General features: G+C 65.1%; 98 protein-coding genes and 1 tRNA gene (2 of these 99 running past the window's edge). 48 read left to right on the top strand and 51 right to left on the bottom strand.

Going from position 1 to position 114903, the window contains the following annotated elements; translation table 11 throughout:
• The 6 genes from HV711_RS07330 to HV711_RS07305 all read left to right on the top strand — a co-directional run.
• Window positions 1–516: the 3' end of a glycosyltransferase family 4 protein gene (locus tag HV711_RS07330; RefSeq protein WP_015002151.1), read on the top strand. 516 nt of this gene lie to the left of the window's left edge; the window shows 516 of its 1032 coding nt (coding positions 517–1032); its start codon lies beyond the left edge, outside the window; the stop codon is at window positions 514–516.
• A 23-nt stretch (window positions 517–539) separates the two neighbouring features.
• Window positions 540–1214 carry a diacylglycerol kinase gene (locus tag HV711_RS07325; protein ID WP_082201660.1) on the top strand — a complete coding sequence of 225 codons (675 nt, stop codon included), beginning with the start codon at window positions 540–542 and terminating at the stop codon, window positions 1212–1214.
• Window positions 1215–1430: 216 nt separating this feature from the next.
• Entirely contained in the window at window positions 1431–2144 is a 714-nt protein-coding gene (locus HV711_RS07320; protein WP_013587751.1) for a TetR/AcrR family transcriptional regulator, read from the top strand.
• Between the two features lie 10 nt (window positions 2145–2154).
• Window positions 2155–2739, top strand: coding sequence for an LOG family protein (locus HV711_RS07315; RefSeq protein ID WP_028360541.1), 585 nt, complete (start codon window positions 2155–2157; stop codon window positions 2737–2739).
• A 77-nt stretch (window positions 2740–2816) separates the two neighbouring features.
• Window positions 2817–3563 (top strand): SDR family oxidoreductase, encoded by a 747-nt coding sequence (locus tag HV711_RS07310; RefSeq protein WP_013587749.1) that lies wholly within the window; start codon window positions 2817–2819, stop codon window positions 3561–3563.
• 277 nt (window positions 3564–3840) lie between these two features.
• Window positions 3841–5901 carry an ArnT family glycosyltransferase gene (locus tag HV711_RS07305; protein ID WP_035487043.1) on the top strand — a complete coding sequence of 687 codons (2061 nt, stop codon included), beginning with the start codon at window positions 3841–3843 and terminating at the stop codon, window positions 5899–5901.
• A 105-nt stretch (window positions 5902–6006) separates the two neighbouring features.
• Here HV711_RS07305 and HV711_RS07300 read toward each other — a convergent pair whose 3' ends face one another.
• From HV711_RS07300 to HV711_RS07230, 15 genes are all read right to left on the bottom strand, one after another.
• Window positions 6007–6702: a DUF924 family protein gene (locus HV711_RS07300; protein WP_035486977.1), complete on the bottom strand. Its 696-nt coding sequence runs from the start codon at window positions 6700–6702 to the stop codon at window positions 6007–6009.
• Window positions 6695–7108, bottom strand: a complete 414-nt coding sequence (locus HV711_RS07295; RefSeq protein WP_035486975.1) for a group II truncated hemoglobin — start codon at window positions 7106–7108, stop codon at window positions 6695–6697. Before HV711_RS07295 ends, HV711_RS07300 begins: the two co-directional genes overlap by 8 nt.
• 23 nt (window positions 7109–7131) lie before the next feature.
• Window positions 7132–9714, bottom strand: coding sequence for an ABC transporter permease (locus tag HV711_RS07290; RefSeq protein WP_051224913.1), 2583 nt, complete (start codon window positions 9712–9714; stop codon window positions 7132–7134).
• The gene (locus tag HV711_RS07285) at window positions 9711–10322 is read right to left on the bottom strand and encodes a DUF4126 domain-containing protein (protein ID WP_013587744.1); all 612 of its coding nucleotides are present in this window, start codon (window positions 10320–10322) and stop codon (window positions 9711–9713) included. Before HV711_RS07285 ends, HV711_RS07290 begins: the two co-directional genes overlap by 4 nt.
• Window positions 10323–10607: 285 nt before the next feature.
• Window positions 10608–10928 (bottom strand): quaternary ammonium compound efflux SMR transporter SugE, encoded by a 321-nt coding sequence (gene sugE / locus HV711_RS07280; RefSeq protein ID WP_013587743.1) that lies wholly within the window; start codon window positions 10926–10928, stop codon window positions 10608–10610.
• 121 nt (window positions 10929–11049) lie between these two features.
• Window positions 11050–11748, bottom strand: coding sequence for a two-component system response regulator KdpE (gene kdpE / locus HV711_RS07275; protein ID WP_035486973.1), 699 nt, complete (start codon window positions 11746–11748; stop codon window positions 11050–11052).
• Window positions 11741–14608, bottom strand: coding sequence for a DUF4118 domain-containing protein (locus HV711_RS07270; RefSeq protein WP_015002143.1), 2868 nt, complete (start codon window positions 14606–14608; stop codon window positions 11741–11743). The genes kdpE and HV711_RS07270 overlap by 8 nt, the downstream gene beginning before the upstream one ends.
• Before the next feature lie 177 nt (window positions 14609–14785).
• Window positions 14786–15364 carry a potassium-transporting ATPase subunit KdpC gene (kdpC, locus tag HV711_RS07265; RefSeq protein ID WP_035486969.1) on the bottom strand — a complete coding sequence of 193 codons (579 nt, stop codon included), beginning with the start codon at window positions 15362–15364 and terminating at the stop codon, window positions 14786–14788.
• 30 nt (window positions 15365–15394) lie between these two features.
• Window positions 15395–17518, bottom strand: a complete 2124-nt coding sequence (gene kdpB, locus HV711_RS07260; RefSeq protein WP_035486967.1) for a potassium-transporting ATPase subunit KdpB — start codon at window positions 17516–17518, stop codon at window positions 15395–15397.
• Window positions 17519–17600: 82 nt separating this feature from the next.
• Window positions 17601–19406 carry a potassium-transporting ATPase subunit KdpA gene (kdpA, locus tag HV711_RS07255; RefSeq protein ID WP_035486964.1) on the bottom strand — a complete coding sequence of 602 codons (1806 nt, stop codon included), beginning with the start codon at window positions 19404–19406 and terminating at the stop codon, window positions 17601–17603.
• Window positions 19403–19495, bottom strand: a complete 93-nt coding sequence (gene kdpF, locus HV711_RS07250) for a K(+)-transporting ATPase subunit F (RefSeq protein ID WP_006048244.1) — start codon at window positions 19493–19495, stop codon at window positions 19403–19405. Before kdpF ends, kdpA begins: the two co-directional genes overlap by 4 nt.
• On the bottom strand, window positions 19492–19605 hold the full coding sequence (locus HV711_RS07245) for a hypothetical protein (RefSeq protein ID WP_028360532.1): 114 nt from the start codon (window positions 19603–19605) through the stop codon (window positions 19492–19494). Before HV711_RS07245 ends, kdpF begins: the two co-directional genes overlap by 4 nt.
• A 176-nt stretch (window positions 19606–19781) precedes the next feature.
• Window positions 19782–20756, bottom strand: a complete 975-nt coding sequence (locus HV711_RS07240) for a quinone oxidoreductase family protein (protein WP_013587736.1) — start codon at window positions 20754–20756, stop codon at window positions 19782–19784.
• Window positions 20757–20834: 78 nt separating this feature from the next.
• Window positions 20835–21224, bottom strand: a complete 390-nt coding sequence (locus HV711_RS07235; protein WP_013587735.1) for a methylglyoxal synthase — start codon at window positions 21222–21224, stop codon at window positions 20835–20837.
• Between the two features lie 114 nt (window positions 21225–21338).
• The gene (locus tag HV711_RS07230; RefSeq protein WP_035486961.1) at window positions 21339–22118 is read right to left on the bottom strand and encodes an SDR family oxidoreductase; all 780 of its coding nucleotides are present in this window, start codon (window positions 22116–22118) and stop codon (window positions 21339–21341) included.
• Window positions 22119–22396: 278 nt separating this feature from the next.
• On the opposite strand from HV711_RS07230, the gene upp reads away from it, so the two are divergent.
• From upp to rng, 9 genes are all read left to right on the top strand, one after another.
• Window positions 22397–23047: a uracil phosphoribosyltransferase gene (gene upp, locus HV711_RS07225; RefSeq protein ID WP_013587733.1), complete on the top strand. Its 651-nt coding sequence runs from the start codon at window positions 22397–22399 to the stop codon at window positions 23045–23047.
• A 256-nt stretch (window positions 23048–23303) separates the two neighbouring features.
• A complete protein-coding gene (locus tag HV711_RS07220; RefSeq protein WP_013339911.1) occupies window positions 23304–24032 on the top strand; it encodes a YebC/PmpR family DNA-binding transcriptional regulator in 729 nt (242 codons plus the stop codon).
• 242 nt (window positions 24033–24274) lie between these two features.
• Complete coding sequence (gene purD / locus HV711_RS07215) at window positions 24275–25573, top strand: phosphoribosylamine--glycine ligase (protein ID WP_028360530.1); 1299 nt, start codon at window positions 24275–24277, stop codon at window positions 25571–25573.
• A gap of 202 nt (window positions 25574–25775) precedes the next feature.
• The gene (hemF, locus tag HV711_RS07210) at window positions 25776–26699 is read left to right on the top strand and encodes an oxygen-dependent coproporphyrinogen oxidase (protein ID WP_013587731.1); all 924 of its coding nucleotides are present in this window, start codon (window positions 25776–25778) and stop codon (window positions 26697–26699) included.
• A 61-nt stretch (window positions 26700–26760) separates the two neighbouring features.
• The gene (locus tag HV711_RS07205) at window positions 26761–27477 is read left to right on the top strand and encodes a nicotinate-nucleotide adenylyltransferase (RefSeq protein ID WP_049799242.1); all 717 of its coding nucleotides are present in this window, start codon (window positions 26761–26763) and stop codon (window positions 27475–27477) included.
• A gap of 4 nt (window positions 27478–27481) precedes the next feature.
• Window positions 27482–27937, top strand: a complete 456-nt coding sequence (rsfS, locus tag HV711_RS07200; RefSeq protein WP_013587729.1) for a ribosome silencing factor — start codon at window positions 27482–27484, stop codon at window positions 27935–27937.
• 51 nt (window positions 27938–27988) lie between these two features.
• Window positions 27989–28459 (top strand): 23S rRNA (pseudouridine(1915)-N(3))-methyltransferase RlmH, encoded by a 471-nt coding sequence (rlmH, locus tag HV711_RS07195; RefSeq protein WP_035486958.1) that lies wholly within the window; start codon window positions 27989–27991, stop codon window positions 28457–28459.
• A gap of 225 nt (window positions 28460–28684) precedes the next feature.
• Window positions 28685–29314, top strand: coding sequence for a Maf family protein (locus HV711_RS07190; protein WP_013587728.1), 630 nt, complete (start codon window positions 28685–28687; stop codon window positions 29312–29314).
• Window positions 29315–29323: 9 nt separating this feature from the next.
• Complete coding sequence (gene rng, locus HV711_RS07185; RefSeq protein ID WP_013587727.1) at window positions 29324–30793, top strand: ribonuclease G; 1470 nt, start codon at window positions 29324–29326, stop codon at window positions 30791–30793.
• Between the two features lie 42 nt (window positions 30794–30835).
• On the opposite strand, the gene HV711_RS07180 is transcribed toward rng, so the two are convergent.
• The 3 genes from HV711_RS07180 to HV711_RS07170 all read right to left on the bottom strand — a co-directional run bounded on the left by HV711_RS07180 (window position 30836) and on the right by HV711_RS07170 (window position 33621).
• Window positions 30836–32551, bottom strand: coding sequence for a sensor domain-containing protein (locus tag HV711_RS07180; RefSeq protein WP_035486955.1), 1716 nt, complete (start codon window positions 32549–32551; stop codon window positions 30836–30838).
• Window positions 32552–32591: 40 nt separating this feature from the next.
• On the bottom strand, window positions 32592–33092 hold the full coding sequence (locus tag HV711_RS07175) for a GAF domain-containing protein (protein ID WP_035486952.1): 501 nt from the start codon (window positions 33090–33092) through the stop codon (window positions 32592–32594).
• 103 nt (window positions 33093–33195) lie between these two features.
• Window positions 33196–33621, bottom strand: coding sequence for a TOBE domain-containing protein (locus tag HV711_RS07170; protein WP_035486948.1), 426 nt, complete (start codon window positions 33619–33621; stop codon window positions 33196–33198).
• A 106-nt stretch (window positions 33622–33727) separates the two neighbouring features.
• On the opposite strand from HV711_RS07170, the gene HV711_RS07165 reads away from it, so the two are divergent.
• Entirely contained in the window at window positions 33728–35497 is a 1770-nt protein-coding gene (locus tag HV711_RS07165) for an SH3 domain-containing C40 family peptidase (RefSeq protein ID WP_244142665.1), read from the top strand.
• A 132-nt stretch (window positions 35498–35629) separates the two neighbouring features.
• Window positions 35630–36094, top strand: a complete 465-nt coding sequence (locus HV711_RS07160; protein ID WP_013587683.1) for a VOC family protein — start codon at window positions 35630–35632, stop codon at window positions 36092–36094.
• A gap of 190 nt (window positions 36095–36284) precedes the next feature.
• Here HV711_RS07160 and HV711_RS07155 read toward each other — a convergent pair whose 3' ends face one another.
• Entirely contained in the window at window positions 36285–37202 is a 918-nt protein-coding gene (locus tag HV711_RS07155; RefSeq protein ID WP_028360522.1) for a recombination-associated protein RdgC, read from the bottom strand.
• 240 nt (window positions 37203–37442) lie between these two features.
• On the opposite strand from HV711_RS07155, the gene HV711_RS07150 reads away from it, so the two are divergent.
• Together HV711_RS07150 and HV711_RS07145 are read left to right on the top strand one after the other, a co-directional pair.
• Window positions 37443–38012, top strand: a complete 570-nt coding sequence (locus HV711_RS07150) for an ester cyclase (RefSeq protein ID WP_035486944.1) — start codon at window positions 37443–37445, stop codon at window positions 38010–38012.
• Window positions 38013–38097: 85 nt separating this feature from the next.
• Complete coding sequence (locus tag HV711_RS07145; RefSeq protein WP_013587677.1) at window positions 38098–38439, top strand: hypothetical protein; 342 nt, start codon at window positions 38098–38100, stop codon at window positions 38437–38439.
• A gap of 63 nt (window positions 38440–38502) precedes the next feature.
• Here the strand turns inward: HV711_RS07145 and HV711_RS07140 are convergent, their stop codons facing one another.
• Window positions 38503–39348, bottom strand: coding sequence for a glycosyltransferase family 2 protein (locus HV711_RS07140; RefSeq protein WP_013587676.1), 846 nt, complete (start codon window positions 39346–39348; stop codon window positions 38503–38505).
• Window positions 39349–39640: 292 nt separating this feature from the next.
• Here HV711_RS07140 and HV711_RS07135 point away from each other — a divergent pair, with 292 nt between their 5' ends.
• Entirely contained in the window at window positions 39641–40918 is a 1278-nt protein-coding gene (locus tag HV711_RS07135) for an O-antigen ligase family protein (RefSeq protein WP_013587675.1), read from the top strand.
• 61 nt (window positions 40919–40979) lie between these two features.
• Here HV711_RS07135 and HV711_RS07130 read toward each other — a convergent pair whose 3' ends face one another.
• Window positions 40980–42059, bottom strand: a complete 1080-nt coding sequence (locus HV711_RS07130; RefSeq protein WP_035486940.1) for a glycosyltransferase family 4 protein — start codon at window positions 42057–42059, stop codon at window positions 40980–40982.
• A 161-nt stretch (window positions 42060–42220) separates the two neighbouring features.
• Between HV711_RS07130 and HV711_RS07125 the strand changes: the two genes are divergently transcribed.
• Complete coding sequence (locus HV711_RS07125; protein WP_035487033.1) at window positions 42221–43255, top strand: glycosyltransferase; 1035 nt, start codon at window positions 42221–42223, stop codon at window positions 43253–43255.
• 74 nt (window positions 43256–43329) lie between these two features.
• Here the strand turns inward: HV711_RS07125 and HV711_RS07120 are convergent, their stop codons facing one another.
• Window positions 43330–44376 carry a glycosyltransferase family 2 protein gene (locus HV711_RS07120; protein ID WP_035487031.1) on the bottom strand — a complete coding sequence of 349 codons (1047 nt, stop codon included), beginning with the start codon at window positions 44374–44376 and terminating at the stop codon, window positions 43330–43332.
• A 273-nt stretch (window positions 44377–44649) separates the two neighbouring features.
• Window positions 44650–46443 (bottom strand): lipid A export permease/ATP-binding protein MsbA, encoded by a 1794-nt coding sequence (msbA, locus tag HV711_RS07115; protein WP_013587671.1) that lies wholly within the window; start codon window positions 46441–46443, stop codon window positions 44650–44652.
• Between the two features lie 256 nt (window positions 46444–46699).
• Between msbA and HV711_RS07110 the strand changes: the two genes are divergently transcribed.
• Window positions 46700–47470, top strand: a complete 771-nt coding sequence (locus tag HV711_RS07110; RefSeq protein ID WP_035486936.1) for a glycosyltransferase family 2 protein — start codon at window positions 46700–46702, stop codon at window positions 47468–47470.
• A 112-nt stretch (window positions 47471–47582) separates the two neighbouring features.
• On the opposite strand, the gene dnaE is transcribed toward HV711_RS07110, so the two are convergent.
• Window positions 47583–51173 (bottom strand): DNA polymerase III subunit alpha, encoded by a 3591-nt coding sequence (gene dnaE / locus HV711_RS07105; protein ID WP_035486933.1) that lies wholly within the window; start codon window positions 51171–51173, stop codon window positions 47583–47585.
• A 374-nt stretch (window positions 51174–51547) separates the two neighbouring features.
• Between dnaE and HV711_RS07100 the strand changes: the two genes are divergently transcribed.
• Both HV711_RS07100 and gluQRS read left to right on the top strand, forming a co-directional pair.
• Window positions 51548–52411, top strand: coding sequence for a sulfurtransferase (locus HV711_RS07100; protein WP_013587668.1), 864 nt, complete (start codon window positions 51548–51550; stop codon window positions 52409–52411).
• Between the two features lie 79 nt (window positions 52412–52490).
• Window positions 52491–53390, top strand: a complete 900-nt coding sequence (gene gluQRS, locus HV711_RS07095; protein ID WP_028360512.1) for a tRNA glutamyl-Q(34) synthetase GluQRS — start codon at window positions 52491–52493, stop codon at window positions 53388–53390.
• Between the two features lie 123 nt (window positions 53391–53513).
• On the opposite strand, the gene HV711_RS07090 is transcribed toward gluQRS, so the two are convergent.
• From HV711_RS07090 to purT, 6 genes are all read right to left on the bottom strand, one after another.
• The gene (locus tag HV711_RS07090) at window positions 53514–54974 is read right to left on the bottom strand and encodes a DEAD/DEAH box helicase (RefSeq protein WP_028360511.1); all 1461 of its coding nucleotides are present in this window, start codon (window positions 54972–54974) and stop codon (window positions 53514–53516) included.
• A gap of 405 nt (window positions 54975–55379) precedes the next feature.
• Window positions 55380–56816 (bottom strand): aldehyde dehydrogenase family protein, encoded by a 1437-nt coding sequence (locus HV711_RS07085; RefSeq protein ID WP_035486928.1) that lies wholly within the window; start codon window positions 56814–56816, stop codon window positions 55380–55382.
• A gap of 87 nt (window positions 56817–56903) precedes the next feature.
• Window positions 56904–58553, bottom strand: coding sequence for an acetolactate synthase large subunit (locus tag HV711_RS07080; RefSeq protein ID WP_035486924.1), 1650 nt, complete (start codon window positions 58551–58553; stop codon window positions 56904–56906).
• A 251-nt stretch (window positions 58554–58804) separates the two neighbouring features.
• The gene (locus tag HV711_RS07075) at window positions 58805–59161 is read right to left on the bottom strand and encodes an MliC family protein (protein ID WP_028360509.1); all 357 of its coding nucleotides are present in this window, start codon (window positions 59159–59161) and stop codon (window positions 58805–58807) included.
• Between the two features lie 22 nt (window positions 59162–59183).
• A complete protein-coding gene (locus HV711_RS07070; RefSeq protein ID WP_013587662.1) occupies window positions 59184–59420 on the bottom strand; it encodes a DUF6726 family protein in 237 nt (78 codons plus the stop codon).
• 87 nt (window positions 59421–59507) lie between these two features.
• Window positions 59508–60731: a formate-dependent phosphoribosylglycinamide formyltransferase gene (purT, locus tag HV711_RS07065; RefSeq protein WP_035486923.1), complete on the bottom strand. Its 1224-nt coding sequence runs from the start codon at window positions 60729–60731 to the stop codon at window positions 59508–59510.
• Between the two features lie 140 nt (window positions 60732–60871).
• Between purT and HV711_RS07060 the strand changes: the two genes are divergently transcribed.
• Together HV711_RS07060 and HV711_RS33805 are read left to right on the top strand one after the other, a co-directional pair.
• A complete protein-coding gene (locus HV711_RS07060) occupies window positions 60872–61420 on the top strand; it encodes an META domain-containing protein (protein WP_013587660.1) in 549 nt (182 codons plus the stop codon).
• Window positions 61421–61630: 210 nt separating this feature from the next.
• Complete coding sequence (locus HV711_RS33805; RefSeq protein WP_035486920.1) at window positions 61631–65755, top strand: DNA translocase FtsK; 4125 nt, start codon at window positions 61631–61633, stop codon at window positions 65753–65755.
• Between the two features lie 223 nt (window positions 65756–65978).
• Here HV711_RS33805 and HV711_RS07050 read toward each other — a convergent pair whose 3' ends face one another.
• Window positions 65979–67295, bottom strand: a complete 1317-nt coding sequence (locus HV711_RS07050; RefSeq protein ID WP_035486918.1) for a lactonase family protein — start codon at window positions 67293–67295, stop codon at window positions 65979–65981.
• A 263-nt stretch (window positions 67296–67558) separates the two neighbouring features.
• Between HV711_RS07050 and HV711_RS07045 the strand changes: the two genes are divergently transcribed.
• Window positions 67559–67711: a DUF3096 domain-containing protein gene (locus HV711_RS07045; RefSeq protein WP_013587657.1), complete on the top strand. Its 153-nt coding sequence runs from the start codon at window positions 67559–67561 to the stop codon at window positions 67709–67711.
• 288 nt (window positions 67712–67999) lie between these two features.
• On the opposite strand, the gene HV711_RS07040 is transcribed toward HV711_RS07045, so the two are convergent.
• Window positions 68000–68245 (bottom strand): hypothetical protein, encoded by a 246-nt coding sequence (locus tag HV711_RS07040; RefSeq protein ID WP_013587656.1) that lies wholly within the window; start codon window positions 68243–68245, stop codon window positions 68000–68002.
• 249 nt (window positions 68246–68494) lie between these two features.
• On the opposite strand from HV711_RS07040, the gene HV711_RS07035 reads away from it, so the two are divergent.
• Window positions 68495–70375: a glycoside hydrolase family 15 protein gene (locus tag HV711_RS07035; RefSeq protein WP_013587655.1), complete on the top strand. Its 1881-nt coding sequence runs from the start codon at window positions 68495–68497 to the stop codon at window positions 70373–70375.
• Window positions 70376–70554: 179 nt separating this feature from the next.
• Window positions 70555–71832 carry a polyhydroxyalkanoate depolymerase gene (locus HV711_RS07030; protein ID WP_013587654.1) on the top strand — a complete coding sequence of 426 codons (1278 nt, stop codon included), beginning with the start codon at window positions 70555–70557 and terminating at the stop codon, window positions 71830–71832.
• 227 nt (window positions 71833–72059) lie between these two features.
• Here HV711_RS07030 and HV711_RS07025 read toward each other — a convergent pair whose 3' ends face one another.
• A complete protein-coding gene (locus HV711_RS07025) occupies window positions 72060–72692 on the bottom strand; it encodes a TetR/AcrR family transcriptional regulator (RefSeq protein ID WP_013587653.1) in 633 nt (210 codons plus the stop codon).
• A 235-nt stretch (window positions 72693–72927) separates the two neighbouring features.
• Between HV711_RS07025 and rsxB the strand changes: the two genes are divergently transcribed.
• From rsxB to HV711_RS07010, 3 genes are all read left to right on the top strand, one after another.
• Window positions 72928–73836 (top strand): electron transport complex subunit RsxB, encoded by a 909-nt coding sequence (gene rsxB, locus HV711_RS07020; protein ID WP_035486913.1) that lies wholly within the window; start codon window positions 72928–72930, stop codon window positions 73834–73836.
• Between the two features lie 25 nt (window positions 73837–73861).
• A complete protein-coding gene (gene nth / locus HV711_RS07015) occupies window positions 73862–74506 on the top strand; it encodes an endonuclease III (RefSeq protein WP_035486911.1) in 645 nt (214 codons plus the stop codon).
• 166 nt (window positions 74507–74672) lie between these two features.
• Window positions 74673–75107, top strand: a complete 435-nt coding sequence (locus tag HV711_RS07010) for a DUF1841 family protein (RefSeq protein ID WP_013587650.1) — start codon at window positions 74673–74675, stop codon at window positions 75105–75107.
• Window positions 75108–75235: 128 nt separating this feature from the next.
• Here the strand turns inward: HV711_RS07010 and HV711_RS07005 are convergent, their stop codons facing one another.
• Window positions 75236–75619, bottom strand: a complete 384-nt coding sequence (locus HV711_RS07005; protein ID WP_013587649.1) for a c-type cytochrome — start codon at window positions 75617–75619, stop codon at window positions 75236–75238.
• A gap of 57 nt (window positions 75620–75676) precedes the next feature.
• Window positions 75677–76045 (bottom strand): c-type cytochrome, encoded by a 369-nt coding sequence (locus HV711_RS07000; RefSeq protein WP_013338619.1) that lies wholly within the window; start codon window positions 76043–76045, stop codon window positions 75677–75679.
• Between the two features lie 368 nt (window positions 76046–76413).
• Here HV711_RS07000 and HV711_RS06995 point away from each other — a divergent pair, with 368 nt between their 5' ends.
• From HV711_RS06995 to HV711_RS06975, 5 genes are all read left to right on the top strand, one after another.
• Window positions 76414–77256, top strand: a complete 843-nt coding sequence (locus HV711_RS06995) for an AAA family ATPase (protein WP_013587648.1) — start codon at window positions 76414–76416, stop codon at window positions 77254–77256.
• Window positions 77257–77292: 36 nt separating this feature from the next.
• A complete protein-coding gene (locus HV711_RS06990; RefSeq protein WP_013587647.1) occupies window positions 77293–78468 on the top strand; it encodes a vWA domain-containing protein in 1176 nt (391 codons plus the stop codon).
• Between the two features lie 35 nt (window positions 78469–78503).
• Entirely contained in the window at window positions 78504–79724 is a 1221-nt protein-coding gene (locus tag HV711_RS06985) for a benzoate/H(+) symporter BenE family transporter (RefSeq protein WP_035486908.1), read from the top strand.
• A 294-nt stretch (window positions 79725–80018) separates the two neighbouring features.
• Window positions 80019–80972 (top strand): transaldolase, encoded by a 954-nt coding sequence (gene tal / locus HV711_RS06980; protein ID WP_013587645.1) that lies wholly within the window; start codon window positions 80019–80021, stop codon window positions 80970–80972.
• A 504-nt stretch (window positions 80973–81476) separates the two neighbouring features.
• Window positions 81477–81920 (top strand): VOC family protein, encoded by a 444-nt coding sequence (locus HV711_RS06975; protein ID WP_035486907.1) that lies wholly within the window; start codon window positions 81477–81479, stop codon window positions 81918–81920.
• Here HV711_RS06975 and HV711_RS06970 read toward each other — a convergent pair.
• The 6 genes from HV711_RS06970 to HV711_RS06945 all read right to left on the bottom strand — a co-directional run bounded on the left by HV711_RS06970 (window position 81917) and on the right by HV711_RS06945 (window position 87681).
• On the bottom strand, window positions 81917–83170 hold the full coding sequence (locus HV711_RS06970; protein WP_175145032.1) for an FUSC family protein: 1254 nt from the start codon (window positions 83168–83170) through the stop codon (window positions 81917–81919). The two genes, HV711_RS06975 and HV711_RS06970, sit on opposite strands and share 4 nt — an antisense overlap.
• 115 nt (window positions 83171–83285) lie before the next feature.
• Window positions 83286–84836, bottom strand: a complete 1551-nt coding sequence (gene mctP, locus HV711_RS06965; protein WP_013587642.1) for a monocarboxylate uptake permease MctP — start codon at window positions 84834–84836, stop codon at window positions 83286–83288.
• Window positions 84836–85075: a DUF3311 domain-containing protein gene (locus HV711_RS06960; RefSeq protein ID WP_013587641.1), complete on the bottom strand. Its 240-nt coding sequence runs from the start codon at window positions 85073–85075 to the stop codon at window positions 84836–84838. Before HV711_RS06960 ends, mctP begins: the two co-directional genes overlap by 1 nt.
• A 484-nt stretch (window positions 85076–85559) precedes the next feature.
• A complete protein-coding gene (locus HV711_RS06955) occupies window positions 85560–86471 on the bottom strand; it encodes a class I SAM-dependent methyltransferase (protein ID WP_035486902.1) in 912 nt (303 codons plus the stop codon).
• Window positions 86468–86941, bottom strand: a complete 474-nt coding sequence (locus tag HV711_RS06950) for a DNA-deoxyinosine glycosylase (RefSeq protein WP_035486897.1) — start codon at window positions 86939–86941, stop codon at window positions 86468–86470. Before HV711_RS06950 ends, HV711_RS06955 begins: the two co-directional genes overlap by 4 nt.
• Window positions 86941–87681, bottom strand: coding sequence for a chorismate--pyruvate lyase family protein (locus HV711_RS06945; protein ID WP_035486894.1), 741 nt, complete (start codon window positions 87679–87681; stop codon window positions 86941–86943). The genes HV711_RS06950 and HV711_RS06945 overlap by 1 nt, the downstream gene beginning before the upstream one ends.
• Window positions 87682–87919: 238 nt before the next feature.
• Between HV711_RS06945 and HV711_RS06940 the strand changes: the two genes are divergently transcribed.
• Window positions 87920–88426: an OmpA family protein gene (locus HV711_RS06940; RefSeq protein ID WP_035486891.1), complete on the top strand. Its 507-nt coding sequence runs from the start codon at window positions 87920–87922 to the stop codon at window positions 88424–88426.
• Between the two features lie 98 nt (window positions 88427–88524).
• On the opposite strand, the gene HV711_RS06935 is transcribed toward HV711_RS06940, so the two are convergent.
• On the bottom strand, window positions 88525–90285 hold the full coding sequence (locus tag HV711_RS06935; RefSeq protein ID WP_035486888.1) for a tetratricopeptide repeat-containing glycosyltransferase family protein: 1761 nt from the start codon (window positions 90283–90285) through the stop codon (window positions 88525–88527).
• 13 nt (window positions 90286–90298) lie between these two features.
• Window positions 90299–92173 carry a hypothetical protein gene (locus HV711_RS06930; RefSeq protein WP_035486886.1) on the bottom strand — a complete coding sequence of 625 codons (1875 nt, stop codon included), beginning with the start codon at window positions 92171–92173 and terminating at the stop codon, window positions 90299–90301.
• A 296-nt stretch (window positions 92174–92469) separates the two neighbouring features.
• Here HV711_RS06930 and HV711_RS06925 point away from each other — a divergent pair, with 296 nt between their 5' ends.
• Window positions 92470–92733, top strand: a complete 264-nt coding sequence (locus HV711_RS06925) for a hypothetical protein (RefSeq protein ID WP_013587634.1) — start codon at window positions 92470–92472, stop codon at window positions 92731–92733.
• Between the two features lie 145 nt (window positions 92734–92878).
• Here HV711_RS06925 and htpG read toward each other — a convergent pair whose 3' ends face one another.
• Together htpG and HV711_RS06915 are read right to left on the bottom strand one after the other, a co-directional pair.
• Entirely contained in the window at window positions 92879–94777 is a 1899-nt protein-coding gene (htpG, locus tag HV711_RS06920; protein WP_035486884.1) for a molecular chaperone HtpG, read from the bottom strand.
• Between the two features lie 181 nt (window positions 94778–94958).
• Window positions 94959–96428, bottom strand: a complete 1470-nt coding sequence (locus HV711_RS06915) for an aminotransferase-like domain-containing protein (RefSeq protein WP_035486881.1) — start codon at window positions 96426–96428, stop codon at window positions 94959–94961.
• Between the two features lie 414 nt (window positions 96429–96842).
• On the opposite strand from HV711_RS06915, the gene HV711_RS06910 reads away from it, so the two are divergent.
• From HV711_RS06910 to HV711_RS06885, 6 genes are all read left to right on the top strand, one after another.
• Window positions 96843–97538: a VOC family protein gene (locus tag HV711_RS06910; RefSeq protein WP_035479865.1), complete on the top strand. Its 696-nt coding sequence runs from the start codon at window positions 96843–96845 to the stop codon at window positions 97536–97538.
• Between the two features lie 76 nt (window positions 97539–97614).
• The gene (locus tag HV711_RS06905) at window positions 97615–98811 is read left to right on the top strand and encodes an aminotransferase-like domain-containing protein (protein WP_035479868.1); all 1197 of its coding nucleotides are present in this window, start codon (window positions 97615–97617) and stop codon (window positions 98809–98811) included.
• Window positions 98812–98855: 44 nt separating this feature from the next.
• Window positions 98856–99320 carry a RidA family protein gene (locus tag HV711_RS06900; RefSeq protein WP_035479872.1) on the top strand — a complete coding sequence of 155 codons (465 nt, stop codon included), beginning with the start codon at window positions 98856–98858 and terminating at the stop codon, window positions 99318–99320.
• Window positions 99321–99507: 187 nt separating this feature from the next.
• Window positions 99508–100413 (top strand): PhzF family phenazine biosynthesis protein, encoded by a 906-nt coding sequence (locus HV711_RS06895; protein ID WP_028360493.1) that lies wholly within the window; start codon window positions 99508–99510, stop codon window positions 100411–100413.
• 601 nt (window positions 100414–101014) lie between these two features.
• Window positions 101015–103363 (top strand): bifunctional diguanylate cyclase/phosphodiesterase, encoded by a 2349-nt coding sequence (locus HV711_RS06890; protein WP_028360492.1) that lies wholly within the window; start codon window positions 101015–101017, stop codon window positions 103361–103363.
• Window positions 103364–103564: 201 nt separating this feature from the next.
• Window positions 103565–104773 carry a chromate transporter gene (locus HV711_RS06885; RefSeq protein ID WP_028360491.1) on the top strand — a complete coding sequence of 403 codons (1209 nt, stop codon included), beginning with the start codon at window positions 103565–103567 and terminating at the stop codon, window positions 104771–104773.
• Window positions 104774–104904: 131 nt separating this feature from the next.
• On the opposite strand, the gene HV711_RS06880 is transcribed toward HV711_RS06885, so the two are convergent.
• The 5 genes from HV711_RS06880 to HV711_RS06860 form a co-directional block, all read right to left on the bottom strand.
• Complete coding sequence (locus HV711_RS06880) at window positions 104905–105363, bottom strand: CopD family protein (RefSeq protein WP_015002091.1); 459 nt, start codon at window positions 105361–105363, stop codon at window positions 104905–104907.
• Between the two features lie 314 nt (window positions 105364–105677).
• Window positions 105678–108002: a DNA topoisomerase IV subunit A gene (parC, locus tag HV711_RS06875; RefSeq protein ID WP_035479874.1), complete on the bottom strand. Its 2325-nt coding sequence runs from the start codon at window positions 108000–108002 to the stop codon at window positions 105678–105680.
• A 54-nt stretch (window positions 108003–108056) separates the two neighbouring features.
• A complete protein-coding gene (locus tag HV711_RS06870) occupies window positions 108057–110042 on the bottom strand; it encodes a DNA topoisomerase IV subunit B (protein WP_035479877.1) in 1986 nt (661 codons plus the stop codon).
• 460 nt (window positions 110043–110502) lie between these two features.
• The gene (locus tag HV711_RS06865; RefSeq protein WP_035479879.1) at window positions 110503–112473 is read right to left on the bottom strand and encodes an ATP-binding cassette domain-containing protein; all 1971 of its coding nucleotides are present in this window, start codon (window positions 112471–112473) and stop codon (window positions 110503–110505) included.
• A gap of 347 nt (window positions 112474–112820) precedes the next feature.
• Window positions 112821–113234 (bottom strand): DUF4399 domain-containing protein, encoded by a 414-nt coding sequence (locus tag HV711_RS06860; RefSeq protein ID WP_035479881.1) that lies wholly within the window; start codon window positions 113232–113234, stop codon window positions 112821–112823.
• 270 nt (window positions 113235–113504) lie between these two features.
• Between HV711_RS06860 and HV711_RS06855 the strand changes: the two genes are divergently transcribed.
• From HV711_RS06855 to HV711_RS06845, 3 genes are all read left to right on the top strand, one after another.
• A complete protein-coding gene (locus tag HV711_RS06855) occupies window positions 113505–113684 on the top strand; it encodes a rubredoxin (RefSeq protein WP_013587620.1) in 180 nt (59 codons plus the stop codon).
• Window positions 113685–114113: 429 nt separating this feature from the next.
• A complete protein-coding gene (locus HV711_RS06850; protein ID WP_013587619.1) occupies window positions 114114–114536 on the top strand; it encodes a YfiM family lipoprotein in 423 nt (140 codons plus the stop codon).
• A 167-nt stretch (window positions 114537–114703) separates the two neighbouring features.
• Window positions 114704–114778, top strand: a tRNA-Arg gene (locus HV711_RS06845).
• Between the two features lie 62 nt (window positions 114779–114840).
• On the opposite strand, the gene HV711_RS06840 is transcribed toward HV711_RS06845, so the two are convergent.
• Window positions 114841–114903: the 3' end of a YoaK family protein gene (locus tag HV711_RS06840; RefSeq protein ID WP_035479883.1), read on the bottom strand. The gene runs 684 nt beyond the window's last position; only the last 63 of its 747 coding nucleotides appear in the window; its start codon lies beyond the right edge, outside the window; its stop codon occupies window positions 114841–114843.

Raw genomic sequence — 114903 nt, 5'->3', positions numbered from 1 at the left:
AAGGTGCTCAACACCGCGCGGCCGATCTTCCTGTACGTGGGGCGGGTGGCCGTGGAGAAAAACGTCGAGGCCTTCCTGAAGCTCGACTTGCCGGGCTCGAAATGGGTCGCGGGCGAAGGCCCGGCGCTCGCCGAATTGAAGTCGCGCTATCCGCAGGCGAACTATCTCGGCGTGCTGACGCAGGCTGAACTCGCGAAGGTCTACGCGGCCGCGGATGTATTCGTGTTTCCGAGCCGCACCGACACGTTCGGGCTCGTGCTGCTCGAAGCGCTCGCGTGCGGCACGCCGGTGGCGGCCTATCCGGTCACCGGCCCGATCGACGTTCTCGGCGACGGCGGCGCCGGTGCGATGAACGAAGACCTGCGCGAGGCGTGTCTGGAAGCACTCAAGATCGACCGCGCGCATGCGCGTGCGTGGGCCGAGCGCTTCTCGTGGGCGGCGGCCTCGGAACAGTTCGCCTCGCATCTGAAGCCGCTGCCGCGCGCATCCTATCGCGAGGAAAGCGCCGCCGCGTGACGCGGCGCGCCGCCGGGTTGCCCATGCGAAGCCGATCCTCCCACGCGAGCCGCGCGTCCTCGAACGGCGCGCTGCGCGCCGTGCCCGCCCGCGACGCTCGTCACACGGAGCACGACAGCGCGGACGTCGAGCCATTCGACGACGTCCGCGAGACCGCCGGGCCGGCTCATGCCGACGGACACGGCCTCAATGGCCGCAGCGGGCATGGCGAAGCCAGCGCCCACCCCGGGAACGCGTCGAACGCGTCCAACGAAATGCAGCACGAACCGCTCAGCCCCGACGATCCGCTCGCGCCGCTGCCCTTCAATCCGTACAAGGGCAATCGCGGCCTCACTCGCGCCTGGCACGCGATGAAAAACTCGCTCGCGGGTTTTAGCGTCGCGATCCGCGAGGAAAGCGCGTTCCGTCAGGAGCTGACACTCGCCGCGATTCTGCTGCCGTGCGGGCTGCTGGTGCCGGTCGAGCCGGTCGCGCGCGTGCTGCTGCTCGGCTCGGTGCTGCTGGTGCTGATTGTCGAGTTGCTCAATTCGAGCGTGGAAGCTGCTATCGACCGGATTTCGCTCGAACGGCATGAGCTGTCGCGCCGCGCGAAGGACTTGGGCAGCGCCGCGGTGATGGTCGCGCTCGGCATGTGCCTGATGACGTGGGGGCTGATTGTCGGCCCGCTCGTCGTGCGCTGGGTGAAGGCCTGGTTCTGATCCGCAGCGGCGACGGCCAGAACGCGGCGCGCGCAAACTCGTATGCGAAATGCATTACGTCGTCCGGAATAATGAAAACCCTGAGTATCCGCTTGGGATTAGAACGCCCGGTTTATAATCGTCCGGCAGTCTTAAAATAGCAACCGCGTCCGGGTGGTCCATACAGCAGCGGCACGCCGCCGCGCGCCCAACCCGGCGTAACCAGGGCCGGACGACATGGAAGCCAAACCTCCCCGCCGCACGCGCGAACGGATACTCGAACTGTCGTTGAAACTGTTCAACGAAATCGGCGAGCCGAACGTCACGACGACGACGATCGCCGAGGAAATGGAAATCAGTCCAGGCAACCTGTACTACCACTTCCGCAACAAAGACGACATCATCAACAGCATCTTCAGCCAGTTCGAGCAGGAGATCGAAAAGCGTCTGCGTTTTCCCGACGACCACCGCGCGACCATCGACGAAATGTGGTCGTACCTGCAGTACATGGTCGATTTCACGTGGCGCTACCGCTTCCTGTATCGCGACCTGAACGACCTGCTCGCGCGCAATCGCACGCTGGAAACGCACTTCAAGCAGATCATCAGCCACAAGGTGCGCTTTGCAAGCCAGTTCTGCGATCAGCTCGTGGCGGACGGCGAAATGGTCGCCACGCCGCAGGAACTGCAAGTGATCGCGACCAATATCGGTGTGATCGCAACGTATTGGCTGTCGTATCAGTTCGTGATGAATCCGCGCAAATACAACGAGCAGGAAGCGATCCGCGCGGAGCTGCATCAGGTGAGCGTCCAGATCGTGTCGTTGATGGCGCCTTATCTGCGCGGCCGCTCGCGGCAGATTTTCGACGATCTCGTGTCGGGCAAGCTGGAAAAGCGCGAGTTCTACGACTATTTGCCGCCGAAGGAAGGCGCCGCTCCTCGCAACGAATAGGACGTTTTCCATGAAGTCGGTGTGCGTGTATTGCGGCTCCTCGAATGGAGTCAAACCGTTGTATGCCGAAGCGGCGCGCGCATTCGGGCGCGCGCTCGTCGAAGCGGATCTTGCGCTCGTCTACGGCGGCGGCAAGGTGGGTCTGATGGGCGTGATCGCCGACACGGTCATGGCCGAAGGCGGCCGCGCGATCGGCGTGATTCCGGAGCTGCTCGTCAACAAGGAAGTCGGCCATAACGGTCTGACGGAGCTGCATGTGGTGCCCGACATGCATCAGCGCAAGAAGATGATGGCCGATCTGTCCGACGCGTTCGTCGCCATGCCGGGCGGCGCGGGCACGCTCGAGGAATTCTTCGAGGTGTACACGTGGGCGCAGCTCGGCTACCACCAGAAACCGGTGGCACTGCTCAATATCGACGGCTTTTACGATCCGTTGATCAAGCTGTTGCACCACACGGTGGAGGAAGGCTTCATGCGGCACACCTATCTCGACATTCTGCAGATCGACGCCGATCCCGCCGGACTGATCGGCAAGCTGCAACGCTATCAGCCGCCCACCGCCGACAAGTGGGCGATCAGGCGCGAAGCCGTCTGACTGACGGCTGCCGCGTAAGAACCGGCGCCCGGCCGGCCCTTTTTTAGCGCTTACTCTACCTGGACGCCGAGGCTGCAATGACCCGAACCGTTCTGATCACCGGCGGCAGCCGCGGCATAGGCCGGGCGACCGCGCGCCTGCTTGGCGCGCGCGGCTGGTCGGTCGGCGTGAACTACGCTCAGAACCTGGCAGCGGCGCAAGAAACCGTCGCCGAAGTCGAGCGGGCCGGCGGACGCGCGCTGCCCATTGCGGGCGACGTCGCGAGCGAAGCCGACGTGCTCGCCATGTTCGACGCCGTTCAGGCGCAGTTCGGCCGGCTCGACGCGCTCGTCAACAACGCGGGCATCGTGGCGCCGTCCATGCCGCTCGCCGACATGGATCTCGCGCGGCTCACGCGCATGTTCAACGTCAACGTGTTGGGCGCGTATCTCTGCGCGCGCGAAGCCGCGCGGCGCATGTCGACGGATCGCGGCGGCGCGGGCGGTGTGATCGTGAATGTGTCGTCGGCAGCGGCGCGTTTGGGATCGCCCAACGAGTACGTCGACTACGCGGGCTCCAAAGGCGCGGTCGACACCCTGACGCTCGGTCTCGCCAAAGAACTGGGGCCGCGCGGCGTGCGCGTGAATGCGGTACGGCCCGGCCTCATCGATACCGAGATTCATGCGAGCGGCGGCAAGCCGGAGCGCGCCGCCCAGCTCGGCGCAGCCACACCGTTGGGCCGTCCCGGCAGCGCGGACGAGGTCGCCGAGACCATCGTCTGGCTGATGAGCGACGCCGCGTCGTACGTCACCGGCGCGTTGCTCGACGTGTCCGGCGGCCGCTAGCCGCCCTTCCCGCTTCGGTTCGCGCGCCGCCCCACAGCCGGGCGCCGCGCCTGTTTCCTTGCCGTTACCCTTGTCCATCGACGCATGACCGGCGCGCCCTGCATCGCCGCGATATGACGGCGACACGCCCGCTCGCCGCCTTTATGCGTATTCGTGCTTGTAATCCACCGTAATAATGAGAGACTACAATCGCGACGATCGCGCGACCTTGCGCGACGCAAGCTAGAACATCGTGCGCGCGAAGCTGATGCTGCGCACCGCGACCAGAGATCGTTTCATGCAAGAAAAGTCTTCCGCACCGTGGCGCAAGGGGAACGCCGCGGCAGCGGTGTCCGCGCCGGGCGGCCTCAGCGACAGTGCAGACGAGGCGCGAGCGGCGGGCGCCGCCGGGCACGGCCCGACCAGCCCGCATAGCGTCTTTGCCGCCGGCGCTCAGACCGCCGCAGCAGCGGCGCCTGCCCGGCCCACCCAGGCTTCCAAACCTCAAGCATCCGGCGCGGCCGACCAGCCCGGTCTCGACGCGCCGGCTGCGGATCGCGCAAGCCGCGGCGGTGAACGCTGGCGCGCGCTCAGCACGGCCCGCCCGCTGATGTGGCTCGTCGCGCTGGTGATTCTCTGCGCGTGGCTGTTGCCGGGCACGCTCGGCCACGATCCGTGGAAGCAGGACGAAACCTACACGTTCGGCATCGTCAAGCACATGCTCGACACCGGCGATCTCGTCGTGCCCACCAACGCCGGCCAGCCGTTCGTCGAAAAGCCGCCGATCTACGACTGGGTGGCCGCGGGCCTTGCATGGATGTTCGGCCGCTATCTGCCGCTGCACGACGCGGCACGGCTCGCGAGCGCGCTGTTCGCGGGCCTGACCGTCTACTACACGGCCCGCGTCGCGCGCCGCGCGGTGGATGCGCCGAGCTGGTTCGACGTGCGCGTGATCGGCAGCGTGGCGCTCTTCGGCGGCACGCTCGTCGTCGTCAAGCACGTGCACGACATGATGACCGACGTCGCGCTGATGGCCGGCGCGGCCGTCGGCTTCTGCGGGCTCTTCGAACTCGTGCTCGCGCATCTTCGTGACGATGGCGACCTCGCCCCTCTGTCCGCCGACGCCGCCCGCGAACGCCGGCACGCGATTCTCAGCGGCGCCGCGATGTTCGGCGCAGGCGTCGGCGTGTCGTTTCTCGCGAAGGGTCTGTTCGTGCCGCTGGTATTCGGCGCGACCACCTGCGCGGCGCTGGTGCTGTATCGCGCGTGCCGCAGCCGCAGCTTCGCCGCGGCCCTCGGCCTGGCGGCGCTCGTCTGCGCGCCGTTTTTGCTGATCTGGCCGATCTCCTTCTATCTGCGCTCTGAGCCGCTCTTCAAGGTCTGGCTGTGGGACAACAACGTCGGCCGCTTTTTCGGTTTTTCGGTCGCCGAGCTCGGCTCCGAAAGCGAAAGCCGCTTCTTCGTGCTGCGCACCGTGCTCACCGTCGGTTTTCCGACGGTGCCGCTTGCGCTGGCCGCTCTCGCGGGCGGCGCATGGCGGCGCTGGCGCGATCCGCGCGTCGCGTTGCCGGCGATCTTCGCGGGCGTCGGCTTCGCCGTGCTGCAAAACTCGGCGACGATCCGCGAGCTGTACATCCTGCCGTTCATCGCGCCGCTTGCCCTGCTCGCGATGCAGGGCGTCGAGCGGCTGCCGCAGCGGCTCGCCACGGTGTGGGACATGACGAGCCGGGTGCTGTTCGGCAGCACGGCGGCGCTTGCGTGGATCGTGTGGTCGATCATGAGCGGCCCGGTCGACGCACACACGTCGCTGCACCGGCTCGGCCGATGGCTGCCGCTCGGCTGGGTGCTGCCGGTGAAACCCGGCCTGATTGCCGCGGCGCTGTTGATGACGCTCGGCTGGCTCTGGTTACTGCCCGTCTTCAAGTATGCGGGCAAATGGCGCGGCGCGCTCTCCTGGTGCGCGGGCGCGATCGTCGCGTGGGGACTCGTGAGCACGCTGCTCCTGCCTTGGCTCGACTATGCGAAAAGTTATCGCTCGGTGTTCGAGAACCTCGGCGCGGCCCTGAGCGCGGAGTGGAACGACGGCGACTGCATGGCGAGCGTCGGACTAGGCGAATCCGAAGCGCCGATGCTCGACTACTTCGCGGGCATCGAACATCATCCGACGGCAAACACCCGCACGAGCGGGTGCACGTGGCTTATCGTCGAAAGCCGCCGCAGCAACGCCTTCCTGCCGGCCGGCAACTGGAGGCTCTTCTGGACGGGAGCGCGGCCGGGCGATACCGACGAGTTGCTGCGCGTGTTCGTGCGCACGCCGGCAGCGAAGCCGCCGGGAGCGGGAGCCGCTGGCCGCAATTAGATGCCGCGGGCTCACGCCCGCGCGCCGGCTTAGTTGGCCGCCCAGTTGTTCGCCTCGTGGCCCGCTTAGTGGCCTGCTTGGTCGCCCGCCTAGTGGCCCGCTTCATCACCCGCTTTGTTGTCCCTTCGCTGCCCGCGTTGTGGCCCGCTTAGTGGCCCGCCTCGCCCGCGACTGGAACGACGAGCCCGGCTCGCGCAAGAAAGCGATTTCCTCGACGGTCGACTCGCGCCCGAGCACCGCATTGCGATGCGGAAAACGTCCAAAGCGCTCGATGATCTGCGCGTGCCGCACGGCGAACGGGTAATACGACTCGCCGCCCGGTTCGTCGGCGAGCGCTTTGAAAAGACGCAGCGACGCGTGCTGGCTCTCCAGCGCTTCGTCGTGTTCAAGCGGCAAATAAGCGAACGCGCGATGATGCACGCCCGGCAACAGCCGGTCCGCCCCGCTCGCCACCATCTGCTGCGCGACCTGCAGCGCTTTACGATCCGCCGAGAACGCGCGCGCCGTATCGCGATGGCAGTTGCGCGAAAACTGGTCGAGCACGATCACGAGCGCCAGTGCGCCGAGCGGCGTGGCCGCCCAACCGTCGAGGCGCGAGTCGTGCGCGGCATCGATCAGGCATCCGAAACGTTCGCGCAGCATCGCGTCGAATGATTCGTCGCCGGAAAACCAGCACTTGCGCGCCTCGACGAAGCCCGGCTCATCCGGCGCGCCGAACCAGCAGTCGAGCACCTCGCGCGCTTCCCTATCGAGCGCGTCATACGCGCTGCGATCCGCTGCCGCGCGCTTTGTGTCAGCCATTGCGGTTGCGCATCCAGTCGGCCGTTTCGAAGAACGAGCCGAGCAGGCGCTCTCTGAGCGGCTCGGCGAGCTCGATATCTTCCATGGCCCACGCCATGCAGCGCAGCCATTGGTCACGCTCGCTCGAGGCGATCGCGAACGGCAAATGCCGCGCGCGCAAACGCGGATGCCCGAAGCGGCTGATGTAGTGATCCGGGCCGCCGAGCCATCCGCATAGAAACCAGAACAGCTTATCGCGCGAACCTTCCATCGACTCGGGATGCAACGCGCGAATGCCCGCAAACTCGGGTTCGAGATCCATCAAATCGTAAAAACGGTCGACGAGTTCGCGCACGCGCGCTTCGCCGCCCACCAGTTCGAAGGCCGTCGGCTGCGCCGCCGATACTTCGTCATCCTTCTCGTTCATCAACACTCACCAACCGAAAATAATCAGGCGTCCCGCAGCGATTGCAACGCGGGACGCGACAGCACATGCCGCAAACTGAGCCAGCCGCCGACAGCGGCGCACGCGATGCCTGCCGCAATGCCGGCCGGCAAGAGCCAGGGATCGACGTCCAGATAGAACTGGAACACGCGCGTCGCGAGCACCCAACCGATGACCTGCGCGCCGACCGCCGCCATCAATCCGGCAAGCGCGCCGACGGCAACAAACTCCGCGATCTGCACCGTGCGCACCTGCGCGTGCGACGCGCCCAGCGCGCGCAACAGCGCGGATTCTCGCATACGCTCGTCGCGTGTGCCGGCAAGCGCCGCGTACAGCACCAGCACGCCCGCCGCGAGCGTGAAGGCGAACAGGAACTGCACCGCGCCGATTACCTGCTCGAGCACGCGCTGCACCTGCGCGAGAATCGGGCCCGTGTCGATGGCCGTGAGGTTCGGATACGCGGCGATCAGACCGTCGATGGTCGCGCGTTTTTCCAGCGGCAAATGGAAACTGGTAATGAACGTCGCCGGGAAGTCCTGCAACGCGGCCGGCGGCATCAGCACGAAAAAGTTGACCTTGAACGAACCCCAGTCGAGCTTGCGCACGCTCGTGACGGGCGCGTCGATCTGCAGGCCGGTAACGTCGAAGCGCAGCACGTCGCCGGGCTTTACGTTGATGAGCTTGGCGAGCCCTTCTTCGATCGAAATCTGCGGCTTCCTGGTGTCGCCGTACCACGTGCCGGCGGAGAGGCGATTGTCGTCCGGCAACTGCGTCGTGTACGACAGATTGAACTCGCGGTCCACAAGGCGCTTCGCGTCGTCGCCCTTGAACGAATCCGGGTTGACCGGCTTGCCGTTGATCGCGGTAAGCCGGCCGCGCACCATCGGCGACAGCACCGTGCCGGGCACGCCGTGGGCGTCGAGATAGTGCGTGACCGCTTCGCGCTGGTCAGGCTGAATGTCGATGATGAACTCGTTCGGCGCATCCGGCGGCGTGGACTTGCGCCAGCCGGCGACGAGGTCGTTGCGCGTCATCGCGATCAACAGCAGACACATGAGGCCGATGCCGAGCGCCGTAATCTGCAGCGCGCTCGCGCTGCTGCGCCGCTCCAGCGACGCCAGCGCGTAGCGCCAGCCGATTCCCGCATTCACGCGCTCGCTGCGCACCACGCGCGAGGCCGCCCACAACGCGAGCCGCGCGATACACGCGAACACCAGCAGGCCGCCCGCAAAACCGCCCGCAACGATACCGCCGAGCTTCAGCTCGCCCGCCGCGACAATCAGCAGCGCGGCAAACAACACGATGCCGAGTGCGTACGCGGCCCACGCGGTGCGCCCCGCTTCGCCCCACTCGCGGCGCAGCACCCGCACCGGCGGCACGCGCGTAAGCGGCAACAGCGGCGGCAACGCGAAACCCAGCAACAGCACAAGTCCGGCGGCGATGCCTTGAAGCGCGGGCCACACCGTCGGGTAGGGCAATTCGACGTCGATGAGACTGCCGAGCCACGTCAGCAGCGCGAGGTGGCCGAGAAAACCGAGCGCCACGCCGAGCGCGCCGCCCGCGACGCCCACGCCGACGAATTCGAGCGTAAACAGCGCGCGCAGCGTCGCCTGACTGACGCCGAGACAGCGCATCGCCGCGCAGCCGTCCAGATGCCGGCGCATATACCGGTGCGCGGCCATCGCGATCGCCACGGCCGCGAGCAGCGCAGTCAGCAGCGATACGAGCGTGAGGAAATGACCCGCGCGATCGAGCGTCTGGCGCACTTGCGGCTGGCCGTCCTGCAACGATTCCAGCGCGACGCCGCGCATCTTGCCGCCGTCCACCTTGCCGTGCGCGAACTGCGCGAAGCTCGCCACCGGCGCATCCGCGCCCGCCACCAGCAGCCGGTACGTCACGCGGCTGCCGAACGTGATGAGCCCGGTGGACTGCACTTCATCGGCGCGCATCATGAGACGCGGCGAAAAGTTGACGAACGAAAAGCCGCGGTCCAGCTCGCGCGTGATCATCGCGCCGATCGCGAAGCTGCGGTTGCCGACCTTCACCGTGTCGCCGACGCGCACCTTCAGTGCATCGAGCAATTGCTGATCGACCCACACGGTGCCCGGCGCTGGAATGGATTGCGCCGGATGGTCGGCCGCGCCCGGTCCTGCGGCAATCCGCAACGCGCCGCGCAGCGGGTAACCCGGCGACACCGCCTTGATCGCGGCAAGCCGCGACACCGGCTGCGCGCCGGTCGAATTGATCATGCTCGGAAAGATTGCCGTGGTGGCCGTGCGCAAGCCGAGCGTCGCGGCCTCGCGCGCGAACTGCGGATCGACGGGATGATCGGCGCGCACGATGAAGTCGGCGGCGATCATGCGCCGCGCGTCGCGCTCGAGCCCCTGATGCAAACGGTCGGCGAGAAAACCGACGCTGGCGAGCGCCGCCACGGCGAGCACCAGCGCGAGCAGCAGCATCGTGAGTTCGCCGGCGCGCCAGTCGCGCGCCGTCATGCGCAGCGCCTGGCGCAGCAGGTCGCCGCGGCTAAAGCGTCGCGCCGCGGGTGCGGCAGGCGGCGCCGGGGAACGTCTGACCGTCTCGCTCAATCGTGCCGGCTCCTCGCGAGGCGCGACACCATATGCGTCGCCATGCCGCGAAAGCCGCCCTGCACGCCGCGCCACAGCCGCGGCAACACCCAGCCGGCGAGCACCAGAAAGCCGACGATCAGCACGAGGAACAGGAGCGGCACGAAGAGCGCGAGCAGAATGCCGCCGAATACGAAACCGTCTTCAGCAGTGGACGTGACAATGTTCGACACCGGTTCCGGCGACAGATTGATCAGCGCGCGCGTGCCCGCTTTCGTGAGATGCGCGGTGCCCGCGAGCGTGCCGCCCGCGAGCGCGGCGACCGTCAGCAGCGCCGGATCCGCATGGCCGAGCGCGCCGGCCGCGAGCACCGCGCCGGCCGGAATACGGATGAAAGTGTGGATCGCGTCCCATAGCGAATCGAACGCGGGGATTTTGTCGGCGAGAAATTCGGTGACGGTCAGCACGCCCGCCACGCCGATCACCCACGGCGAGGACAGCGCGGACAACGTGTCGGGAAGATGAATCAGACCGAGGCGCTCGAACACGCCGGCCAGCAGGACCGTCAGATAGAGGCGCAGGCCGCTGCCCCATGAGAGCCCCGCAGCAAGCGAAAGTGATTCAAGCATGGCCGCCTCCAGGCTCGCTGCGCGCGCCGCGACTGCGGGGGCCAATCAGGGATGAGCCGCCACACGGAAGTCGTCAGACCCGCGCCAAGCCGGCCGCGCCGAGCAGGCCGCGGGCAATTTCAGGTTGGTTTCCATCTCATTATAGCCACCTTAATTCGCAGAACGCAGAGTGGCTTGCAAAATGGCGAGCTGCGGGACGCCCCGACGCCGGCCGCCGTGCCTGTCCGTGCCTGTCATGACCGCTACGTCGGGTCATGACAGGCGCCTCGGCCTCGTGCGGTCGTGTCAGTGCCCGGACGAGAGCTTGAGCCCCACCAGCCCGACGACGATCAGCGCCGCGCTCGCTACGCGAGCGACCGTCAGCGCTTCACCCATCATCACGATGCCGAAAATGAAGGCGCCGACCGCGCCGATGCCGGTCCAGACCGCGTAGGCCGTGCCGAGCGGCAACTGCCGCATGGCCAAGGCCAGCAGCACGAAGCTGCCGGCGGCGGTGATGAGCGTGAAAACGGAAGGCCAGAGGCGGGTGAAACCTTCGGAACTCTTGAGACCGGCCGCCCAGGCGACTTCGAGCAGACCGGCGATGAACAGAAGAATCCAGGACATGAAACAGCTCCATGATCAGATGGGGCCGTCCCCGTTTGTGAAAAGCGTAAGGCCGTCCTTACGAAACGTAATTATAACGACGCCACCGCAATCCTGCCCGGCGCTGCACACACTGCCTTGCTCAGGCGACGCCGACCAGCCGGTAGCCCACGCCCGTTTCCGTCACGATGTGCTCGGGTTGCGCCGGATCGCGCTCCAGCTTGCCGCGCAAATGCGCCATATAGATACGCAGATAGTGGTGGCTTTCCACGTGCGACGGCCCCCACACGTCGCACAGCAGTTGCCGGTGCGTGAGCACGCGGCCGGCGTGACGCACCAGCGTGGCCAGCAGCCGGTATTCGATCGGCGTCAGATGCACTGCCGCGCCTTCGCGCGTGACCTGGCGCAACGCGAGATCCACGCTCACCGCGCCGAAGCGCACCTGCGGCGACTCGGTCGCGCCGCCCTGATTGCGCCGCCGCAGATGCGCGCGGATCCGCGCGAGCAGCTCCGACACGCCGAACGGCTTGGTCAGGTAGTCGTCGGCGCCCGCGTCGAGCGCCGCGACTTTCTCGCTCTCCTGCGTGCGCGCCGACAGCACGATCACCGGCATCTCGCTCCACCCGCGCAATTCGCGGATCACGTCGAGCCCGTCCGTGTCCGGCAGGCCGAGATCGACGATCACGAGGTCGGGCTTGCGCGTCGCGGCTTCCACGAGACCCTGCTTGCCGGTCTCGGCGTCGTGCACGACGATGCCCTCGCCTTCCAGCGCCGCCCGCACGAATCGGCGAATCTGCTTTTCGTCTTCGATGAGAACAACGGTAATGCTCGGGTCACTCATGGGCGGGTTTGGCCAACTGATGGGAGGGCGGGTTCGCAGACAGATTGTCGACGGTTTCGTCCTCCAATGCATCCGGGGCGTCCGACACGTCGGGCGGCGTTTCCACCGGCAGCGTAAACCAGAAACTTGCGCCTTCCGCGCGGCCCGCGGCTTGCGCCGCGCCGCCCGCCGGGTAAGCCGGTATGCGATTCACGGCGCCGATGCTGCCGCCGTGCGCTTCCACGATGGCGCGGCAAATCGCGAGACCGAGGCCGATGCCGGGCTTCGCCGACTCCTTCTCGCCGCGCGTGAACTTCTCGAACACGCGCGTTTCCATGCCGGCCGGCAGCCCCGGTCCGTTATCGTCGACGGTGACGCGCACAAACGACTTGCCGTCCGCGTCGAAACGTTGCGCGCCGATTGTTATCGGCGTACCCGGCGCCGTGTACTTGGCCGCGTTCTCGAAGAGGTTTGAGAAGAGCCGCTCCATCAACACGGCGTCCAGATGCAGGAGCGGCAGGTCCGCGGCGAGGTCGACCTGCACCGGGTGGCCTGCAAGCACGCGCCGGCAGGCGCGCAGCGCAGCGCCCACGGTTTCTTCGAGCAGCGTCCATTGGCGGTTCAGCTGCAGACTGCCCGCCTGCAGGCGCGCCATGTCGAGCAGGTTCGTGACGATGCCGGTCATCCGCAGCGCCTCTTCGTGGATCGCTTCCACGAGCTCATCGTCGCGCCGCGTGTCGCCGCTCTGCTCGCGCGATTGGGCGAGCATCGACGAAAACCCGACGATGGTCGTGAGCGGCGTGCGCAAATCGTGCGAAATGGCAGACAGCAGCGAGTTGCGCAATCGTTCGGATTCCATATTGACGAGTGCATCGCGCGCGATGTCCACGTAATGCACGCGCTCCAGCGCCAGCGCGATTTGAGCCGCAAATGCGTCGAGCATGCGCTGCTGCTCGGGCGCGTTCAGTTCGCGTTCGTCGCGCAGCACCACGGCGAGCACGCCGCGCGTGCGCATGGGCGCCTTGAGCGGCAGATACAGGGCGGCGGCCGCGGGCAGCGTGTCGGTGCCGTGGCCGGCCGGCTTCTGATGATCGTAGACCCATTGGCCGACGTCGGTGTCGAGATGATCGCCTTCCAGCGTGATCGCGGCGTCGGGGTCCTCGATCTTCTGCTTCACCTGATCCGCACTGTCGGGCAGCAGGATCGCGACGCGCGCGCCGAACACCTCGCTCACGTGACGGCTGCCGATACCGACAATCTGCTCCGTGGTCAGCGCTGCCGCGAGTTCGCGCGCCATCGCATACATCGCGCCCGTGCGCTGCTCGCGGCGCCGCGCGACCCGCGCCTCGCGCCGCAAGCTCGACGTGAGATGGCTAATGACGAGCGAGGTCAGCAACATGCCGAAGAATGTCAGCAGATATTGGGTATCCGACACCGACAGCGACAGGCGCGGCGGCACGAAGAAGAAGTCGAACGCGGCCACGCTCAGGAACGACAGCAGCACACCGGGCCCGCGGCCCAACTTCACCGCCGTGAAGACCACGCCGAGCAGATACAGCATGACGAGATTCGTCAGATCGATACGCGCCATCAACTGGCTCGCCACGGCCGTAATGCCCGCGCAAATCGCGAAGGCGAAACCATACGCGCGCGGCGGCGAGCGACGCTCGCGCGCGGCGCTCAATGCGTCGCGCCAGGCGTTTGCCGTGGTGTTCAGCAGATGGCGCTGCTCGCCGCTGCCGCCTTCGGACGATACGCGAATCAACGTCACGTCGGCATGACCACCCTGCTCGACGAGGCGCTCGCCGAGCGGCCGGCGCAGCCGACGCCCGATGCCCGCGCGGTTCGATGCGCCCGCCACCAGCCTTGACACATTGCGAGCCTGCGCATAACCCGTCAGGGCCGCGACCGCGTCCGTGCCCGCCAGCGTCGCGGTCTCGGCACCCAGCTCCGCCGCGAGCTTCAACGCATTGAGCGTGCGTTCGCGGCGCGCGTCGGGCAAACGCTGCAACGCGGGCGTCTCGACATACACGGCGATCCAGTCCGCCTTCAGACTTGCTGCAAGACGCGCTGCCGCGCGCACGAGCGCGGGCGCCTCGGGGCCGGGGCCGACACACACCAAGAGGCGCTCGCGCGCCTGCCAGATCCGTTCGATCGAACGATCCGCGCGGTACTCGCGCATTTGCGCGTCGACACGATCGGCAGTGCGGCGCAGCGCCAGCTCGCGCAGCGCAATCAGATTGCCTTTGCGAAAGAAATTGCGCACCGCGCGCTCGGCCTGCTGCGCGAGATACACCTTGCCGTCGCGCATGCGATCGAGCAGTTCCTCCGCGGGCAGATCGACGAGCGTCACTTCGTCCGCGCGATCGAATACGCGGTCGGGCACCGTCTCCCACACGCGAATGCCGGTGATTTGCCCCACCACGTCGTTCAGGCTTTCGAGGTGCTGCACGTTGACCGTGGTGTAGACGTCAATGCCCGCGTCGAGCAGTTCGTACACGTCCTGCCAGCGCTTCAGATGCCGCGCGCCCTGCACGTTCGAATGCGCGAGTTCGTCGACGAGAATCAGTTGCGGCTTGCGGGCCAGCGCGGCGTCGAGATCGAACTCGCCGAGCTTGCGACCGCGGTATTCGATCTGCGCGAGCGGCAGCACGTCGAGGCCTTCGAGCAGCGCAGCCGTTTCACTGCGCCCGTGCGTTTCGGCGATGCCGACCACGACGTCGGCGCCTTCCTCGCGACGGCGGCGCGCGGTTTGCAACATCGCATAGGTTTTGCCGACGCCCGCGGACGCGCCGAAGAAAATCTTCAGCTTGCCGCGCTGACGCTTTTCTTCGTCGCGCTGCAGCTTGTCGAGCAGTTCGTCAGGATCGGGGCGGTTCATGCTTGCGTGTTGTCATCGTGCGCGCGGTCGTGCGTGCAATGGTGGCACGGCGGCGGCTCGTGGGCAAATGGTCTCCCGCCACGCCACGGTCCGCGCCGCGGCAGAACGGCGAACCGCGACCCACGAACGGCGAACCACGAACCGCGCCGACGTAACGGCTCTCCATGAGCGCGGCGCTCAACCGCGCTCCCTTTCGGCAAGCGCGAGGTTCAGTTGCAGCACGTTCACTCGCGGCTCGCCCAGCACGCCGAATTGACGCGCCCTCGTATAACGGTCGACCAGCGCCTGTACTTCGTTGGGCGCGAGCCCGCGCGCTTTTGCCACCCGTTCGACCTGATACGCGGCAGCCGCCGGGCTGATCTCCGGATCGAGACCGCTGCCCGACGACGTCACGAGATCGACCGGCACCGGCTTCGACAGGTCGGTGCCCGCGGCCTTCAATGCGTCGATGCGGCCTTTCACTTCGTCGAGCAACGCGGGATTGGTCGGCCCGAAGTTCGAGCCGCCCGAATTCTGCGCGTTGTACGGCATCGGGCTCGTCGCCGACAGCCGCCCCCAGAAGTATTGCGGCGCGTCGAACTGCTGGCCGATCAGCTTCGAGCCGACCACCTTGCCGTCCTGTTCGATCAGACTGCCGTTCGCCTCGTCGCGAAAGAGCGTCTGGCCGACGGCGGTCATCAACGCCGGATAAGCGAGACCCGTCACGGCGCTCAGCACCGCAAAAACGACGATCAACGGACGCAACAGATTCTTCATGATGATAGTTTCCTTGTAGCCTGCCGTTTATCAGACCCAGCCGAATGCGGCGAGCACCATATCGATCAACTTGATGCCGACGAACGGCACGAGGATCCCGCCCAGTCCGTACACGAGCAGATTGCGTCGCAGCAGCACGGCCGCGCCGAGCGCGCGATAACGCACGCCCTTGAGCGCGAGCGGAATCAGCAGCACGATGATGAGCGCGTTGAAAATCACCGCCGACATGATCGCGGAGGTGGGCGTCGCGAGATGCATGACGTTCAGCGCATTGAGCGCCGGATACGTGGTCGCGAACGCAGCCGGAATGATTGCGAAGTACTTGGCAAGGTCGTTCGCGATAGAGAAGGTGGTGAGCGAGCCGCGCGTCATGAGCATCTGCTTGCCGATTTCGACGATCTCGATCAGCTTGGTCGGATTCGAGTCGAGGTCGACCATGTTGCCGGCTTCCTTCGCGGCCTGCGTGCCGGTGTTCATCGCCACTGCAACGTCGGCCTGCGCGAGCGCGGGGGCGTCGTTGGTGCCGTCGCCCGTCATCGCCACGAGACGGCCTTCCGCCTGATGCGCGCGGATCGTCGCGAGCTTGGCTTCGGGCGTGGCTTCCGCGAGGAAATCGTCCACGCCGGCTTCGGCCGCGATCGCCGCGGCGGTCAACCGGTTGTCGCCCGTCACCATCACCGTTTTGATGCCCATCTTGCGCAGTTCGGCAAAGCGCTCCTTGATGCCGCCTTTCACCACGTCCTTCAACTCGATCACGCCGAGCACGCGCGCACCCTGCTCGCCCTTTTCCGCGACGACGAGCGGCGTGCTGCCGCGCCGCGCGACGTCGGCCACCGCCGTGCTGACTTCGTTCGGGAAACGGCCGCCGTTCGCTTCGACGTAATGCCTGACCGCGTCGGCCGCGCCTTTGCGGATCTCGCGGCGCGGCGCAGCGGAAGGCGCGTCCTTAGGCGACAGATCGACGCCGCTCATGCGCGTTTGCGCGGTGAACGCGAGAAACTCCGCGTGCAGCGACGCCATATCGCGTTGCCGGATGTTGAAGCGCTCTTTTGCAAGCACGACGATGCTGCGGCCCTCGGGCGTCTCGTCGGCGAGCGACGAAAGTTGCGCCGCGTCTGCGAGCGCTTCTTCTGTGAGCGCCGGCGCCGGAATGAAGCGCGACGCCTGCCGGTTGCCGAGCGTGATCGTGCCGGTCTTGTCGAGCAGCAGCACGTCGACGTCGCCGGCCGCTTCCACCGCGCGGCCCGACGTCGCGATCACGTTTGCCTGCATCATGCGGCTCATGCCGGCCACGCCGATGGCCGACAGCAATCCGCCGATCGTGGTCGGAATCAGGCACACGAGCAGCGCGACCAAGGCGGTAATCGTCACGACATGTCCCGCCGAATTCGCCAGATGCGCCGCTTCCACGGCAAACATCGAGAACGGCAGCAAGGTCGCGGTCGCGAGCAGCATCACGATGGTCAGTGCAACGAGCAGAATGGTCAGCGCGATTTCGTTGGGCGTCTTCTGACGCTTCGCGCCTTCCACCATCGCGATCATGCGGTCGAGAAACGCCTCGCCCGGATTGGCCGTCACGCGCACGACGATCCAGTCGGACAGCACGCGCGTGCCGCCCGTCACCGACGAAAAGTCGCCGCCCGACTCGCGGATCACCGGCGCGGATTCACCGGTGATCGCCGATTCGTCGACGGAGGCCACGCCCTCGAGCACTTCGCCGTCCGCGGGAATCACATCGCCGGTTTCGACCAGCACGACGTCGCCGCGGCGCAAGTCCGACGCCGTGAGAATACGGATCGGCGACTTGGGATGCGGCTCGTTGAGCTTCTTCGCCATCACATCTTTCTTGGCGCTGCGCAGCGACGCGGCCTGGGCCTTCGAGCGGCCCTCGGCAAGCGCCTCGGCGAAGTTTGCGAACAGCACCGTGAACCACAGCCACAGCGTGACCGCGAGAATGAAACCCGCCGGCGCCTCCGCCTCGCCGGCGAGCGCGGCGATCCACAGGATGGTGGTCAGAATACTGCCTACATATACGCAGAACATCACCGGATTGCGGAACTGCGTGCGCGGCGTGAGCTTCCTGAATGAGTCCGCGATCGCCGGGCGCAGCAGCGCCGGGTCGAACATGGACCTCGTTGCATGGTGTTCAGTCATTGAATCCTCGAATGTCGCATTGGCTGCTGACGCGCTAGAACATGCGTCGACTCGTTGCCTCGCGCAGGCCCGTGAGCCCGCGTCAATGAGCGCCCATCATCATCAGATGTTCGACGCCCGGGCCGAGCGCAAGCGCCGGTACGTAAGTGAGCGCGCCGACCAGCAGCACGGTGCCGAGCAGCAGCACGACGAAGAGCGGTCCATGCGTCGGCAAGGTGCCGCCCGTTACGCCGATGCGCTTCTTGGCCGCGAGCGAGCCGGCAATGGCGAGCACCGGAACGATCGTGCCGAAGCGGCCGAACCACATCGCAATGGCGGTCAGCCAGTTGTAGAACGGCGTGCCCACGGTGAGGCCCGCGAACGCGCTGCCGTTGTTGTTGGCCGCCGAGCTGAACGCGTAGAGGATTTCGGAGAATCCATGCGCGCCCGGATTGGCAATGCCCGCCTTGCCCGCGTCGCTCAGCACCGCGATCGAGCTGCCCACCAGTACGAGTAGCGGCGTCAACAGCACGACTATGGATACCATCTTCATTTCATAGGCTTCGATCTTCTTGCCGACATACTCAGGCGTTCGTCCGATCATCAAGCCCGCCACGAAGACCGCGAGCAGCGCGAACACGAGCATGCCGTACAGCCCTGAGCCGACGCCGCCGAAGATCACCTCGCCAAGCTGCATCAAAAGAAGCGGATAGAGGCCGCCGAGCGGCGTGAGCGAGTCATGCATATTGGCGACTGCGCCGCACGAGGCTGCCGTGGTCGCTACCGTGAAGAGGCCCGACTGGGCAATGCCGAAGCGTGTCTCCTTGCCCTCGGCGTTGCCGCCCGGCTGCATCGCATTCGCCGACTGATCGACATGCAACGCCGCGAGCGCCGGATTGCCGACCTGCTCCGCGCCGATCTCGCCGAACACGCAGACGCCGAACGCGAGCGTCATCGCGGCAAGCACCGCGACGCCCTGCTTGCGGTCCGCGATCATGCGGCCGAACACCAGCGCGAGTGCCGCCGGAATAATCAGGATGGCGAACATTTGCAGGAAGTTGGAGAACGGCGTCGGATTTTCAAACGGATGCGCCGAATTGCCGTTAAAAAAGCCGCCGCCGTTCGTGCCGAGCATCTTGATCGCTTCCTGCGAAGCGACGGGGCCCATCGCAATGGTCTGCGTCTTGACCGGCGTGTCGACCGTCAGCGCGTTGCCCTTCGCATCCTTCAACGGATTGCCTTGCGCGTCGAGTTTGGGCGCGGCATAGCTCGTCGTCTGCAGCGTGGGCACGTTTTCGTAGGCCTTGAAATTCTGGATCACGCCCTGGCTCATCAGCAGAGCGGCGAGAACGACCGACATCGGCAGCAGCACGTAGAGCGTGACGCGTGTCAGGTCGACCCAGAAGTTGCCGATGGTTTGCGCGGTATGGCGAGCAAAGCCGCGAATCAGTGCGATCACGACCACGATGCCGGTCGCCGCCGACAGGAAGTTCTGCACCGTGAAGCCGAGCATCTGCGTCAGATAACCGACCGTCTGCTCGGGCGTGTAATCCTGCCAGTTGGTGTTGGTCACGAAACTGATGGCGGTGTTGAACGCGCCGTCCACCGTCATCGGGCCGAGTTGCTGGGGGTTGCCGGGCAGCATGCCTTGCACGCGCAACAGCAGATAAAGAAAGACGACGCCGAGCGCGTTGAACGCGACCGTGGCGATTGCGTAGTGCTTCCAGCTCATTTCGCTCGACGGATTCACGCCGGCCATGCGGTACAGGAGCCGCTCGACCGGTCCGCCAAAGCGCAGCACGCGCGCGCTGCCGTCCATGACGCCGCCAAGGTAGCGCGACAGCGGCACCGCTGCAGCGAGCAGCAGGACAATGAAGAGCCCGGCCTGCAGGACATTGTTCGCATTCATTCGATGTCCTCCGCGCGCAACAGCGCGTAGACCAGGTAGGCGAACAGCAGCGCGGTCGCCGCGCCCGACATCCACAGCATCCAGTTCATGAGCGCGCTCCCTGTCCGCGGCGAGTCAGCAGCAGCTTCTCGCAGCCGGCAATCAGTGCAACGGTCAGCGCGGTAAAGAGCGCGATGGCCCCGACGTACAGCACATCCATTTTTGTTCTCCATTCACGGACTTTGGATAGCTGCAACGATAGGCGCACGCGCGTAAAGGCCTGATCAAAGCTGATGGGGGCCGTATAAAAATCGTGTAAACGACATGCAGAAAAGACGAAGGCCGCTCCATCGCGAGATGGAACGGCCCCGGGTTGGACGACGAAAGCGGGAAAGACTACGGCAGCAGAATGGTCGAGCCTGTGGTCTTGCGCGCTTCGAGGTCCGCATGCGCCTGACCGACGTCGGCGAGTGCGTAGCGCTGATTGATGCTCGTCTTCACCTTGCCGGAACTCAGCACGTCGAAGAGTTCGGCGGCCATTGCCTCGTAGTCGCTGCGCTTGCCCATATACGTAAACAGCGTGGGGCGCGTGAAGAACAGCGAGCCGCGTCCGGCGAATTCGGACGAGTCGATGGGCGGCAGCGGTCCCGACGCATTGCCGAAGCTCACGAACATGCCGAGCGGCGCGAGGCAATCGAGCGAGCCGGTAAACGTATCTTTACCGATCGAGTCGTATACCACCGGCACGCCCGCGCCGTTAGTGATCTCGCGCACGCGCTTCGTGAAGTTTTCGCGCGTATAGACGATGGCGTGGTCGCAGCCGTGCGCGCGGGCGATGTCCGCCTTCTCGTCCGAGCCGACCGTGCCGATCACAGTCGCGCCCAGCGCCTTTGCCCACTGGCACACCAGCAGGCCGACGCCGCCCGCCGCGGCCTGAATCAGGATCGTGTCGCCCGCTTTCACCGGATACGTGCGGCGCAGCAGATACTGCGCGGTAAGACCTTGCAGCATCACCGAGGCCGCCTGCTCGTCGCTGATCGTGTCCGGCAGCTTGATGACCTGCGCCGCCGGCAGCACGCGTTCCTGCGCATATGCGCCCGGCGGCCTCGCGACGTAGGCGACGCGGTCGCCCGCTTGCAGATGGCTCACCCCCGCGCCGACCGCCGTCACTTCGCCCGCGGCTTCCATGCCGAGGCCGCCCGGCAGCGGCAACGGATACAGGCCGGTGCGGAAATATACGTCGATATAGTTGAGCCCGACCGCCGTCTGACGGACGCGAATTTCGCCCGCGGCGGGGTCGCCTACTTCGACGTCGACCCATTTCATGACCTCGGGGCCGCCGGTTTTATCGAATCGGATTGCTTTGACCATTCAACGTCTCCTTGATAGGGAATGCGCTCTGGTTGTGCTGGCATCCACTTGTTGCCGATGACTTCTCAGCACGCCGCCTCAGGCCTGCTGCGTGAACCGCAACGTGAGCACGTCGAGAATCATGCGCGCGGTCGAAATATTGGTCGCGCACGGAATGTTGTGCACGTCGCAGGCGCGCACGAGTGCGTTGATGTCCGGCTCGTGCGGCTGCGGCGTCATCGGATCGCGCAGAAAGATGACCATGTCGACGCGGCCTTCCGCCAGTTGCGCGCCGATCTGCAAGTCGCCGCCGTGCGGGCCCGACAGCATGCGCTCGACCTGCAGGCCATGCGCGTCGCTGATGCGCCCGCCGGTCGTGCCGGTCGCGATGATGTCGCAGCGCCTGAGCGTGTCGACGTATTCGCCGGCCAGCGCGACGATGTCGTCTTTCTTGTGATCGTGCGCGATCAGCGCAATGCGGGTGGTCATGACGTAAGACTCCTGAAACCGTTGTGATTGTCGTTGTTGTTTGCGGCGCGAATGGCTGCCGCAAGTGCTGCGAAGAACTGCCGGCGCGCCCGGAAAGTGCCTACACGTGCGCGCCTAGAATGTACCCGGATATGCGCCGCCGTCGATCAACCAGTTCTGTCCCGTGATGTAGCCCGCGTGCACGCTGCACAAAAAGGCACAGGCGCGGCCGAACTCGTCGGGCGTGCCGAAGCGGCCGGCGGGAATCGCCTTCATGCGCTGCTGGCGCGCTTCGCCGACGGAAATGTTGTGGGATTTTGCCGTAGCCGCCATGGTCACGGCGATCCGGTCCGTGTCGAACATGCCCGGCAGCAGATTGTTGATCGTCACGCCGGTGGGCGCCATCTTGCGCGCCAGCCCCGCGACGAAGCCGGTCAGCCCCGAACGCGCGCCGTTGGAGAGGCCGAGCACGTCGATGGGCGCCTTCACCGCGGAACTCGTGATGTTGACGATGCGCCCGTAGCCGCGCGCGCTCATCCCGTCGATGGTCGCGCGGATCAGTTCGATCGGCGTCAGCATGTTGCTTTCCAGCGCGCGAATCCAGTCGTCGTGCGTGAAGTTGCGGAAATCGCCGGGCGGCGGGCCGCCCGCATTATTGACGAGGATGTCCGGCTGTGGACACGCGGCGAGCGCCGCGGCGCGGCCTTCGGGCGTAGTGATGTCGCAGGCCACCGTCTTCACTTCGACGCCGCTTTGCCGGCGGATCTGGTCGGCCGTCGCCTCGAGCGTAGCGGCCGTGCGCGCGACGATCGTCAGATTCACGCCTTCAGCCGCGAGCGCCTCGGCGCAACCGCGCCCCAAGCCCTTGCTCGCCGCGCAAACGAGCGCCGTGCGCCCCGCGATTCCCATGTCCATGTATGCGTTCTCCTCGCTGGCGTGTCGCCGATGATTGCAAAGTTTCCCCCGATTCTAGAAGAATCGGTGCCGGACTGCGCCGGGCCGCTGCAATCTTGGGTATCTTCGGACGCCACTCTTTCGGTAAACTTGCGCGGTGGCGCGTTCCGCCGGTCGTCGCACGTTGTGCTCGCCGGCCGGGCGGCGCGCCGAACCGATTCCCGGGTCGACCTCGAAGCCAGCCTGAATCGACCTCGGATTGCCCGAATTTGCCTTTTCCCACCGCTTGTGCGCCCGCCATGACCCAGGACAGCCGTTTTCCCAATCTTTTCATCCTCGATCACCCGCTGATCCAGCACAAGCTGTCGCACATGCGCGACCGGGACACGTCAACGCGCACGTTCCGCGAGCTGCTGCGCGAAATCACGCTGCTGATGGGCTACGAAATCACCCGCAATCTGCCGATGACCACGCGCCGCCTGAATACGCCGCTCGTCGAGATCGACGCGCCGGTGATCGCCGGCAAGAAGCTCGCCATCGTGCCGGTGCTGCGCGCGGGCATCGGCATGTCGGACGGCCTGCTGGAGCTGGTGCCGTCGGCGCGGGTGGGCCACATCGGCGTGTACCGCTCGGACGACCACCGGCCGGTTGAATACCTCGTGCGCCTGCCCGATCTCGAAGACCGGGTGTTCATTCTGTGCGACCCAATGGTTGCGACCGGCTATTCCGCCGTGCACGCGGTCGACGTGCTCAAGCGCCGCAACGTGGCGGCCGAGAACATCCTGTTCCTCGCGCTCGTCGCCGCGCCGGAAGGCGTGCAGGTGTTCCAGGACGCGCATCCGGACGTGAAGCTCTTCGTCGCATCGCTCGATTCGCATCTGAACGAACACGCGTACATCGTGCCGGGCCTCGGCGACGCAGGCGACCGGCTGTTCGGGACCAAGAACTGAGGTTTGCCTGAAAAACGGCCCTGCGGCGCGCGATTCGCGCCGCAAACGCACACTTTTCGTGCAGTTTCGAGCCACGCCGGTCTCTGCCGCGCCCCCGCGGCGTGATAAAATTCGAATCCGCTCCCAGAGCGGCCTGGCGTGCAACGTGAGGCGCGGCGAATTTGAATCGAGGCGCCCCTTTCTGCTCGCGCCCGGAAAATCGCAACGACAATTGCACAATGCGAGCGCCTTGCTGGCGCGCGCGACGGAGAAAGGTATGGCGGGTCATTCGAAATGGGCCAACATCAAGCATAAGAAGGCAGCGGCCGACGCCAAGCGCGGCAAGGTCTGGACGCGGCTCATCAAGGAAATTCAGGTCGCGGCGCGCATGGGCGGCGGCGACATCGACTCGAATCCGCGTCTGCGGCTCGCCGTCGAAAAGGCGTACGACGCCAACATGCCCAAAGACAACGTCAACCGCGCGATCCAGCGCGGCGTGGGCGGTGTGGACGGTGCGAACTACGAAGAAATCCGCTACGAAGGCTACGGTATCGGCGGTGCGGCGGTGATCGTCGACACCATGACCGACAACCGCACCCGCACCGTGGCGGAAGTGCGTCACGCGTTCTCGAAGAACGGCGGCAACATGGGCACGGACGGCTCCGTGTCGTTCATGTTCGATCACGTCGGCCAGTTCCTGTTCGCGCCGGGCACGCCCGAAGACAAGCTGATGGAAGCCGCGCTCGAAGCCGGTGCCGACGACGTGGTGACGAACGAAGATGGCAGCATTGAAGTGCTCTGTCCGCCGAACGACTTCCCGAAGGTGAAGGCCGCGCTCGAAGCCGCGGGCTTCAAGGCCGAAGTGGCCGAGGTCACGATGAAACCTCAGACGGAAGTCGAGTTCACCGGCGACGACGCCGTGAAGATGCAGAAGCTGCTCGACGCGCTGGAAAATCTGGACGACGTGCAGGAAGTCTATACAAACGCCGCGATCGCCGACGAATGAAGCCGTCAGGTCATGACACCGGCCGGGCCCGCTCTCGTGACGGTGCCCGCCGGTGCGCTTCATCGTTGCTGCTGAACGGGCGTAGCCGGCCAGGCGCGTCGGGCAAGCGCCGCCTCCATTCGGGTTCGCCCTGCGCTCTGCCCGCCCTCGCGGGCGGCGAACATGGCGGGACCCACTGTTATTGCACGGCTCGCCGCCTCATACGGCGCGCCGTTTATGGTTTTTAAGTCTCGGGGATTCACATGAAGTTACTCGTCGTCGGGTCCGGCGGTCGCGAACATGCGCTCGCATGGAAGCTCGCGCAATCGCCGCGGGTCCAGCTCGTCTACGTGGCACCTGGCAACGGCGGCACCGCACAGGACGAGCGGCTGCGCAACGTCGACATCACCGAGCCGGCCGCGCTCGCCGATTTTGTCGAGAAAGAGCAGATCGCCTTTACGCTGGTGGGCCCGGAAGCGCCGCTCGCCGCGGGGATCGTCAATCTGTTCCGCTCGCGCGGGCTGAAAATCTTCGGGCCGACCAAAGAAGCGGCGCAGCTCGAAAGTTCGAAGGACTTCGCGAAGGCGTTCATGAAGCGTCACGCAATCCCGACAGCCGAGTACGAAACTTTCGCCGATGTCGCCGCCGCGCACGCGTACCTCGACGCCAAGGGCGCGCCGATCGTGATCAAGGCCGACGGCCTGGCCGCCGGCAAGGGCGTGGTGGTCGCGCAAACGCTGGAAGAAGCGCACGCCGCGGTGGACATGATGCTGTCGGACAACAAGCTCGGCGATGCCGGCGCGCGCGTCGTGATCGAGGAATTCCTCGCCGGCGAGGAAGCGAGCTTTATCGTCATGGTCGACGGCAAGCACGTGCTGCCGCTCGCGTCGAGCCAGGACCACAAGCGTTTGCTCGACGGCGATCAGGGCCCGAACACGGGCGGGATGGGCGCGTACTCGCCCGCGCCGATCGTCACGCCGCAACTGCACGCGCGCGTGATGCGCGAAATCATCCTGCCGACGGTGCGCGGCATGGAGAAAGAAGGCATTCGCTACACCGGTTTCCTGTACGCCGGCCTGATGATCGACGCGCAAGGCAATCCGAAGACGCTCGAATTCAACTGCCGCATGGGCGACCCGGAAACGCAGCCCATCATGGCGCGTTTGAAGGGCGACTATTCGAAGGTGGTCGAACAGGCCATCGCCGGCACGCTCGATACGGTCGAACTGGAGTGGGACCGCCGCACCGCGCTCGGCGTCGTGCTGGCAGCGCACAATTACCCGGACGCGCCGCGCAAGGGCGACCGCATCAACGACATTCCGGCTGAGACCGCGGATTCGGTCACCTTTCACGCGGGCACCACGCTGAAAGACGGCAAGCTCGTCACGTCGGGCGGGCGCGTGCTGTGCGTGGTGGGTCTCGCCGACTCAGTGCGCAGCGCGCAGTCGGTCGCGTACGAAACGATCAACCAGATTTCCTTCGACGGCATGCAGTACCGGCGCGACATCGGCTATCGCGCGCTGAACCGCAAGCACGACGCGAAAACCGAAGGAAAGCACTGAGGAAAGCACCGGGGCAGCAGGCCGCCGCGCCCGGACTGCCCCGGCCACGGCGTTACACTGCGGGTTGGCGGCGACGCGTGTTTCGCTGCGCCGCCAAGCTTTGCCTTGAACCACCCGGACCGCCCGACCGCCCGGGCCAGCCGCCACGCGGCGCTTCACGACGAACCGGCGGCACCGCGTGCCGCCCTCCGCACCTGCATCCATGACCGATTCGAGCTACGACGCACAGGCCGTGCGCACCTGGCTGCAAGGCCTGCAAACCGACATTGCACACGCGCTGGGCGCCTTCGACGGCAAGCCCTTCGCCACCGACACATGGCAGCGCGCGCCCGGCGAAAAGCTGCGCGGCGGCGGCTGCACGCGGATTCTCGAAGGCGGCCATTTCTTCGAGCGCGCGGGCATCGGTTTTTCGGATGTAAGCGGCGACGCGTTGCCGGGTTCCGCGAGCGCTGCACGTCCGCAGTTGGCCGGGCGCGGCTTCGAAGCGATGGGCGTATCGCTCGTGCTGCATCCGCACAATCCGCACTGTCCGACCGTGCATATGAACGTGCGCCTGCTGGTCGCGACCAAAGCCGGCGAAGAACCCGTGTTCTGGTTCGGCGGCGGCATGGATCTGACGCCCTACTACGGCTATGAGGAAGACGCGCAGCACTTTCACCGCACCTGCCGCGACGCGCTCGCGCCCTACGGCGCGGACCTGTACCCGAAGTTCAAGCGCTGGTGCGACGAGTACTTCTTCCTCAAGCACAGAAACGAGCCGCGTGGCATCGGCGGGATTTTTTTCGACGACTACTCGGCGCCGGGCTTCGATCAATCGTTCGCGATGCTGAAAAGCGTGGGCGAGGGATTTCTCAAGGCGTATCTGCCGATCATCGAAAAGCGCCGCAACGTGCCGTACGGCGAGGCGGAGCGCGAATTCCAGGCTTACCGGCGCGGACGCTACGTCGAGTTCAACCTGGTCTTCGACCGTGGCACACTGTTTGGGCTGCAGAGCGGCGGACGCACCGAATCGATTCTGATGTCGATGCCGCCTGTGGTGAACTGGCGCTACAACTGGCAGCCCGAGCCGGGCACGCCGGAAGCGCGCCTTTACAGCGATTTTCTCGTGCCGCGCGAGTGGGTGTGAGCGCTTCAGACGCCCGAACGCGCGCACTGCCCGACCCGTCGCCACGACAAAGGATTCTCACCTGAAGCCGATCGCTCAACCCGCTGCGCTGCCTCGCCGGATCGGTTTGCTCGGCGGCACCTTCGACCCGATCCACGACGGCCACCTCGCGCTCGCGCGGCGTTTCGCCCACGTGCTGCAACTGACCGAACTGGTGCTGCTGCCGGCCGGTCAGCCCTGGCAGAAAGCGGACGTCTCGCCGGCCGTGCATCGTCTCGCCATGACGCGCGCGGCGGCGAGCGAACTGAAGCTGCCGGGCGTGACGGTGCGCGTCGCCACCGACGAAATCGAGCACGAAGGTCCGACCTACACTGTCGACACGCTGCAGCGCTGGCGCGAGCGCGAAGGCAGCAACGCATCGATCGCCTTGCTGATCGGCGCGGATCAGCTGGTGCATCTCGACACCTGGCGCGACTGGCGGCGCCTGTTCGACTTCGCGCACATTTGCGCGGCCACGCGGCCGGGTTTCGACCTCGCGTCGATCGCGCCTGCCGTCGCCAAGGAAATTGAGGCGCGCCGCGCCAGCGCCGAGGTTCTGCAAGCTACGCCTTGCGGCCACTTGCTGATCGACACGACGCTTGCGTTCAATGTCTCGGCCACCGACATTCGCGCGCATCTGCGCGAGCAGGTGAGCCAGCGGCTTGCTCACGCAGGCGGCGAACCGCACGGCGAGGCCGCAAGCCATGTCCCCACCGCGGTGTGGGACTACATCCTTCAACATCATTTGTACCACCGGTAACCTCATGGATATTCGCAAACTGCAACGCGTGATCGTCGACGCTCTCGAAGACGTCAAGGCGCAAGACATCAGGGTGTTCAACACCAGCCATCTGACCGCGCTGTTCGATCGCGTGATCGTCGCGAGCGGCACCTCGAACCGGCAAACCAAGGCGCTCGCCTCAAGCGTGCGCGAAGGCGTGAAGGAAGCCGGGGGCGAGATCGTCAGCACGGAAGGCGAGGACATCGGCGAATGGGTGCTCGTGGATTGCGGCGACGCGATCGTCCACATCCTGCAGCCGGCGCTGCGCCAGTACTACAACCTCGAGGAAATCTGGGGCGAGAAGCCGGTGCGCATCAAGCTGTCCACGCCTGATCCGTTCGGCGGCGCGCGCTCGAGCGAGCCCGACGAAGAGGACGAGGACGAAGAAGCGCCGGCCGCGAAGAAACCCGCGCGCAAGACCGCGGCGCGCCGCAAGTAAGCGGCTGACCGGCTCGCGGCATCAGTCCGCGGCCCGAGCTTGCGAGCATTCATGAAACTGCACATTCTCGCCGTCGGCCACAAGATGCCGGACTGGATCGCCACCGGCTTCGACGAATACGCGAAACGCATGCCGCCGGAACTGCGCATCGAGCTGCGCGAGATCAAGCCCGAGCAGCGCTCGTCGGGCCGGCCGGCCGAAAGCGTGATGGCCGCCGAGCGCGTGAAGATCGAAGCCGCGCTGCCGAAGAACTCGCGCATCGTCGCGCTCGACGAACGCGGCAAGGACTGGACCACCATGCAGCTTGCGGGCGCCCTGCCCGGCTGGCAGCAGGACGGCCGCGACGTCGCGTTTCTGATCGGCGGCGCGGACGGGCTCGACCCTGAGCTGAAGGCGCGCGCCGACATGCTGCTGCGCGTCTCCAGCCTCACGTTGCCGCATGCGATGGTGCGCGTGCTGCTCGCCGAGCAGCTTTACCGCGCGTGGACCATCACGCAAAATCACCCCTATCATCGCGCGTGAGCGAACACCGGCGGTCCTGCGGCGCATGCCTCGGCAGGCGCGGCGCGGCCCTTCACAGTGACGCTGCGGGTGTGCACAGCGCCACGCTTTCATTGCGCCTGCCCGCGTGAAGCGGGCGCCGCCTGCGTCATTGCGTCATGCACGACACCGCCATGCGGGGCCCAGCCGCGATGCACCGCCGCCCTCATGTGATCCGTTTCAACGAGACCTCAAAGAGACTTCTTCATGCCGACATCCGCCGCTTCGCTGCATCCGTTCGTCTATCTCGCGTCGCAGAGTCCGCGCCGCCAGGAATTGCTGCAACAGATCGGCGTGCGCTTCGAACTGCTGCTGCCGCGCCCCGATGAAGACGCCGAAGCCCTCGAAGCCGAACTGCCCGGCGAGCGCGCGCACGACTACGTGCAACGTGTGTGCGCAGCAAAGGCGCGCGCCGCGCGTGCGCGCCTCGTGGCAGGCGGCCATGTCGCGCGGCCCATTCTGGTTGCGGACACAACGGTCACGATCGACGACGCGATTCTCGGCAAACCGCTCGACGCCGACGACGCCGCGGCGATGCTCACGCGCCTCGCGGGCCGCGACCACGAAGTGCTCACCGCCGTCGCCGTGGTGGACGCGCACGGCGAGTTGCTGCCCACGGCGCTGTCGGTGTCGAAGGTGCGTTTTGCTGCGCTGCACGCAGACGCGATTCGCCGCTACGTGGCAAGCGGCGAGCCGCTCGGCAAGGCGGGCGCGTACGGCGTTCAGGGACGCGCCGCGGAGTTTATCGAGCATATCGACGGGTCCTATTCAGGTATCATGGGTTTGCCGCTTTTTGAAACCGCTGCCCTTCTGCGTGCAGCGCGCATCGACTTCTAGAACAACACCATGAATGAAGAAATCCTGATCAATGTCACGCCGCAGGAAACGCGCGTCGCGCTCGTCCAGCAAGGCGCCGTCCAGGAACTTCACGTCGAACGAACGCTGTCGCGGGGCCGCGTCGGCAACGTCTATCTCGGCAAGGTCGTGCGCGTGTTGCCGGGCATGCAATCCGCGTTTATCGACATCGGTCTCGAACGCGCCGCGTTTTTGCACGTAGCCGACATCTGGCATCCGCGCATTGCCGGCGAACCGCAACACCAGAGCCCGCATCAGCCCATCGAAAAGATCGTGTTCGAGGGCCAGACGCTCATGGTTCAGGTCGTGAAGGATCCGATCGGCACGAAGGGCGCGCGGCTTTCCACGCAAGTGAGCATTGCCGGGCGCACGCTCGTGTATCTGCCGCAGGAGCCGCATATCGGCATTTCGCAGAAGATCGAGAGCGAAGCCGAACGTGAGGCGGTGCGCGCGCGGCTGACCGCCGTGCTGCCCGCCGACGAGAAAGGCGGCTACATCGTGCGCACCATCGCCGAAGACGCGACGAGCGAAGAACTGGCCGCCGACGTCGCGTATCTGCGCAAGACCTGGGCAACGATTCTGTCGCAAGGCCAGCGCATGCCGCCCACCAGTCTGCTCTATCAGGACCTGAATCTGGCGCAGCGCGTGCTGCGCGACTTCGTCAACGACGAGACCTCGCGCATTCAGGTCGATTCACGTGAGACCTATCAGATGCTCGCCGATTTCGCAGCCGAGTTCACGCCGGCCGTCTCCGCGAAACTGCATCACTACACCGGCGAGCGGCCGCTCTTCGACCTGTACAACATCGAGGCGGAGATTCAGCGCGCGTTATCGCGCCGGGTGGATCTGAAGTCGGGCGGCTATCTCGTGATCGACCAGACGGAGGCCATGACCACCATCGACGTGAATACGGGTGGCTACGTCGGCGCACGCAATTTCGACGACACCATCTTCAAGACCAACCTCGAAGCGGCGCACACCATTGCGCGCCAGTTGCGGCTGCGCAATCTTGGCGGCGTGATCATCATCGACTTCATCGATATGGAGAACGTCGAGCACCGCGATCAGGTGCTGGGCGAACTGAAGCGCGCGTTGTCGCGCGACCGCACGCGGGTCACGGTGAATGGTTTCTCGCAGCTCGGGCTGGTCGAGATGACGCGCAAGCGCACACGCGAGTCGCTCGCGCATGTGTTGTGCGAGCCGTGCCCGGTTTGCCAGGGTAAGGGCCAGGTGAAGACGCCGCGTACCGTTTGCTACGACGTGCTGCGCGAGATTCTGCGCGAGTCGCGGCAATTCAATCCGCGCGAGTTTCGCGTGGTGGCGTCGCAGCAGGTGATCGATCTCTTTCTCGAAGAAGAGTCGCAGCATCTCGCGATGCTGATCGATTTTATTGGCAAGCCCGTGTCGTTGCAGGTCGAATCGAATTTGAGTCAGGAGCAATACGACATTGTGCTGATGTAGTCATGCGCCGCTTCAGCGCGAGCGTCCTCACAACACACAGCGCTAACCCGCGCCCAACGGCCCGATCAGATTCCGCAACCCCGAGGCCGTCACCGGCCGCGAGAACCAGAAGCCTTGCGCCTCGTCGCAGCCGAGCGCCTGCAATTGCGCGGCCTGCTCGGGCGTTTCGACGCCCTCCGCCGTGACGCGCAACTTGAGCGCGTGCGCCATCGCGATGATCGCGCCGACCAGCGCAAGGCATTGCGGATCGCCGCTCATGCGCGTGACGAACGAGCGGTCAATCTTCAAACGGTTCAGCGGAAAACGCGTCAGATACGCGAGACTCGAATAGCCTGTGCCGAAGTCGTCGACGGCAATCTCCACGCCCAGGTCGCGCAACGCGTGCAGCGTGTGCAGCGCCTGTTCGGTGTCGCCGAGCAATGCGCCTTCGGTGATTTCCACTTCGAGGTACGACGGATGCAGCGCGGCATCGTCCAGTGCCTCGCGAATCGTCTCGAACAGATCCGCGCGCTGAAACTGCTGCGGCGACACATTGATCGCGACACGCGGCAGGTTGCCGGTCAGCCGCAGCAGCTTGCCGGCCTCGCGGCATGCGGTGCGGATCACCCACTCGCCGATCTGCTCGATCAACCCGGACTCTTCGGCGACCGGCACGAATTCCGCCGGACTGATCATGCCGCGCTGCGGATGGTTCCAGCGCAGCAGCGTTTCCACTTGCGCGATCCGTCCGTTGGCGAGCGTCACCTGCGGCTGATACACGAGATGCAGTTGCTGGCGTTGCAACGCTTCGCGCAGCATCGTCTCGATCTGAAAGCGGCGCGCCGCCTGCCCTTCTAGCGCGGTCGAAAAACGGCGGACCGCATTGCCGTGCACCGCGGCCGCCGCCGACAACGCGACGCCCGCGCGCCGCATCAGCGTCGCGGCATCGTCGCCGTCGTCCGGATAGGCAACGATACCGATGCTCGCGGCGATATTGAGCGCGGTGCCGCCATAGTCGATCGGCTCGGCAATGCGGCCGAGCGCCTCGGCCGCGAACGCATCCGCGGCAGCGCCGGTTTCGTTGATCAAGAGCGCGAACTGCGAGCCGCCGATCGACGCAATCGTGCCGTCGTTCGGAAAGAGCCCGCGCAGGCGCTCGCCGACGATCTGCAGCACGAGCTCGGCCGCATGCAAGCCGAGCGCGTCGCGCAGCTTGCGCAAATGACCGAGCTCCGCGATCAGCACCGTGAACGCACTGTGGCTGCGCTGACAGCGCGCGATGGTCAGCTCGAGGCGCTCGGTGAAGAGCGTCTGATTCGGCAGACGGGTCACGCCGTCGTGATGCGACAGGTACCAAAGGCGAGCTTCGGATTGCGCGTAGCGCGTCATGTCGACGACCACACCGACGTAAAGCACCTCGCCTGGCGGGCGCGCCGCGGCGCCGGGCATGGGCAATGGAGGCGATAGCGGCGATAGCGCCAGCACGACACGCACCGGCGTGCCGCTGCGTCGCCGGTAACTCCATTCGCCCTCGTAGCGGGCGCCGATCGCCGCGAGGCACGGCAGCTCGGCGCGGCGCCTTGCGAGTTCGGCCGGATCGTGCAGCGATTCAAAACCGCGCCGGCCGACCAGTTCATCGGCGCTCAGTCCCGTGAGCTTTTCCAGCGCCGTGTTGACGGTCTGGAACGTGCCGTTTCCATCGCAGATGAACATGCCGAAGGGAGCAGCGGCGAGCGCGGCCTCGGGCGTTTCTACTGCGACTGGGAAGTGAGCTTGCATCGCCGCCTTGTTATTCTGAAACGAGCCGTGTGTGCAGTGACTACGACGCGCGCGGTAATGCCGCCTCGATGAACACCGCGCACAGCGCTTGCATGCCCTTAGCGTCTTCTTCGTCGAAGCGCGCGAGGACCGGACTATCGACATCCCACACGCCGATCAGCGTGCCGTCGGGCGCGACGAGCGGCACGACGATTTCCGATTGCGACGCCGAATCGCACGCAATATGGCCGGGAAACTCGTGAACGTCGCGCACGATCTGCGTTTCGCGTGTTTGCGCCGCGGTGCCGCACACGCCTTTGCCGAGCGGAATGCGCACGCACGCCGGCTTGCCCTGGAAAGGGCCGACCACCAGCTCGCGGCCGTCGTGAAAATAGAAACCCGCCCAGTTCAGATCGCTCAACGAATGAAAGACGAACGACGAGAAATTCGCAGCGTTGGCGATCCAGTCGGTTTCGTCGGCGAGGAGCGAGCGCGCCTGCGCGACAAGCTCTTCGTAATGCGCGGCCTTCGGCAAATGCGAGGCGGAGGAGACTTCGAACATGGTGGGTCCGTGGTAAAAGCCAGAAACGGCAAAACAAACAAACGATGCAACCGCGCGGTCCAGTGTAAAGCAAGCCGCTTGCGCGATCACTGGAGTGCGGCCACTACGACTCCACGCCGACAATCACGCTCGACGCCTTGAAGATGGCGCTCGCCGCTTTCCCCGCTGCGAGGCCGAGCCGCTCGACGCTCTCGGTGGTCACGATTGCGGCGATCTGCGCGCCGCCCGCCTCGATTGTCACTTCGGAGTTGACCGCGCCTTTGGTGAGGCCGGTCACGGTGCCCGCGATGCAGTTGCGCGCCGACACCTGGTTCTTCGAGACGTCGACCATCACGATGACGGACGATGCCTTCACCAGCGCAAAGGCCCGCTTGCCCGCGGACAGCCCGAGCGTCGTCGCGCTACCGTGCGTGATTATCGCGACGATTTCCAGGCCGTCCGCGGTGCGCAGCGTGACCTCGTCGTTCACTGCGCCGTGCGTGATGTCGACTACCTCGCCTGCGAACCGATTACGTGCGCTCGTTTGCATGTCGTGCTCCCTCGGGTCTGGAAAAGCGTGGGTCTAGCTTGCGATCAAGTGTAATGGAACGCACAACGCCGTATCATCGTGCCCTTGGACTCTCTTTGCCGAACTCATGCGTCTAGCCGTTCCTTTTCGCGTTGCCCGCGTTTTTCGATCCGCGTGCGTTGTTAGTGTGGTGCGCTTTCTCCGCCTTCCCCACCCGCTTCGCGACGCGCGCATTGCCCCTGCGTTGCAGGGCGGCTGGCGCGCTGTCGCGGCGTCCGTGGCGGCGGCGTCGCTCGTCGCGCTGGCTGCGTGCAGCAATCCCTCGCACACGCGCGACGCGCGCGTGCCCGCCGACACCGTCGGGCTCTTTCCGCTCGGCGCTTACGACCAGAATGTGGATCACTGGCTCGAGCCCGACAGTGCCGGCTACGACCAGCCGTTCCTGAGCCCCGCCGACCAGCAGGCGCATTTTCAGGCCCTCTACGCGCGCTACTTCGGCACGGGCACGAGCGCGCCGTCGCCGTGGAATTCCGCGTATGTGACGATGCGCGTGTATCGCCAGCAAGGCGCGGATATCGCCGCGTTGCAGCAACGCCGCATCGACAGGTTCGACAATACCGGCAAAAGCGGTGCGGCCGTTGGTTACGGCGAGAATTTCCGTCCGCACGACAAGGCGTGGATCGACGCCATTGCGCGAAACATGAACGTCGCGCAATTCACGGAGGCGCCGGTCTATCAGCCGTTGCGGCGGGCCATTGCGACGACCAATCTGATGGTGCGCGAGCTGCCCACCACCGACCCTTCCTTCTACGATCACCGCCTCGCCGGCGAAGGCTATCCGTTCGACAATCTGCAGATTTCGGCCGTGCGGCCCGGCACGCCGCTGTATGTGCTCGGCACGAGCGTGGACGGCGCATGGCGTTACGTGCAGACGCCCGACGTCCAGGGCTGGGTGCGCAGCGACGGCGTCGGCATGGCGAGCGAGCGTTTTGTCGATGCGTGGCGTGCCGCGAGCGCGAAATCGCTGGGTGCAGTAATCGGCGCTTTCGTGCCGGTGCGCGACAGCCGCGGCGTGTTTCGCTTCGAGGCGCCCGCCGGGACGCTGCTGCCGCTGGTGGCGGCGTCGCCGGGCAATGCTGCGCGGGGTACGGCGAAGCGTGGCGGGCTTTCGGCTGCAGGTCGGGCTGCGGCGAACTCGAATAACGGCGACCTCGGCAGTGATGCCGCCGTCCCGCCGCCCACGTCGCGCACGGTGCTCGTGCCCGCGCGCGACGCCGAAGGCGAGGCGCTCATCCGCACCGCGGAACTCGACGACACACAGATCGCGCCGATGCCGCTCGCCGCCACGCCGCGCCATCTGGCGACGCTCATGAAAGCACTCATCGGCCGTCCCTACGGCTGGGGCAACAGCGGCCTCTACAACGACTGTTCGTCGGAGTTGCAAAGCATCTTCGCGGCATTCGGCGTGTGGCTGCCGCGCCATTCGTCCACGCAGATGAGCGCCGGGCGCATGATCGACCTGTCGGCCTCGACGCCCGCGCAAAGGCTCGACTATCTGGCCGAGCACGGCGTGCCGCTGCGCACGCTGATCTATATCGGCGGGCACGTGATGCTTTACATCGGCAATACGACGCGCAACGGCGTCGCCGTGCCGGTGGTGTATCAGGACGTCTGGGGACTGCGGCCGGGCGACAACAGCCGGCGCGCGGTCATCGGCGGTTCGGTGATTCTGCCGCTTCTCGAGCACATTCCCGAGGACGCGACGCTGCAGTCGCTCGCGGGCACGCCGACTTTCCAGATCAGCATACTCGGCGCGCCGACGGGCGCGGCGGCACCTGCGCCGGGTTCCGCGCCGGCGCCCGCCGCGCCTGCTGACGAGGATAGCCCGGCAGGCTGACGGCTGACGGGCTCGAAAATATTTTTTCCGGAGTGTCGATTCGGCGGTGCGGTGCTCGTCGTAACGTTGAAGGCCTGGCTGAAACAGTCGGACTTTCAATCCACGAACCTGTTACTTCAAGGAGCCGCCGTCATGACCAGCCCCGCTGTCAAACCGATCCCGGACGGGATGCACTCGCTCACGCCGTATCTGATCTGCGCGAATGCCGCAGAAGCCATTGAGTTCTACAAGAAAGCCTTCAACGCCGTCGAGCAGTTCCGCCTGCCGGGGCCGGACGGCAAGGTGATGCACGCGTGCCTGAAAATCGGCGATTCGATGCTGATGCTCACCGACGAATGGCCCGAACACCAGTGTTTCGGCCCGAACCATCTGCAAGGCACGCCGGTGACGATTCACCACTATGTCGAAGATGTGGACGCCAGTTTCCAGCAGGCTGTCGATGCCGGCGCGACCGTCAAGGTGCCGGTCGCCGACATGTTCTGGGGCGACCGCTACGGTCAGTTGAAAGACCCGTTCGGGCACAACTGGTCTTTGGCGACACACAAGCGCGACCTGAGCAAGGAGGAGATCGAACAGGCGATGGCGGCGTTGGGATAAGGGTTTGCCTGATGCGCGCGAGGGTATGCTGCGCAAGCCGGGCGCGGGAGGCAAGTGACGTGCGTCGATGACGGGACAAGGGTTCGGTCATCGAAAAAAACCCGCGCATGCCGGCCAATCAAAACCCTCCATCAACACAGGCCAACCGTCCCCGCACGAGCAAGCGCAGAAATCACCCGGCGGCCTCCCCTCAAGCCGCCCGCAACATCCCCTCGCCCTGCTCCCCACCCAACGCATCCAGCAGATCGCCGAGCATCTTGTCCAGCTCTGCGGTCATCAACGTGAAGTCGGAGTCGAAGCGTTCGTCGTCGTTTTGCGCGGTCGGATCGCCCGCTTCCTTCAACACGTCGAGCGGCGCAATCCGCTTGATCGTGAGCGAAGGCGTCAGCACGAAGGACACGCGGTCCTTCCATGTCATCGCAAGCCGCATGCATTGCTTGCCGGCCTCGATATGACGGCGCATGTCTTCCGCATCCAACGTGTGTCCGACGTAGCGGACCGTGGCGTTGCCTTCCGTCGGCGAGCGCAACTCGGTGTCCTGGTCGACGCTAAAGCCGGCGGGACCGTCGCCCGAAAGCAGCCATTCCGTCATGGCCGCAACGGGCGATTGCGCGACGCGCACGGTTCCGAGCGGCAGTTGATCGACCGACTTCACCAGCAGGCCGCGCACTTCGTCGGCGACCGCCTGCGACGCCGCGTCGATAACAAGCCAGCCATTGCGGCAATCGATCCACACGCGCGTATCGCGGCGAATACTGAACGCGCGCGGCAGCAGTTCATCGGTCACCTGCTCCTTGAGTTCGCGCATCTGCTTGCGACCGGGTTTGAAACCCTGTTGCTCCTCGAGTTCGGCAGCGCGCGCCTTCGTCACCTGCGTGACGACCGAAGCGGGCAGCAACTTCTTTTCGGCGCGAAACGTGAGCAGCATCTGGCCGTTGAGCGCGTAGACGAGCGAGTCGTTATCGCGCGGCGACGCCCAGCCGTGGCTTTGCATTTCGACACTATTGCCGGGCGCGAACGCGTGCGGCGCGAGCCATTTTTCCATTTGTTCCGCCGTGACGGACCACGGCGCGGGAAGACGATGAAGCTGCAGGTTTTTGAACCACATAGGCGAAGTGTCTGACAGGCAAAGCGCGTCATTCTATATGACGGCGCGCGTCGGGCGATCACGGTGGCCAATGGGCCGATGTCTGTTCGGACGCGAGGAAAACTGACGCAACGTCCCGGGTTCGCGGCACACATTTTCAAGCATCATAAGAAAATGCTTCAAGTACAAGACGCATTATCAAAATTTGCCGTAATCCGGAGAATGCGGACCACGTCGTCAACTTCTCTCCGGAGCGCCGCTATGTCCACTCTCCTGCTGTTCACAATCGCGCGCCGTGCGCTGATTACCACCGCTACTGCCGCCGCCGCACTCGGCACGCTCACGGCCGCGCCAAACGCGCTCGCCGCCGATGCCGGTCTGCCCGCGCCGCACCATCTCGCCACCGACAGTCATTCCGCGAGCGCCGCCGCCGTGGTGCTCGCGGCGCGCCGCTACGCGGCATTCTGGCACACCGGCGAAGAGTCATACGCGACGCTCGCACTTTCGCCGGCATTCGTCGACCGAACCTTGCCCGATGGCCGTCCGCAAGGCCCCGAAGGTCCGCTGAAGGCCTCTCAGGCGTTTCGTGCGGCGGTGCCCGATCTTCGCGCCGAAATCGACGACCTCGTCGTTGCCGGCGACCGCGCTTCGGTTCACCTGCACTTCCGCGGCCATTTCACCGGCCAGTTTCAGAGCCTCAAAGGCGAAGGCCAGCCTGTCGATTTCCAGGCTTTCGATCTGTATCGCGTGAAGGAGGGGCGCATCGTCGAAAACTGGCACCTGGAGGACAACCTGACGCTGCTCAGGCAACTCGGCGCAGTGAAGCCCTAGTGGTTTCGCAGTATCCGCCGGGCAGCGCGCTTCACCACGAAATCACCTAGACTTTTTGGTATGCGCGACGAAGACGGAGGCGGCCATGGCCGACGAAACCGCACCCTGGGAAACGGTCGATTACGAGGGATTCGAGATTCACGTGGCGCCCTTGCAAAAAAATGCGCCGGGCGAAACGAACGAGTTCAACGCGCCGCCGAATACCGCAAACCCGGCGAAGAATCGCTACACGTATGTCGGTTACGTCTGTCATCCGGGGGCCGATCCGTCGATTCCCGGGCACGCGGTGTCTTTCCACGCGGACGGCGAAGAAAGCTTCGCCAGCAGGGACGACGCGCTTTACGAGGGCGTGCATGTGGGACGCAGCATCGTCGAGGGCACGCATCCGGATCTGACCGTGCTGCCGCTCGTCACCGGCGGCGTTTGACGCCACGTGCTTTGCGGCCCGCGCAGGCCGCACCTCTCGGTTCAAAGCCTCAGTTCAAGGCCATCAGCCGAACGCGCGCTTGATGCGCGACTTCAGCAGCGCGCGCCGCAAGCGTCCGGTGCGCTCGGGCTCGCTCACCGCCGGCCCGCCGTCCACCGCCGTGCCGCGCCGCAAATAATAGCGGTCGAAAGTCGCCTGCGTCATGCCCCACTTGTTCAGGAACTGGCGGCGGCCATCATTTTTGACGATCTTGCCGGTGCTCTTCTGCTGGAAGTGATAAACCAGACTGTCGCCGACGCCGAGGAACACGCGGCAGCCGGCGTCCCACAGTTTCATCGAAAAATCGTTGTCGCTGCTCATGCCGGGACTCAGCTCGCTGCTGTAACCGCCCACCTTGTGCCACCAGTCCCGGTGCACGAGCGTGGGCGGCCACGTCGCGCCGCGCCAGTCCGCGCGCACGAGCCGCGGCGTCGCGGCGACCAGTTCGTCGGCCCGGAACGTCTGCACGTCGCGGCCGAAGTTCTGCACGACCACGCACGGATTGCCCGAATCGACCGGTTCGATCATGGTGCCCGACAGCATGAACAGATTGTCGGCGGGCATGTGAGGCAGGCGCTTCACCAGCGCCTCGTCCCAGCCGGGGCAACAGTACATGTCGTCGTTCATATAGACGATGTAGTCGCGCGTGGCACGCGCCGCCGCAATGTTCACCGCGTGACAGATGCCGATGTTGCCCGGCGACGCCGTGTGCTCGATGCCCTCGTCTCGCACCCAGGCGAGCGTGCCGTCGGAGCCGTCGTTGACGTGCACGATGATCTGATGCGCGTGCGTCGAATGACGGCGCAGGCTCTCGATGACGAGGCGCAGATAAGGCAGGTTGTTCCAGGTCGGGATGATGATTGAGAACATCGGTTCTGTCCGTTGAGCGGGTTGCGCACGCGGTTGCGGCCGCGCGCCGGCCATGAGTGTGGCGGGGATTGTACCGCCCGCGCCTTCGCGCACGACAAACGCGGCCCATGTGGCGCCGGGCCGTGGCCGCCGCCCGGCGTTGCAGGCGATCTCACGGGGCGCCACGCAAGCTTTTTGCAAGGCAGTGCACGGTTATAATCGCAATCGCCCTACCGTCTTAAAAAACCCAACGATGGATCCGGCCCTTCGCAGTTCCACCCGGAACGGTAGTGTCAATACAAAAAGTCGCCCTATGATTTTTGCACCCAGTCTGGTCTGGCTCACCGCCGCCCTGCTGTTTCTTGCGCCCGCGGTCAATCTCGTCTGGCGCGGCGGCACCGGCTACTGCTTCTTCGCCATTCTCGCGCTCGCGCTGGGCGCCGCCGTCGCAAACCGCCGCACGCCCGGCTATTTCTCCGGCCTGCGCACTTACCGGTGGTTCACTATCGGCATGCTCGCGTTCGTCGTCGGAATCGGCGTTCAGCAAGTGGTGCTGGGTTACTGGCTGCCGAGGCAGTTCGACGCGCTGTCGCGCTTCGTGCTCGCGCTGCCGGTGTTCCTGCTGCTGCGGCAGTTGCCGTCGCGGCATCTGCGGATGATCGGCTGGGGCTGTGCGGCGGGCGCGCTGGCCGTGGGCATCTGGGCGGTCGTCGATCAACCGGCCGGTGGCTGGACCGACGCCAATCGTCTCAATAATTCTTATACGAACGCCATTCCCTTCGGCGATACGGCGCTGCTGCTGGCGTTCCTGTCCGCGTTCACGCTTGGCTGGGACGGTCCGCGCGACTGGCGCATTGCCGGCGTGCGGCTCATCGCTCTCGCGGCGGGCGGCTACGCGTCCTATCTGTCGGGCACACGCGGCGGCTGGCTGGCCGTGCCGGTGTTCGTCGTGCTGCTCGGCATGCAGTATCAGTGGTTTGCGCACAAGAAGCGCCTGCTGGTCGCGAGCGTCGCGATCGTGATCGCGGCCGGCGCGCTGCTTTCAACCGAACGCATCCAGAAACGTATCAGCGAAGCCACCACCGACTTTTCGATGCTGCATCAAGGCGAGGACTACACGTCCGTCGGCCTGCGGCTGCAGTTATGGAACGCGTCGCGGATGATCTTCGAGCATCACCCCGTCTATGGCATCGGCAAGGGCCACCTCGTGAACGAACTGGGCGCGATGGCGAAGCGCGGCGAGGTGAAGAACGAAATCGTCAACGAGCGCGCGCATAGCGACTTCTTTTCGACGCTCGCCGAAATGGGTGCAGTGGGCGTGGCGTGCCTGCTGCTTTTTTACCATGGGATGTCGGTGTATTTCTGGCGGCACCGCCATTCGAGCGACCCGGCGATCCGCGCGGCCTCCTACGCCGGGCTGGCGGTGGCGACGAGCACGGTCATCTTCGGACTGACCATCGACGTGCTCGTGCCGATCATGGTGACGGTGTTGCTCGCGCTGCTGGTCGCGACCTTCCTCGCGGTGATCGATTCGCGCAAACGCGAACTGCAGCAGTCGGGCGAATTGCAGGGCGAGCGGCGCGCGCGTTGAGGCTTCGGGCACATTAGAAAGCCCGGATGTGCCTCGCTCCGGATGCATCGCGCTGCGCGCTTTAGCGCCTGAAGCGTTCATACAACGCCGCGACGTGCGCGTCGACGCTCGGATCGTAGACGAGGCTCGCGAGCGGATCCGCGATTCTCGCGCCGCCTTGCCGCACCCGTTCGAGCGCCGCATGAATCGCGCGCTCGAAGCTGCCCGCCTCCTGTCGCGAAAACTCGATCTTCGCGGCGCCCTTCACGGTTTCCGCCGAACCGACATTGTCGGCAATCACAAGCGGCGTGCCGCACATGACCGACTCCACGCCCACGAGCCCGAACGGCTCATACGCGGACGCGACGACGGTGAAATCCGCCGCGGCGAACAGCTTCTCGATCTCGTTGCAATAACCGACGTAGCGAATCGTTTCGCCGGTTCGCGGCACCGGCCGTCCAGCTACCGCGAGGCAAACCGGCAGCGTGGTCTGCGAAAAGAAAGCCTCCAGTAGCGGATAGCCTTTGCGCTCGTGACTCGTCGACGAAAACACGAAGATCACGCGGTCTTCCGGCAGATGGAAGTGCCGGCGGACCGCGGCGCGGGCGTCATCGGACAGCGGCTGGAAGCGCTCGGTGTCGACCGGCGGATAAATCACGTCGATGCGTTCGGCAGGCACGCCGTAAAAGCGCTGCAACTCACGGCTCATCAACTGCGAATGCGCGACGATCGAGCGCGCGTGCGTGTAGACGCGCCGCTCCAGCTCGATCTGCCACCGGTCGCTGCGGCGCGCGGCGCGGCCTGCCGCTTCCAGCGAGCCCGGATGCGTGCCGCCGCACAGCGCGACGTCGGCATGCGTCGAGTGATTGATCGAAAACACGCAGGCGGGACGGCGGCGCTTCAGGCGCTGCGCGAGGCGCCAGTCGAATGCCAGATTGCGCAGTTTGCGTGGCGCCCAACGCACGTTCAGCGGTTGGGCGTCGACCCAAGCCGCCTCGGGCAGCGCGCGGTCGATCTCGCGGGCAAAAAGCGTAGGCCGCACACCCATCCGATGCAGGCCGGCGATCACGTCGCGCGTGTAGCGCTCGGCGCCGCCGCTGTTCTTGAGCGCCTGGGCGGTCAGGGCGATGTCGGTGAGGAGTGGGCGGATCGGCTCGGACAAAGAAGAGGTCTCGGTGATGGAATGAGGCGCCCCGGCGGCAGGTGCGCCGCGCGCCGGTTTTCGAACTAGCGCAATTGTAAAGGATGCGCACCGGCGCCCGGCATGACGCAGCCGCCCCGGCACCGATTAGAATCGAGCCCAATCGCACCTTTGCCGAATTCATGACCGATAGTCCGCCGCTCCCATCCTCGCCTGCCGCGTCCACCGCGTCGGCCCCGCAGCGCCCGCTCGCGTCGATGCTGCTGATCGCCTACAACCAGCAACAGCAGATCGCCGACGCCGTGAAAGCCGCGCTCGCGCAAACCTACGAGCCGCTCGAAATCATCGTTTCCGACGACGCCTCGCGCGACTCGACCTTCGCCGCCATTCAGGCGGCCGTGGCCGGTTACGAGGGACCGCACCGCGTCGTCGTGCGCCGCAATGAGGCGAATCAGGGCATCAGCGCGCACCTCTCGCAACTCGCGCAGATGGCGAACGGCGAGCTGCTGTTCGTCGCGGCCGGAGACGACATCTCGGCGCCTGACCGCTGCGAGCGGGTGGTCGACTTCTGGCTCGCGCACGACCGGCGGCCGGATCTGATCGCGACCGACCTCGCCGACATGGACGAAGCCGGAAATATTCACGAGCGCATGAGTCCCACGGAACTGGACGGCTATCGCAGCTTCGACGACTGGCTGAACGCGCGCCCGTGGCTCATCGGCGCGGCGCATGTGTGGTCGCGGCGGCTCTTCGAGCGCTTCGGGCCGATGTTGCCGGGCGCCGCCGCCGAAGATCAGATCATGGTGCTGCGCGCGATCCTGTCCGGCGGCGCGCTGAGCCTGCGCGAGCCGCTCGTGCGCTACCGGCGCGGCGGGCTCTCGCGCAAGCGCCGTTATGGATCGGTGGATGAACTCATCGCCCGCATGCGGCAAAGCAACCGCTATGGACTCGCGGAACTCGCGCAGTTGCAGCGCGACGCGGAGATTGCCGGCGTCGGCGAGCGCATGCGCACGGCCATGGCGCCGAAGCTCGCGCGCGAGCAGTTCATTCGCGCGATGTTCGAGGCGGGAACTCTCGCCGAGCGCGCCGGGTTGCTCGCGCGGAGCCCGGGCGTCAAACTCGGGCTGCGCATCCGGATGTTTCTCTATGCCAGCTGTCCGGCAGTTTATGCGCCCGGATTGTGGCTGAAGCGGACCTTGCGCGAGCGGCGGGGATAAGGCCTGGCGCCGAATCTCAGCAGCGCCGCGTTCTGTCGGAGACCCTGAAATAGGCGGCGCCTTCGCGCCCGCCGTCAGGACGCGCTGCGCCGGCGCCGCAAGCGCTGCGCGAAAGGCGGACAGTGCGACTCTACGCCGAAGCTCAGCACGCTCTTGCGCAAGCGCCGCATCATCTTCAGTGCGCGCAGGAAGCTCTCGCCGGTGTGGCTGATCAGCACGAATTCGACCGCGCCGCGCCAGTTTTCGATGCCGCGCGAAAAGGCATTCATATCTTCGCGGGCGTGGGCCGGCAGTTCCGTGCCGAAGCGCCGCGCAAAGAGGCGGATCTGGTCCGCGATGCCGTCGATCTGGCGCCGCCTGCTCGCGCCTCGCCGCTGTGCTGCTGCGGCGCTGCATTCGCCGCGTGCGGCGCTCGTCGGCCGCTGATTGGTCGCGCTCGCGCCGACCGCATTGCCGTCGTGCTGACGATATTTCAGATGAGGCGCCGCCACATGACGGATCTCGCCGAATGCCGCGACGACCATCGCCAGCCACCAGTCATGCATGACGATGCCCGCCGGCAAAGGCAACGCGCGTTCGAGCGACGCGCGATTGACGAGCATCGCGCAGCCCGGCACGTGGTTGCTCAGCAGGAAATCGCGCAGACGCTCGGCGCGGCGCGATTTTGCGGTGATGTCGAAAAGCGACGTCGACACGCAGCACAGCTTCGCGTCCACCAGCTCGATGTCGCAGAAGGCCAGCGCCGGCGTGGCCCGGCCGCGCGCCTGCTCGGCCTCGCGGACCTCGCGCATCAGGTCGGCGATCTTTTCCGGCACCCACACGTCGTCCTGATCGGCGAGCGCAACGTAGTCGCCGCGGCAAGCGGCCAGCGCCCGCTCGAAATTGCGCACAATGCCGACCCGTTCGCCGCTCGCCACGAGGCGCACCGGAATGCGCCCGGCGTAGGCGGCGAGAAGTTCGGGCGTGCCGTCGGTGGAAGCGTCGTCGGAAACCACCACTTCGAGATTCGGCCAGCTTTGCGCCTCGAGCGAAGCGAGCAGCTCCGGGAGATAGGTGCGGCCGTTGTACGTGGCGAGCGCTATGGAAACCAGCGGCTCGCTGAGGTTGTCGTCGTGATGCATGTAAAAAGGAATCTCCGCGGCGCGGGACGGTGCAAGGCCGTCAGGATGCGGCCAATGTGAGAAAAGCGCAAACAAAACGCTTCAAAAACACACACTGTACCGAAAAACCGACTAAATGACGGTTTGACAAGAGGCGGTAAGGGAGTTCAGCGGGGAATTCGGCGGAAACTCAGGGAAAACGCAGCGGGAAAGGCGCGAGGGGCGCGGGAAATCTGTAAACGTGGTGCGCGCAGCCCCGTTGCGCTGCGCCACCCCGTTCGCCGCGCCGTCCCATCAGGCGGCGTTCTGCTGAAACTGAATGCGATGCAGATGCGCATACAGCCCGTTCTGCGCCAGCAGCTCGCGGTGGCTGCCGCGCTCGACGATACGCCCCGCCTCCATCACGAGGATGCGGTTCGCGCGCTCGATGGTCGACAGCCGATGCGCGATGACGAGCGTGGTGCGGCCCTTCATCAGCGTTTCGAGCGCGGCCTGCACGTGGCGCTCGGACTCGGAATCCAGCGCCGACGTGGCTTCGTCGAGAATCAGGATGGGCGCGTCCTTGTAGATGGCACGCGCGATCGCGAGACGCTGCCGTTGCCCGCCGGACAGCATCATGCCGTTGTCGCCCACGAGCGTGTCGATGCCGTTGGGCATGGCGGCCACCGTGTCCCACAGGTTGGCCGCGCGCAGCGCCGCCTCGACCCGGTCGCGATCCGCGGTCTGACCGTATGCGACGTTGTTGGCCACCGTGTCGTTGAAGAGCACGACGTCCTGGCTCACCATCGCGATCTGGCTGCGCAACGCGTGCAGATCGTATTCGGTCAGCGCGACGCCGTCGACGAGAATTTCCCCACCGGTCGGATCGAAAAAGCGCGGCAGCAGGTTCACAAGGGTGGTCTTGCCGCTGCCCGACGGGCCCGCGAGCGCGACCATTTCACCCGGCGCCACCCTGAACGACACCTGATCGAGCGTATGGCGATTGTGCGTGGCGTTGGTGCTGTACGTGAACGAGACGTTGCGGAACTCGACTTCGCCGCGCGCGCGCTCGAGCGGCTTGCCGCCGCCCGCGGGCTCCGCCGGTTCGTCGATCAGACCGAAGATCAGCTCGGCCGCGGTCATGCCCCGCTGCAGCGGCTGGTTCACGTCCATCAGGTGCTTGAGCGGCGAAATGATGAGCAGCATGGACGTGACAAACGCGACAAAGCCGCCGACCGTGGTCTGATCCGACGACGACTGCACCACCGCGATCGTGATCACCACCGCGAGCGCAATCGACGCGAGGAACTGCGTCAACGGTTGGGCAAGGCCGCCGGAAACCGTCATGCGCATCGCGTAGCCGCGCAGGCGCTTGCTCATCGACGTGAAACGGTCGATCTCGTACTTCTCGCCGTTATGAACCTTGACGACCTTGTAGCCGCCCACGGTCTCCTCGACGATATAGGACAGCTCGTTCGTCAACAGTTGATGCTCGCGGTTAAGACGCCGCAGCCGGCGATTGATCTTGCCGACCAGCCAGCCGATACCCGGCAGCAGCACGGCAACGATCAGCGTGAGGCGCCAGTTCAGATAGAACAGATAGCCGAGCAGAAAGATCACAGTGAGCGAGTCGCGCACCAGCGTGACCATGACGCTCAGCAGCACGTTGAGGATCTGATTGACCTCGAAGACAATCGCGTTGATGACCGTGCTCGCCGTTTCGCGCTGGAAAAAGGCGACGCTCGTGTGAATCATGCGGTCGAACATGCGCAGCCGCAGTTCAAGCAGGATCTTGTTGGAGACATAGGCGAGCAGATAGCCGGACGCGTATTGCGCCACGCCGCGGATCAGCGCGAGGCCGATCACGGCGACGGGCACGAACCATTTCGCGTTGTCGCTCGCATGGGCGCCGAAACCCTTGTCGAGGAGCGGCTTGAGCAGCGCGGGGATGGCGGCGTCCGTGGCCGCGCTGGCCGCCATCGCGATAACGGCCCCGACGATCACCCACAGGAGCGGCTTGACGAACGGCCACAGGCGCCGGAAAACGACGGAGGGTGACGACGCCTCACCTCCACCGATGGGTTTGCTTAACGTTGGCTTCGCGCTCAAGGAATCCTCTGGAAATGCGGGACGAGATTCGCGCCGGCGACCGGCTGCCCGCGGCGCGAAGATCGAAAAGAAGCATTGTAAACGGTTGACGTTGATGGCCGGCTGACGTTTTGGTGCCGGCTTCGGGGTACGCAGAAAGAGTGAGCCGTGTGTGTATACTTGCGCGACCCGCGGCGCCTGGTGGTGCGCTTGGTCGCGCGCTTCGCCTAGGCGTTCCCTCTTCACCTTCACGCCATTTGCAATCAGCCCTTCAGGTATGCAACCTACCACCCTCGGCGTCGCCATCATCACTAAAAACGCGGCGGCGCGGCTGGCCGAATGCCTGCAGTCGGTGGCCTTTGCCGATCAGATTGTCGTGATCGACGGCGGCAGCACCGACGGCACCGCCGACATTGCCTGCGCGCACGGTGCTCTCGTCATCGAGCAGAGCGACTGGCCCGGTTTCGGCCCGCAAAAAAACCGCGCAGTGGACGCGCTCACCACAAGCTGGATTCTGTCGCTCGACGCCGACGAAATCGTCTCGCCGGAACTGGCGGCCGCCATTCGCGCGGCGCTCGCGGCACCCACGTCGGATGTTTATGCGGTGGACCGGCTGTCGAGTTTTTGCGGACACTGGATTCATCACAGCGGCTGGTATCCGGACTGGATTCCGCGCCTCTTCAAACGTGGCGCCGCACGTTTTTCCGACGACCTCGTTCACGAACGGCTTGTTTTCGACACCCCCGCCCAGCGCCTGACCGGCAAGCTGATGCACTACTCGTATGAGAACTTCGAGGCGGTACTGCGCAAGCTCGATGCCTATTCGACCGCCGGCGCGCTGCAGCGTCACGCAGCGGACCAACGCGGCAGCTTCGGCAAGGCGCTGCTTCGCGGTGCCTGGGCGTTCGTGCGAACTTATTTGCTGCGACGAGGTTTTCTCGACGGCCGCGCCGGTTTCATGATCGCCGTATTCAACGCAGAAACCGTGTACTACCGGTTTTTGAAGCTTGCGCGACTCGCGGAAGCGTCGCGCTCGAAGTTGGACTAGAAGGCGCGCTCCGAGTCGTGTTTGAAGTTACGTTTGAAGTTGCGTTTCAAGTCCCGCAGTCAAGTCCGATTAACAGCGGCACGGCCCCCGTGCCCGCTGCTTCGGCCGCTGCTCAATAGACGATCTCAATCGCGCTGCCGGCGAATTGGCCGCGCAGGTCGGCGAGCAGCTCGTCGGTCGGCTTGACGCGCCACGCGTCGCCAAGACGCATTTCGCCCTCGGCATTCTCGCTGCGGTACACCACCTGAACCGCGAGTCCATTCGGAATATGCACCGGCTGACGCTGACGGCCGTTGTTGTCGCCGTAGCCGCCAAAGCCGCCGCCCTGACCACCATTGCGACCGCCGCCGTTGCCGCGCGCGGCAGCGGCAGGCGCCGGCGCTGCCTGAGGCTCGTCCTTGCCCGCGCTGTGCGCTTCGAGGACGCGCCGTAACGCCTGCGCGTCTGCGTTGCCGTTCATCTTCACCTTCACGGCCTCTGCATAACGGCAGCGCGCGCGGCCGAGATCCATGACCGTTTCCACCGTGAAGCGGATGCCGCCCGTGAACGCGTCGTTACGCGCCTGGCCTTGCACGACAAGCAGCTCGTCTTCCTTGAACAACTGCTTGTTCGCCTCGAAGATTTCGTTGAACACCGTCACTTCGCATTGACCGGTGCCGTCGTCGAGCAGCGCGATGAGCATCTTGCCGCGTTGAGTCATCTGCGTGCGCAGCGATGCGATGATGCCCGCCACCAGTTTGTCGCGCCCTTCTTTCAGCTCGCCGATCTTCTGGCGCACGAAGCGGCGCACCTCGTCCTTGTAGGCGTCGAACAGGTGGCCCGACAGGTAAAAGCCGAGCGCGGCCTTTTCTTCCTGGAGCTTCTTCTTTTCGGGCCACTCCGGCTCGTCCACCAGTTCGTGCCCTTGCGAAGGCGCGTCGCCCATATCGAAGAGGCCCGCCTGCAATGCATTGGCGCTCGCCTGCTCGGCGGCTTCCATGGCGAGCGACACCGAGGCGATGAGCTGCGCGCGGTTCTGATGCAAGCTGTCGAACGCGCCGGCGCGGATCAACGCTTCAATCGTGCGGCGATTGACAACGCGGCGGTCAATCCGGTTGCAGAAATCAAAAATGTCGATAAACGGGCCGTCTTCGCGCGCCCGCAGGATTTCTTCAATCGCGTTCTGACCGCTGCCCTTGATCGCGCCGAGGCCGTAGCGAATGGTCCTCGAGCGCTTACCGTCCGCCTCCGCGACCGGCTCGAAGCGATATGCCGACAGGTTGATGTCCGGCGGCAGCACGGCCATCTTGTTGACGATGCAGTCTTCGAACAGGATCTTCACCTTGTCCGTGTCGTCCATGGCGAGCGACATATTCGCCGCCATGAATTCCGCCGGATGGTGCGCCTTCAGCCACGCGGTGTAGTACGCGAGCAGCGCGTAAGCGGCCGCGTGCGACTTGTTGAAGCCATAGCCCGCGAACTTCTCCATCAAGTCGAAGATTTCGTCGGACTTCTCGCGCGTCAGACCGTTCTTTGCGGCGCCTTCCGCAAAAAGCTCGCGGTGCTGGGCCATTTCTTCGGGCTTTTTCTTACCCATGGCCCGGCGCAGCAAGTCGGCGCCGCCCAGCGAATAGCCGCCGATGATCTGCGCCATCTGCATCACCTGCTCCTGGTAGACCATGATGCCGTAGGTCTCTTTCAGAACAGGTTCGACGCGCGGGTCCGGATACTCGACCACTTCGCGGCCGTGTTTACGCGCGCAAAAGCTCGGGATCAGGTCCATCGGGCCCGGACGATACAACGCGACGAGCGCGATGATGTCTTCGAAACGGTCGGGCTGCGCGTCCTTCAGCATGCCCTGCATGCCGCGGCTTTCCAGCTGGAACACGGCGACGGTGTTCGCTTTCTTGAGGATCGAGAACGATGCCGGATCGTCGAGCGGCACCTGCCCGAGCGACCAGTCTTTCTTCGACGGGTCCAGACGGCGGATATAACGCTCGGCCCAGTCGAGAATGGTGAGCGTGGTCAGGCCCAGAAAGTCGAACTTGACGAGGCCGACGGCTTCGACGTCGTCCTTGTCGTACTGGCTCACCACGCCGCTCTCGTCGCCTTGCGTGTAGAGCGGGCAAAAATCGGTGAGCTTGCCGGGCGCGATCAGCACGCCGCCCGCGTGCATGCCGACGTTACGGGTCAGACCTTCCACGCGCTGCGCGAGTTCGAGCAGCTGGTGCACTTCGTCTTCGTTGTCGAAGCGCTCCTGCAAGAGCGGCTCTTCCTTCATCGCGTCGGCAATCGTGACATGCTTGCCGGGCTTGAACGGAATCAGCTTCGCAATGCCGTCCGTGAACATGTAGCCGAGATCGAGCACGCGGCCGATGTCGCGCACCGCCGCCTTCGCCGCCATCGTGCCGAAGGTCGCGATTTGCGAGACGGCGTCGGCGCCGTACTTTTCCTTCACGTACTGGATCACGCGGTCGCGGCCGTGCTGGCAGAAGTCGATGTCGAAGTCGGGCATCGACACGCGTTCGGGATTCAGGAAACGCTCGAACAGCAGGTTGTAGCGCAGCGGATCGAGGTCGGTCACGCCAAGCGCATAGGCGACGAGCGAGCCCGCGCCCGAGCCCCGGCCCGGCCCCACCGGCACGCCGTTGTTCTTCGCCCAGTTGATAAAGTCCGCGACAATCAGGAAGTAGCCCGGAAAGCCCATCTTGATGATCGTGCCGCACTCGAATTCGAGGCGCTGGTAATACGTCTCGCGCTGCGCGGCGCGCTCCGCTTCGTCCGGATACAACTGTTCGAGGCGTTTTTCCAGGCCCTCTTTCGACAGATGCACGAGGTAGTCGTCGAGCGACATGCCGTCGGGCGTCGGAAAGAGCGGCAGCTTCGGCTTACCCAGTTCGAGCGTGAGATTGCAGCGTTTCGCGATTTCAACCGAGTTGGCGAGCGCCGACGGAATATCCGCAAAAAGCGCGGCCATCTCGTCCTGCGTGCGGAAATATTGCTCAGGCGTAAAGCGCTTCTGGCGCCGCGGATTCGCAAGAATGTCGCCTTCGGAAATGCACACGCGCGCTTCGTGCGCGGTGAAGTCGTCGGGCGTCATGAACTGCATGGGGTGCGTGGCGACCACCGGCAGTTTCAACGACGCCGCGAGCGCCATCGCCTGCTGCACGTACTGCTCGCCGCCCGGCTGACCGCAACGCTGCAACTCGATATAGAAGCCGCCCGGAAACACCTTCGCCCAATGCAGCGCGTTGCGCTTCGCCGCCTCCTGGTTGCCCGCGGCCAGCGCAAGGCCGATGTCGCCCTGCTGGGCGCCCGACAACGCGAGCAGCCCTTCGCCGAGTCCCGACTCGAGCCAGCCGGCCTCGACTTCCGCACGGCCCCGGTACTGGTTCGTGAGCGATGCCTTGCTCAACAACTCGCAAAGGTTCAGATAGCCGCGCCGGTCCTTCACCAGTAGCAACAGGCGCGAAGGTTTGTCGCGGTCGTCCGGATTGGTGATCCAGACGTCGCAGCCGGCAATGGGTTTGACCCCTTTGCCGCGCGCTTCCTTGTAGAAACGGACGAGGCCGAACGCGTTGCCGAGGTCGGTCAGGGCGAGCGCCCCTTGACCGTCTTTGGCGGCCGCCTTGACGACGTCGTCAAGACGCACGATGCCGTCGGCGATCGAAAATTCGGAGTGGAGGCGGAGATGGACGAAGCGGGGATCTGACATGGGCGACATTGTAACTCCACCCTCCCGCAGATTTCAGCGCAAAACACCCGCCTGGCCGTCCGGAATAGGACGCCGCCGCGCTGCGCCGCATCCGCCGCAATTTTTCGAATTTTGTTGGCCGCGCACGGAAACGATCCGCTGAAGTTCTGTCGCCCTTTGCGCTAGCGCAACCGACTGGCCATTCGGCCGACTCAAGGAAACCGCCGGGTTGAGGGATAATAGGGGTTTCGCCGAATCCCAAGTGGCGGCAGAACGGGCGTTGAGGGCATCGGAATGCCCTCAGGCCAGAAGAAACCTCGGGCTTGCGCTCGTGCGGCGGCGGAATCCAGGCCGCAATCGGGCGGGGCCCGCCCCACGCCGCCACTTATTACCGCTTTGCATCCATGAGTATCGTTAATCTCGCCGCGTATCATTTCGCGACCATCGAAGACACCGCCGCCTGGCGCCCGCACGTCATCGAACGCTGCAACGCGCTCGGCCTGCGCGGCACCGTGCTGCTCGCACCCGAAGGCATCAATCTGTTCGTCGCCGGCACGCGCGAGAACACCGACGCTTTCATCGACTACATCCGTCACGATCCGCTTTTTGAGGGCAAATTCGCGAACCTGCAATTCAAGGAGAGCCTCTCGGAGAAGCAGCCGTTCACGCGCATGCTCGTCAAGCTCAAGCGCGAAATCATCACCATGAAAAAGCCGGCCATTCGTCCGGAATTGGGCCGTGCGCCGTTCGTCGACGCTCCCACGCTCAAAGCCTGGCTCGACCGCGGTCACGACGACGAAGGCCGCCCCGTCGTCATGCTCGACACGCGTAACGCGTTCGAAGTGGACGTCGGCACGTTCGACAACGCGCTCGACTACCGCATCACCAAATTCAGCGAGTTTCCGGAAGTGATCGAGCAGAACCGCGCCGACCTCGAAGGCAAGACGGTCGTCTCCTTCTGCACGGGCGGCATTCGCTGCGAGAAGGCCGCGATCCACATGAAAGAAGTGGGGATCGAGAACGTCTATCAACTCGAAGGCGGCATCCTCAAGTATTTCGAGGAAGTGGGCGGCGCCCATTATCACGGCGACTGCTTTGTGTTCGACTACCGCACCGCGCTGAATCCGCAGCTTCAGCCGACGGCCACCGCGCAGTGTTTCGGCTGCCGCGCGGTCGTGACGCCTGAAGAGCAGAAGTCGCCAATGTATGTGGCCGGCAAGACCTGTCCGCACTGTCATCCGGACAACAAGGCGGCTCGCGCAGCCTGACTCTCGCGGACGAGTTGTGGCAGGTTGTGGCCGGAGCCCGTCGCGGCTCAATGCGAATGAACCTCCAACGCATCGATTCATGAACTATCGCGGACGCTTCGCGCCGTCGCCCACCGGCCCGCTGCATGTCGGCTCGCTCGTGAGCGCGCTCGCAAGCTGGCTCGACGCGCGCGCGCATCGCGGCACCTGGCTCGTTCGCGTGGAAGACATCGACGGTCCGCGCACGGTGCCGGGGGCCGCGCAAGACATTCTCGCCACGCTGGAGCGCTTCGGCATGCGCGCCGACGAGCCGCCCGTCTGGCAAAGCACGCGCATCGCGCGTTATCAGGAAGCGCTGGAACAGCTGAAGGCCGCCGGCTTCGTCTATCCGTGCGGCTGCACGCGCAAGGAAATCGCCGACTCTCTCCTGCATGCGCATGCGCGCAACACCACACTTGCCTATCCTGGCACGTGCCGCAACGGCCTGCACGGCAAGCGGGCGCGGGCGTGGCGCCTACGTGTGCCGGACGGCGAGGCGGCCGTCGTCAGTTTCGAAGATCGCTGCCAAGGCAAGCAAACGCAGAACCTCGCGACCGAAGTGGGAGATTTCGTGCTGAGACGCGCGGACGACCAATGGGCGTATCAACTGGCGGTGGTGGTGGACGACGCCGATGCGGGTATCACGCACATTGTGCGCGGCGCGGATCTGCTCGACTCGACCGCGCGGCAAATCTATCTGCAGCGGTGTCTCGGCGTGCCGACGCCCCGCTATCTGCACGTGCCGGTGGTGACAAACGAGCAGGGCGAAAAATTGAGCAAGCAGACCGGTGCAACGGCGCTCGACTGCCAGGAGCCGCTTCAAGCGCTCATGGTAGCGGCGCAGCACTTGGGATTGAACCTTGAGGAAAGCAGCGGGAGCGGCTTGGCGCCCACTACGCTGGACGATTTCTACGCCGCGGCCACGGCGGCATGGTCTAAAAAGATACGCCCGAGCACGTGATCGTGGCACCGAGCGGCTCGGTCGAGCTCACCGCACCTGAATGAGCGCCCAGCCAGCCTCAAAGACACTTGGCAGGCCTGCTGACGCGCGCGAGCGTGCCGCAAGCCCGCAACAAACAGACACTTACGACGACTTGCGCGGCATGCCGAACCCGCCCAGCAACGCTGCGAGCGGCTGCTTCGAAGACGGCTTCTGCGGCGCCGAGCGGGCGGCCTCCGCCTCTTCCACCTTGCGAACCGAAGCGGGCGACGGTTCATACGGCTTCAGGAAGAAATCATCCACGGGCTGCGCGCGGTGATGATGCGGCCGGTCAAACGAACCCGACGGCGCGCCCGCACGGCGGCGGCCGCCGCGTTCGTCGCGGCCCTCGCTGCGTTCGCGCCTCGGCGCGCGTTCTTCGTGATGATGACGCACCGGCGTATCCACGGTCAGGCGCTGCACCTCGAGCGGACGCTTGATCAGCTTCTCGATATCCGCCAGCTGCTTTTTCTCGTTCGGGCTGAAGAGGGACAGCGCGTCGCCGGAAGCGCCCGCGCGGCCGGTACGGCCAATACGGTGCACATAGTCTTCCGCGTTGAAGGGCAGATCGAAATTGATCACGGCCGGCAACTCGGCAATGTCGAGACCGCGCGCCGCCACGTCTGTCGCGACCAGCGCCTCGATCTCGCCGCGCTTGAAGGCGTCCAGCGCCTGCATGCGCTCGTTTTGCGAGCGGTCGCCGTGAATCGCCGTCGCGACCACGCCGTCGCGCTCAAGACTACGCGCGAGACGGCTCGCGCCGATCTTGCTGTTGCAGAACACGATCACCTGCTTCAGATTGCGCTCGCGAATCAGCTGGACGACGGCGCCGGTCTTGTCACCCTCGGCCACTTCATAGACGATCTGCGTGACATTCGTCGCCGTGGAGTTGCTGCGCGCGACTTCAATGGTTTGCGGATTGCGCAGGTAGGTGGCGGCGAGCTTCTTGATTTCGCCCGAAAACGTGGCCGAAAACAGCAGCGTTTGGCGCTCTTTCGGCAACAGATTCAGAATGCGCTGCAGGTCCGGCAGGAAGCCCATGTCGAGCATCCGGTCCGCTTCGTCGAGCACGAGAATCTGCACCTGCCCCAGGTTGGCGGTCTTCTGTTGCACGTGATCGAGCAGGCGGCCCGGCGTGGCAATCAGAATTTCGACGCCGCGGCGCAACTGGTCGGACTGCGGATTCATGTCGACGCCGCCGAACACCACGGCGCTGCGCAGCGCCGTGTGCTTTGCATACGACTGCACGTTCGCGGCAACCTGGTCGGCCAGCTCCCGGGTCGGCGTGAGAATCAGCGCGCGCACCGGGTGGCGGGCAGGCGAAGCGCTCGTGCTCGCGTGCGGCAACAGGCGCTGGATGATCGGCAACGAAAAGCTCGCCGTCTTGCCGGTGCCGGTCTGCGCGGCGCCCATCACGTCGCGGCCCGCCAGGACGACAGGAATCGCCTGTGCCTGGATCGGCGTGGGCGTGGTGTAGCCCGATTCCTTGACCGCTTTCAGGATGTCGGGCGCGAGACCGAATTGATCAAAAGTCGCAGTGCTGGGCATGACGGCTGTGTCGGACATGGTGGCTTTCGCTAAAAATGCGTCGGCGCGTTGCGCTTGGCGCGTGCGCGCGGCAGCGGTTGGAACCGCCGAAGGCATCAGGATGAAGGCGGAGCCACGGCGTTCCGCACGGACCCGTTGCTATTGCGGGAAAGGATGCGGCCGGCTCCGGCCGACGGAAACATCCGCCGGAAAGGCCGGTATTGTAGCACTTCAGCAAAAACACTCATGGCGCAGGCACGGGCTTTCTGCTTGGGCGGCCATCGTGGCGGCCGTTCGCCCCACGGCACCGGCCGAATCACCCCGCCGAACCTGCGCGATCTGCTGCGAGCGTACTGAGCGCAAACGACAGGTGCGTGACAAAGCCAGCACGCGCCGTTTTTGCCCGGCCGGGTGCTGCCGACGCAGACGGAGTCGCGCCCTGCCTCACCACGTCTCGCGCATGACCATGAGCCGCAGCTCGGTCATGTCCTCGATCGCGTAGCGCACACCCTCGCGCCCCAGACCGGATTCCTTCACGCCGCCGTACGGCATATTGTCCACGCGGAACGACGGCACGTCGTTGATCACCACGCCGCCGACTTCCAGTTCGTCCCACGCGCGGTGCGCATGCGCGAGCGAATCGGTGAACACGCCCGCCTGCAGGCCGAAATCGCTGTCGTTGACGGCGGCGAGCGCCTCGTCGAAATCGGCGAAACGTTCCAGTATGGCGACCGGGCCGAAGGCTTCCTTGCGATACAGGTCCGTGTCGCGCTTCACGCCTTCGAGCAGCGTGGCCTCGAACATCGCGCCCTCCACCTTGCCGCCCGCGATAATCTGCGCGCCCGCCTGCACGGCGCTCTCCATCCAGCCGGCGAGGCGTTTCGACTCCGATTCGGAGATCATGGGCCCGACGAACGTTTTTTCGTCCTTCGGATCGCCCATCACGAGCGACTTCGTTTTGGCGATCAGTTTCTCGCGCAGCGCATCGTAGAGACTCGCGTGCACGAGAATGCGCTGCACGCCGATACAGCTTTGCCCCGACTGATAGAACGCGCCGAACGCGAGGCGGTCGACCACATAGTCGAGCTTGCCGCCCTGATCGCCGTCGACGATCGCCGCCGCGTTGCCGCCGAGTTCGAGAATCACTTTCTTCTTGCCAGCCTTTTTCTTCAGCTCCCAGCCCACTGCCGGCGAGCCCGTGAACGACAGCAGCTTGAAGCGCTCGTCGGTGGTGAAGAGGTCCGCGCCGTCGCGATGCGCGGGCAGAATGGAGAACGCGCCTTTCGGCAGATCGGTTTCCGCCAGAATCTCGCCCATGATCAGCGCCCCGACCGGCGTGCGGCTCGCCGGCTTGAGCACGAAGGGCACGCCCGCCGCGATCGCCGGCGCGACCTTGTGCGCGGTCAGGTTCAGCGGAAAATTGAACGGCGAGATGAACGAACACGGCCCGATCGGCACGCGCCTCACATAGCCGTGATAGCCCTTCGCGCGCGGCGAAATTTCCAGATTCACAATCTCGCCGTCGATGCGCACCGCCTCCTCCGCCGCGACCTTGAACGTGTCGATCAGCCGCGTGACTTCGCCCTTCGAGTCGTTGATCGGCTTGCCCGCCTCGATGCACAGCGCGAGCGCCAGTTCGTCGTAACGTTCGCGAAAGCGCTTCACGCAATGTTCGAGCACCGCCTGGCGCTTGAACGGCGGAAACGCGCGCAGTGCGGGCAGCGCGTCCACCGCGAAGCCAATCGCCTTGTCGATGGCGGCCGCGTCGGCCATCGCGACACGCGTCGCCACTTCGCCGCTGAATTTGTCGGTGACTTCGAGATCCGTGTTTGCAGCCACCGCTTCGTTCGCCAGGTAGTACGGGTAGGTCTGGTTCAGCATGACGCGTTCTCCTTCCGATAGATGACAGCAGCAGCCGGCCCGCACGCGAGCCCACGCCGCTCACACGCCGCTCACAACACACGCCGCTCACAATTGCGCGGAGAGCCGCTTGATCTCGCGATTCAACACGCGCTCGTTATCCGAATAGTCGATGGGCACGTCGATCACATGCACGCCGGGCGTCGCAAAACATTCGCGCACGAGCGGCGCAAATTCCGCCGGCGAGCCGATCCGATGCCCCTTCGCGCCGTAGCTCTGCGCATACGCGACGAAATCCGGGTTCGCGAGCGTCATGCCGTAGTCGGGAAAGTTCATGTTCTCCTGCTTCCAGCGGATCATGCCGAACGCGTCGTCGCGTAAGATCAGGATCACGAGATCGAGCTTCAGGCGCACTGCCGTTTCGAGTTCCTGCGAGTTCATCATGAAGCCGCCGTCGCCGCACACAGCCATGACCTTGCGGTCCGGGTGCACGATCTTCGTGGCGATCGCTGACGGCAAACCGGCGCCCATCGAAGCCAGCGCGTTGTCGAGCAGCAGCGAATTCGGCTCGTGCGCGCGGTAGTAGCGGGCGAACCAGATCTTGTACATGCCGTTGTCCAGACACACGATGCCGTCCGCGGGCGTGGTCTCGTACACGTCGTTGACAAGGCGCACGGGATACATCGGAAAGCGGTCGTCGTGCTGGCCTTTTACGAGGTGCGCCTCGAAATGCTCCTTGATCTCCTTGAAACGCGCGAAGTCCCAATGCTCCTGGCGCTCCTTCAGACTTTCCTTCAGTTGCCAGACCGCGTTGGCAATGTCGCCGACCACTTCGATCTGCGGGAAATAAACCGTGTCGACCTCCGCGCCGAGGAAGTTCACATGAATCACCGTCTTCTCGGCGTCGCCGCTGCGCATGAAAAACGGCGGCTTTTCAATGACGTCGTGCCCGACATTGATGATGCAGTCGGCGTGATCGATCGCGCGGTGCACGAAGTCGCCGTCGGACAAGGTCGCGTTGCCGAGCCACATGGGGTGCGATTCGTCGATCACGCCCTTGCCCATCTGCGTGGTGAAAAAGGGAATACCGATCTGGTCGACGAACTCGCGCAGCATCTTCGTCGTGGTCTTGCGATTGCCGCCCGCGCCGATCATGAGGAGCGGATGCTTCGCGCGCGTGATCGCCTCCACGGCGCGCGCCACCGCCTTTTCCTCCGCGATCGGGCGGCGGCTGTAGCTCTTCGGAATCGGCTTGCCGTCGCCTTCCTCGTGCGCGACGTCCTCGGGCAATTCCAGATGCGTGGCGCCGGGGCGTTCTTCTTCCGCCTGCCGCACGGCCTCGCGCACGGCTGCCGGGATATTCGCGATCGACACGATCTGGCGCGTGTACTTGGTGAGCGGTTCCATCATCCGCACCACGTCGACGATCTGAAAATGGCCCTGCTTGCTCGACTTGATCGGCTTCTGGCCGGTCACCATCAGCATCGGCATGCCGCCCAGCTGCGCGTAGGCGGCGGCCGTCACGAAGTTGGTGGCGCCCGGGCCGAGCGTCGCGAGACACACGCCCGTGCGGCCCGTCAGGCGTCCGTAGGTGGCGGCCATGAAGCCCGCCGCCTGTTCGTGACGCGTCAGGATCAGGCGGATTTTCGAGCGGCGCAGCGATTCGAGCAGATCGAGATTTTCTTCACCGGGGATGCCGAACACATACTCGACACCTTCGGCTTCCAGCGATTTGACGAACAGGTCGGATGCTTTCATGGAGGGTCTCGCTTGATGGGACGGACGCGGGCGCACAGCCTTGCCGTGCGGTGAGCGGAAACGGACGACAGAACCAGCAGGGACACAGCAACGACAGCAAAGACGGCAGTAGCGGCAGGCGACGCTCGCGGCGGCTGGCCTGAAGCCACTGCGGACAGCTTACTACTCGGGGGGAAATGATGCGCGCAGCTTGACCCTATCGCGCGGCGGGAGAGGAAACTCGCGGCAGCCAGGAAGCCGCCGCGGGGCACTCAGCGATTGAGCGTGATGCAGTCGGACAGCACCGGCGGGGCATTCTCGCCGGCGGTGGCGTCGTAGAGATCGGCGCGCGGGCCCTTGGTCCACCACGTATAGCTGCCGGCCTGATATTTCGCGCCAGACGCCGCGATCGTATTGACGAACAGCAGTTGCTTACCCTTCACTGGCACGAGCGCGAAGCTCTGGCCGTTGGCCGTGTTCCAGTAAGTGACATGCAGAATTCTGCCGGTCGCGCAGGTGTACTTGCGTGTTTGACGGTTCTTGGTCTGGACGTCGTCGAGATGCAAGGGCGCGGCGAACGCCCCGCCGCAGATCGCCGCGAGGCTCGCTGCAAGCAGCCATTTCTTCATGGAATGCCTCGCTCGTGGCGGGTCAAGGGTCGATGACGTCGGCACAGGCATCAGTCGGCGCGGCGGCCACGTGGCCGACCACCGGCACGATCTTCAGGCCCGCCGACGCAATCCGGCATGGCGCGGCCGCGAGCCCGCAGCCGGTCAATCCCGCGCCGAGCGCGAACACGAGGCCGAGCGCGCGAAGCGTGCGCAGCGGGCCGGCCGCGGCGCGCCACCTTGCACTGCGGGGCGCTCCGTTACGCGATTCCTGCACCATACCTACCTCGACTTCAATGAGCCCGCGGTGTGTTCGACGGGCTCGAATCATTCAGACTGCGCGCCTCGCCGGCAAACGCCACCCACATCACGACGCCGATTTCCCTGACACGGGATGCACCGCCGCCGCGGCCTCTTTCGCGCGCGAGCGCGCTTCGTCGATATTCGCGCCGGTGGCGAGCGCCACGCCCATGCGCCGCTTGACGAAGCTCTCCGGCTTGCCGAAAAGCCGCAGATCCGCATCCGGCACGGCGAGCGCCGCGGCAACGCCTTCGAACGCAATGCCGGTCTCTTCGAGCCCGCCGTAAATCACGGCCGACGCACCCGGCGCCCGCAGCGACGTATCCACCGGCAAGCCGAGAATCGCGCGCGCGTGCAGTTCGAACTCCGAAAAGCGCTGCGAGCACAGCGTAACGAGACCCGTGTCGTGCGGACGCGGGCTCACTTCCGAGAACCATACGTCATCGCCGCGCACGAAAAGTTCCACGCCGAAGAGCCCCCGCCCGCCGAGCGCGGCCGTCACCTTGTGGGCGACTTCGCGTGAGCGTTCGAGCGCGAGCGGGCTCATCGGCTGCGGCTGCCACGATTCGACGTAGTCGCCCGCCACCTGCACGTGGCCGATCGGATCGCAGAAGTACGTGGCGACCTCGCCGTTCGACGGCGCGACCGCGCGCACTGTCAACTGCGTGATCTCGTATTCGAAGTCGATAAAACCCTCGACGATCACGCGGCCATGATTCACGCGGCCGCCCGCCATGGCGTATTGCCAGGCCGGTTCAACGTCGGCCTCGCTGCGCAGCACCGACTGCCCCTTGCCCGAGGACGACATGACCGGCTTCACCACGCACGGGTAGCCGACTTGGGCGATGCCGGCGCGCAGTTCGTCGAGCGAATCGGCGAATGCGTACGGCGAAGTCGGCAAGCCCAGCTCTTCGGCGGCGAGGCGGCGGATGCCCTCGCGGTTCATGGTGAGCTGCGTGGCGCGCGCGGTCGGGATCACTTCTGCGATGCCGTCGCTTTCTATTGCGGCCAGCGCGTCCGTGGCAATGGCCTCGATTTCCGGAACGATCAGATGCGGACGTTCCTGTTCGACGAGCGCGCGCAGCGCGGCGCGGTCGGTCATGTCGATCACATGCGAGCGATGCGCGACCTGGTGCCCCGGCGCATTCGGATAACGGTCGACGGCGATCACTTCGACGCCCAGCCGCTGCAGCGCGATGATCACTTCCTTGCCGAGTTCGCCCGCGCCGAGCAGCATCACGCGCGTGGCGGATTCAGAAAGGGGCGTGCCGATCCGTTGGCCGATCTGCATGGGGTCTCCAGATAAAAGTCGGATGAGGGTGGGATTGGATAGAGCACGATGTTAACATGCGTGCCCCTCGCCGCGGCTCGCGCGCGGCGTGCCGAGTGCGTTACCCTTACGCCTTTGCCAGTTTGAAGAGGAACGACGCCATGCAACCACGCTTGTCCACGCGACGTCTTGCGCGCCTCGCCCCCCACGCGCGCACGGCCCTCGCCGCGCTCGGCGTCGCGGTGCTCGTCGGCGCCTGCGCGATGCCGAAACATCCGGACTCGGAAGCACCCGCGCCCGACCCGTTCAACCCGGCCGCCACCCAATTGCTCGACGACACCAGCTGGACGCTCACCGCATGGAAACAGGCGGACGGCAAGGTGCGCACGGTTCCTTTCGCGAACCTCGGCGCGCCGATCACGCTCACGCTGTCGACGGCCGGCGGCCAGCGTCACGCGAGCGGTTTTTCCGGCTGCAACCGCTACATGGGCTCGTACGCGCTGAAGGACGGCAAGCTCTCCTTCGGCACACTGGGCGGCACGCGTATGGCCTGCGCGACGGCGGGCGGACAGATCGAGAGCGCCTATCTGAATGCGCTCACGCATATCGAACGCACCGGCGTGCAGATGCGCGCGCCGCAGCAGATGCAGCTCGTGCTCGACAACGGCGATACGCTCGTGTTCGAGCGCAGCGGCGACAGTGGCAAGTGAGCGGTCAAACGGTTGTCAAAGAGCGGTCATGAGTGGTGAATGAGTCGCAAACAAGCGGCGAGGCGCAACGGCACACGGATGGTCCGGCGCGCCCGCACGCTTTGCACGAGGTCGCAGGCATACTTGCGGCCGCCTTCGGAGCCTTCGGCTTCGCCGGTTTAAACTCGACGGATTGCGTTTTTGCCAATCCGTCATTCGTCGATGTCTAGTATGCACACGGTAGTTTTCGGCTGGTTCGGCGGGTCGGCCGTCTGGTTCATTCCTCTCATCTGGCGGCTCATCAAGTCGATGCTGCCGGGCGGCGCCGGTTTGCGCGGCCCGGGCACCATCCGGCTGTGGCTCGGCTTCGTCTGCGCGATGCTGGCAAGCTGCACGCTCGAAGCGTCGCTGAGCGGCGCGGCCGGCGGCGGCAATGCAATCGGCCACGCGCTCGCGGCGGCGCTCGGCCATCTGCTCGGCCCTATCGGCACGCCGCTCGCGGCGCTCGCGCTCTTCGTCGTCAGCCTGCCGTGGCTGATCGGCTTTCGCTGGCGCGAATTTCTGCTCTGGGCCGACGGCGCGTTCGGTCTCGGACTGGCTTCGCGCGGTCTCGCGAGGCGCGACGACGAGGCACGCCGCCATCGCAGCGTCGACGACGCCGCGCCGCCACGCATCTCCAGCCCGATCAACACGATGGCGCCCAAAAGCAAGGGTCGCTATGCGCGGCCGACTGTCTGGCGGCCGCCTGTCAAAGGACGCGCTGCGGGTGGTGCCGGTGCGGGCGCCCATCACGGCGCTGGGCTGAGTGCGGGTTTCGGCGGCGCGGCGGCAGCGGCTGCGGGCCGCGAGACGGCGCCCCGCGATACGGCGCCCCGCGATACGGCCGCCCGCGAGAGCGCAACCCGGGCGGCGGCGCAAGGCGGGCACGCCGGGCGAAATGCGACGCGCGCCCGGCCTTCGCAGGTCGAGCCGGTTTTGCGCACGGGTAGCGCGACGCCCGTGCGGCAGACACCGCCGCCTGCCCCTATGCATGGGTCCGGCGCCGGCAAATCGACATGGGCGCCGGCCGAACCCGTCGCACCGGCGGGATGGCTGCGCGAGACGAATCCGCGGACGGGCGTGTCCCCCGCACGGGCGCCAGCGAAAGCCGGTGCTGGCGGAGCCGGCTCGCCCGCTGTCGGCCGCGCGACTCGTGAGCGAGGCCACGGTGGATCGGCGGGCATTGCTGTGGGCGCTGCGGGAGTCGCCGCCGGTGCTGTGGGAACGGGCGCTAAAGCGGCTCATGCCGCGTCCGGAAGCGGCGCCGGCGCGGCAACTGGCGCGACGCCCGCGGGCGCGGCCGTTCATGGACGTCCTGCAGCCAACCGTGCTGCCATGCCCTTCAATCGCGCGGCATCGTCCGCACAGGGCTTGCCGTCTGCTTCGGGTGCAAACAACGCGACCGCCATGACCTCGGGCGCCCGTCGTCCATCCTCGCCGGCGCCAAGTTATACGCGGCCTATGGCGGCCGCGGAGAAAGTCACGCCGCCCGCCAGCGTGCAGGAAACGCTGCGCAGCATTGCGGAAAACGCTGCGCGTTGGACGGATATCGCCGGTGTCAGCCTCGCGCGCAGCACCAGCGCGGAAGGCGGGAAGATCGCGGGCGTGAGCGTGGCGCCATCGGATGCGGCCGGCGTTGCCAGCGAGATGGCCGGGCCCAGCGGCGCGGTCGCGGCGCCAACGCCGGACAGGGATGCGGCGGCTGACGAAACGGCGAAGCATCAAGCCGTGGGCCATGATGCCGCTCACGCTCCGGTTGCGCCGACTGTTGAATCTGCGCCTTCAGCGCCGGGCGGAACGTCGCCGCACCCGGCTGTCGAAACACCAGATCACACAGCGTTGGTGAGCGAGCCACAGCCGTCAGCGGCAAGCCGAGCGGAACCCGTTGCCCAATGGCCGATGGAGCCGCCCGTAATTCAACGGCCGACCGGCGCGTTGACGGATACAGCCGCAACTCATGCGACGCCCGGCGCGCCGACTCCCGCCGCACCGGCCATGATTGCGCCCGCTGCGCAAACGGTGACCGACACCGCGGAACCGGCCGCAGCCGCTGCGTCCGAGCCCGCGTCGGTGCCCGCACCGACGGTCACATCGGCGGACAGTGCAACGGCGCACGGCGCCACACCGACATTGGCTCGCACCCCGTTCGGAATCTTCGCGAGCCGGTTTGAGCAAACGGACGCGCCGTCGCAGACACCGCCGTGGGAAGAAGATGGGGCTGCAGGGTCGGAAGAGCCGCAGGAAGACGAGCGCGATGTCGCTAGCGCTGCCCCCGATGGCATTTTGCGCCGCGATCCGCAAGCCGAAATATCAGCCGCGCCGCCCGTGGACGAGCGGCAGTTCACGGCATCGGATAACGACCCGCCGATGTCCCACGCCGCCGGCGCCAACACAACTGCGGCCGCAAGCGCAGCCGCGTCGTCATTGCCGGCCAACAGCGAGCTGCCGCTGCCGCCTGCCCTCGCGGATGCCGAAGCGCCGTCCGCCGACAGCGACGGCCCCGCGGCGGCCGGTCTCGCGGCCGCGCCGACGCGAGGCGCCACGCCGCCGGCATCGTCGAACGTGGTCCGTTTCCCGGGTCTCGGGCCGCAAGCGCACGCGCCGGGCCATGCCGAACCGCGCGAGCAAGCCGACTTCCCTGCTGCGCCGACGGTTTCCCCCGTCCAACCGCCCCCGGTTGCACCCGCAGCGCTCCCAGTCTCGCCGGCTGAGGCTTGCGCACCATCGAATTCCGAGCCCCAATCCGACCCAGCGCCCGAACCCGCCGCGCAGCGCGCGCCGCTGCGCGGTCACGGCCCGACCAACGGCTTCGAGTTTCATGCGCCGGCGGCTTCCATGGTGGAACTGCCCACGCTCGATCTGCTCGCGCCCGCAGACACCCATGTCGAGCCGGTCTCCGAGGAAAAGCTCATCGAAACCGGCCTCCTGATCGAACAGCGGCTGCAGGAGTTCAAGGTTCCGGTGACGGTGGTCGGCGCGTCGGCCGGTCCGGTCATCACCCGCTTCGAAGTGGAACCGGCGCTGGGCGTGCGCGGCAGCCAGATCGTCGGCCTGATGAAGGATCTGTCGCGCGGCCTCGGCCTCACGTCGATCCGCGTCGTCGAAACGATTCCCGGCAAGACCTGCATGGGTCTTGAATTGCCGAACGCGAAGCGCCAGACCATTCGCCTCTCCGAAATTCTGGAGGCGAGCGTCTATCAGAACTCGCATTCGCAATTGACGCTGGCGATGGGCAAGGACATCACCGGGCATCCGGTTGTCGCCGACCTCGCCAAGGCGCCGCATATGCTGGTCGCGGGCACGACCGGTTCGGGCAAGTCGGTGGCGATCAATGCGATGATCTGCTCGCTGCTCTTCAAGGCGACGCCCGAGGAAGTGCGCCTCATCATGATCGACCCGAAAATGCTCGAGCTGTCGGTCTACGAGGGCATTCCGCACCTGCTCGCGCCCGTCGTCACGGACATGAAGCTCGCCGCGAATGCGCTCAACTGGTGCGTCGGCGAAATGGAAAAGCGCTATCGGCTGATGTCCGCCGTCGGCGTGCGCAATCTCGCAGGCTTCAATCAGAAAATTCGGGATACGGAAGCGAAAGGCAAGAAGCTGGGCAATCCGTTTTCTCTGACGCCGGAAGCGCCCGAGCCGCTCGCGCCACTGCCCCTCATCGTCGTCGTGATCGACGAACTGGCCGACCTGATGATGGTGGCCGGCAAGAAGATCGAGGAACTGATCGCGCGGCTCGCGCAGAAGGCGCGCGCGGCCGGCATTCACCTGATTCTGGCGACGCAGCGGCCCTCGGTGGACGTGATCACCGGGCTCATCAAGGCCAATATTCCGACGCGCGTCGCCTTCCAGGTATCGTCGAAGATCGACTCGCGCACGATTCTCGACCAGATGGGCGCGGAGTCGCTGCTCGGCCAGGGCGACATGCTGTTCCTGCCGCCCGGCACGGGCTACCCGCAGCGCGTGCACGGCGCGTTCGTCGCGGACGAGGAAGTGCACGCGATCGTCGAGTATCTGAAGCAGTTCGGCGAGCCGCAATACGAGGAAGGCATCCTCGACGGTCCGGCCGCCGAGGGTAGCGCCGCGCAGGATCTGTTCGGCGAGTCGCCCGATGCCGAAGCCGACCCGCTTTACGACGAAGCCGTGGCGTTTGTGGTGCGCACGCGGCGCGCGTCGATCTCGTCGGTGCAGCGGCAGTTGCGCATCGGCTATAACCGCGCGGCGCGTCTCGTCGAGCAGATGGAGACGGCGGGGCTCGTGTCGGCAATGGGGATTAACGGCAGCCGCGAGGTGCTGGCGCCTGGGCCTGCGGAGTAGTCTGCGGGCGGGCTCGACATGCGGCTCGACGCGCGTTCAGGTCGACTCGCGTGCCGGCGCAGCACTCGTCGCATTCAGCACGCGAGGCAGGCGAAGCGCAACAGCCTCACTCACCGCGCCAGCCACGCGAGCCGAGCCTAGCAGCTTCGCCAGCCACGCAACCGCGAAAAACAACGGGCCGCAAAACGCGGCCCGTTGTTCATTCGGCAAGCTCAACCCTCGCTTACGACGGCGACACCAGCTTGAAGTCCACCGGCGAGCCGATCTCGATGCGCTTTGGATTCGCTTCGAGCAAACCGCTTTGCTCATTGCGCCTGAACACATACACCGAATCGCTGTTCTGATTGCCGACGATCAGCCACTTGCCGGTCGGATCGATCGCAAACTCGCGCGGCGCTTTGCCGAGACTCGATTGATGCCCGATCTTCCGGAGATGCCCATTGGCGGGATCGACGGAAAAGATCACGATCTCGTTCGCGTCGCCGCGGTTCGTGGCGTAGAGAAACCGCCCGTCCGGCGACAGATGAATCGCCGCCGCGCCCACCTTGCCCTTGAAGCCGGGCTCGGTCAGCGAAATGGTTTGAACCTGCGTGAGCTTGCCGTCGGCGTAGTCAAGCGTGCTGACGGTTGCGGCGAGTTCGCTCGTGAGATAGGCGTGTTTGCCGTCGGCGCCGAACACGAGGTGCCGCGGGCCCGTGCCCGGCTTCTCCTGGGTGTAGCGCCAGTCGGTCGGGCCGAACAGGCCGCGGCTGCCGTCTGGCGTATAGCGGTACGAGTACAGCTTGTCGGCCCCGAGATCCTGCGCGAAGAGATAGTGCCCGTCGGGAGAAAACACGGTGGAGTGCACGTGCGAATTGTCCTGGCGCCCCTTCACCGGACCGCCGCCTTCGTGATGCACGGTCAGCACCGACGCACCCAACTGGCCGTCGGCCTGCACGGGAAGCACGGCGAAGCTGCCGCCGGGATCGGCCGCCACCGAATAATTCGCGACGAGCAGATATTTGCCGTCCGGCGAAAGGCTCAGGTAGCACGGGTCGTTGCCGTCGGCGGAAACCTTGTTGAGGAAGCTCAACTGGCCGCTCGCGGCGTCGAAGCGGAATGCGCTGACGCCGCCGCGCTGGCTCGCCGGCCCGTTGTCGCCGGGCAACTCGTTGACCGCGTAGACGAAGCGGCGGTCGCGGCTCACCACCAGATACGACGGGTTCACCGTCTGCGCGACCGACACGCGCGTGGCGTCGCCCGTCTTCGTGTCGAAGCGATAGACGTACAAGCCTTCGCTCTTGCCGCCGGTATACGTGCCGACCAGCATGTCGTAGACGCCGTCGGCGGGAACGGCACCGGAGCCGGCACCGGCATCTTGCGCAAACGCGGGCGAAGCGACAATCGAGACCATGAGCGCGAAACCTTTTATGATCGAGCGGGCGGCGTGCATGCGAATGACCATGCGCGCACGCCGTGAAATGGAATCAGCGTCGAAATACGAAGAAGACCGGTTAAAACCTCGCGCGGCATGCACAGCGGCCCGGTGACGACGAAGCATACGACCTCCTCTACAGGAATAAATGGCGTAAAGCGGTTGTAATCGTGCCTCTGGTCTGCCGCGCGGCGCTCGAGCGTTGTTCTTGTCGAGCAAGTATAAAAGCGTTGCAACGGATCATGCAGTGAAGCAGGCGGCGCTGCGGCAGCGAGCCGGTCGCGCGACGGCCGGCCGGCGGCATGGCAGTTGCCTCGGTAGCAACCTCGGTAGCAATAAGCAGCCCCGCCTGCACTTTTCTCACCGCGTCTCACCACTACGGAGTCTTCATGAACATCACACTCAGCCTGGGTCCGCTGGTTTCGTTGATTGCCGGCATTCTGATTCTCGTCATGCCGCGTCTGTTGAATTACATCGTCGCGCTTTATCTGATCATCATCGGGATCATCGGCATTTTCGGCATGGGCTCGTCGCACTTCTGACGACGGCAGCCGGGCGCAGGACAGCCCGGCTGCCGTCGGCGTTGGGTCGGCGTTGGGTCGTCGGTAACGAGGCGTGAATGCTGCGGATCAGCTTGCCGCAGGTGCGCCGCGGCGCGCGAAGTGCGCGGCAGTGAAGAAGGGATGGACGAAAGAACTCGCACGCAGATGCTCGCCGGCACAAGCGTGCCGGTCATTGCTGCGCGTTCGCGAGAGATACCATAGGTTCAGACGGCACATCGCATCCGGGCTCGGCCCCGGATCCGCGCGCCCTTGCGGCAAGCGCCGGGGTCAGCCGTTCGAAAGCTGTTCCAGGCGCCAACGCCCCTGCAACGACAGCGCGCCGACGGCATAATGGCCGTCACCTTCCTGATAGCGCCGGAAGCACGCGCGTTCGATCAGAAAGCTCGCGGCCGCCTGCATGCCGTTAAGCGTGAGACCGAGGCGCCCATGATCGAGCGGAAGCATGGAGTCGTCCGCGAGTTCGCTCGCGGCGGAGAGAATCGTGATGCAGTCGGATTTTGACGGATTCAGCATGGCTTTCGTCCTCCAAACGGCGTGTGCATGCGCGATGAGTGAGCCGGGTTCGCAAACCCGGAAGTTTTAGGCGTCGGCTGGATTACTGATTGTAGGCACCAATTTGACAATTACAACCCGCGTTTTGCCGCATTGTGTGGTGGTGAACCAAACGGCATCGCGCGAGTCCCGACAAAACAACCCATGGGGCCTGGCGGATTTCGCCGAGCCCGCTACCGAAATGTCCCTCAGGTATTGATACGCACGGCCATGCCCGCACTCATCGAAGACTATGCGCTCATCGGCGACGGCCACACGGCCGCGCTCGTCTCCCGCGAAGGTTCCGTCGACTGGCTCTGCTGGCCGCGCTTCGACTCCGGCGCCTGCTTTGCCGCGCTGCTCGGTACGCCGGAGCACGGCCGCTGGCTGATCTGCCCCGACACGGACACGCCCGCCAGAATCACGCGCCGTTATCGCGGCGAAACGCTGATCCTCGAAACGGACTTCGAAACGGCGGACGGCGCCGTCACGCTCGTCGACTTCATGCCGCCGGGCAACGGCTGGTCGGAAATGGTGCGCATCGTGCTCGGCAAGCGCGGCACCGTGCGCATGAAGATGGAGCTCGTGCTGCGCTTCGACTACGGCTTTTCCATTCCCTGGGTGGACCGGCTGAAACACGAGAGTGGCATCCGCGCGATTGTCGGTCCGGATAACGCCGTGCTGCGCACGCCCGTCGAACTGCGCGGCGAGAACATGAAAACGGTCGCCGAATTCACTGTCGGCGAAGGCGAGCGCGTGCCCTTTTCGCTTGCTTATGCAGCCTCGCATCTGCGGCTGCCGCCTGCGCGAGATCCGCATACGGCGCTCGCGCGCACGGAGAATCACTGGCTCGAATGGACAGCGCGCGGCACCATCGAAGGAAGATGGGCGGAGCCGATCCGCCGCTCGCTGATCACGCTGCGGGCGCTCGCGTATGAGCCGACGGGCGGCATCGTCGCGGCGCCCACCACGTCGCTGCCGGAACAGCTGGGCGGCACGCGCAACTGGGACTACCGCTACTGCTGGCTGCGCGACGCCACCATCACGCTGCTCGCGCTGATGCGCGGCGGTTACTACGACGAGGCGCGCGCCTGGCGCAGCTGGCTCGGCCGCGTGATGGCGGGCGCGCCCGACCAGTTGCAGATCATGTATGGGCTCGCCGGCGAGCGGCGCCTGCCCGAGTCCGAGGTGGACTGGCTGCCGGGCTATTGCGGCGCGAAGCCGGTGCGCATCGGCAACAACGCGGTCGGCCAGCGTCAGCTGGACGTCTACGGCGAAGTGATGAACGCGCTGCATCTCGCGCGGGTGGGCGGCCTGCAGGCGGACGACACGGCGTGGAACGTGCAACGCGAGTTGCTGCGCCACCTCGCCACCATCTGGCAGCAACCCGACGAAGGCATCTGGGAAACGCGCGGCGGCCGTCAGCATTTCACTTTCTCGAAGGTCATGGCGTGGGTCGCGTTCGACCGCGCGCTGGCATCAGCGGAAATGTTCAATCTGGAAGGGCCGCTCGACGAATGGCGCGCCATCCGCGCGCAGATCCACGCGGAAGTCTGCGAGAAGGCGTGGAATCCTTCGCGTCATGCGTTTTCTCAGGCTTACGGCAGCGACCAGCTCGACGCCAGCGTGCTGCTGCTGCCGCTCGTCGGCTTCCTGCCGCCGCATGATCCGCGCGTCAAGGGCACCGTGGAGGCGATCGAGCGGGACTTGATGCACGACGGCTTTGTGATGCGCTACCGCACCACCGAATTCGACGACGGCCTGCCGCCCGGGGAAGGCACGTTTCTCGCTTGTTCGTTCTGGATGGTGGATAACCTGGCGTTGCAGGGCCGTCTCGACGAGGCTATCGCCATGTACGAGCGGCTGCTCGGCCTCTGCAACGACGTGGGGCTGCTAGCGGAGGAATACGACCCGGCGCAAAAGCGCCTCGTCGGCAACTTCCCGCAGGCGTTCTCGCACGTGGCGCTCGTCAACACGGGCCTCAACCTGATGAAGCACGAACAGGCGATGGCGCGGGCGACGGGGCAGCCTTCCCATAACGGCACGGATCATGCTGAACTTAAGGCTGCGGCAAGCCCGGATAGCGGCACGGCAGCATCGCCAGTAGCATGATTCCATGACACTTTTACGGATCGACATCGCTCAATTGCTGCATTGCACAATTCCACTTGTTTCTATATGATCGAACCGTCTGTCGGCCGATAACAATGTGCCAACAACCAATATGGCCTGCCGCAACGCCACACGCGTGTTTGCGAAGCCCCATGCGAACCGCTTAAAACGGAGCACCCATGCTCTATCAACTGCACGAATTCCAGCGGGCTATGCTGAGCCCGCTTACCGCCTGGGCCCAGGCCGCGTCCAAATCGTTCGCGAATCCCGCCAGCCCGTTGGCCTATGTGCCCGGCGCCACACGCCTTTCGGCCGGTTACGAACTGCTCTACCGGCTCGGCAAGGACTATGAGAAGCCGGAGTTCAACCTGCATCAGATCGTCAAGGACGGCCACAACATTCCGATCATCGAGCAAACGATTATCGAAAAGCCGTTTTGCCGCCTGCTGCGCTTCAAGCGTTTCGCGGACGACAGCGAGGCCGTAAGCCAGCTGAAAGACGAGCCGGTCGTGCTGGTGTGCGCGCCGTTGTCGGGCCACCATGCCACGCTGCTGCGTGACACAGTGCGCACGTTGTTGCAGGACCACAAGGTCTACCTGACCGACTGGATCGACGCGCGCATGGTGCCGCTCGAAGACGGCGAGTTTCATCTGGACGACTACGTTGCGTACATTCAGGAATTCATCCGCCATATTGGTGCAAAGAATCTGCACGTGATCTCGGTCTGCCAGCCGACCGTGCCGGTGCTCGCGGCCATTTCGCTGCTGGCGAGCCGCGGCGAAGACACGCCGCGCACCATGACGATGATGGGCGGCCCCATCGACGCCCGCAAGAGCCCAACGTCGGTGAATTCGCTTGCCACGCAGCACTCCTACGAGTGGTTCGAGAACAACGTGATCTTCACGGTGCCGCCGAACTATCCGGGCGTGGGCCGCAAGGTCTATCCGGGCTTCCTGCAGCACACCGGTTTCGTCGCGATGAATCCGGAGCGTCACGCGGCGTCGCACTGGGACTTCTATCAAAGCCTGCTGCGCGGCGACGAAGACGACGCGGAAGCGCATCGCCGCTTCTACGACGAGTACAACGCGGTGCTCGACATGGACGCCGATTACTACCTCGACACGATCCGCGTCGTGTTTCAGGAGTTCAGTTTGGCGGAAGGCACGTGGGATGTGGCCGGCGAACGCGTGCGGCCGCAGGACATTACCCGAACGGCGCTCTTCACGATCGAAGGCGAGCTGGACGATATTTCCGGCGACGGCCAGACCTATGCCGCACACGAACTGTGCACGGGCATTCCGGAGAAGAACAAGCGTCACTTCACCGCGGAAAAGTGTGGCCACTACGGCATTTTTTCGGGCCGCCGCTGGCGCACGATCATCTATCCGCAGTTGCGTGACTTCATCCTCGAACACAACAAGGCGACCAGGGCGGTGAAGGAAAAGGCCGAGGTATGAGCGGCCGGTTCGCGTGCGAGCCGCGCGCTCCTTACCCGCAACCTCGCGCGCAACCCACAAGCAACCGAAGCAGCCGATAACAACGAAACGGCCTCCATACGGAGGCCGTTTTTTCACCTCGGGCGCCTCTACGTCGCGCACATAGGTCGAGCGCCTGGAGGGCGGGCGGCAACGCCTCGCTGCCCGGCAGTGCGCTCAACTGCGCGAAGCCGGCACCAGCGTTCCTGCTACTTTCGCAACAGATACGCGAGCAGCAATTCGGTGTTCATCTGGATCACTTCGCTGCGTTCGGCCGGACTGCTGAAATCGCGGCCGAGCGTGGCTTCGAGCGTGTAGCGGTTGGACACGATGTAGTAGCCCATGCCCGAAAGCGTCACGTATAGACGCAGTGGATCGACATTGGTACGGAACAGACCGGCGCGCTGGCCTCGCTCGAGAATGCCGCCGAGCGTGGCGACGATCGGCGAAATCATTTCGCGGATGCGCGTCGACTTCTGCATATAACGCGCCTCGTGCAGATTCTCGTTGTTGACGAGACGCAGCAGCTCGGGATGATCGCGGTAGTAGTCCCACACGAAATGCGCAAGACGCGTGACGGCTTCCACGGGTGCAATGCCGTTCAGCTCGAGCGTGCGCTCCGCTTCGTTGAGCGCGCTGAACGCGTGCTCAAGTACCGCTGTGAATAGCTGCTCCTTGCTACCAAAGTAGTAGTAGAGCATGCGTTCATTCGTCTCCGCGCGGCGGGCGATCTGATCGACGCGCGCGCCGAATAGCCCACCATTTGCAAACTCTTCGGCGGCCGCAAGCAGAATGCGACGCCGGGTGCCTTCAGGATCTCTTTTGATTTTCGGCTGATTCATGGTGGCATGGTCTTCGTGAGCCGCGTTATCCGGATCGCACCGCCGGCCTCTCCTCGGGCCTTGCACCGACAGCACTGGACGGGCTGGTTTGGGGGAAAACCCTTCTGCGGTCTTTCGAAAAAGGCGCTTCGATTATGGCACATGGATTGCCGATGGCAATTGGGGAAATCGGCGATAATGTGCTATTTAGTTCAAGCTGTGCGGCCGCCCGCCGAGTCCCGCCTGGCCCCACATCGTGACCGTGATCCAGATCAAGACACTCGCAGATCGCATTGAAGATCTGCTTCCCCAGACGCAATGCACCAAGTGCGGTTATCCGGCCTGCCGTCCGTATGCGGAGGCCGTCGCACGCGGCGAAGCCAACTACAATCAGTGCCCGCCGGGCGGTCAGCAAGGCGTCGCGCGGCTGGCGGCCGTGCTCGGCAAGCCGGTGATTGCGCTTAACCCCGCCAATGGCGTCGAACGGCCGCGTCCACTGGCGGTTATCGACGAACAGATCTGCATCGGCTGCACGCTGTGCATGCAGGCCTGTCCGGTCGACGCAATAGTTGGGGCACCGAAACACATGCACACGGTCGTCGCCGAACTGTGCACGGGTTGCGACCTGTGCGTGCCGCCCTGCCCGGTCGATTGCATTTCCATGCCGCCCGTCACCGGCGAGGCGACCGGGTGGGACGCGTGGAGCGAGGCCCAGGCTGAGGCCGCGCGCGAGCGGCATGACCGGCGCGAGGCGCGTCTCGCGCGCGAGCGCGAAGCCGCCGAAGCGCGTGTTGCGGCGCGGCGAAGCAGCGCTGCCGCGGCCAGTGCAGCCGTGGATACTCAGCCCGGCAATGCGGCAAGCTGGGCGGCATCGCCCGCCCCGGCTGCGCCTGTCGCCGACGACGCCGAGGCGAAGAAACGCGCGATCATTCAGGCCGCACTCGAACGTGCGCGCAAGAAGAAGGAAGAACTGGCAGCCAAGGGCCAGGGGCCGCTGAATACGGAGCATGTCAGCGCCGACGTGCAGGCGCAGATCGACGCCGCCGAAGCCCGCCGCCGCCGTCTGGGCCTTGCGCGCAACGACAGCCCCGAAGCTGCAGACACCACTGACATCGTCAACGCTCCTACGCCGCCGGCCCCGGCTGACACGCGCAACCCGCGCTAACCGCAACCGTCTTCGCCCGCTCAGCATGAACGCGAACAAACGCCGCGCCATCTACGAAACGCTTCAAAGCCTCAATCCGCATCCCACCACGGAGCTGGAGTACACCACGCCGTTCGAGCTGCTGATTGCCGTGCTGCTGTCCGCGCAGGCCACGGACGTGTCGGTCAACAAAGCGATGCGCAAGATGTTCCCGGTCGCGAACACGCCGCAGAAGGTGCTCGAGCTCGGCGAGGAAGGCGTCGCGAACTACATCAAGACGATCGGCCTGTACCGCAACAAGGCAAAGAACGTGATCGCCACTTGCCGCATTCTGCTCGACCAGTACGGCGGCGAGGTGCCGGAGGACCGCGAGGCGCTGGAAAGCCTGCCGGGCGTCGGACACAAGACGGCCAACGTGATTCTGAACACCGCGTTCGGGCATCCGACTATCGCCGTCGACACGCATATCTTTCGGGTTGCGAATCGAACGGGACTGGCGCCCGGCAAGGACGTCCGCGCGGTCGAAGCCGCGCTTGAAAAATTCACGCCCGCCGAGTTCAAACAGGACGCGCATCACTGGCTGATCCTGCACGGCCGCTATGTGTGCAAGGCGCGCCGGCCGGAGTGCTGGCATTGCGTGATCGAGCCGCTGTGCGAATTCCGGCCGAAGACGCCGCCGCCCGATCTTTGAGCGCAAGCACCCTCAGCGGGCCGCCGCAGCGGCGCGTAAAATGGTGCGTTGCGCCTGAAGCAGCGGGCCTCGCGAGCGGCGCCGGTTGACTGCATCGCCCTGGCGGCTCGCCGTGGCCCGCGTGCGCGACATGCTTTCACTCTTCACTCAAGACACCGATCCCACGATGTTCAATCCCAGCCGCGACGAAGTCCGTCAATTCTTCACCGAGACCTGGCGCAAGCAGCGCCAGGGCGAGATCCTGACGCCGCTCGAAGCGATCGCCGCCGACTGGATCAGCGAGCATCCCGAGTATCACGCCGAACTGACCGACGCCGAGGCGGCCCAGGCGCAGGACTACTCGCCCGAACGCGGGCAGACGAATCCGTTCCTGCATCTGTCGATGCACCTCGCCATCAGCGAACAGTTGTCGATCGACCAGCCGCCCGGCATCCGCGCCGCGCACGAGCGCCTCGCCGCCCGGCTCGGTTCGACGCACGACGCACAGCACGCGATCATGGAGTGCCTCGGCGAAACCATCTGGGAAGCGCAGCGCACGGGCCTGCCGCCGGACACGGACGCCTATCTGCAACGGATCGAGCGCCGCGCGACGCGGGACTAGGCGGATAGCGCGACATCCAGAGACATAGAAGCCGCGCCTCAAAGCAAAACACCCCGCACTAAGCGGGGTGTTTGCAATGGCCGGCGCAACCGCGCAGCAGCGCGGTCAATGTGGACGGTACGCGGTGCTTACTTCTTCTGCACGAGATCGCCCTTCAGCGATTCGATATAAGCCGCGAGATCTTTCATGTCGCTTTGCGACAGGCTTTGCACCTGGGCTTGCATGATCGCGTTATTGCGGCCCATGTGCGGGTTGCCGTTACCCATCTGATATTGACGCAGCGCCCAGTAGACGTAATCGGAATGCTGACCCGCGAGCTTCGGATATTCCGGGCTCACCGGCTTGTTCAGGTTCGGGCCGTGACATGCCGCGCAATTGTGGCTCTCGGACAGCACCTTGCCGTTGCCGGCGTCGGCCGCATGGGCGACGCTCGCAGCAACCAGACCGAATACTGCCGCCGACGCGCATGCAGCCTTGAACACCGTGTGGAGTGCCTGTTGGGGCTTATTCATGAATTCTCCTGTCCCGCGAAATGAGTAGCCGTTGACTGGTTCGATAACCGCAGCCGGTTACTTGTCGGGATTGCTCTTCGACGAGGAATTTTGCGCTGCGTAGTAAGCAGCGATGTCGGCGATGTCCTGATCCGATAGCGACGCGGTGATGGCGTGCATCGTTTCGAAGTGGCGGTCGCCCTTCTTGTAGCCGCGCAGGGCGTTTTCGAGGTACGCCTGATTCTGGCCGCCCAGCATGGGCACGCGGTACACCTCAGGGTAAGCCGTGCGATATTCAGGGATGCCGTGGCAGCCAATACACATTGCGACCTTGCCTTGGCCCGCTTTCGCGTTGCCGACGACATCCGCTGCCTGCGCACTGGCCGCATAGCCCGCGAGCACCGACAGCGCTGCGATCACGACGTGTTTGCCGACGAATTTGTTCATAGCATGTAACCTGGCTTGAGGGGAAACGGGCGCCCAAAAAGGCAACGGCCCGCGCCGTTTTTCTTATAGGGAGCCACGCAGGCCAAAAAAATCGGGCTAATTGTACCGCGTCGCCGCGCCGAACGTCCACCGCGCGGGGCGTGGGCGGCGGCCCGCCACGAGCGGCCGCGTGCGGCGCCGCTTGCGTACCCCATGTCCGCGACCCGCGCGCCGCCTGCGCGCGGGCGTCGCGCCACCAGCGCAGCAGCGCCGGCAGCCGACAGACAGCAACGCGGGCAACGCGGCTGCAACCTTACGCGAGCCCGTTTCAGGCCAACAGGGCTTCTGACTTATACTGGGTTTTTTCCCTCGCCAGAGAGCACCTCGCCATGCGTTTCGAAGGCTCATCGCAATACGTCGCCACCCACGACCTCAAGCTCGCGGTCAACGCCGCGATGACGCTCAAGCGCCCGCTCCTCATCAAAGGCGAGCCCGGCACCGGGAAGACCATGCTGGCCGAAGAAGTCGCTGCGGCGCTCGGCATGCCGCTTCTGCAGTGGCATATCAAGTCCACCACCAAGGCACAGCAGGGCCTCTACGAATATGACGCGGTGTCGCGCCTGCGCGATTCGCAGCTCGGCGACGAGCGCGTCAAGGACATCCGCAACTACATCGTCAAGGGCGTGCTGTGGCAGGCGTTCGAGTCGGACGAGCAAACCGTGCTCCTGATCGACGAAATCGACAAGGCCGACATCGAATTCCCGAACGACCTGCTGCGCGAACTCGACCGCATGGAGTTCTACGTGTACGAAACGCGCGAACTCGTGCGCGCAAAGCAGCGGCCGCTCGTCATCATCACCTCGAACAACGAGAAAGAGCTGCCCGACGCGTTTTTGCGCCGCTGCTTTTTCCACTACATCAAGTTCCCCGACCCGGCCACGATGCAGCAGATCGTCGAGGTGCATTACCCCGGCATCAAGAAGGAACTGCTGGCCGCCGCCATGCAGAGCTTCTTCGAATTGCGCAACGTGGCGGGGCTGAAAAAGAAGCCGTCCACGTCCGAACTGCTCGACTGGCTCAAGCTGCTGCTCGCCGAAGACATTCCGCCTGAAGCGCTGCGCTCGGAGGACCAGAAGCAGATCATTCCGCCGCTTGCCGGCGCGCTGTTGAAGAACGAGCAGGACGTGAGCCTGTTCGAGCGGCTCATCTTCATGAACCGCAACAACCGTTGACTTCCCATTGAGTGCTCGCGCCGCAGAGGACCCAGCATGCTGATCGACTTCTTCTACTCGCTGCGCGCCGCGAAGCTGCCCGTGTCGGTGAAGGAATATCTGACGCTGCTCGAGGCGCTCAAGGCGAAGGTGATCGCGCCGTCGCTCGACGACTTCTACTACCTCGCGCGCATGACGCTCGTGAAGGACGAGCAGTATTTCGACAAGTTCGACCAGGCGTTCGGCGCCTATTTCAACGGCGTCGCCAAAACCTCGGAGCTCGCCTTCGAGGTGCCGCTCGACTGGCTGAAGAAGAAGCTGCAACGCGACCTGTCGCCGGAAGAAAAGGCGCAGATCGAGGCCATGGGCGGCATCGACAAGCTCATGGAACGTTTGAAGCAACTATTCGACGAACAGAAAGAGCGGCACGAAGGCGGCAATAAGTGGATCGGCACCGGCGGCACCTCGCCCTTCGGCAATGGCGGCTATAACCCGGAGGGCGTGCGCATCGGCGGGGACTCGGCGGGCAACCGCACGGCCGTCAAGGTGTGGGAAGCGCGCGCCTACCGCGATTACGACGACCAGGTGGAAATCGGCACGCGCAACATCAAGGTCGCGCTGCGCCGCCTGCGGCGCTTCGCGCGCGAAGGCGCGGCGGAAGAGCTCGATCTGCCCGACACGATCCGCAGCACCGCCGCGAACGCCGGCTGGCTCGACCTGAAGATGGTGCCCGAGCGCCACAATAACGTGAAGGTGCTGATGCTGCTCGACGTAGGCGGCTCCATGGACGATCACATCAAGCGCACGGAAGAGCTCTTCTCCGCCGCGAAGGCCGAGTTCAAGCACCTCGAGTTCTACTACTTTCACAACTGCGTGTACGACTTCCTGTGGAAGAACAATCGCCGCCGCCACGCCGAGCGCACGCCGACGTGGGACGTGCTGCACAAGTTTACGCCGGACTACAAGCTGATCTTCGTCGGCGACGCAACCATGAGCCCGTATGAAGTGCTGCAGCCCGGCGGCTCCGTCGAATACAACAACGCGGAGGCGGGCGCCGTGTGGCTGCGCCGCCTCGCGGACCATTTTCCGCATCATGCGTGGCTCAATCCCGAACCGGAAGGCCTGTGGGCCTATCGTCAGTCGGTCAGCGCGATTCGCGAAGTGCTCGGCCACCGCATGTACCCGCTCACGCTCGCCGGCCTCGAGGCCGCCATGCGCATGCTGAGCAAATAGCCCCCGCTCCACCCTCAACGACAAGAAGTATTTGCATGCGCCGCTCGTCATCGCCTGAACTGGCCACCGCCGGCATTCCGCCCGGCCGTTTCAATCCTCTCGCCGACACCTCGCTGTCCGCTGTCGTCGCCGGCTTCGTCGCGATGATGACGGGCTACACCAGTTCTCTCGTGCTGATGTTTCAGGCCGGTCAGGCCGCGCATCTGACGGATGCACAGATTTCGTCGTGGATCTGGGCGTTGTCGATCGGCATGGCGCTCTGCACGATCGGTCTCTCGTTGCGATTTCGCGCGCCCATCGTGATCGCGTGGTCGACGCCCGGCGCGGCGCTCCTCGTCTCGTCGCTGCCGCACGTGCCGTACGCGCAGGCGATCGGCGCGTTTATCGTCTGCGCGCTGCTGCTGACGGTTGTCGGCCTGACAGGCTGGTTCGACACGCTGATGAAGAAAATTCCGGCAGGCATCGCCGCCGCCTTGCTGGCGGGCATCCTGTTTGAGATCGGCATTGAGATATTTCGCGCCGCGCAGTTCCAGACCGCGCTGGTGCTGACGATGTTTGTGACCTATCTGGTCGGCAAACGCATCGCGCCGCGCTACGCGATTCCGCTGACGCTGATTGCCGGCACCCTCGCCGCGGGCGCGCTCGGATTACTCGACTTCAGCCACTTCCAGGTGGCCATTGCGCATCCGGTGTTCACCATGCCGGCGTTTTCGCTCGCCGCCAGCATCAGCATCGGCATTCCGCTCTTCGTCGTCGCCATGGCGTCGCAGAACGTGCCTGGCATCGCGGTGCTGCGCGCGGACGGCTACACCACGCCGTCGGCGCCGCTGATTTCGACGACCGGCCTCGCGTCGCTGCTGCTCGCGCCGTTCGGCTCGCACGGCATCAATCTTGCCGCGATCACGGCGGCGATCTGCACCGGGCCCGAAGCGCACCCCAACCGCCACAAGCGCTACACGGCTGCCGTGTGGTGCGGCATTTTCTATCTGATCGCGGGCGTGTTCGGTGCGACGATTGCGGCGCTGTTCGCGGCGTTCCCGCGCGAACTGGTCGTCTCGGTGGCAGCGCTGGCGCTGTTCGGCTCGATCATGAGCGGGCTGACGAACGCGATGCAGGACGCGCGGCAGCGCGAAGCGGCGCTCGTCACCTTCATGGTGACGGCGTCGGGACTCACGCTGCTGTCCATCGGCTCGGCATTCTGGGGTCTGGTTGCGGGCGTGGTGACGCAAGTGGTACTGAACGCGCGGCGAGCATGAGGCGGCGCGGCGGGGCCGCGCGGACTGCAGGACTGGCCGCCCAGCTGGACTGCCGCCGCCCCTGCCTGAAATAGCGTGAACGGATCGGCAGCGCACGCTGTCAATACTGCATCAGGCGATCCGCCATAAAATAGAAGCATCCGGCAGCGTTTCCCGGCAAGATCATGCCGAGCCCGCGGCAACCCGGGCAGGCGCTGCAGCGTAACTCGCGGCCACCGGATCTGAAGCGGTCTTTCAGTCCGGCGGCAACTCATTCTCCTGAACCATGGCGCATGCGCCCCTGAAGGCACGAATATGACAACCGCACTCGATCAACTCAAGCAATACACCACGGTCGTGGCCGATACCGGCGACTTCCAGCAGCTCGCGCAGTACAAGCCGCAGGACGCGACCACCAATCCGTCGCTGATTCTGAAGGCCGTGCAGAAGGACGACTACCGTCCGCTGCTCGAAAAGACGGTGAAAGATCATGCATCCAAGCCGTTGGGCGCGATCATCGACCAGTTGCTGATCGCATTCGGCACCGAGATTCTGAAGATCATCCCGGGGCGCGTGTCGACGGAAGTCGATGCGCGTCTCTCGTTCGACGTGCAGGGCTCGATCGCCAAGGGCCGCGAACTGATTGCGCTCTACAAGGATCACGGCATCGACCGCGAACGCGTGCTGATCAAGCTGGCTTCCACGTGGGAAGGCGTGCGCGCCGCCGAAGTGCTGCAAAAGGAAGGCATCAACTGCAATATGACGCTGCTGTTCTCGCTCGCCCAGGCCGCGGCGTGCGCGGAAGCAGGCGCGAAGCTGATCTCGCCGTTCGTAGGCCGTATTTACGACTGGTATAAGAAAAATGCCGGCAGCGCGTGGGACGAAGCGAAAGACGGCGGCGCGAACGACCCCGGCGTGCAGTCGGTGCGCCGCATCTACGCGTACTACAAGAAGTTCGGCTACAAGACGGAAGTGATGGGCGCGAGCTTCCGCACCACCGGTCAGATTCTGGAACTGGCCGGCTGCGATCTGCTGACCATCAGCCCGGACCTGCTGCAAAAGCTGCATGAAAGTACGGACAAGGTCGAGCGCAAGCTCTCGCCGGACAGCTCGAAAGACGCGAACATCGAGCGCGTGCCGGTCGACGAGCCGTCGTTCCGCTTCCTCGTCAACGACGAGGCCATGGCAACGGAAAAGCTCGCGGAAGGCATCCGCGCCTTTGCCGCCGACGCAATCAAGCTGGAAAAGCTGATCGAAGCGCTGCGCTAAGCGCGTAGGCGCTTCCTGTTGCCGCTGCTTGCGGCAACCATGGCCGCGATGGCACGTAGCCGCGGTGCGAGCGCAACACGCGGCCCCGAATCGTGTAGATCGGGGCCGCGCGCCGTTTACCCGCCGTTTACCCGCCGTTTACCCGCCGTTTTACCCGCCGTTTTACCCGCCGTTTTACCCGCCGTTTTACCCGCCGTTTTACCCGCCGTTTTACCCGCCGTTTTACCCGCCGTTTTACCCGCCGTTTATCCGCGGTTTACCGTGTGCGCGCGTCGGTGCGCGTCCGTGAGCGTGTGCATCGCGGCTCAGCCGCTGAATTTCGCCAGCTCGTCACACCAGCTCTTCGCCTCAGCTTGTCGCGCCACACACTCTCGCTGTCCGTCTTTTCTCAACGACACAAAGTCACAATCGCCCGAACGCCGTTGCCTAAAATGGTCTGCACGCCCGCTGTTTGTCTTGCCGTCCGGCATAGGGCGTTCCAGATCCATATTTCGGGAGACGACGATGGAAGTTCAACCGTACGTATTCTTCAACGGGCGTTGCGAAGAGGCGCTCGATTATTACCGCCAGCATCTCGGCGCCCAGGTCACGTTCATGATGCGTTTCAAGGACGCGCCGCCCGATGCGCAGAATCCGCCGCGTGCCGGCGTCGAAGAGAAAATCATGCACGCTAACGTGCAGATGGGCTCCACCCAATGGATGGCGTCCGACGGCCACTGCGATCAGGACGCGAAGCCGCTCAACGGCTTCAGTCTCTCGCTGACAGCAGACGACACGGCGTCGGCGCAAAAATACTTCAACGCGCTCGCCGACGGCGGCCAGATCGTCATGCCGTGGGGCGAAACCTTCTGGAGCAAGGGTTTCGGCATGGTGGTAGACCGCTTCGGCCTGATGTGGATGGTGACGCTGCCGCCTGGTGAGACGTCGGTGAGCGGCAGAGCCGCCTAACCCTTCTGGAAAACCCGCGAGTGCCGCTCGATATTCCAGTTAGGCTCGGTTTCGAGAAGCGCCGCGCGCAAGCGCTCCACCTGCTCAGCGAGGCGCTGCCCGAGCCAGTACGGTCCTTGCAGATGGGGCGGCAGCATGAGGGCGGTGTCGGCGGGCGCGGGCGGCGGCACGGCTGGAGTGCCCGGCTCCGAAACTGAAGCTGGCAAGGCGCCCGCTGCAGGAGCGCCAGTCAGCGGCAGCCCGACCACCGGAGCTCCCGCCGCTGCACCTACTGCACCTATCGCGCCCGCCCCCACCACCTCACCCGCCGGAATCCCGAAATGCGTCGCGCGCCCAAAGCGCAGGCCGCGCGCGATCGCCAGCAAAATTCCGCGGACTTCCCGCACCTCGGCGCCGCATCGGTGCGCGTAGGCGGTGCGGGCGGCGGCGTCGGCCTGCATCAACGGGCCGGTCGCGAGCAGTTCCAGCGAACTGAGCACCGAACGATGCAAGCGCTGGATCTCCTCGAGCTTCGCCTGCGGCACGTCGATTTCCTTCGCCACCGAGGGCATCAGCGAGCGCAACTGCACAAGCCGCCGGTTGATCTCGAGAAAGCGCTTCACCTGCTCCTCTTCGCTGATCGTCTCGCCTTCCAGCAAACGCGTGTAGATGCGCGCGCATTCGCGCAGATTGGCGGCGAGCCCGTAACGCCACGAATAAGTGGCGTGCAACGGCAACGCGAAGGAAAAGGCGAGCGCAATCACAATGCCGATCAGCACGTTCAGCGTGCGCCAGAGGCCGACGTCGATCAGATTGTCGCCGTGCCCCGCGACGATACACATGGTGATAGCCGTCAGGAGCCCGATATACCCAGACGCGCCGATCGCGAACCATGCGCAGATCGCCGCAACGATCGACATCATCACGTAGGTGAGCGGCAGCGAGCCGATGAAATTCTGCTGCACGATCAGCAGCAGCCCGATCGAGGCGCCCAGCAGTGTGCCCACCGCCCGCTCCGCCGCTTTCTTGCGGATATTGCCGTGATGCTGCAAGCCGCCGATCACAACCAGCAACGTCACGGAAGACCAGATGCCGTGCGGAATGTCGATACCGGTGGTCGCGAGAATCGAGAACAGCATCGCAACGCCGACGCGCAGACTGTGCAGGACTTTTGCGTGCCGATAGCGGTAATACGGCGACGTGACCGCGCGAACCATGCGGCTCGCCGCCGAACGGGGCGGAACGACGGGGCGGGAATCGGCAGAAGCCATGGCGGGAGCGGGCAACGCGTTCGTAGGAAGTTCCGCTATCGTGCCCTGGAGTGCGCCTGAAATACAAACGCCCGCGGAGTTTCGTCCGCGGGCGTTTGTCTTGTTGCACTGCCTTTTAGCTTTCGACCACGTCCAGATAGTCTTCGGGACGCGTCCGGTCTTCGGCGCGCTGCATGCCGAACGCGCGCACCAGCAGGCTCACCACGACCGCCACGACCAGGTTCACGATCAGCGACCACACTGCGGCATAACCCGGAATGGCCATGCCGAACAGGTGGATCGTAAAGATCGAACCGGCGAGTTTGAGCGAAATAGCCATCCAGGTGCCCGTCGCGATGCCGGCCGCCCAGCCGAGCAACAGGCCGCGATAGTCGAGCACGCGCGTGTAGAGTCCGAGCACGATAGCCGGCAGCGTCTGGATGATCCAGATACCGCCCAGCAACTGCAACTGAATGGCATACGTGAGCGGCAAGCCCAGAATGAACGCCACCGCGCCAACTTTCACGATGAGCGAGACCAGCTTCGCGACGTTGGTCTCCTGGTCGTGCGTCATGTTGCGGTTGACGAACTCCTTATGGATGTTGCGCGTGTACAGGTTGGCTGCCGCAATCGACATGATCGCCGCCGGCACCAGCGCGCCGATGCCGATCGCCGCGAACGCCACGCCTACGAACCAGGACGGGAAGAAGTGCAGGAACAGGGCAGGCACCGCGAAGTTCGGGCCAAAGGCCTTGAAGTACGGCGCGAATTCCGGCATGTCCTTCACGCCCGAAGCGAGCGCCATGAAGCCGAGCAGCGCGAGCAGGCCGAGCACGAGCGAATAAGCCGGCAGCATCGCCATATTGCGGCGGATCGTGTTACCCGATTTCGACGACAGCACCGCCGTGATCGAGTGCGGATACAGGAAGAGCGCAAGCGCCGAACCGACCGCGAGCGTCGCATACGCGCTGTAACCGTTCAGACTCGATACGTCCGGCGCCTTCAGCAGCAGCTTGGCCGGCGGCACGGCGCCGAAGATGTGGCCGAAGCCGCCCAGTTGCGGCGGAATCACAATGATCGCGGCGAAGATCGTAATGTAGATCAGGATGTCCTTGACCACGGCAATCATGGCCGGCGCGCGCAGACCCGACGTGTACGTGTAGGCCGCGAGAATCGCAAATGCAATGATGAGCGGCAGGTCGCCGACAAAGCCCTTCGTGTCGAAGCCGAGCGCGCCGATCACCACTTCGATGCCGACGAGTTGCAGCGCGATGTAGGGCATCGTCGCGACGATGCCGGTCACGGCGATGGCGAGCGCGAGCATGCGGCTGCCGTAGCGAGCCGACACGAAGTCCGCCGAGGTCACATAGCCCTGACGCTTCGCGATGCTCCACAGCTTCGGAAACACGACGAACGCGAACGGATAGATCAGGATCGTGTACGGCAGTGCGAAGAAACCCGTTGCGCCCGCACCGAATACGAGCGCCGGCACGGCAATGAACGTGTAGGCCGTATAGAGGTCGCCGCCCAGCAGGAACCACGTCACGATAGTGCCGAAGCGCCGGCCGCCGAGGCCCCACTCTTCGAGATGGGCGAGGTCGCCGCGCCGCCAGTGCGCCGCGATGAAGCCGAGAATCGTGACGCCGATGAAAAACAGAACGAAGACGAAAGTTGCGATGGCGTTCATTATCGTGCGTCCCCCTGCGGACGGCCCGACGAGCGCGTCCTGGTCTTGAAGTACACGATCGCCGTGATGACCGCGCTGATCAGCACCCACAGGAGCTGATACCAGTAGAAGAACGGAAAGTCGAACAGCACCGGTTCGACCTTGTTATACGACGGCACCCAGACCATGGCGATCCAGGGCAACAGCAACAACCAGAGCCAGTGCTTGCTGGCTTTGTTCGCGTCGGCGTCGTGAGCCATGACGTCTCCTCTTCCCTATTATTGAAATGTTGGCCCGTGTTCGACGGGTGGTGAACCCCCAAAGCGGAGAGCCGCCTCGCGGTAGCACGCCCGCGGAGGATCGCCCCGCATGGGACACGAGTGCCCCGAAAGCTTCGAAAGAGTATAGGAGCCGCGAACGTGCGGTCAAGCAGGGACGACCCGAGGCGGCGGCGCGGCTGCTGGAGCCGGCCGCACGGCGTTTCAGCGGAGCGTGTTTCGGGAAAGAGGTGGTGCGGCGTATGCTGCGGCACGGCGCGGCAGCGAGGGCGCAAGCGCCTTCATCCAGGCCTCGGCGCTCTTCGGAGTGGAAGGCGCAAGCGCGCAACACCACCTCGATGCGCGATGGATAAGGACACGCTGTGCCGTCGCGTGGATGCGACGGTTCTGGCTTCACGATTTCGGCTTAGCGGCTTCCTCCATCAAGCCGGGCCATGGCTGCCCGGCCGCTTGATGCGCGCCTCGGTCAGATGACGAACGACGCGCCCGTCTGTCCCGTCGACTCCTGCAGCCCCTTGATCCATTTGCGTGCCGGCAAGCCGAGCTCGCTTTCGATCAGTTTGGCGCGCGCCTGCAGTGCCGTAAAAGGCACCTCGAGCGCGGGGCCCGAGAACGCGACGGCAATGCGGTTGCCGTCATGCACTTCGGGCAGCGCGAGCACACGGCCGTCGAACGCCTCGTTCAGACGCTTCATGTTGCGCACGAAGCTCGGGTGATCGCCGAACAGATTCACCGTGACCACGCCCGCGTCCGTCAGACACGCGCGCGCCGCGCGATAAAAGCCCACGCTGTCGAGCACCGGGCCGCGCGCGGTCGCGTCGTAAATGTCGATTTGCAATGCGCCGATCGTGCCATGGTTCGCGCGGTCGTTGACGAAGTCCCACGCGTCGGTCTCATGCACCGTGAGGCGGGCGTCGTTCGGCGGCAACTCGAACATGGTGCGCGCGGCCACCACGACGGCCGGGTTGACCTCGACCGCCTCGACCTTCGCGCGCTTCAGGAAGCGGTGCGCGAACTTGGTCAGCGCCGCGGCGCCGAGACCGAGCTGCACGATGCGCCTCGGCGTTTCGATGAAGAGCAGCCAGGCCATCATCTGCTGCGCGTATTCGAGTTCGATGTGATCCGGCTTGCGCAGGCGCATCGCGCCTTGCACCCATTCCGTGCCGAAATGCAGATAGCGCACGCCGCCCTCTTCCGAGAAGGTGACGGGCGCAAAACGCGGCTTGCGCGGCGTGTCGATTTGCGGCGCGTCGTGCAGGTCGTCCTCGCGCGCCGCGCGATGGCTGTTGCGCACCGCTCCCCGTTTGCCCGCGCCGTCGGCGGTGCGATTGCGGAATGCACGCACTTCAGCCGAAGCGCGCTTGATGAGTTTCGTCATGTAAGGATGTCGCGCCACAGGCGCAATTTTTGATCGAACGAGAGCATAGCATTGGCCGGACTCGACGAAGGCAAGACGAGCGTCGTATAGCCCGCCGCGCCGATCACCGGCGCGAAGCGGCCCGCCGTCTTGCCGTTGAAGCAGACCTTTCTGAGCAACGGCGCGTGGTCCCGCAAGGACGCGAAGTCGTTCGGCTGGGCATTGCGGATCGCCGCATCGAGACTGCCCTCGCGATGGCAGGCAGCCAGCACGTCCCACACGCCGATGCCGTGCGACAGCAGCCGCCGCAGCCGCTCTTCGTAGACGAGTTCGGCGAGCGGCTCGTCGAGCACCGCGCCGAGAAGCCGCCAGAACTGGTTTCGCGGATGCGCGTAGTACTGCGTCGCCGCCAGTGACGCCTCACCGGGAAAGCTGCCGAGAACGAGCGTCTGCGTGTCGGCGGCGACGACAGGCGGGAAGCCGCGCAACATCAGCGGCTCCGTTCGCCGGCAGCAGGGGCGGCGGAATGCCCCGTGGAATGCGCGCGAGAAGCGGTGTGCTCCAGCGGGCGACCGTGCTCGCGATGGCGCGGGTGCGCTGCAGGCGCAGGATCGGCGCAATGGGCGGTCTCGGCGGTAGCCGGACGGGTACCCACTTCGCCCGCCGCCGGCGACCGCGACGCGAGATGCACCCATAGCGCCGGCAAAAAGCATTCGGTGACCATCAGCGGTGCGCCATGCCGCTCGAACACCGAGCGGCGGGCAACCATCGCATGCGGCGGCGTTCCGCCGACCTCGCGCGCGGCCAGCCTGTGCAACGGATGCCGTCCGGTCACGCGGCGGCTAACCAGTGCCGAACGCGCGACGCTACTGTCGCTATACAGCAGTTCGGCAAGCGGGCGCGTGCGCAAGCGCCGCGTGGCCTGCCACACGCCGACGCTGGCGGCGAGAGGCGCAACGCTGTGCGCGGCGACAAACGGCACCCCGTCGACGGACAGCACGACCTCGCGCACCCACACCGGCGCGCGCGCATGAAGACCGAGCGCCGCATGCTCGTCAGCCCAAGGCAACGCCACGGCTTCACGCGTGACGCGCACGGCGACCGCGCCGAGCACGCGCAGATGCGCGGTCAAGGAACCGCCGCGCGTCAACCAGTCTTTCTGCGGGGCGCTCCAACAGGGCAAGGGAGCGACGCGCCAGTGCGCGTCGGCGGCATCGAAACGGATAGGCATGGGATCGGATTATAACGGCGCGCCTGTCAGACCATTGCCACGCCCACGGGCGCCTTTTCCGGCATTGGACGATGACCGCCTGATCGCTATCAAAAGCCAGGGCGAAGCCGCCTCTTTCGGAAAGGTCCGATTCTCTGCCGACCGCAGCGCGCGATAAAACCTCCGTGCTTTACGAACCGGCGATTGCCCGCTGTCGATGGGCTCGCCTTCCGATCCGCAAACGAACGAGAGGACAAACATGAAAAAACTTCTGGCTACCAGCGCCTGCGCAATGTCGGTGCTGTTCATGGCGGGCTGCACGGCGCCGCTCAACCGCGATACGGAGATGTCGTTGAACAAGGCCGCGGGCATCGAGGTCGCGCCTGTCGCGAACGGCGTCGCCGTCAAGCTGCCCGAAACAGCGCTGTTCGATTTCAACAAGTCGGAAGTGCGCCCCGACGCGAGCGCGGTGGTCGACCGCTCCGCCGTGCTGCTCAAGCGCAGCAAGAAACCGATCATCGTCGAAGGCTATACGGACAACGTCGGCACGCTCGAATACAACCAGCAGCTCTCCGAAGCGCGCGCTGTCGCCGTGGGCTACGCGCTCGTGGCACGCGGCGTGCCGATGGAGCGTAACCGCACGAAGGGCAACGCGTACAACAATCCGGTGGCGAGCAACGACACGCCCGAGGGACGCGCGCTCAACCGTCGCACGGAAATCGTCGTGCGTGGGGAGACGATGGACACCTTGATGGGTAAGAAGTAAAGACCGCCGCTTGGCCAGGCCAAGCCAGGCCAAGCCCAGGCTGGGTCGGCTCCGGCCCGCATCGACCTTTGAAGCCGGATGAGCCTCACACATCCGGTTCACCGTTCGACGTACTCCTTGAGCGCCTTTGCGACGTCAGCCAGCACCGGTTCCCATTGGTTCAACTCGCGCTGCCTGAAAAGACGCATTGACGGATACCACGGACTATCGTCGCGCGCGACCATCCAGCGCCAATCCGTGAACGTCGGCACCAGCACCCAGACCGGCGTGCCGCATGCGCCCGCCAGATGCGCAACCGCGGTGTCCACCGTGATCACCAGATCGAGCGATTGAATGATCGCGAGCGTATCAGCAAAGTCGTGAATCTCGGAGCCGAGGCACTCCATGTCGATACGGTCGAACGATGCTGCGGCGTCCAGTTGCGCATCGCCCTTCTGTAGCGAAAACCAACGCACGCCGGGCTGGTCAAAAAGCCCCTGCCATTGCGCGAGCGGAATAGACCGATAACGATCCAGCCCATATGCCGGGTTGCCTGCCCACACAATGCCGACGCGCTTTTCGGACGCATACTGCGCCGGCCCACCACCGCGCGCCTCCAAACGGTTACGCCAACGCTGCACGTTCGAAGGCTCGGCGTGCAAATATGCCGTGGCGAGCGGCAACATGGACAGTTGGAGATTCATCTGTGCGGGCATACGCAGCATGCGGCACCAGAAGTCGTAGGGACCCGGCGGCGCCGTAGTCCACGCCGCGTGCACGCCGGCGGCATGGCGCGCGACCTCGCCCAGCGGCTCCTCGACCCACACGTCTACTTGGGCACCACGCCGATGCAGCCAGTGGGCCATGCGCAGAAACTGGATCTGATCGCCCAGCCCCTGCTCCCCGATCAGCAGAAACCGGCAGCCGAACACCCGCTCGCCTTGCCATTCGGGATAATCCGGACGAACGAGATCGTGGTTTTCGGGCAATGCGTCATGCCAGCGGTACTGCGCCCAGCCTCGCTCGAAATCGCCCGCGCGCAGTTGCGCCGCCGCGAGATTGAACTGCATCAGCGCGTTGCCCGGCAAAAGACGCGCGGCCTCGGCCGCGTGCATGTGCATGTCTTCAAATTCGCCGAACATATTGAGCGCGAACGAGGCATTGTGATGCAACCATGCGTCCTGCCGATCGACTGCAAGCCCTTGTCTCGCGACACTGAGCGCGTCGGCAAAACGGTGGGCGCTGTTCAGAGCAAAGGCAAGCTGCTGGAGCGCGGCGGCGTCTGCGGCGCAGCGGGCGCGCAGCGCAGGCAACAGGGCGTCGAGCTCGGCATCGCGCGCGGCCTTTGACAACGCCGCAATCAGCGCAAACGCCTCCGCGATGTTCGAGGTGTCGAGCGCCCATGCACGCAGCCAGAAGTCGGCCGCTTCGGCATGCCGCGCCTGCTCCGTACCGATCTGCGCGAGCGCGCGAACGGCATGGTGCAACGCCGGTTCGAAACCGAGTGCGTTCAAATAGTGCCGACGCGCCTCGTCGAGTCGACCGGAAAGCCTCAGGCAATCCGCAAGATTTCGATGCAGGCTGGCACTGCCCCCGCTGATGCTCAACGCCCGATAGTAGTACGCCTCCGCCGCGATCCGCTCGCCGCTTAACGCGGCAAGCAAGCCGCGGTGCTCCCAGAAATCCGCACGCTGCGGCGCGGCATGCAGTGCCTGATCGAGCTGCTCGCACGCGCGGTCGATAGCGCCCTCACGAAAATAGGCAAGGCCGAGCTGATGCAGTGCGTCTGCATCATTCGGCAGTGCCTGATTGCTGCATGCATGGGTGGACGCATCGCTGGATGAATGGCCGGACGAACCCGATAAGCCTTGATCGATCATGGCTGTGCCGCCGCTAACCGTTCACGACGGGATGCGCCGGCGAGTCCGGACTGACGTTGCCTGCGCCCGCAGCCATCAGCGCCTTCAGACGCGCCGTGACTCGCTCTACCACCGGAGCCCATTGCCCAGGCTGCGGCTGCCGAAAAAGTTCGAGCGAGTCGTACCACGCCTGCGTCTCGTCATTGCCCCAAGCCCAATGCGACACGTGATCGAGCATTCCGAACACGGGCCGCCCGAGCGCGCCGCCCAGATGCAGCGGCGCACTGTCGATCGTGACAAGCGCATCGAGCGCGCAGAGATGCGCCGCGACGTCGTCAAACCCTGTCGGGTAATCGGCTGTCATGTCGCAGACGGAATAGCCCTGTGCGTTCATGACAGCCACGTCGGCCGCCCGACCCGGCGTGAGCGAATAGAACGCAACGTCGGCGAGCGACAGCAGCGGTTCAAGCGCTGTGCGGGCAATGGAGCGCCTGTCGTCACGACGATGCGTCGGGTTGCCGGCCCACACCAGCCCGACGTGCAACTTTGCCTGCGACTGCTGCCCGCGCAGCCGCTCGCGCCACACGGCGACCTTGCCGGGATCGGCGTGCAGGTAGGCATCGCCGCGTACCTGCTGCGGCTGCAGATCCAGCACCAGCGGCAGGCTCATCATCGGCAAGCTGTAATTCGGGGCGCCGAGGGGCCCGTGCTCGATCGACACGCAGTCCTCGTAGAAGCGCTTGAGCAGCGCGTGCAACGACGTCCTCACACACAGCACGAGTCTGCCGCCCTGCTCGTGCACACGTGCAGCGAGCTGCGGCACATAGCGCACCATATGGATGTCGTCGCCGTTGCCTAGTTCGCTGTGCACGACGAGCGTCTTGCCCGCGAGCGTCTCGCCTTGCCAGCGCGGACACAGGCGCGTCATGACGGAAACGATGTTGTTCGGCTCGCGGTCGTCGCGCGCAAGGCGCGCCTCGAAACGCTTCCAGCCGCTTGTCCACGCGCCACGCCGCAGTTCGAGATCCGCGAGATCGACCGCGGGCGTCACCGCGTTCGGGTTGGCTGAGAGCGCTTCACGCAGCATGGCCTCGCTGTCTTCATAGCGCGCCTGCTCGCACAAGTAGAAACCGATGGTCGCCAGCACGTCCGCATTGCCCGGCGACGCGGCGTGGGCGGCACGCATGGTCGACTCGGCCGCGGACGCGTCGTTGCGTTGCCATTGCGCGTGACTGAGCTGCCACGCCATTTCCGCGTCCGCCGGGTTGCGCGCCAGTGCTTCGCGGCAAACCTGCTCGAGCGCGGGCCAGTCGCGCGCCTCGCGCAATGCCAGAGCAAGCTGGAGCGGCAACGCGGGATCGACGGCCGGGTCAAGCGCATGCGCGCGGGCGAGCGCCGTGCGGCGCTCATCGCGGACGCCGGGCCCGTCCAGCGCGCCAAGTGAAATTGCGAGCCACCACGGCCCGCGTGCGTCGCGCGGCTCGCGCCGCTGATAGGCGCGCAGCATGTGCGCCGCGGCCGAATGCGCGCCGCAGTGGTTGATCAGCCAGACGATCCATTCGAGCGTCGCGGCGGGCGGCTGCGCGGCGACCGCCATATCACTGTGATGTCGCGCGACCTCGCCGCGGCCCGACGCGTCGGCGAACAGCGCAAGGCGGGCATGGCGCGCGCCATTCGCCTCGGCTTGTGCCTGCGAGGCGCTGTGATACGCCTGCTCGAAGTGACCCGCGCTCGCATGCAGGTCCGCGTGCAACTGCGGCGTGACGCCCGCGACGGCCAGTTCGGCGGCACGCGAAACGGCCGCCTCGAAGCCCTCCTCACGCAGGATCGACCACAGAAGATACACAGTCTCCCGAGGCGTTGTCACAGTGACCACAACGGGGGAGTCAGCCAGAGCGAAATCGGACATAAACATTCAGAAGATGCCGCGGCGCGCGTATGAGTGAGCGAGTGAGTGCGTTTTGACCACACACCACTTCGGCGCACGCAGCTTATACAAAAACCGACGTAAAGAACCCGCGTGGTTCTCACGTCTCCAGTTCAAAGCGGGATTTCTCAAGATAATGCCGCGCGCCGCGTCTCATAAATCAATCTCAATTTATGGTCGTTGATAAGTTTTAGTTAGTTAACCATAATGATTTACGCCCAGCGCGTAAAAGCGCCCGTGGCGTCCAGCAAATCAACAATTATCAGCAGGGAGTCAGGTTGAATACTACTAACGTGAAGGAAACATCTGACCGCATTGCGCATCTTGCTTCGGTCATCTTGCGTCGTCCGGGCGCCACGCATATCGAGAAGGAGCTGGCCGGCTCCGCACTCGCGCAGCACCACACGTCAAAGCAAACCAGTGCGGGAATTGGGAGCCTTGCGGCGAAAGTACTGGGCGATCCGCACTCGAGTTTTGAGGCGAAGGAGCTGGCCGGCAGCGTACTTGCACAAGTGCGGCATTTGCATGGGCTGATGGTGTAGCACATAACGCAAGCAGTAAGACGAAGCCCGATTTCGCCCGCTGGGTGATACGGTTGCGGGCACTGCAAGGCGAAAAAAATGCGCTGCTTCGGCAGCGCATTTTCAGTTGTTGCATGGCGCGTCAGCCGACGCTGCGCAGTCGCGCTCAGTTCGCGCGCGCGAGCAACAAAGCGTTGGTGCGCTTCACGAAGCTCGCCGGATCGTCCAGCGCGCCGCCTTCAGCCAGCAACGCCTGGTCGAACAGCAGGTGGCACCAGTTGTCGAAGTTGGCGCTGTCGGCATGCAAGCCCTTCACGAGTGCGTGCTCCGGATTCACTTCGAGGATCGGATGGAACGAGGGCGCCTGCTGACCCGCCGCCTTCAGCATGCGCTGCAGGTAGCCGCTCATTTCGCCGTCGTCGGCAACAAGGCAGGAAGGCGAATCGGTCAGGCGGAACGTGAGGCGCACGTCCTTTGCCTTGTCCTTCAGCGCTTCTTTCATCTTCTCGACGAGCGGCTTCAGCTCTTCGCTGACCTTTTCCTGCGCCTTTTTTTCCTCATCGTTCAGCGCGCCGAGATCGAGGTCGCCGCGCGCCACGCTTTGCAACGGCTTGCCATCGAATTCGTTCAGGAACGACAGCATCCATTCGTCCACTCGATCGGTCAGCAGCAGCACTTCCACGCCCTTCTTGCGGAACACCTCGAGATGCGGGCTGTGCGTTGCCGCCTGCCACGTATCGGCGGTCACGTAATAGATCTTCGTCTGCTCGGGCTTCATGCGCGCGACGTAGTCCGACAGCGACACGTTCTGCTCGGGCGTTTCAGTATGCGTGGAAGCAAAGCGCACGAGCTTCGCAATCCGCTCGCGGTTCGCAAAGTCTTCGCCGATGCCTTCCTTCAGCACCTGGCCGAACTCTTTCCAGAAGCCGGCGTACTTCTCGCGGTCGGCTTCGTTCTCCGAGTTGGCCAATTCTTCCAGCATCGACAGCGCGCGCTTGGTCACGCCCTCGCGGATCGCCTTGACGTCGCGGCTTTCCTGCAGGATTTCGCGGGACACGTTGAGCGGCAGGTCGCTCGAATCGACCACGCCCTTCACGAAACGCAGATACGACGGCAGCAATTGCTCCGCGTCGTCCATGATGAACACGCGCTTCACATACAGCTTGAGGCCGCCGCGGTGATCGCGGTTCCACAGGTCGAACGGCGCGTGGCTCGGCACGTACAGCAACTGCGTGTACTCGCTGCGGCCTTCCACGCGGTTATGCGTCCACGTGAGCGGGTCCTGGTGATCGTGCGACAGATGCTGATAGAACTGCTTGTACTGCTCGTCCGTAATGTCGTTCTTCGCGCGGGTCCACAGCGCGCTCGCCTGATTGACGGTCTCGTCTTCGTCCTTCGTGACCATCGCGCTCTTTTCCGCGTCCCACTCTTCCTTTCTCATCAGGATGGGCAGTGCGACGTGATCCGAATACCGCTGAATGATCGACTTCAGACGATGCGACGACAGCAGGTCGTCCTCATCAGCACGCAGGTGCAGCGTGATGGTCGTGCCGCGCGCGGCGCGCTCGATCTGCTCGACGGCGAAATCGCCCTCGCCCGTGCTTTCCCAGCGCACGCCTTCGGAGGCCGGCAAGCCGGCGCGGCGCGTTTCCACGGTGATCTTGTCCGCGACGATGAAGCCCGAGTAGAAGCCCACGCCGAACTGGCCGATCAGCGCTGCGTCCTTCTGCTGGTCGCCGGAGAGTTTGCCGAAAAATTCCTTCGTGCCCGAACGCGCGATCGTGCCGAGGTTCGCGATTGCCTCGTCGCGGCTCATGCCGATGCCGTTGTCGTCGATCGTGACGGTGCGCGCTTCCTTGTCGTAGGACACGCGAATGCGCAGGTTCGGGTCGCTTTCGTACAGGCTGCTGTTTTCAATGGCTTCGAAGCGCAGCTTGTCGGCCGCGTCGGACGCATTGGAAATCAGCTCGCGCAAAAAGATTTCCTTGTTGCTGTACAGCGAATGGATCATCAGGTGCAGAAGCTGTTTCACTTCCGCCTGAAAGCTCATGGTTTCTTGTGCCATGGTCGAACTTCCTCTCTGTTGCGAATCGGTTTGGCGAATCAGGTTGTGCGAATGCGGTGCGGACGCGGCAGCAGGACGCGCGGGGCACGGGAGCAACCCGCCGCGGCACCGCGAGCCTCCGCACCGGCGGACCGCTGGAGCGCCAGATTGTCTACCTAAGTGGGGGCAAGCCCGCGCGGTTTCAAGAGGCGCGGCGCGCAACGCCGTCGAGATAACGGCACAAAAACGTCGCCAGCTCGGGATCGCCGCAATTGGCGACGTTAAAGCGCATCCACGTGGTCGGCGATTGTTGCGGCGAAAAAAGGCTGCCAGGCGTGAGCAGAAAGCCGGCCTCATGGCCCGCGGCGGCGAGCCCGTCGGCATCGACGCCCGTGTCGGCCCACACGAACATGCCCGCCGTGGGCGTGAGAAAGAGCTTCAGGCCGGTCTTTTCCAACATCCGCACGGATTTTTCGCGCACGCCGTCGAGCCGCACCCGCAACCGCTCGACATGGCGCCGGTAGTGACCCTCCGTCAGAATCTTGTACAACACGCGCTCGTTGAGTTCCGGGCTCGTCATGCCGACAAGCATCTTCTGGTCACTGACCGCTTTCGCCACGTCGGGCGCGCACGCGATAAAACCGACCCGCAGGTTCGGCGCGAGCGTCTTCGAGAAACTGCCCAGGTAGATCACGCGCTTTAACTGGTCGAGGCTTGCGAGCCGCGTACCCGGATAGCCCGGTGGACACAAATCGCCGTAAATGTCGTCTTCCACGACGATAAAGTCGTAAGCTTCGGCAAGCCGCAAGATGCGGAACGCCTGCGCGGCGGTCAGCGAGGTGCCGGTCGGATTCTGCAGCACGGAGTTGATCACCAGCATCTTGGGCCGCCAGGTTTGCACGAGCGATTCGAGCGCGTCGAGGTCGGGACCGTCCGGCGTATACGGCATGCCGACGAGCCGCGCGCCCTGCGACGCGAAGCGCCCGAACATCTGGAACCACGCGGGATCGCCGACGATCACCGAATCGCCCGGCTTCACGTAAATGCGCGAAATCAGGTCGATGGCCTGCGTGATGCCCGACACCATCACGATCTGATCGGGCGACGCGCCGATCTCCAGCTCCTCGAGACGCGTCTGCAACTGCTGGCGCAGCGGCAGAAAACCGAGCGGCGTGCCGATGCCGAGCATCTGGGCGCCGCTTTGCCGGCCCAGCGTGCGCAGCGCATTGGTGATCAGTTCGCCGTCGAGCCAGCGCGCCGGCAGATAGCCGAGGCCCGGACTGCGCTCCGGGCGCGCGCCGGTATGCAGCATGTTGCGCAGCAGCCAGACCACGTCGATGGTGGCCGGCGCGCTCGCCTGCGCGGCCGGGCGCAGGTCCGCCACGGCAGCCACCCCAGCCCCCGCCGCGCCCGCCAGACGCTCGCGCACGAAAAAACCCGAGCCGCGCCGCGACTCCAGATAACCCTGGGCGACGAGCCGCTCATACGCTTCCACCACCGTGAAGCGCGAAACGCCCTTGTCTAGCGCTAGCTTGCGGATGGACGGCATGCGCATGCCGGGGCGGAACACGCGCTCCTCGATCCGGCGGCGCGCCCACTGGACGAGCTGCTCCACCAGCGTCAGCGACGCCGTGTCGTGCGGGGCGGGAATCTGCGTAAGCGGAACGGACATGAGAGGCTCCAACTGTACCGAACGGTATCGAGTCGATTGTACCGTTACTGTGCCGGTCCTCGCCGTTACATTTGAGATGAAGGGCGCGCCTCGGCGGGTGAAACGTGGCCCCCCGCTTGGCCGGGCTCGCGGGGGGCGCCGCCATGGAAGTTCGGGCGGCCAGTCGCCATGGCCGAAGCGCGCCCATGAGCCGGATTGGCGGCAAATGAACCGTACCGGCGGCAAGCGCGGCCAGCGGCCGCCGACCCGCCGGCGGTCCGCAAGGAAAGACGCCAACGGAGATGCGCCGCCGCTCCATCAGCCAGTCCGTCGATCCAGCCCGCGCCAACGGTTATGCTTACGACCCCGGCGCCTGTCGCAAGCGGCACGCGGCGCGGGGCCGGCCTACCGTAGAAACCCGTTTCCTCAATCCGAATGACCGCACATCCGCTTCGTCTCGATCATCTCGTCGTTTCCGCCCGCACGCTCGACGAGGGCACGCAGTACGTTGCCGACCTGCTGGGCGCAAAACCGGCCGGCGGCGGCGCGCATCCGTCCATGCGCACACACAACCGGCTCCTGAACCTGTGGGGCGGCGCCTATCTGGAAGTGATCGCCATCGACCCGCAAGCTGACGCAGCCGGCAAGACTCCGGACGCCGCGCCGCGCCCGCGTCTCTTCGCGCTCGACGATCCGGCGACCCGCGCGCGCCTCGAAAGCGGCCCGTATCTGTCGCATTGGGTGGTGCGCGTGGACCGTCCGAAGCATCTGCCGACGTGGCAGGCGCAATACCCGGCGCGCATTCCGCCGATCCTGCCGCTCACGCGCGGCGACTTCGCGTGGGGTCTGTCGGTGCCCGAAGACGGCGCCTTCCCTGCCTGGCAAGGCGCCGGCGACGGCGTGCTGCCGTCCCTGATTCAGTGGGACACGGCGCGGCATCCGTCGGCGGTACTGCCGGACAGCGGCATTGCGCTCAAAACGTTGAAGGGCCTGCATCCGCAAGCGGACACGGTGGCCGCGCAATTGCAGTGGCTGGGCGCCGCGCACCTGATCCAGTTGCAGGCGACGGACGGCGCGCCGGCGCTCATCGCCGAGTTCGAAACGCCCGGCGGCCTACGCGCCCTTAAATAAGCAGCGCGCGCGGGTCGCCGACTCGCGCGATAATCGAAGTTTTGACCGGTTCCAGAGACACCAGAGAGAGGAGACCATGGACCAAAGCGACCTGAAAGCCCCCATGTGGCAATTGTCCGAACGCGCACGCAAGCTCACGAGCTCGGCGATCCGCGAAATTCTCAAGGTCACGGAACGGCCCGAAGTCATTTCGTTCGCGGGCGGCCTGCCCTCGCCGGCCACCTTTCCGGCTGAACGCATGCGCGAAGCGTCCGACCGCATTCTGCGCGACACGCCCGCCGCGGCGCTCCAGTACAGCGCAACCGAAGGCTATGCGCCATTGCGCGAATGGGTCGCGCAACGCTATTCGGTGAACGGCGTGCAGATCCGCGCGACGCAGGTGCTGATCACGACAGGCTCGCAGCAGGCGCTCGATCTGCTCGGCAAAGTGCTGGTGTGTCCGCAAAGCCCGCTGCTCGTCGAAACGCCGACCTACCTCGGCGCGCTGCAGTCGTTCTCCATGTACGAGCCGCGCTACGTCCAGGTGCCGACCGACGAGCAGGGGCTGATCCCCGAAGGGCTTACGCCCGAACTCACCGCCGGCGCGCGCCTGTTGTACGCACAACCAAATTTCCAGAATCCGACCGGGCGCCGCCTGCCGGTCGAGCGCCGCCGCGCGCTCGCCGCATTCGCGAAGACGGCGCCGTTTCCGGTGATCGAGGACGATCCCTACGGTGCGCTCGACTACGCGGGCGAACCGCTGCCCACCATGCTGTCGATGGCGCCGGATCACATCGTCCACCTCGGTTCGTTCTCCAAGGTGCTGGCGCCGGGTCTGCGGGTCGGCTATATCATCGCGCCGGAAGAGTTGATCTTCAAACTCGTGCAGGCCAAGCAGGCCACCGATCTGCACACGCCGAGCTTCACGCAGCGCATCGTGCATGAAGTGGTCAAGGACGGTTTTCTCGATACGCACGTGCCGACCATCCGCGAGCTCTATCGCGCGCAGTGCGCGGCGATGCTGGCCGCGCTCGAACGCTACATGCCGGAAGGCGTGAAGTGGAATCGCCCGCAAGGCGGCATGTTCATCTGGGTGAACCTGCCCGCGCAGATCGACAGCATGAAGCTGCTGGAAGAAGCCGTCGCGCAGAATGTCGCGTTCGTGCCGGGCGGTCCGTTCTTCGCGAACGAGGCGCAGCACAACACACTGCGCCTGTCGTTCGTCACGGTGCCGCCTGCCAAGATCGACGAAGGCGTCGCGCGCCTCGCCGCGCTGATCCGCGCGAAGGTCTAAGCCCGCGCCCGCTTCTCCGTTTTTTACTACCGACCGAGGTGAACATGGCTCAAACGAACGTTTACGACAAGCTCAAGGAACTGGGCATCGAACTGCCGACCGCCAGCGCGCCGGCAGCCGCTTATGTGATGAGCGCGCAAAGCGGCAATACGGTGTACCTCTCCGGCCACATCGCGAAGAAAGACGGCAAGGTGTGGGCCGGCAAGCTCGGCGCCGATCTGAACACCGAGGAAGGCAAGCTTGCCGCGCGTTCCATCGCGGTGGACCTGCTCGCCACCCTGCACGCGCATGTCGGCGACCTGAACCGCGTGAAGCGCATCGTCAAGCTGATGAGCCTCGTGAACTCCACGCTCGACTTCACCGAGCAGCATCTGGTCACCAACGGCGCGTCGGAACTGATCGCCGACGTGTTCGGCGAGCGCGGCAAGCATGCGCGCTCGGCATTCGGCGTCGCGCAGATTCCGCTTGGCGCATGCGTCGAGATCGAGATGATCGCCGAAGTCGAATAAGCTGGCGCCGCAGACCCGCCCGGTTTGACGACAGCCCGGCCCGGCTCGACCGGGCGCCAGACAGAACGCGTCGCGAGGTGCAGGCACCCGCGGCGCGTTTTGCATTTGTGGCGAGGTGGATCGTTCCGGCGGCAGCGGATAGAATCCGCGAACCATACCAACCGCAGGAATCGCCGGACCGCGCCCGATGCCCGCCACAACCGTTCGTTTCAAACAGGTCGACGTCTTCACGTCGGTGCCGTTCAAAGGCAATCCGCTCGCCGTCGTGTTCGACGCCGACGCGCTCAGCGCCGATCAGATGCAGGCCATCGCGCACTGGACCAATTTGTCCGAAACAACTTTCCTGTCGCAGGCGACCGACCCGGCCGCCGACTATCGCGTGCGCATTTTCACGACTCACGGCGAATTGCCGTTTGCCGGTCACCCGACGCTCGGCAGCGCGCATGCGCTCCTCGAAAGCGGTTATCAGCCGAAGCAGCCGGGCAAGCTCGTCCAGCAATGCGGCGTGGGGCTCGTGCAATTGGAGCAATGCGCCGCCGGTGAGCCGGACGACGGACTCGACGCGTGGGCCTTTGCTGCGCCGCCCGCGCGCATCGCACCTTTGTCAGAACGACAATTCCCTACACTTTCTACGGCTTTGCGTAGCGACGCGATCGACTTCAGCGCCCTGCCCTGTGCCGTCGACAACGGCGCGCCGTGGCTCGTCGTGCGAATGAATTCCGCGCGCGATTGCCTCGCGCTCGAACCGGACGCGGCGGCGCTCGCGCAGATCGTGCAGGCGGTCGGCGCGCACGGCGTTGCCGCGTATGGTCCACACGTGGCGGGCGGGCCCGCCACGTTCGAAGTGCGCTGCCTGATGATGGGCGGCGCGTTCGGCGTCGGCGAAGACCCGGTGACGGGCAGTGCGAACGCGGCGCTGGCGGGCTTGCTGAGCGCGCAGAATCTGCGGCCCGGCGCGAGCTATACGGCACGCCAGGGTACCGCGCTTGGGCGCGCCGGCCAGGTCTTCGTTCGCTATGACGACGCAAACGGCAAGACATGGATCGGCGGGTCGTCGGTGACGGTCGTCGACGGTACGTTCCGGATGCCGTGACCGGCCCGTCGTTTGCTTGCTTGATGCCCAGCCTGACGAAGCAATAGCAAAGCCGTCACGATAAGCAGCACGCGACTTGCCTCATTTAGCCACGCTTAACCACGTTTAGCCACAAAACGCCGCTTGCGACGCTCGCGCGATGCAACTTGCATAACGAATCCTGCCTGACGAAGGCCACGCACGCATAAGCCGCCATGCCGGAACGCCGAATTTCGATGGACCATCCGAACCTCACGACCGCCCGCGCGCGATCGCCTGTATGCGCCGGTTCGCCGCCTGACAGTGCAGGCGCCGGACTTTGCGGCGAAGTTCGCGGCACACTTGTGCAGGGAGCGTCAAAAAGCCCTGAAAACAGGCTGCAAAACAGTGTGCGGAAGCCCGCAGACAGCGCCCGTGTATACCCGATGCCCGGACCCTTCCTTAATCTAGTGGCATTAAGTAATATCGAAACGTACCCGACCCAGTGCGAACGATCAGGCGCCCAGCCACGCCCCTTCTTCTTGCGCAGCAGTTCCGGCAACTCCATGCAGCCACCCATGAAAACAGCGCAGTCGACGCTCGCGTGTTCGCAACCGGCCGGCAGCTGGGTACGGGCCGCCTGATGAGCAAACCCCGCTTCTCCGATCAGCGCGAAGCTCCAGGCCGCCGGGATCCCGCCGCGTCGCGACGGCGCGCGTTGCTCGCCATTCCCGCGCTCGGCGTACTTGTGCTGATCCTGCTTTGGACGGTCATCTTCGCGCGTCTTTCGGTCGAAAAAGAGGCCACCTACCGCGAAGCCATGGCATCTGCCGCCATTCTCTCAGCGGCGCTCGAACAGCATACGATCAAGGCGATTCACCAGGTCGATCAGATCACCCGCTTCGTCAAATACGAGTTCGAGAAAACGCCGGGGCATTTCGACCTGTCCAGCACGGTCGAAAAAGGCGTCGTGCAAAGCGAGACGCTCGTGCAGGTGTCGTTGATCGACGAGCACGGCAAGCTGATCGCCAACACGGCCGAGCTCAATCCAAAGCACATCGATCTGTCGGACCGCGAGCACTTCAAGGTCCACGAGCACGAAAACGACGATCAGCTGTACATCAGCAAGCCGGTGCTCGGCCGCGTGTCGGGTCACTGGACGCTGCAGATGACGCGCCGTCTCAATCATCCGGACGGCTCGTTTGCAGGCGTCGTGGTGGTGTCCGAAGACCCGAGCTATTTCACGAGCGACTTCTACAACAACGCGGCAATCGGCCGCGAAGGCGTGATTGCCGTGATCTCGGACAACGGCACGGTGCTCGCGCGGCGCACGGGCAATGTCGTGAACGCAACGGGCACCTTTTCCGCAAGCGGCTCCTATCCGACGTCGGAGCACGTTTCGGGCACCTATGTCGATTCGATCGACAACGTCACGCGCATCGTCTCGTACCGGCATATCGACGGTTATCCGCTGGGCGTGCTCGTGGGTTTGTCGCAGGCGGAAGAATTCGCGGACTACAACCACACGCGCAACGTCTATCTGCTGATGGCGGGTTTCATCTCGCTCGCCATGCTGAGCTTCTTCGCGGTGGCGACCGGCCTGATCGGCAAGCTGCTCGGCCGCGAGCGCGAAATGACGCACCTCGTCGAATACGATCTGCTGACCGGCTTGCGCAATCGCTACGCCACCTTGCGCACGCTGCGTCAGGAAGTCGCGCAGCCGGCCAACCTGGGCCACCTCGCGATCCTGTTCATCGACCTCGACAACTTCAAGACGGTCAACGACACGCTCGGTCACAACGCCGGCGACATCGTGCTGCAAATGACGGCCTCGCGGCTCGCCACCGCGGTAGCGGAAGGTGGCACGCTGAGCCGTATCGGCGGCGACGAGTTCGTGGTCGTCATCAAGGGCGACGACGTCGAGAAGCGCGCGGTGGCGCTCGCCGAGGCCGCCGCGGAAGCCTTCTCGAAACCGTTCGAAGTGCGCGGCAGTTCGTTCGTGCTGCATGCGAGCATCGGCATTGCGCTTTACTCGGTCGCCAACGAAAGCGAAATCGACCTGCTGAAAAAGGCCGACCTCGCCATGTACAGCGCGAAAGACGCGGGCAAGAACTGCTACCAGTTCTATTCGCCGCAACTGTCGCATCGCGCGGACCACCTGATGAAGTGGGAGCAGCAGCTGCGCGTCGCGCTCGCCGAAGGGCAGCTCTTTCTCGCCTATCAGCCGAAGATCGACCTGACGCGCCGCTGCATTACCGGTTTCGAGGCGCTGGTGCGCTGGAATCATCCGCAGCACGGTCTGATTCCGGCCAACGAATTCATTCCGGTTGCGGAGTCGACAGGGCTCATCGTGCCGATCGGCGACTTCGTGATCGAGACCGCGTGCCGCCAACTCGCGCTGTGGCAGCAGCAAGGCTACGACACGTTGTCGCTTGCGGTGAACATTTCGGCCGTGCAGTTCTGGCGCGGCGATCTGTACGAAACGGTGTCGCACGCCATCGAGGAAAGCGGCATTTCCGCGCGCCGCCTGGAACTCGAAATCACCGAAACGGCGATGATGGAGTATCCGGAACTCGTCTCCGAAAAGATCTTCGCGCTCAAGCGCCTCGGCGTGCGGATCGCGCTCGACGACTTCGGCACCGGTTATTCGTCGCTGTCGTATCTCAACCGGTTCTCGGTCGACACACTGAAAGTGGACCGCTCCTTCGTCCAGGCCATTCCGGGCGACCGCAGCGTCTGCGTGATGGTGACCGCGATCGTCAATCTGGCGCGCTCGCTCGGGCTCACGGTGGTGGTCGAAGGAACGGAGACGGAGGAGCAGATTGCGTGGCTCGCCGCGCTCGGCCACATCGAGGCGCAGGGGTTTCTCTTTTCGCGCCCCGTTCCCGTCGACGCGATTCCGGCGCTGCTCGAACGTTTCGGCGTGTGCGGCATGAACGGCCGGCGCCCAATCCAGGAAGCCAACAGCACGAGCACCAGCACGAACGGTTAGACAGTGCACGCCCGAGGCGCCGGCTGTGGGCTTCGCCCCAACGCTGCGGCGCCGGCCCTTCGTGCCTCCATACCGCCGGCGCCTAAAACCGGCTACATTCTCGCTGTATTGCGTTCTCGCGCGACGCCGTCGGACCGGACGGCCGCGCGCAACATCACAGGATCCACAGGACGGGCGCGCACACCGCGCGCCCGTGGCGCCATGCAGACGATAACAAGCCACGATGCTGCAAGACGAGGGGAGCGGGAACCGCTATGGACGCTGTTCAAGGTCGTGTTCGGCCTGTCGGCATTGTCCTGGGGCGGCCTCGCGCTGATGGCGCAGCTCGAAAATCACTATGTCGAGCGCGAGGAGCGGCTGTCGCGCGTCGCGTTTTCCGATCTCATAGCGCTCGCGTGGATGGTGCCGGGACCGGTGGGCTGCAACGTCGCCGTGCAACTCGGACACGCGCTGCGCGGACGCGCCGGCGCATGGGTCGCGGGCCTGGCGAGCGTGCTGCCCTTCTTCATGCTGATGACGCTCTTCGCGATCTTCTACCGGACGCCGCTCGTGCGCGCCGCCGCGTCGCAAACCTTGCTGAACCACTTCAGCGTGGTGCTCGCCACGTTGATCGGCATCACCTGGTATAAGCAGACGCGCGCGCTCGTGCGCGGCAAGCTCGAATGGACCGCGGCGGTGGTCGGCTGCTTCGCGCTCTTCTTTGCGCATAGCCCCGCCGCTTATGTGCTGATGCTGAGCGCGGCCTTCGGCACCGGCTGGGCGATCAGTCCGGTGCGCAGCACGCGCTTCGCGGTGTCGTTTGCGCGCGGCGACTGGCAGATACTCGGCATGCTGTGCGCGTTCGTGCTGTTGTTCGCGCTGCCGCTGCCGCATCGCTTCGATCTTGCGCTGCTGTGGCCGCGGCTCGCGGGCGCGGGCATGACGCTCTTCGGCGGCGGCTTTTCCGCCTTGCCGGTGCTCAAGACCTTGTTCGTCACGCCGACGATCGGCATCTCGGAGAACGACTTCACGCTGGCTTTTTCGTTGTCGCCGATCTCGCCCGGACCGCTGCTGAATGTGGTGCCGTTCTTCGGCTATCTCGTCGACGGCTGGGCGGGCGCGGTCTTCGCCACGCTCGCGCTGTTCGTGCCGTCGGGCTGCCTCGTCGTGCTTGCGCAGCGCCATCTGCATCAGTTGAAGATGAACCCGCGCTTCGAGCACGGCATGCGGATTCTGCGCGCCGTCACGACCGCGTTCCTCGCGGTGGCCGTGCTGCGTATCGCCGGACGCGTGCCGCTGCAGCCGGTCTATCTGCTCACCGCGTTCTTTTCAGCGATAGGCTTCGGCAAGCTCAAACTGCCGGTCTACGCGGTGTACGGCACGGTGGCGGTGGTGTGCGGGCTGTGGCTTGCGTATGGGGCGTGGGGCTAGCGTCCCGGGTGAGCGACGCTTTGGCGAGCGATGCGCTCTTCGGCGGCGCTCGAGCGGATCATGCGCTGGCTCGCAACGCTCCGGCGGCTCACGCGATGCGCGGCACCGCCGCAGTCGCTTGACGCGCGCCGTCAGAATCCGCGCGACAGCACGGCGACGCCCACCGTCACCACGCCCAACACGATGTTGACCAGCACGAGGCGCCGGATCGTGCCGACCGCCTGCGCGCCGTCAGGCCATTTCTGCGCTTGCACGGCGCGGCGAATACGTGGAAAAACGGCAAAACGGATATGCCCAAAAATCAGCATCATGACGATGCCGAGACCGGCCATGGCATGCAACGGCCACGTGGCGTGACCGCCTCCGAACTGCATGAGCAGGAAGCCGCCGGTCAGCAGAATGACGAGCACCGAAGCCGCGACCCAATTGAAGAAGCGGCCGAACACCGATTCCCACAAAGGCAGACGCAATTGCGGCGAGAGATCGGCCATTGCCGGGCGCAAGCAGAAATGCGCGAAGACCATCCCGCCCACCCACACCGCGACTGCGAGCAGATGTAGAAAGAGCGCGAGTTCGATAGCCTTGTTCATGTTGTGTTTTCCTCTCCGACGATGCCGCGCCGCCTACGCCAACGCTGTGACGAGCGGCTATTGAGCGCGTTCGACCGCACGCCCTGTGTGCAGTTCCAGAACGCTCATGGCTTCTGTCGTTTTTCTTGTTGTTATTGCAGCGCGCCGGCTGTCTCGACGAAGTGCCGTCACCCGGCACTTCCACGCGACACCATGACGCTGCCCCCGGATTTGCCGCATCTTGCCCCGCCTGCGACGACTGTTACTGCCATTACTGCGCACGGCCAGCGCCTCGCATGCTAGCAGACGCCGGCCGTTTTCAACATCAATCTTCGTCAGCCGGCGAGCGCTGGACGCATGCCTTCGAGCTTCAACTTGCTCTCCGGCGCACGGCCCTTGCGCGCCCGCTTGCCGACGTGCGCGGCGAGCGCGGCGCCGCTCAGCTTTTCCTCGTCCAGCCTGCCGCCGCGACGCGCGCCGATCAGCATGACACCCGCCCCGTTGATGGCGAGCGCCTGCACCAGCGTTTCCTTGTCGTCGAGCGCCATCAGCGTGACGCCGCGTCCGCCGCCCGACAGCGTCTTCATTTCGTCGATGCCGAACACGAGCAGGCGCCCCGTGGACGACAGACACGCCACCTGGCTCGCGTCCGGCAGCATCGGCATGGGCGCGAGCGGCGCGGCGCCCGCGTCGATCGTCATGAACGACTTGCCCGCTTTCACGCGGCTCACCATGTCGCCGACCTTCGCGATGAAACCAAAGCCGTTGCTCGACGCGAGCAGCAGGGCCTGGTCCGCGGCAGCCGCGTAGTAGTGCATCAGATGGCTGCCCGACTCCAGTTCGATCAGCGACGTGACCGGCACGCCGTCGCCGCGGCCGCCCGGCAGCGACGCCACCGCGACCGAATAGACACGCCCGTTGCTGCCCCACGCGATGAGCGTATCCGGCGTGCGGCACTGGAACGCGGCGTACAGACCGTCGCCGGCCTTGAACGTGAAGCCGGCCGTGTCGAGACCGTGGCCCTTCAGCGCGCGCACCCACCCCTTTTGCGAGACCACGACCGTAACCGGTTCGTCGATCACGCGCGCCTCATACGTGGCGCGCTTTTCCTGCTGGATGAGCGTGCGGCGCTCGTCGCCGTATTGCTTGGCGTCGGCTTCGATTTCCTTGATGAGCAGACGCTTCATCGCGGATTCGCTCGCGAGCAGTTCCTCGAGCTTCGCCTTCTCGTCGCGCAGATCCGCGAGTTCCTTCTCGATCTTGATCTTTTCGAGCCGCGCCAACTGCCGCAGCCGGATTTCGAGGATGTCGTCGGCCTGCCGGTCCGACAGCCCGAACGCGGCCATCAGCGCGACCTTCGGTTCGTCGGACTCGCGAATGATGCGGATCACCTCGTCGATGTTCAGATAGACGATCATCCGGCCTTCGAGGATGTGGATCCGGTCGTCCACCTTCGTCAACCGGTGACGCGTACGGCGCGTGACCGTGGCAAAGCGGAACGCGATCCACTCGTGCAGGATTTCGCTCAAGCCCTTCTGGCGTGGCCGGCCGTCGCCGCCCACCATCACCAGATTCAGCGATGCGTTCGACTCCAGACTCGTATGCGCAAGCAGCGTGTTGACGAACTCCGTCTGATCGATGCGGCTCGACTTCGGCTCGAACACGAGGCGCACCGGCGCGTCCTTGCCGGACTCGTCGCGCACTGCGTCGAGCAGGCTCAGCATGGTTTGCTTTGCCTGCAACTGCTCGGGCGTGAGCGCCTTCTTGCCGAGCTTGATCTTCGGGTTGGTCTGCTCCTCGATCTCTTCGAGCACCTTCTGGGCCGCCGTGTTCGGCGGCAATTCGGTGATCACCAGTTGCCACTGGCCGCGCGCGAGGTCCTCGATCTTCCAGCGGGCGCGCACCTTCAGGCTGCCGCGGCCGCTCTCATACGCCGCCGCGATTTCCGCTTCGCTCGAAATGATCTGGCCGCCGCCGGGGAAGTCGGGCCCCGGCATGTGCTGCATCAGGTCCGCATGCGCGATCTTCGGATTGCGGATCATCGCGACCGTGGCAGCCGCCACTTCGCGCAGATTGTGCGACGGAATCTCCGTGGCGAGGCCCACGGCAATGCCCGACGCGCCGTTCAGCAGCAGGAACGGCAGGCGCGCGGGCAGTTGGCGCGGCTCCTGTTCGACGCCGTCGTAGTTGGGCATGAAATCGACCGTGCCCTGATCGATTTCGTCGAGCAGCAGCTTCGAGATCGGCGTGAGGCGCGCTTCGGTGTATCGCATGGCCGCGGCGCCGTCGCCGTCGCGCGAGCCGAAATTGCCCTGCCCGTCGATGAGCGGATAGCGCATCGCAAAGTCTTGCGCGAGACGCACGAGCGCGTCGTACGCCGACTGATCGCCGTGCGGATGATACTTACCGATCACGTCGCCCACCACGCGCGCCGATTTGACCGGCTTGGCGTTGTCGCTGAGGCCCAGCTCGTTCATGGCGTAGAGGATGCGCCGCTGCACGGGCTTCTGCCCGTCGCAGACGTCGGGCAGCGCGCGCCCCTTCACCACGCTGACTGCGTACTGAAGATAGGCCCCTTCCGCGTAATTGCCGAGCGTGAGGAAGTCGCCTTCGGGCGGCGGCGGCTCGGTGAAAAGGTCGAGAGTGTTATCGTCGTCCATCTGGAATCCGTATCGTGTTTGGCGTGAAGTGTCGTGCGGGAGCGCTTATGCCGCTCAAATGTCCGCTTCGACCTCGTTGCCCTTTTCTTCGAGCCAGCTGCGCCGCGACGCCGCTTCGCCCTTGCCCATCAGCATGGTCATGCGCGCGACCGTGGTGTCGTAGTCGAGCTCGCCGAGCGCGACCGGCGTGAGACGCCGCGTATCCGGGTTCATCGTCGTATCCCAGAGTTGCTCGGCGCTCATTTCGCCGAGGCCTTTAAAGCGGCTGATCGACCATTGCGTCTCGCGCACGCCGTCCTTGCGCAGCTTGTCGAGGATCGCTTCGAGTTCGCCTTCGTCGAGCGCATATAGCTTCTGCGCCGGCTTCTTGCCGCGCGCGGGTGCGTCGACGCGAAAGAGCGGGGGACGCGCGACGCACACGTGACCGCGCTCGATCAACTGCGGGAAGTGCTTGAAGAACAGCGTGAGCAGCAGCACCTGAATGTGCGAGCCGTCCACGTCCGCGTCCGACAGAATGCAGATCTTGCCGTAGCGCAGGTTGGAAAGATCCACCTTGTCGTCCGGACTATGCGGATCGACGCCGATCGCCACCGAAATGTCGTGCACCTCGTTATTGGCAAAGAGACGGTCGCGCTCGGTTTCCCACGTGTTCAGCACCTTGCCCCGCAGCGGCAGAATGGCCTGATATTCCTTGTCGCGGCCCATTTTCGCGGAACCGCCCGCGGAGTCGCCCTCGACGAGGAATAACTCGTTGCGCCCGATATCCGTCGATTCGCAATCGGTCAGCTTGCCCGGCAACACCGCGACGCCCGAGCTCTTGCGCTTCTCGACCTTCTGGCCGGCGCGTGTGCGCGCCTGTGCCTGCTTGATGACGAGGTCCGCGAGCTTCTTGCCGTGCTCGACGTGCTGGTTGAGCCACAGCTCGAGCGCCGGCCGCGCGAACGAAGCGACCAGTTTGACCGCGTCGCGGCTATTCAGGCGCTCCTTGATCTGCCCTTGAAACTGCGGGTCCAACACCTTCGCCGACAGCACGAACGACACGCGCGCGAACACGTCTTCCGCGAGCAGCTTCACGCCCTTCGGCTGCAGGTTGTGCAGCTCGACAAAGCTCTTCACCGCCTGATAAAGCCCTTCGCGCAAGCCCGATTCGTGCGTGCCGCCCGCGGGCGTCGGAATCAGATTGACGTACGACTCGCGCGTGAGCGGGCCTTCCTCGCTCCACGCGACGACCCACGCCGCGCCCTCGCCTTCCGCGAACGTCTCTTCGCTCGCGCGCGAGTTTTCGGCATAACGCTCGCCTTCGAAGAGCGGAATCAGCAGATCGCTGCCGTTCATGCCTTCGAGCAGGTAACCGCGCAAGCCGTCTTCATATTTCCAGCTGTGCTGTTCGCCGGTCTTTTCGTTGACAAGCGTGACTTCCACGCCCGGCAGCAGCACCGCTTTCGAGCGCAGCAGACGTTGCAGTTCGCCGAGCGGCAGATTCGGCGAATCGAAGTACTTCGGATCCGCCCACGCGGTCACGCGTGTGCCGGATTTCTTTTCGCCTTTCGCCGCGGCGCGGACTTCGAGCGGCTTCGCCACGTCGCCGTGCGCAAAACTCAACGCGGCAACCTTGCCGTCGCGCCACACGGTGACGTCGAGGCGCGTGGAGAGCGCATTGGTGACCGACACGCCGACGCCGTGCAAACCACCGGAGAACGTGTACGCGCCGCCGGCGGCCTTGTCGAATTTGCCGCCCGCGTGCAGGCGCGTGAAGACGATTTCGACGACCGGCACGCCTTCTTCCGGATGCAGGCCGAAGGGAATGCCGCGGCCGTCGTCTTCGACCGACACTGAATGATCCGCGTGCAGCGTGACCGTGATTTGCCGGCCGTAGCCGCCGAGGGCTTCGTCCGACGCGTTGTCGATAACTTCCTGAATGATGTGCAGCGGATTCTCGGTGCGGGTGTACATGCCGGGCCGTTGCTTGACCGGCTCGAGACCCTTCAACACCTTGATCGACGCTTCGCTATACGCGGCGTTTGGCTTTTTCGTAGACATGGTTGACTCGGGTGCGTCGGTTCATCGTTGTCCACAGGTCCTGTTCATAAGTCCGTGGACAATGCGTTGAGTTTTCAAAAAAAGCGAAACGAAACAATGTGGTTAGGTGGGGTGCCCGCGGGGCGGGCAGGCTGTTTTGCTGCACGGCTTCCGGTTGTTAGCCGCTCGATCGTCACGCGATTGTCACGCGATGCCACGCGATTGCGGTGCGGTGGCCGCGCCGGCTTTCGTGCGCATTGTCATGTTCGGTGCGGCATCCGGACCGGCTGCCGGCCCGCTACCGCCCCCTGACGAGGCAGCGGCGCGGCCGGTGAAAATGCCGGGAAGCCCTTTTCGCGGGGTATTTTACTGATTTCGAACCTGGCGGCAATTGACAGCGCACGCGAGTGGCCGTCCGGGCAAGGCTTCGCGCTTGCGCGAGCGGGCGCGCCGGCGGCGCAGCACGCCCGCGTTCGTCGCGTCATTTGCGGCGGTTTTCGAGTTCGTCCCAGCGTTCGAGCGCGAGCAGCAGTTCCTCGTCGATCGCGGCATAGCGTTCGGAAAGACGCGCGCCTTCCTGCGGGTCCTTCGCGAATATGGAGCCTTCTTCAAGCTGTGCGCCGATGGTTCTCTGCTCCGCCTCGAGCGCGGCGATTTTTTCCGGCAACGCATCGAGTTCACGCTGTTCCTTGAAGGAGAGCTTCGCGGCGCGCTGCGGATTGCGGGCGGATGAAGTGTCTTTGGCCGGTGTGACTTTAGTGGCCTCTTTCGTGGCGTCCTTCGTTGCTTCTTTTGCCGCGTCCTTGTTTGCGTCTTTCAGCGCTTCCTGCGCGAGCTGTTGCGAGCGCTCGCTTTGCACCTGCCAGTCGGTGAAGCCGCCGACATACTCGCGCCATTTGCCCCCGCCTTCGGACGCGATCACCGACGTCGCCACGTTATCCAGAAACGCGCGGTCGTGGCTCACGAGCAGCACGGTGCCGTCGTAGTCGGTGAGCAGTTCCTCGAGCAGTTCCAGCGTGGGAATGTCGAGGTCGTTGGTCGGTTCGTCGAGCACCAGCACGTTGGCCGGCCGCGCGAAAAGGCGCGCCAGCAGCAGACGGTTGCGCTCGCCGCCCGACAGCGACTTGACCGGCGAACGCGCGCGCTCCGGCGCGAACAGGAAGTCGCCGAGATAGCTCATGACGTGCTTTCTCTGCCCGTTGACCTCGACCCACTCGCTGCCGGGGCTGATGGTATCGGCGAGACTTTTTTCCAGGTCCAGTTGCGCGCGCATCTGGTCGAAATACGCGACCTGCAGATTGGTGCCGACGCGCACCGTGCCTTCGTCGGGCTTCAGTTCGCCGAGGATGATTTTCAGCAGCGTGGTCTTGCCCGCGCCGTTCGGGCCGACAAAACCGATCTTGTCGCCGCGCATGACGGTGGCAGTGAAGCGGTCGATCACCGTGCGTGAACCGTAGCGCTTCGTGACATCCGTCAATTCCGCGACGATCTTGCCCGACTTCTCGCCCTGACCGACGTCCAGCTTGACGTTGCCCTGCACGTTGCGGCGCTCGGCGCGCTGCTTGCGCATTTCCACGAGCCGCGCAATCCGGCCGACGCTGCGCGTGCGGCGCGCCTCGACGCCTTTGCGGATCCACACTTCTTCCTGGGCAAGCAGCTTGTCGGCCTTCTCGTTTTCGACGCGCTCGATCTCCAGTTGCTGCGCCTTGCGCGTCTGATAAGCCGAAAAGTTGCCCGGATAGGACAACAGACGCCCGCGATCCAGCTCGACGATGCGGGTGGCGACACGGTCGAGAAACGCGCGGTCGTGCGTGATGAACAGGAGTGCCGCGCGCTGCGACACGAGCAGTTCTTCGAGCCAGCGGATGCCGTCGAAATCGAGGTGATTGGTCGGTTCGTCGAGCAGCAGCACGTCGGGCTGCACGACGAGCGCGCGGGCGAGCGCCACGCGCTTTTGCATGCCGCCCGAGAGCGAACCCACGCGCGCCTCGCCATTCAGGCCGATCTGCTGCAGCGTGGTGGCGACACGCGTGCTCCAGTTCCAGGCGTTGGCCGCGTCCAGCGACGACTGCAGCGTGTTCATGCGCGCCATCAATGCGTCGTGCTGCGCGCCTTCGGGCTCGTCCGCGAGCTGGTTGGCGACCACGTCGTATTCGTCGAGCAGCGCGCGGGCGTGCGTGAGGCCGGCCGCGACGGCGTCGAACACGGTGTCGTCCGCATCGAACTCGGGTTCCTGCGGCACGTACACCGTGGTCAGATTCTGCTGGCGCGTGACGAGGCCGTCGTCGGGCCTGGCAAGATCAGCGACGATTTTCAGCAGCGACGACTTGCCGGCGCCATTGCGGCCGATCAGCCCGACCCGCTCGCCCGCTTCGAGAGAAAAGTCCGCGTGATCGAGCAACGCGACGTGACCGAACGCCAGCTGGGCTCCGGTAATGGTGTAAAGCGACATGGGAAATTGGCGAAGACAGCGATGACTCGGAACTGCTCATTGTACCGGGCGCAAGGGCCGCTGCCTGTATGCCTGAAGATATAGGACGAACGGCCGCGCTCGAGATGGCCGGCGCAGAGGGCCGTAAGAAACACGCTGCGGGGCGGTCGCGACGGGCGCGGGCATTGAAGGCGCCGCCGGTGGCCGCGGGTCGCGGCGGGGCAGCTGTCGGTCGCCGCCAGCGGGCCGCCGGGACTCTGTCGGGAACTCGCGAACGCCGCCGCTCGCGGCCGGGCAGCTCTCGGGAACTCCGGGCGCCGCCGGGGCGCTATGGGTCAGCGCCCGGCAAACCATGAGCCGACCCGCGCTTATCTCACATGCACGGTGATCGTCTTGCTCAGTTCGGGACCATAGGAGCGGTGTGCGCCGTCGCCGAATTGCAGCGTCAGCGTATGGTCGCCGGGCGGCAGCGTCAGATCGGTTTCCGTCTGGCCCTTGCCGAAGTGCAGCGATTTATCGTTGGCAGGAATCACCTCGCCTTTCGCGAGCGGCTTGCCGTCCACCAGCAGATGATGATGGCCCGTGCCGTCCGTCGTCGTGCCGGCCGGGGCGACTTTCATGCCGTCGAGAGCAAAGACCACGTGGACCGGGTTGCTGACGGTCGCGCCGTCTGTCGGCTGCACGAAGGACACGCTTGCCGCCTGCGCCGCACCGGACGCCGTCAGTAATCCGGCCAGCGCCGCGCCGCTCAATTTGCCGCTGAACCATTTCGTTTTCAACATCGTCTTCTCCTGGTTAGAAACACGAGCCGTACACGAGCCACACTCGATCGAGACATGCGCGAGCCACACCAACGCAAAGCCGCCGTGAGTCAGCAGAATACACGCAGTGCATGACACAGCCGGAGCTTCGCGCCTCGACGAGCATCAAACCGGATCGCCGATGCATTTGACAAATTCCGGTAATATTGCGGGTCGCCGCCGCGCCCCAAAAAGGGGCAGACCGAGCGGATCATTGCATTGAAGAGAGAAGACTGCGTCGTGAGCGAAGTAATGGATGTGACTGACTACAAGAGCTGGGTTTGCCTGATTTGCGGCTGGATCTACAACGAAGAGGAAGGCCTGCCCGACGAAGGCATCGCGCCCGGCACCCGCTTTGCCGCGATTCCCGACGACTGGCGCTGCCCGCTGTGCGACGTCGGCAAGGCCGAGTTCGCGGTGGTCGAATTCTGAGTGTGCTGTCGCTGCGCGGTTCGGGACACCGCACCGTTTAGCCGAAGCGACATCACGCGAGTAGTGTGCGCGGCCCAGCAGGTCATGCCTGCCGGGCCGCTTGCTTTTTGGGCGCGCAATCGTCGAATGGAGTCCTTGCGCATCGCTCTCGTCGTCCTTTGATGTTCGCCTAAAGACGCGCGTCTGTCTTTCGCGTCTTCTCTTCCCCCGTCCTTTTCGTCCTCGCTCGTCCTTGCGCCGCGCACAGGCCTACGCCGGCCGGCGCTTCGCCTGTGTGGCGCAGCCCTCACAGATGGCGGAAGGTTAGTCTTTCAGCGCACATCCGCACTCACGTCGCCTGCGTAAAACGTAGAGCCATGGCGACGCATTGGCGCGGATACCGGTCCGCAAGCGTCTCCATAAAAAACATAAACCAAGGGGGAAAACAACATGTGGACGACATGGAGACACGGCATCTGTGTTGCGCTGATGCTGGCAGCAAGCGCAGCGGCACACGCTGACATTGACTGCGGCGGTGGGCGCGGCGGGTACCGCCTGCAGACATCGGACGGCTGGCTTCATACCGACAAGCTCGAGCACTTCGCGGTGTCGGCGCCGTTCGGCGCGCTTGGCGCGTATCTGACGCGGGACACGGCGCATCCCGTGATTTACGGGACGCTGATCGGGACGATTCCCGGGCTCATCAAGGAAGGGATCGACGGCACCTGTCGCAGCAGCGGCTTTTCCTACAAGGACCTGGCCGCGGACGTCGCCGGCGCGCTCACGGGCGCGCTGCTCGGCAACTGGGCGATCATGTATAGCCGCTCGGCGCGGGGGCAGACCGTAGGTGTTGCTTATTCGACGCGGTTTTGAGGCGTTCTCGGCGCAAGCTGGGCCATGCGGGAGCGTGGCGCCGTTTCCCACGTTTTTGCTATACTCTGGCCCTCGCTCGCGTCGCCGAATGCGCGAGCGGCTGCCGCGAGAGTCGAGCGCGGCGGTTCGAGATCAGGGGTCCGGTCCGCCCCGTTTATCGCTATCCGCTCCCTGTAGTTCAATGGATAGAACAAGTGCCTCCTAAGCGCTAGATGCAGGTTCGATTCCTGCCAGGGGGACCACCCCACTTCCACCGCGCCGACGCAATCTCGTCGTTGCGGCGCACGCTCCGGCAGCTACCGCCCTACCCCCGCTCCCCCCGCATATCGTCCACCAGCGGCACAGCCGCCAGCGTCAGCAGGACAAT

This window comes from Paraburkholderia phenoliruptrix, assembly GCF_902859825.1.
GTDB lineage: Bacteria > Pseudomonadota > Gammaproteobacteria > Burkholderiales > Burkholderiaceae > Paraburkholderia > Paraburkholderia phenoliruptrix.
The sequence above is the reverse complement of the archived record's forward strand: the minus strand, read 5'-3'. Positions and strand labels throughout refer to the sequence as shown.

What these genes read in the sequence shown, in the direction of transcription:
- HV711_RS07325 (WP_082201660.1), top strand. Translation starts at nt 540, where the DNA reads ATGCGAAGCCGATCCTCCCACGCGAGCCGCGCGTCCTCGAACGGCGCG.
- HV711_RS07320 (WP_013587751.1), top strand. Translation starts at nt 1,431, where the DNA reads ATGGAAGCCAAACCTCCCCGCCGCACGCGCGAACGGATACTCGAACTG.
- HV711_RS07315 (WP_028360541.1), top strand. Translation starts at nt 2,155, where the DNA reads ATGAAGTCGGTGTGCGTGTATTGCGGCTCCTCGAATGGAGTCAAACCG.
- HV711_RS07310 (WP_013587749.1), top strand. Translation starts at nt 2,817, where the DNA reads ATGACCCGAACCGTTCTGATCACCGGCGGCAGCCGCGGCATAGGCCGG.
- HV711_RS07305 (WP_035487043.1), top strand. Translation starts at nt 3,841, where the DNA reads ATGCAAGAAAAGTCTTCCGCACCGTGGCGCAAGGGGAACGCCGCGGCA.
- HV711_RS07300 (WP_035486977.1), bottom strand. Translation starts at nt 6,702, where the DNA reads ATGGCTGACACAAAGCGCGCGGCAGCGGATCGCAGCGCGTATGACGCG.
- HV711_RS07295 (WP_035486975.1), bottom strand. Translation starts at nt 7,108, where the DNA reads ATGAACGAGAAGGATGACGAAGTATCGGCGGCGCAGCCGACGGCCTTC.
- HV711_RS07285 (WP_013587744.1), bottom strand. Translation starts at nt 10,322, where the DNA reads ATGCTTGAATCACTTTCGCTTGCTGCGGGGCTCTCATGGGGCAGCGGC.
- sugE (WP_013587743.1), bottom strand. Translation starts at nt 10,928, where the DNA reads ATGTCCTGGATTCTTCTGTTCATCGCCGGTCTGCTCGAAGTCGCCTGG.
- kdpE (WP_035486973.1), bottom strand. Translation starts at nt 11,748, where the DNA reads ATGAGTGACCCGAGCATTACCGTTGTTCTCATCGAAGACGAAAAGCAG.
- HV711_RS07270 (WP_015002143.1), bottom strand. Translation starts at nt 14,608, where the DNA reads ATGAACCGCCCCGATCCTGACGAACTGCTCGACAAGCTGCAGCGCGAC.
- kdpC (WP_035486969.1), bottom strand. Translation starts at nt 15,364, where the DNA reads ATGAAGAATCTGTTGCGTCCGTTGATCGTCGTTTTTGCGGTGCTGAGC.
- kdpB (WP_035486967.1), bottom strand. Translation starts at nt 17,518, where the DNA reads ATGACTGAACACCATGCAACGAGGTCCATGTTCGACCCGGCGCTGCTG.
- kdpA (WP_035486964.1), bottom strand. Translation starts at nt 19,406, where the DNA reads ATGAATGCGAACAATGTCCTGCAGGCCGGGCTCTTCATTGTCCTGCTG.
- kdpF (WP_006048244.1), bottom strand. Translation starts at nt 19,495, where the DNA reads ATGAACTGGATGCTGTGGATGTCGGGCGCGGCGACCGCGCTGCTGTTC.
- HV711_RS07245 (WP_028360532.1), bottom strand. Translation starts at nt 19,605, where the DNA reads ATGGATGTGCTGTACGTCGGGGCCATCGCGCTCTTTACCGCGCTGACC.
- HV711_RS07240 (WP_013587736.1), bottom strand. Translation starts at nt 20,756, where the DNA reads ATGGTCAAAGCAATCCGATTCGATAAAACCGGCGGCCCCGAGGTCATG.
- HV711_RS07235 (WP_013587735.1), bottom strand. Translation starts at nt 21,224, where the DNA reads ATGACCACCCGCATTGCGCTGATCGCGCACGATCACAAGAAAGACGAC.
- HV711_RS07230 (WP_035486961.1), bottom strand. Translation starts at nt 22,118, where the DNA reads ATGGACATGGGAATCGCGGGGCGCACGGCGCTCGTTTGCGCGGCGAGC.
- upp (WP_013587733.1), top strand. Translation starts at nt 22,397, where the DNA reads ATGACCCAGGACAGCCGTTTTCCCAATCTTTTCATCCTCGATCACCCG.
- HV711_RS07220 (WP_013339911.1), top strand. Translation starts at nt 23,304, where the DNA reads ATGGCGGGTCATTCGAAATGGGCCAACATCAAGCATAAGAAGGCAGCG.
- purD (WP_028360530.1), top strand. Translation starts at nt 24,275, where the DNA reads ATGAAGTTACTCGTCGTCGGGTCCGGCGGTCGCGAACATGCGCTCGCA.
- hemF (WP_013587731.1), top strand. Translation starts at nt 25,776, where the DNA reads ATGACCGATTCGAGCTACGACGCACAGGCCGTGCGCACCTGGCTGCAA.
- rsfS (WP_013587729.1), top strand. Translation starts at nt 27,482, where the DNA reads ATGGATATTCGCAAACTGCAACGCGTGATCGTCGACGCTCTCGAAGAC.
- rlmH (WP_035486958.1), top strand. Translation starts at nt 27,989, where the DNA reads ATGAAACTGCACATTCTCGCCGTCGGCCACAAGATGCCGGACTGGATC.
- HV711_RS07190 (WP_013587728.1), top strand. Translation starts at nt 28,685, where the DNA reads ATGCCGACATCCGCCGCTTCGCTGCATCCGTTCGTCTATCTCGCGTCG.
- rng (WP_013587727.1), top strand. Translation starts at nt 29,324, where the DNA reads ATGAATGAAGAAATCCTGATCAATGTCACGCCGCAGGAAACGCGCGTC.
- HV711_RS07180 (WP_035486955.1), bottom strand. Translation starts at nt 32,551, where the DNA reads ATGCAAGCTCACTTCCCAGTCGCAGTAGAAACGCCCGAGGCCGCGCTC.
- HV711_RS07175 (WP_035486952.1), bottom strand. Translation starts at nt 33,092, where the DNA reads ATGTTCGAAGTCTCCTCCGCCTCGCATTTGCCGAAGGCCGCGCATTAC.
- HV711_RS07170 (WP_035486948.1), bottom strand. Translation starts at nt 33,621, where the DNA reads ATGCAAACGAGCGCACGTAATCGGTTCGCAGGCGAGGTAGTCGACATC.
- HV711_RS07165 (WP_244142665.1), top strand. Translation starts at nt 33,728, where the DNA reads ATGCGTCTAGCCGTTCCTTTTCGCGTTGCCCGCGTTTTTCGATCCGCG.
- HV711_RS07160 (WP_013587683.1), top strand. Translation starts at nt 35,630, where the DNA reads ATGACCAGCCCCGCTGTCAAACCGATCCCGGACGGGATGCACTCGCTC.
- HV711_RS07155 (WP_028360522.1), bottom strand. Translation starts at nt 37,202, where the DNA reads ATGTGGTTCAAAAACCTGCAGCTTCATCGTCTTCCCGCGCCGTGGTCC.
- HV711_RS07150 (WP_035486944.1), top strand. Translation starts at nt 37,443, where the DNA reads ATGTCCACTCTCCTGCTGTTCACAATCGCGCGCCGTGCGCTGATTACC.
- HV711_RS07145 (WP_013587677.1), top strand. Translation starts at nt 38,098, where the DNA reads ATGGCCGACGAAACCGCACCCTGGGAAACGGTCGATTACGAGGGATTC.
- HV711_RS07140 (WP_013587676.1), bottom strand. Translation starts at nt 39,348, where the DNA reads ATGTTCTCAATCATCATCCCGACCTGGAACAACCTGCCTTATCTGCGC.
- HV711_RS07135 (WP_013587675.1), top strand. Translation starts at nt 39,641, where the DNA reads ATGATTTTTGCACCCAGTCTGGTCTGGCTCACCGCCGCCCTGCTGTTT.
- HV711_RS07125 (WP_035487033.1), top strand. Translation starts at nt 42,221, where the DNA reads ATGACCGATAGTCCGCCGCTCCCATCCTCGCCTGCCGCGTCCACCGCG.
- HV711_RS07120 (WP_035487031.1), bottom strand. Translation starts at nt 44,376, where the DNA reads ATGCATCACGACGACAACCTCAGCGAGCCGCTGGTTTCCATAGCGCTC.
- HV711_RS07110 (WP_035486936.1), top strand. Translation starts at nt 46,700, where the DNA reads ATGCAACCTACCACCCTCGGCGTCGCCATCATCACTAAAAACGCGGCG.
- dnaE (WP_035486933.1), bottom strand. Translation starts at nt 51,173, where the DNA reads ATGTCGCCCATGTCAGATCCCCGCTTCGTCCATCTCCGCCTCCACTCC.
- HV711_RS07100 (WP_013587668.1), top strand. Translation starts at nt 51,548, where the DNA reads ATGAGTATCGTTAATCTCGCCGCGTATCATTTCGCGACCATCGAAGAC.
- gluQRS (WP_028360512.1), top strand. Translation starts at nt 52,491, where the DNA reads ATGAACTATCGCGGACGCTTCGCGCCGTCGCCCACCGGCCCGCTGCAT.
- HV711_RS07090 (WP_028360511.1), bottom strand. Translation starts at nt 54,974, where the DNA reads ATGTCCGACACAGCCGTCATGCCCAGCACTGCGACTTTTGATCAATTC.
- HV711_RS07085 (WP_035486928.1), bottom strand. Translation starts at nt 56,816, where the DNA reads ATGCTGAACCAGACCTACCCGTACTACCTGGCGAACGAAGCGGTGGCT.
- HV711_RS07080 (WP_035486924.1), bottom strand. Translation starts at nt 58,553, where the DNA reads ATGAAAGCATCCGACCTGTTCGTCAAATCGCTGGAAGCCGAAGGTGTC.
- HV711_RS07075 (WP_028360509.1), bottom strand. Translation starts at nt 59,161, where the DNA reads ATGAAGAAATGGCTGCTTGCAGCGAGCCTCGCGGCGATCTGCGGCGGG.
- HV711_RS07070 (WP_013587662.1), bottom strand. Translation starts at nt 59,420, where the DNA reads ATGGTGCAGGAATCGCGTAACGGAGCGCCCCGCAGTGCAAGGTGGCGC.
- purT (WP_035486923.1), bottom strand. Translation starts at nt 60,731, where the DNA reads ATGCAGATCGGCCAACGGATCGGCACGCCCCTTTCTGAATCCGCCACG.
- HV711_RS07060 (WP_013587660.1), top strand. Translation starts at nt 60,872, where the DNA reads ATGCAACCACGCTTGTCCACGCGACGTCTTGCGCGCCTCGCCCCCCAC.
- HV711_RS33805 (WP_035486920.1), top strand. Translation starts at nt 61,631, where the DNA reads ATGCACACGGTAGTTTTCGGCTGGTTCGGCGGGTCGGCCGTCTGGTTC.
- HV711_RS07050 (WP_035486918.1), bottom strand. Translation starts at nt 67,295, where the DNA reads ATGCTTCGTCGTCACCGGGCCGCTGTGCATGCCGCGCGAGGTTTTAAC.
- HV711_RS07045 (WP_013587657.1), top strand. Translation starts at nt 67,559, where the DNA reads ATGAACATCACACTCAGCCTGGGTCCGCTGGTTTCGTTGATTGCCGGC.
- HV711_RS07040 (WP_013587656.1), bottom strand. Translation starts at nt 68,245, where the DNA reads ATGCTGAATCCGTCAAAATCCGACTGCATCACGATTCTCTCCGCCGCG.
- HV711_RS07035 (WP_013587655.1), top strand. Translation starts at nt 68,495, where the DNA reads ATGCCCGCACTCATCGAAGACTATGCGCTCATCGGCGACGGCCACACG.
- HV711_RS07030 (WP_013587654.1), top strand. Translation starts at nt 70,555, where the DNA reads ATGCTCTATCAACTGCACGAATTCCAGCGGGCTATGCTGAGCCCGCTT.
- HV711_RS07025 (WP_013587653.1), bottom strand. Translation starts at nt 72,692, where the DNA reads ATGAATCAGCCGAAAATCAAAAGAGATCCTGAAGGCACCCGGCGTCGC.
- nth (WP_035486911.1), top strand. Translation starts at nt 73,862, where the DNA reads ATGAACGCGAACAAACGCCGCGCCATCTACGAAACGCTTCAAAGCCTC.
- HV711_RS07010 (WP_013587650.1), top strand. Translation starts at nt 74,673, where the DNA reads ATGTTCAATCCCAGCCGCGACGAAGTCCGTCAATTCTTCACCGAGACC.
- HV711_RS07005 (WP_013587649.1), bottom strand. Translation starts at nt 75,619, where the DNA reads ATGAATAAGCCCCAACAGGCACTCCACACGGTGTTCAAGGCTGCATGC.
- HV711_RS07000 (WP_013338619.1), bottom strand. Translation starts at nt 76,045, where the DNA reads ATGAACAAATTCGTCGGCAAACACGTCGTGATCGCAGCGCTGTCGGTG.
- HV711_RS06995 (WP_013587648.1), top strand. Translation starts at nt 76,414, where the DNA reads ATGCGTTTCGAAGGCTCATCGCAATACGTCGCCACCCACGACCTCAAG.
- HV711_RS06990 (WP_013587647.1), top strand. Translation starts at nt 77,293, where the DNA reads ATGCTGATCGACTTCTTCTACTCGCTGCGCGCCGCGAAGCTGCCCGTG.
- HV711_RS06985 (WP_035486908.1), top strand. Translation starts at nt 78,504, where the DNA reads ATGCGCCGCTCGTCATCGCCTGAACTGGCCACCGCCGGCATTCCGCCC.
- tal (WP_013587645.1), top strand. Translation starts at nt 80,019, where the DNA reads ATGACAACCGCACTCGATCAACTCAAGCAATACACCACGGTCGTGGCC.
- HV711_RS06975 (WP_035486907.1), top strand. Translation starts at nt 81,477, where the DNA reads ATGGAAGTTCAACCGTACGTATTCTTCAACGGGCGTTGCGAAGAGGCG.
- HV711_RS06970 (WP_175145032.1), bottom strand. Translation starts at nt 83,170, where the DNA reads ATGGCTTCTGCCGATTCCCGCCCCGTCGTTCCGCCCCGTTCGGCGGCG.
- mctP (WP_013587642.1), bottom strand. Translation starts at nt 84,836, where the DNA reads ATGAACGCCATCGCAACTTTCGTCTTCGTTCTGTTTTTCATCGGCGTC.
- HV711_RS06960 (WP_013587641.1), bottom strand. Translation starts at nt 85,075, where the DNA reads ATGGCTCACGACGCCGACGCGAACAAAGCCAGCAAGCACTGGCTCTGG.
- HV711_RS06955 (WP_035486902.1), bottom strand. Translation starts at nt 86,471, where the DNA reads ATGACGAAACTCATCAAGCGCGCTTCGGCTGAAGTGCGTGCATTCCGC.
- HV711_RS06950 (WP_035486897.1), bottom strand. Translation starts at nt 86,941, where the DNA reads ATGTTGCGCGGCTTCCCGCCTGTCGTCGCCGCCGACACGCAGACGCTC.
- HV711_RS06945 (WP_035486894.1), bottom strand. Translation starts at nt 87,681, where the DNA reads ATGCCTATCCGTTTCGATGCCGCCGACGCGCACTGGCGCGTCGCTCCC.
- HV711_RS06940 (WP_035486891.1), top strand. Translation starts at nt 87,920, where the DNA reads ATGAAAAAACTTCTGGCTACCAGCGCCTGCGCAATGTCGGTGCTGTTC.
- HV711_RS06935 (WP_035486888.1), bottom strand. Translation starts at nt 90,285, where the DNA reads ATGATCGATCAAGGCTTATCGGGTTCGTCCGGCCATTCATCCAGCGAT.
- HV711_RS06930 (WP_035486886.1), bottom strand. Translation starts at nt 92,173, where the DNA reads ATGTCCGATTTCGCTCTGGCTGACTCCCCCGTTGTGGTCACTGTGACA.
- htpG (WP_035486884.1), bottom strand. Translation starts at nt 94,777, where the DNA reads ATGGCACAAGAAACCATGAGCTTTCAGGCGGAAGTGAAACAGCTTCTG.
- HV711_RS06915 (WP_035486881.1), bottom strand. Translation starts at nt 96,428, where the DNA reads ATGTCCGTTCCGCTTACGCAGATTCCCGCCCCGCACGACACGGCGTCG.
- HV711_RS06910 (WP_035479865.1), top strand. Translation starts at nt 96,843, where the DNA reads ATGACCGCACATCCGCTTCGTCTCGATCATCTCGTCGTTTCCGCCCGC.
- HV711_RS06905 (WP_035479868.1), top strand. Translation starts at nt 97,615, where the DNA reads ATGGACCAAAGCGACCTGAAAGCCCCCATGTGGCAATTGTCCGAACGC.
- HV711_RS06900 (WP_035479872.1), top strand. Translation starts at nt 98,856, where the DNA reads ATGGCTCAAACGAACGTTTACGACAAGCTCAAGGAACTGGGCATCGAA.
- HV711_RS06895 (WP_028360493.1), top strand. Translation starts at nt 99,508, where the DNA reads ATGCCCGCCACAACCGTTCGTTTCAAACAGGTCGACGTCTTCACGTCG.
- HV711_RS06890 (WP_028360492.1), top strand. Translation starts at nt 101,015, where the DNA reads ATGAGCAAACCCCGCTTCTCCGATCAGCGCGAAGCTCCAGGCCGCCGG.
- HV711_RS06885 (WP_028360491.1), top strand. Translation starts at nt 103,565, where the DNA reads ATGCAGACGATAACAAGCCACGATGCTGCAAGACGAGGGGAGCGGGAA.
- HV711_RS06880 (WP_015002091.1), bottom strand. Translation starts at nt 105,363, where the DNA reads ATGAACAAGGCTATCGAACTCGCGCTCTTTCTACATCTGCTCGCAGTC.
- parC (WP_035479874.1), bottom strand. Translation starts at nt 108,002, where the DNA reads ATGGACGACGATAACACTCTCGACCTTTTCACCGAGCCGCCGCCGCCC.
- HV711_RS06870 (WP_035479877.1), bottom strand. Translation starts at nt 110,042, where the DNA reads ATGTCTACGAAAAAGCCAAACGCCGCGTATAGCGAAGCGTCGATCAAG.
- HV711_RS06865 (WP_035479879.1), bottom strand. Translation starts at nt 112,473, where the DNA reads ATGTCGCTTTACACCATTACCGGAGCCCAGCTGGCGTTCGGTCACGTC.
- HV711_RS06860 (WP_035479881.1), bottom strand. Translation starts at nt 113,234, where the DNA reads ATGTTGAAAACGAAATGGTTCAGCGGCAAATTGAGCGGCGCGGCGCTG.
- HV711_RS06855 (WP_013587620.1), top strand. Translation starts at nt 113,505, where the DNA reads ATGGATGTGACTGACTACAAGAGCTGGGTTTGCCTGATTTGCGGCTGG.
- HV711_RS06850 (WP_013587619.1), top strand. Translation starts at nt 114,114, where the DNA reads ATGTGGACGACATGGAGACACGGCATCTGTGTTGCGCTGATGCTGGCA.